At 72.1% G+C, this 115343-nt stretch carries 91 protein-coding genes, 1 tRNA gene and 3 pseudogenes (2 of these 95 running past the window's edge); 54 read left to right on the forward strand and 41 right to left on the reverse strand.

What is annotated here, in order from left to right:
- The 5 genes in view from E0L36_RS21080 to E0L36_RS21100 are tightly spaced (at most 20 nt apart) and all read right to left on the reverse strand, a layout consistent with a single transcriptional unit that may run on beyond the window.
- Window positions 1–1068: the 5' portion of a cytochrome P450 gene (locus E0L36_RS21080; RefSeq protein ID WP_308416854.1), read on the reverse strand. It extends 318 nt beyond the left edge of the window; only the first 1068 of its 1386 coding nucleotides appear in the window; it begins with the start codon at window positions 1066–1068; the stop codon falls past the left edge of the window.
- Window positions 1065–1670 carry an ATP/GTP-binding protein gene (locus E0L36_RS21085; RefSeq protein ID WP_374705568.1) on the reverse strand — a complete coding sequence of 202 codons (606 nt, stop codon included), beginning with the start codon at window positions 1668–1670 and terminating at the stop codon, window positions 1065–1067. The genes E0L36_RS21080 and E0L36_RS21085 overlap by 4 nt, the downstream gene beginning before the upstream one ends.
- Window positions 1639–2007 (reverse strand): DUF742 domain-containing protein, encoded by a 369-nt coding sequence (locus tag E0L36_RS21090; protein ID WP_180930676.1) that lies wholly within the window; start codon window positions 2005–2007, stop codon window positions 1639–1641. The genes E0L36_RS21085 and E0L36_RS21090 overlap by 32 nt, the downstream gene beginning before the upstream one ends.
- Window positions 2004–2429 (reverse strand): roadblock/LC7 domain-containing protein, encoded by a 426-nt coding sequence (locus E0L36_RS21095; RefSeq protein WP_180930884.1) that lies wholly within the window; start codon window positions 2427–2429, stop codon window positions 2004–2006. The genes E0L36_RS21090 and E0L36_RS21095 overlap by 4 nt, the downstream gene beginning before the upstream one ends.
- 20 nt (window positions 2430–2449) lie before the next feature.
- A complete protein-coding gene (locus E0L36_RS21100; protein ID WP_258016363.1) occupies window positions 2450–3949 on the reverse strand; it encodes an ATP-binding protein in 1500 nt (499 codons plus the stop codon).
- A 2044-nt stretch (window positions 3950–5993) separates the two neighbouring features.
- Here E0L36_RS21100 and E0L36_RS21105 point away from each other — a divergent pair.
- Window positions 5994–6899: an alpha/beta fold hydrolase gene (locus E0L36_RS21105; protein ID WP_180930677.1), complete on the forward strand. Its 906-nt coding sequence runs from the start codon at window positions 5994–5996 to the stop codon at window positions 6897–6899.
- A 480-nt stretch (window positions 6900–7379) separates the two neighbouring features.
- Here the strand turns inward: E0L36_RS21105 and E0L36_RS21110 are convergent, their stop codons facing one another.
- Complete coding sequence (locus tag E0L36_RS21110) at window positions 7380–8867, reverse strand: CehA/McbA family metallohydrolase (protein ID WP_180930678.1); 1488 nt, start codon at window positions 8865–8867, stop codon at window positions 7380–7382.
- 572 nt (window positions 8868–9439) lie between these two features.
- Window positions 9440–10312 carry a hypothetical protein gene (locus E0L36_RS21115; RefSeq protein WP_180930679.1) on the reverse strand — a complete coding sequence of 291 codons (873 nt, stop codon included), beginning with the start codon at window positions 10310–10312 and terminating at the stop codon, window positions 9440–9442.
- A gap of 117 nt (window positions 10313–10429) precedes the next feature.
- On the opposite strand from E0L36_RS21115, the gene E0L36_RS21120 reads away from it, so the two are divergent.
- The 3 genes from E0L36_RS21120 (at window position 10430) to E0L36_RS21130 (ending at window position 15983) form a co-directional block, all read left to right on the forward strand.
- Window positions 10430–11260: a TIGR03619 family F420-dependent LLM class oxidoreductase gene (locus tag E0L36_RS21120; protein ID WP_180930680.1), complete on the forward strand. Its 831-nt coding sequence runs from the start codon at window positions 10430–10432 to the stop codon at window positions 11258–11260.
- Between the two features lie 197 nt (window positions 11261–11457).
- Window positions 11458–14046, forward strand: a complete 2589-nt coding sequence (locus E0L36_RS21125) for a bifunctional FO biosynthesis protein CofGH (protein WP_180930681.1) — start codon at window positions 11458–11460, stop codon at window positions 14044–14046.
- Between the two features lie 836 nt (window positions 14047–14882).
- Window positions 14883–15983: an ADP-ribosylglycohydrolase family protein gene (locus tag E0L36_RS21130; RefSeq protein WP_180930886.1), complete on the forward strand. Its 1101-nt coding sequence runs from the start codon at window positions 14883–14885 to the stop codon at window positions 15981–15983.
- Window positions 15984–16208: 225 nt separating this feature from the next.
- Here E0L36_RS21130 and E0L36_RS28555 read toward each other — a convergent pair whose 3' ends face one another.
- The 3 genes from E0L36_RS28555 to E0L36_RS21145 form a co-directional block, all read right to left on the reverse strand.
- Window positions 16209–16712 carry a DUF397 domain-containing protein gene (locus tag E0L36_RS28555; RefSeq protein WP_374705569.1) on the reverse strand — a complete coding sequence of 168 codons (504 nt, stop codon included), beginning with the start codon at window positions 16710–16712 and terminating at the stop codon, window positions 16209–16211.
- A 373-nt stretch (window positions 16713–17085) separates the two neighbouring features.
- Complete coding sequence (locus tag E0L36_RS21140; protein WP_180930683.1) at window positions 17086–17946, reverse strand: helix-turn-helix transcriptional regulator; 861 nt, start codon at window positions 17944–17946, stop codon at window positions 17086–17088.
- Between the two features lie 246 nt (window positions 17947–18192).
- Window positions 18193–18933 carry a GPP34 family phosphoprotein gene (locus tag E0L36_RS21145; protein ID WP_180930684.1) on the reverse strand — a complete coding sequence of 247 codons (741 nt, stop codon included), beginning with the start codon at window positions 18931–18933 and terminating at the stop codon, window positions 18193–18195.
- A 226-nt stretch (window positions 18934–19159) separates the two neighbouring features.
- Between E0L36_RS21145 and E0L36_RS27905 the strand changes: the two genes are divergently transcribed.
- Both E0L36_RS27905 and E0L36_RS21155 read left to right on the forward strand, forming a co-directional pair.
- Window positions 19160–22975 (forward strand): D-alanyl-D-alanine carboxypeptidase, encoded by a 3816-nt coding sequence (locus tag E0L36_RS27905; protein ID WP_308416855.1) that lies wholly within the window; start codon window positions 19160–19162, stop codon window positions 22973–22975.
- A gap of 63 nt (window positions 22976–23038) precedes the next feature.
- Complete coding sequence (locus tag E0L36_RS21155) at window positions 23039–25261, forward strand: MFS transporter (protein WP_308416856.1); 2223 nt, start codon at window positions 23039–23041, stop codon at window positions 25259–25261.
- Window positions 25262–25427: 166 nt separating this feature from the next.
- On the opposite strand, the gene E0L36_RS21160 is transcribed toward E0L36_RS21155, so the two are convergent.
- On the reverse strand, window positions 25428–25826 hold the full coding sequence (locus tag E0L36_RS21160) for a VOC family protein (protein WP_180930685.1): 399 nt from the start codon (window positions 25824–25826) through the stop codon (window positions 25428–25430).
- A 346-nt stretch (window positions 25827–26172) separates the two neighbouring features.
- Between E0L36_RS21160 and E0L36_RS21165 the strand changes: the two genes are divergently transcribed.
- From E0L36_RS21165 to E0L36_RS21175, 3 genes are read left to right on the forward strand one after another with little or no spacing between them, the layout of a single operon-like run.
- Window positions 26173–27840 (forward strand): MFS transporter, encoded by a 1668-nt coding sequence (locus tag E0L36_RS21165; RefSeq protein ID WP_258016364.1) that lies wholly within the window; start codon window positions 26173–26175, stop codon window positions 27838–27840.
- Window positions 27837–29120 carry an ATP-grasp domain-containing protein gene (locus E0L36_RS21170; RefSeq protein ID WP_180930686.1) on the forward strand — a complete coding sequence of 428 codons (1284 nt, stop codon included), beginning with the start codon at window positions 27837–27839 and terminating at the stop codon, window positions 29118–29120. Before E0L36_RS21165 ends, E0L36_RS21170 begins: the two co-directional genes overlap by 4 nt.
- Window positions 29114–30076, forward strand: a complete 963-nt coding sequence (locus E0L36_RS21175; protein WP_180930687.1) for a GlxA family transcriptional regulator — start codon at window positions 29114–29116, stop codon at window positions 30074–30076. Before E0L36_RS21170 ends, E0L36_RS21175 begins: the two co-directional genes overlap by 7 nt.
- Before the next feature lie 49 nt (window positions 30077–30125).
- Here E0L36_RS21175 and E0L36_RS21180 read toward each other — a convergent pair whose 3' ends face one another.
- The gene (locus E0L36_RS21180) at window positions 30126–30530 is read right to left on the reverse strand and encodes a VOC family protein (RefSeq protein ID WP_180930688.1); all 405 of its coding nucleotides are present in this window, start codon (window positions 30528–30530) and stop codon (window positions 30126–30128) included.
- A 265-nt stretch (window positions 30531–30795) separates the two neighbouring features.
- Complete coding sequence (locus E0L36_RS21185) at window positions 30796–31002, reverse strand: DUF397 domain-containing protein (protein ID WP_308416857.1); 207 nt, start codon at window positions 31000–31002, stop codon at window positions 30796–30798.
- A 170-nt stretch (window positions 31003–31172) separates the two neighbouring features.
- On the opposite strand from E0L36_RS21185, the gene E0L36_RS21190 reads away from it, so the two are divergent.
- Window positions 31173–31400 (forward strand): hypothetical protein, encoded by a 228-nt coding sequence (locus tag E0L36_RS21190; protein WP_180930689.1) that lies wholly within the window; start codon window positions 31173–31175, stop codon window positions 31398–31400.
- Window positions 31401–31550: 150 nt separating this feature from the next.
- On the opposite strand, the gene E0L36_RS21195 is transcribed toward E0L36_RS21190, so the two are convergent.
- From E0L36_RS21195 to E0L36_RS21205, 3 genes are all read right to left on the reverse strand, one after another.
- Window positions 31551–33764: an MMPL family transporter gene (locus tag E0L36_RS21195; RefSeq protein WP_180930690.1), complete on the reverse strand. Its 2214-nt coding sequence runs from the start codon at window positions 33762–33764 to the stop codon at window positions 31551–31553.
- Window positions 33761–34021 (reverse strand): hypothetical protein, encoded by a 261-nt coding sequence (locus E0L36_RS21200; protein WP_180930691.1) that lies wholly within the window; start codon window positions 34019–34021, stop codon window positions 33761–33763. Before E0L36_RS21200 ends, E0L36_RS21195 begins: the two co-directional genes overlap by 4 nt.
- 212 nt (window positions 34022–34233) lie before the next feature.
- Window positions 34234–35451, reverse strand: coding sequence for a helix-turn-helix transcriptional regulator (locus E0L36_RS21205; protein WP_308416858.1), 1218 nt, complete (start codon window positions 35449–35451; stop codon window positions 34234–34236).
- Between the two features lie 519 nt (window positions 35452–35970).
- Between E0L36_RS21205 and E0L36_RS21210 the strand changes: the two genes are divergently transcribed.
- The 3 genes from E0L36_RS21210 (at window position 35971) to E0L36_RS21220 (ending at window position 37922) form a co-directional block, all read left to right on the forward strand.
- A complete protein-coding gene (locus E0L36_RS21210) occupies window positions 35971–36879 on the forward strand; it encodes a radical SAM protein (RefSeq protein ID WP_180930693.1) in 909 nt (302 codons plus the stop codon).
- Between the two features lie 22 nt (window positions 36880–36901).
- Complete coding sequence (locus E0L36_RS21215) at window positions 36902–37243, forward strand: hypothetical protein (RefSeq protein WP_180930694.1); 342 nt, start codon at window positions 36902–36904, stop codon at window positions 37241–37243.
- 190 nt (window positions 37244–37433) lie between these two features.
- Entirely contained in the window at window positions 37434–37922 is a 489-nt protein-coding gene (locus tag E0L36_RS21220; protein WP_308416873.1) for a hydrolase, read from the forward strand.
- Here the strand turns inward: E0L36_RS21220 and E0L36_RS21225 are convergent.
- The 6 genes from E0L36_RS21225 to E0L36_RS21245 all read right to left on the reverse strand — a co-directional run bounded on the left by E0L36_RS21225 (window position 37895) and on the right by E0L36_RS21245 (window position 44946).
- Window positions 37895–38629: a response regulator transcription factor gene (locus E0L36_RS21225; protein WP_180930695.1), complete on the reverse strand. Its 735-nt coding sequence runs from the start codon at window positions 38627–38629 to the stop codon at window positions 37895–37897. The genes E0L36_RS21220 and E0L36_RS21225 overlap by 28 nt on opposite strands.
- A gap of 142 nt (window positions 38630–38771) precedes the next feature.
- Window positions 38772–40676 carry a histidine kinase gene (locus tag E0L36_RS27910; RefSeq protein WP_258016366.1) on the reverse strand — a complete coding sequence of 635 codons (1905 nt, stop codon included), beginning with the start codon at window positions 40674–40676 and terminating at the stop codon, window positions 38772–38774.
- A gap of 320 nt (window positions 40677–40996) precedes the next feature.
- Window positions 40997–42019, reverse strand: a complete 1023-nt coding sequence (locus E0L36_RS21235; RefSeq protein WP_180930696.1) for a 3-oxoacyl-[acyl-carrier-protein] synthase III C-terminal domain-containing protein — start codon at window positions 42017–42019, stop codon at window positions 40997–40999.
- The gene (locus tag E0L36_RS27915; RefSeq protein WP_258016367.1) at window positions 42016–42144 is read right to left on the reverse strand and encodes a hypothetical protein; all 129 of its coding nucleotides are present in this window, start codon (window positions 42142–42144) and stop codon (window positions 42016–42018) included. The genes E0L36_RS21235 and E0L36_RS27915 overlap by 4 nt, the downstream gene beginning before the upstream one ends.
- Before the next feature lie 298 nt (window positions 42145–42442).
- Window positions 42443–43114 carry an SRPBCC family protein gene (locus E0L36_RS21240; RefSeq protein ID WP_180930697.1) on the reverse strand — a complete coding sequence of 224 codons (672 nt, stop codon included), beginning with the start codon at window positions 43112–43114 and terminating at the stop codon, window positions 42443–42445.
- A 56-nt stretch (window positions 43115–43170) separates the two neighbouring features.
- Window positions 43171–44946, reverse strand: a complete 1776-nt coding sequence (locus E0L36_RS21245; protein ID WP_180930698.1) for a thiamine pyrophosphate-binding protein — start codon at window positions 44944–44946, stop codon at window positions 43171–43173.
- Window positions 44947–45179: 233 nt separating this feature from the next.
- Here E0L36_RS21245 and E0L36_RS21250 point away from each other — a divergent pair, with 233 nt between their 5' ends.
- The 6 genes from E0L36_RS21250 (at window position 45180) to E0L36_RS28325 (ending at window position 52936) form a co-directional block, all read left to right on the forward strand.
- Window positions 45180–45464, forward strand: coding sequence for an acyl carrier protein (locus E0L36_RS21250; RefSeq protein WP_180930699.1), 285 nt, complete (start codon window positions 45180–45182; stop codon window positions 45462–45464).
- Between the two features lie 11 nt (window positions 45465–45475).
- The gene (locus tag E0L36_RS21255) at window positions 45476–46060 is read left to right on the forward strand and encodes a hypothetical protein (RefSeq protein WP_180930700.1); all 585 of its coding nucleotides are present in this window, start codon (window positions 45476–45478) and stop codon (window positions 46058–46060) included.
- A 19-nt stretch (window positions 46061–46079) separates the two neighbouring features.
- Entirely contained in the window at window positions 46080–47846 is a 1767-nt protein-coding gene (locus E0L36_RS21260) for a histidinol-phosphate transaminase (protein ID WP_180930701.1), read from the forward strand.
- Window positions 47847–47934: 88 nt separating this feature from the next.
- Window positions 47935–48573 carry a hemerythrin domain-containing protein gene (locus E0L36_RS21265; protein WP_308416859.1) on the forward strand — a complete coding sequence of 213 codons (639 nt, stop codon included), beginning with the start codon at window positions 47935–47937 and terminating at the stop codon, window positions 48571–48573.
- A gap of 1178 nt (window positions 48574–49751) precedes the next feature.
- On the forward strand, window positions 49752–52070 hold the full coding sequence (locus tag E0L36_RS27920; RefSeq protein ID WP_258016368.1) for a LuxR C-terminal-related transcriptional regulator: 2319 nt from the start codon (window positions 49752–49754) through the stop codon (window positions 52068–52070).
- 74 nt (window positions 52071–52144) lie between these two features.
- On the forward strand, window positions 52145–52936 hold the full coding sequence (locus tag E0L36_RS28325; RefSeq protein WP_180930702.1) for a 4'-phosphopantetheinyl transferase superfamily protein: 792 nt from the start codon (window positions 52145–52147) through the stop codon (window positions 52934–52936).
- 237 nt (window positions 52937–53173) lie between these two features.
- Here the strand turns inward: E0L36_RS28325 and E0L36_RS21280 are convergent, their stop codons facing one another.
- From E0L36_RS21280 to E0L36_RS21290, 3 genes are all read right to left on the reverse strand, one after another.
- Window positions 53174–54208 carry a 3-oxoacyl-ACP synthase III family protein gene (locus tag E0L36_RS21280; RefSeq protein ID WP_180930703.1) on the reverse strand — a complete coding sequence of 345 codons (1035 nt, stop codon included), beginning with the start codon at window positions 54206–54208 and terminating at the stop codon, window positions 53174–53176.
- On the reverse strand, window positions 54205–54858 hold the full coding sequence (locus tag E0L36_RS21285; protein WP_180930704.1) for an SRPBCC family protein: 654 nt from the start codon (window positions 54856–54858) through the stop codon (window positions 54205–54207). Before E0L36_RS21285 ends, E0L36_RS21280 begins: the two co-directional genes overlap by 4 nt.
- 343 nt (window positions 54859–55201) lie before the next feature.
- Window positions 55202–55435 carry a hypothetical protein gene (locus E0L36_RS21290; protein WP_180930705.1) on the reverse strand — a complete coding sequence of 78 codons (234 nt, stop codon included), beginning with the start codon at window positions 55433–55435 and terminating at the stop codon, window positions 55202–55204.
- A gap of 499 nt (window positions 55436–55934) precedes the next feature.
- Between E0L36_RS21290 and E0L36_RS21295 the strand changes: the two genes are divergently transcribed.
- The 12 genes from E0L36_RS21295 to E0L36_RS21350 all read left to right on the forward strand — a co-directional run bounded on the left by E0L36_RS21295 (window position 55935) and on the right by E0L36_RS21350 (window position 68524).
- Window positions 55935–56186, forward strand: a complete 252-nt coding sequence (locus tag E0L36_RS21295) for an acyl carrier protein (RefSeq protein ID WP_180930706.1) — start codon at window positions 55935–55937, stop codon at window positions 56184–56186.
- On the forward strand, window positions 56183–57073 hold the full coding sequence (locus tag E0L36_RS21300) for a cyclopropane-fatty-acyl-phospholipid synthase family protein (RefSeq protein WP_180930707.1): 891 nt from the start codon (window positions 56183–56185) through the stop codon (window positions 57071–57073). The genes E0L36_RS21295 and E0L36_RS21300 overlap by 4 nt, the downstream gene beginning before the upstream one ends.
- Window positions 57074–57081: 8 nt before the next feature.
- Window positions 57082–58407, forward strand: a complete 1326-nt coding sequence (locus E0L36_RS21305; RefSeq protein WP_180930708.1) for an FAD-binding oxidoreductase — start codon at window positions 57082–57084, stop codon at window positions 58405–58407.
- Window positions 58404–59417 (forward strand): SDR family oxidoreductase, encoded by a 1014-nt coding sequence (locus E0L36_RS21310; RefSeq protein ID WP_180930709.1) that lies wholly within the window; start codon window positions 58404–58406, stop codon window positions 59415–59417. Before E0L36_RS21305 ends, E0L36_RS21310 begins: the two co-directional genes overlap by 4 nt.
- A 245-nt stretch (window positions 59418–59662) precedes the next feature.
- A complete protein-coding gene (locus E0L36_RS21315) occupies window positions 59663–60580 on the forward strand; it encodes an SDR family NAD(P)-dependent oxidoreductase (protein ID WP_308416860.1) in 918 nt (305 codons plus the stop codon).
- Window positions 60581–60589: 9 nt separating this feature from the next.
- Window positions 60590–62053: an MFS transporter gene (locus E0L36_RS21320; protein WP_180930711.1), complete on the forward strand. Its 1464-nt coding sequence runs from the start codon at window positions 60590–60592 to the stop codon at window positions 62051–62053.
- Between the two features lie 145 nt (window positions 62054–62198).
- The gene (locus E0L36_RS21325; protein WP_180930712.1) at window positions 62199–63206 is read left to right on the forward strand and encodes an acyl-CoA desaturase; all 1008 of its coding nucleotides are present in this window, start codon (window positions 62199–62201) and stop codon (window positions 63204–63206) included.
- Between the two features lie 6 nt (window positions 63207–63212).
- Entirely contained in the window at window positions 63213–64868 is a 1656-nt protein-coding gene (locus tag E0L36_RS21330; RefSeq protein WP_180930713.1) for an AMP-binding protein, read from the forward strand.
- A 143-nt stretch (window positions 64869–65011) separates the two neighbouring features.
- The gene (locus E0L36_RS21335) at window positions 65012–66154 is read left to right on the forward strand and encodes a histidinol-phosphate transaminase (protein WP_180930714.1); all 1143 of its coding nucleotides are present in this window, start codon (window positions 65012–65014) and stop codon (window positions 66152–66154) included.
- A gap of 92 nt (window positions 66155–66246) precedes the next feature.
- Window positions 66247–66888, forward strand: coding sequence for a hemerythrin domain-containing protein (locus tag E0L36_RS21340; RefSeq protein ID WP_180930715.1), 642 nt, complete (start codon window positions 66247–66249; stop codon window positions 66886–66888).
- Window positions 66889–67043: 155 nt separating this feature from the next.
- Complete coding sequence (locus tag E0L36_RS21345; RefSeq protein WP_180930716.1) at window positions 67044–67472, forward strand: hypothetical protein; 429 nt, start codon at window positions 67044–67046, stop codon at window positions 67470–67472.
- Window positions 67473–67507: 35 nt separating this feature from the next.
- Window positions 67508–68524, forward strand: a complete 1017-nt coding sequence (locus E0L36_RS21350) for a beta-ketoacyl-ACP synthase III (protein ID WP_180930717.1) — start codon at window positions 67508–67510, stop codon at window positions 68522–68524.
- A gap of 306 nt (window positions 68525–68830) precedes the next feature.
- Here the strand turns inward: E0L36_RS21350 and E0L36_RS21355 are convergent, their stop codons facing one another.
- Genes E0L36_RS21355 through E0L36_RS21370 form a run of 4 tightly spaced genes read right to left on the reverse strand, consistent with a single transcriptional unit; the run spans window position 68831 to window position 75267 of the window.
- Window positions 68831–70021: an enoyl-CoA hydratase/isomerase family protein gene (locus E0L36_RS21355; protein ID WP_180930897.1), complete on the reverse strand. Its 1191-nt coding sequence runs from the start codon at window positions 70019–70021 to the stop codon at window positions 68831–68833.
- Between the two features lie 44 nt (window positions 70022–70065).
- Window positions 70066–71064 carry a methylmalonyl Co-A mutase-associated GTPase MeaB gene (meaB, locus tag E0L36_RS21360; RefSeq protein WP_180930718.1) on the reverse strand — a complete coding sequence of 333 codons (999 nt, stop codon included), beginning with the start codon at window positions 71062–71064 and terminating at the stop codon, window positions 70066–70068.
- A 4-nt stretch (window positions 71065–71068) separates the two neighbouring features.
- Window positions 71069–73372, reverse strand: a complete 2304-nt coding sequence (scpA, locus tag E0L36_RS21365) for a methylmalonyl-CoA mutase (protein WP_180930719.1) — start codon at window positions 73370–73372, stop codon at window positions 71069–71071.
- Window positions 73372–75267, reverse strand: coding sequence for a methylmalonyl-CoA mutase subunit beta (locus E0L36_RS21370; RefSeq protein ID WP_180930720.1), 1896 nt, complete (start codon window positions 75265–75267; stop codon window positions 73372–73374). Before E0L36_RS21370 ends, scpA begins: the two co-directional genes overlap by 1 nt.
- Before the next feature lie 807 nt (window positions 75268–76074).
- Here E0L36_RS21370 and rbsD point away from each other — a divergent pair.
- Window positions 76075–76473, forward strand: a complete 399-nt coding sequence (gene rbsD, locus E0L36_RS21375) for a D-ribose pyranase (RefSeq protein WP_180930721.1) — start codon at window positions 76075–76077, stop codon at window positions 76471–76473.
- Window positions 76474–77207: 734 nt separating this feature from the next.
- Here the strand turns inward: rbsD and E0L36_RS21380 are convergent.
- Window positions 77208–77789 carry a TerD family protein gene (locus E0L36_RS21380; RefSeq protein WP_180930722.1) on the reverse strand — a complete coding sequence of 194 codons (582 nt, stop codon included), beginning with the start codon at window positions 77787–77789 and terminating at the stop codon, window positions 77208–77210.
- Window positions 77790–78167: 378 nt separating this feature from the next.
- Here E0L36_RS21380 and E0L36_RS21385 point away from each other — a divergent pair, with 378 nt between their 5' ends.
- Window positions 78168–78743: a TerD family protein gene (locus tag E0L36_RS21385; RefSeq protein WP_180930723.1), complete on the forward strand. Its 576-nt coding sequence runs from the start codon at window positions 78168–78170 to the stop codon at window positions 78741–78743.
- A 204-nt stretch (window positions 78744–78947) separates the two neighbouring features.
- Here the strand turns inward: E0L36_RS21385 and E0L36_RS21390 are convergent, their stop codons facing one another.
- Window positions 78948–79553, reverse strand: coding sequence for a pyridoxamine 5'-phosphate oxidase family protein (locus E0L36_RS21390; RefSeq protein ID WP_180930724.1), 606 nt, complete (start codon window positions 79551–79553; stop codon window positions 78948–78950).
- 194 nt (window positions 79554–79747) lie between these two features.
- Between E0L36_RS21390 and E0L36_RS21395 the strand changes: the two genes are divergently transcribed.
- The gene (locus E0L36_RS21395) at window positions 79748–83893 is read left to right on the forward strand and encodes a CHAT domain-containing protein (RefSeq protein ID WP_180930725.1); all 4146 of its coding nucleotides are present in this window, start codon (window positions 79748–79750) and stop codon (window positions 83891–83893) included.
- A complete protein-coding gene (locus E0L36_RS21400) occupies window positions 83890–84633 on the forward strand; it encodes a hypothetical protein (RefSeq protein ID WP_180930726.1) in 744 nt (247 codons plus the stop codon). The genes E0L36_RS21395 and E0L36_RS21400 overlap by 4 nt, the downstream gene beginning before the upstream one ends.
- Window positions 84634–85389: 756 nt before the next feature.
- Here E0L36_RS21400 and E0L36_RS21405 read toward each other — a convergent pair.
- Complete coding sequence (locus tag E0L36_RS21405) at window positions 85390–86064, reverse strand: HAD family hydrolase (protein ID WP_180930727.1); 675 nt, start codon at window positions 86062–86064, stop codon at window positions 85390–85392.
- A 108-nt stretch (window positions 86065–86172) separates the two neighbouring features.
- Between E0L36_RS21405 and E0L36_RS28330 the strand changes: the two are divergent.
- The 4 genes and pseudogenes from E0L36_RS28330 to E0L36_RS21425 form a co-directional block, all read left to right on the forward strand.
- Window positions 86173–86352 (forward strand): annotated as a pseudogene (locus E0L36_RS28330) (helix-turn-helix domain-containing protein); the annotation flags it as partial.
- A 160-nt stretch (window positions 86353–86512) separates the two neighbouring features.
- Window positions 86513–87190: a DUF3592 domain-containing protein gene (locus tag E0L36_RS28335; RefSeq protein WP_308416874.1), complete on the forward strand. Its 678-nt coding sequence runs from the start codon at window positions 86513–86515 to the stop codon at window positions 87188–87190.
- Complete coding sequence (locus E0L36_RS21420) at window positions 87187–87804, forward strand: hypothetical protein (protein ID WP_219636851.1); 618 nt, start codon at window positions 87187–87189, stop codon at window positions 87802–87804. The genes E0L36_RS28335 and E0L36_RS21420 overlap by 4 nt, the downstream gene beginning before the upstream one ends.
- A complete protein-coding gene (locus E0L36_RS21425; protein ID WP_180930730.1) occupies window positions 87801–88160 on the forward strand; it encodes a hypothetical protein in 360 nt (119 codons plus the stop codon). Before E0L36_RS21420 ends, E0L36_RS21425 begins: the two co-directional genes overlap by 4 nt.
- A gap of 422 nt (window positions 88161–88582) precedes the next feature.
- Here the strand turns inward: E0L36_RS21425 and E0L36_RS27930 are convergent.
- Window positions 88583–88814: pseudogene (locus E0L36_RS27930) on the reverse strand (hypothetical protein).
- A gap of 95 nt (window positions 88815–88909) precedes the next feature.
- On the opposite strand from E0L36_RS27930, the gene E0L36_RS21430 reads away from it, so the two are divergent.
- Window positions 88910–89608 (forward strand): helix-turn-helix domain-containing protein, encoded by a 699-nt coding sequence (locus E0L36_RS21430; RefSeq protein WP_180930731.1) that lies wholly within the window; start codon window positions 88910–88912, stop codon window positions 89606–89608.
- A pseudogene (locus E0L36_RS28560) lies at window positions 89605–90424 on the forward strand (site-specific integrase); the annotation flags it as partial. The gene E0L36_RS21430 and the pseudogene E0L36_RS28560, both read left to right, overlap by 4 nt.
- Window positions 90425–90614: 190 nt before the next feature.
- Here E0L36_RS28560 and E0L36_RS21440 read toward each other — a convergent pair.
- Window positions 90615–90687 (reverse strand) — tRNA-Arg (locus E0L36_RS21440).
- 548 nt (window positions 90688–91235) lie between these two features.
- On the opposite strand from E0L36_RS21440, the gene E0L36_RS21445 reads away from it, so the two are divergent.
- A complete protein-coding gene (locus tag E0L36_RS21445) occupies window positions 91236–91532 on the forward strand; it encodes a hypothetical protein (RefSeq protein ID WP_180930732.1) in 297 nt (98 codons plus the stop codon).
- Window positions 91533–91606: 74 nt separating this feature from the next.
- Here E0L36_RS21445 and wrbA read toward each other — a convergent pair whose 3' ends face one another.
- Complete coding sequence (wrbA, locus tag E0L36_RS21450; protein WP_180930733.1) at window positions 91607–92230, reverse strand: NAD(P)H:quinone oxidoreductase; 624 nt, start codon at window positions 92228–92230, stop codon at window positions 91607–91609.
- 646 nt (window positions 92231–92876) lie between these two features.
- Here wrbA and E0L36_RS27935 point away from each other — a divergent pair.
- From E0L36_RS27935 to bla, 4 genes are all read left to right on the forward strand, one after another.
- Window positions 92877–93536: a TetR/AcrR family transcriptional regulator gene (locus tag E0L36_RS27935; protein ID WP_308416862.1), complete on the forward strand. Its 660-nt coding sequence runs from the start codon at window positions 92877–92879 to the stop codon at window positions 93534–93536.
- 483 nt (window positions 93537–94019) lie between these two features.
- Window positions 94020–95597 carry an MFS transporter gene (locus E0L36_RS21460; protein WP_180930735.1) on the forward strand — a complete coding sequence of 526 codons (1578 nt, stop codon included), beginning with the start codon at window positions 94020–94022 and terminating at the stop codon, window positions 95595–95597.
- Window positions 95598–96360: 763 nt separating this feature from the next.
- Complete coding sequence (locus tag E0L36_RS21465; RefSeq protein WP_180930736.1) at window positions 96361–97377, forward strand: RNA polymerase sigma factor RpoD/SigA; 1017 nt, start codon at window positions 96361–96363, stop codon at window positions 97375–97377.
- 1472 nt (window positions 97378–98849) lie between these two features.
- Window positions 98850–99764: a class A beta-lactamase gene (gene bla, locus E0L36_RS21470; RefSeq protein WP_374705575.1), complete on the forward strand. Its 915-nt coding sequence runs from the start codon at window positions 98850–98852 to the stop codon at window positions 99762–99764.
- A gap of 902 nt (window positions 99765–100666) precedes the next feature.
- On the opposite strand, the gene E0L36_RS21475 is transcribed toward bla, so the two are convergent.
- Window positions 100667–100813: a hypothetical protein gene (locus E0L36_RS21475; protein WP_180930738.1), complete on the reverse strand. Its 147-nt coding sequence runs from the start codon at window positions 100811–100813 to the stop codon at window positions 100667–100669.
- Window positions 100814–101021: 208 nt separating this feature from the next.
- On the opposite strand from E0L36_RS21475, the gene E0L36_RS21480 reads away from it, so the two are divergent.
- Window positions 101022–101261: a hypothetical protein gene (locus E0L36_RS21480; RefSeq protein ID WP_180930739.1), complete on the forward strand. Its 240-nt coding sequence runs from the start codon at window positions 101022–101024 to the stop codon at window positions 101259–101261.
- 74 nt (window positions 101262–101335) lie between these two features.
- On the opposite strand, the gene mscL is transcribed toward E0L36_RS21480, so the two are convergent.
- From mscL to E0L36_RS21500, 4 genes are all read right to left on the reverse strand, one after another.
- Window positions 101336–101845 carry a large conductance mechanosensitive channel protein MscL gene (gene mscL / locus E0L36_RS21485; protein ID WP_180930740.1) on the reverse strand — a complete coding sequence of 170 codons (510 nt, stop codon included), beginning with the start codon at window positions 101843–101845 and terminating at the stop codon, window positions 101336–101338.
- Window positions 101846–102891: 1046 nt separating this feature from the next.
- The gene (locus E0L36_RS21490; RefSeq protein WP_180930741.1) at window positions 102892–103722 is read right to left on the reverse strand and encodes an S-methyl-5'-thioadenosine phosphorylase; all 831 of its coding nucleotides are present in this window, start codon (window positions 103720–103722) and stop codon (window positions 102892–102894) included.
- Window positions 103723–103769: 47 nt separating this feature from the next.
- Window positions 103770–104165, reverse strand: a complete 396-nt coding sequence (locus E0L36_RS21495) for an FmdB family zinc ribbon protein (protein ID WP_180930742.1) — start codon at window positions 104163–104165, stop codon at window positions 103770–103772.
- 66 nt (window positions 104166–104231) lie between these two features.
- Entirely contained in the window at window positions 104232–105701 is a 1470-nt protein-coding gene (locus E0L36_RS21500; protein WP_308416863.1) for an MFS transporter, read from the reverse strand.
- An 889-nt stretch (window positions 105702–106590) separates the two neighbouring features.
- Between E0L36_RS21500 and E0L36_RS21505 the strand changes: the two genes are divergently transcribed.
- Window positions 106591–109302: a penicillin acylase family protein gene (locus tag E0L36_RS21505; RefSeq protein ID WP_180930743.1), complete on the forward strand. Its 2712-nt coding sequence runs from the start codon at window positions 106591–106593 to the stop codon at window positions 109300–109302.
- 130 nt (window positions 109303–109432) lie between these two features.
- On the opposite strand, the gene E0L36_RS21510 is transcribed toward E0L36_RS21505, so the two are convergent.
- Complete coding sequence (locus E0L36_RS21510; protein WP_374705570.1) at window positions 109433–110026, reverse strand: 5-formyltetrahydrofolate cyclo-ligase; 594 nt, start codon at window positions 110024–110026, stop codon at window positions 109433–109435.
- Window positions 110027–110117: 91 nt separating this feature from the next.
- Between E0L36_RS21510 and galU the strand changes: the two genes are divergently transcribed.
- From galU to E0L36_RS21540, 6 genes are all read left to right on the forward strand, one after another.
- Window positions 110118–111020 (forward strand): UTP--glucose-1-phosphate uridylyltransferase GalU, encoded by a 903-nt coding sequence (galU, locus tag E0L36_RS21515; protein WP_180930745.1) that lies wholly within the window; start codon window positions 110118–110120, stop codon window positions 111018–111020.
- Window positions 111021–111025: 5 nt separating this feature from the next.
- A complete protein-coding gene (glp, locus tag E0L36_RS21520; protein ID WP_180930746.1) occupies window positions 111026–112351 on the forward strand; it encodes a gephyrin-like molybdotransferase Glp in 1326 nt (441 codons plus the stop codon).
- Window positions 112352–112568: 217 nt separating this feature from the next.
- On the forward strand, window positions 112569–113126 hold the full coding sequence (moaC, locus tag E0L36_RS21525) for a cyclic pyranopterin monophosphate synthase MoaC (RefSeq protein WP_180930747.1): 558 nt from the start codon (window positions 112569–112571) through the stop codon (window positions 113124–113126).
- On the forward strand, window positions 113123–113656 hold the full coding sequence (locus E0L36_RS21530; protein WP_180930748.1) for a molybdenum cofactor biosynthesis protein B: 534 nt from the start codon (window positions 113123–113125) through the stop codon (window positions 113654–113656). The genes moaC and E0L36_RS21530 overlap by 4 nt, the downstream gene beginning before the upstream one ends.
- Complete coding sequence (locus E0L36_RS21535; RefSeq protein ID WP_180930903.1) at window positions 113653–114276, forward strand: GNAT family N-acetyltransferase; 624 nt, start codon at window positions 113653–113655, stop codon at window positions 114274–114276. Before E0L36_RS21530 ends, E0L36_RS21535 begins: the two co-directional genes overlap by 4 nt.
- Before the next feature lie 172 nt (window positions 114277–114448).
- Window positions 114449–115343, forward strand: partial view of a hypothetical protein gene (locus E0L36_RS21540; RefSeq protein ID WP_180930749.1) — the 5' portion only. Its footprint extends 437 nt past the window's final position; only the first 895 of its 1332 coding nucleotides appear in the window; it begins with the start codon at window positions 114449–114451; its stop codon lies beyond the right edge, outside the window.

Consider the following 115343-nt stretch of genomic DNA (forward strand, 5'->3'; position numbering starts at 1 on the left):
GGCCAGGTGGGCGCCGCCCCCCGAACCCTTCGCGCCGCCCGTCTGACCCGGCGCGGTACGACCGCGCTGGGTGTTCGCCGCCGCGTAGGACACCATCACCAGCTGGCCGGCGCGTATCCAGGTGCCGTGGAAGTAGATGTCCCGCCGCGGGAAGTGCGCCGAGTAGTTCGACATGGGCGGCTCGTTGTGCAGCACGTCGTGGATCGCGTCCCGCGGGGTGAGGCCGCCGCCGGACAGGGTGCTGTAGTAACGGTCGTCGGAGAGCATCCGGGCGAGCGCGTTACCGATGAGGTTGGTGGCGGGTTCCAGGCCCGCCGCCATCGTCAGCACGATCTGGTGCACCACCTCCTCGGTGCTGAGCCCCACCGGGTGGTCCAGGAACCACGAGGTCAGGTCGGGGCCCCGCTGCTGGAGCTTGGCGGTCACCAACTCCGTGACGTACCCGGTGAAGGCGGCGTTCGCCTCGTTCGCCTCCTCCGGCGTCTTCCCGTCCAGCATGCCCGCGACGGCCGTGTACAGCTGGTCCGCGTAGGAGTCGGGAAGACCGAAGAGCCGGTTCAGCAGCATCAGCGGCACACTCCGCGCGTACTGCGAGATGAGGTCCGCCTCGCCGGTGGCACCGAACCGGGAGATCAGCGTGTCCGCGATCTCCATGACGTGGTCGCGCATCTCGGACGGCTCGAACCGGGAGAACCCGTCCGTGATCACCTGGCGGTACCGCTCGTGTGTCTCGCCGTCGTTCCACAGTACGTTCGGCCGCCACTCAAGCATCGGCAGGATCGGGGAGTCCGACGGCACCGTGTCCTGCCAGGACCGCGAGTCCTTCGACCAGGTCTCGGTGTCGTGCAGCAGGTCCAGAGCCGCCCGGTAGTCGATGACGAGCAGCGCGCCCACCCCGGGGGCCAGCTCCACCGGAGCCACCGCCCCGTACCGGCGCAGGCGCGCGTAGACCGCGTGCGGGTCGTCCGCGAACTCCTGCCCGTACAGCGGGGTCACCTCGTGACTCGGCTGACTGAGCGGAGGTGGCATCGGGCCCGGGGCGGCGCCCTGTGAAGGGGGAGAGCTCACGCACGCTCCTCGGAGAGATTGTCGAGAACATGGCCGACCAGCGCGATCAGGGCGTCGGCCGACTGCTGGCGATCACGCGCGTCGCACAGCACCAGCGGAGTGTCCGGGTGCAGGTCGAGGTGGTCCCGCAGGGTCTCCGGCGCGTGGTTCGGAGAGTCCGGGAAGGTGTTGACGGCCACCGCGTACCGCAGCCCCGCCTCCTCGATGATGTCCATCACCTCGAAGGAGTCCCGCAGCCTGCGGGTGTCCGCCAGCACCAGGGCCCCCAGGGCGCCCCGCGCGATGTCCTGCCACAGCGGCCGGAACCGTCGCTGACCGGGCGTGCCGAACATGTACAGGACCAGGTCGCCCGGCAGGGTCAGCCGCCCGAAGTCGATGGCCACCGTCGTGGCCGACTTGTCCCGGATCCCGTCCAGATCGTCGACGAGCGCTCCGGTACGGGTCATGACCTCCTCGGTGTGCAGCGGCGCCGTCTCCGACAGCGACCGGATGAGCGTTGTCTTACCCACCCCGAAAGGGCCAGCGACCAGCAGCTTGACCAGGGTTTGAGCGGCACCGTCCAGATACATGTCAGGTGGACGACTTGAGAGCACGGAGTCCATCGAGAACTTTCTCCAGAATCTGCCGCTCGGGCAGTTCGGCATTGGGGACAGGGGCGCGGGCCATCAGATGTCCCGCGTCGACCAGATCTGCGGCCAGAACCTTGACCACACTCACCGGAAGCCGCAGGTGGGCAGCTGCCTCCGCGAGGGAAAGCGCACCGGGCTGAAGCAGCTCCAACAACCGCCGCTCCTCCGGGCGGAGCCCGGAGGAGGCGGTCATCGAGGCGCCATGCAGCAGGGTGAGCCGGTCCAGTGTGTTGCGACTGGGATGTGCCCTACCGGCGGTCGCCAGATAGGCCGGTACCAGACGCCTGGCATCGCGAGGCGGCGGGTTCATGACGACGCGTCGTGGCGGGGTGGGGAACTCATGGTCTTGGCACCCAGGGTGGCCACCTGGACCTGCATGTGGTGCGTCACCACACCCATGTTGACGTCCGGGCCCGCGTAGACCGCCAGGCACGTGTTCTCACCCGCCGGTACCGCGAACACCCAACCGCGGTCCGACTCGATCACCGTCTGCCGCAGGCCGACGTCGAAGTTGCCCGAGAAAGCGGCGGTGGTGGTGCGGGCCGCGCCCTGGAGCGCGGACATCATCGCGGCGACGCCCTCAGCTGCCTCGCGCTCCATGCCCGGGGACGCCGCCTCGATCAGACCGTCACCGGAGATGACGGCCGCGTGGACGACGTGCGGCAGTTCCAGGAGCGGGGCCAGCACCCACGAGGTGTCCTCGCGTGGTGACCGGCGCGTGCCGTTCGGCATTACTCCGTGGACGGGGGTTGTCATGCGGGGGGATTCCCTTCGGTGTCGACCTCGGCATCGACCGCCGGAGCGGTCTGAGCGGAACGAGCGACTTCATCAGCGTCCGTGGGCGCGGGGGGTGTGATGTCCGCGTGAGGGAACGCGGAACCCGGGGCGCCGCTGAAGTCCATGTGATCCATAGAGTCCGGGGCGTCCAGGTCGGCGGCGGGCCCTGCGGCCCGGCCGGACGCCGTGCCCTGCTGGAACGCGGCCCAGCGGGAAGCGCTTTCCTCCGGTGACGCCACCGGGTCGGGGGCCGGTGCCGCCGCCGGGGTCACCGACTCCTGCGGCGCCTGCGCGCTGGTCTCCTGCCCGGCCGCGCGGCGGCGGCGCCTCGGCAGCTCCTCCTCCTCGGGGAGACGCGGGGTACCGGCCGGCATGTTCGCGGGCATGGGGGCCATTGGCGACATCGGACGCTCCTCCTCGTCTATGAGGGTGAGCAGCGGCTCGCCCGGAATGTAGACAACGGCCCGCACACCGCCGTAGGGCGACGCCTCCACATGCGTGCTGAACCCGTACTGGCGCACCAGCTGTCCCACCGTGGCGAATCCGGTACGCGGAGGATCACCCAGCTCGGTGATCATGACCGCGTCCTGACCGGACATCAGCTGGACGGCGCGGCGCAGCTCGTCATTGTGCATCCCGACGCCCGCGTCATCAATGATCACGGACACTCCTCGGTTGCCCTGCTGGAGGGTCACCGCGACCGGCAACTCGGGGTGCGAGAAGTGCACCGCGTTGGCCAGCAGTTCGGTCAGCACGATCGCCAGCGGCTCCACCGCGCGGGCCACCAGGCCGACGGGGTCCCGCAGGTGGTTGGTGACCTGGATCCGCTCGTAGCCGCTGATGCGGGACATCGCGCCCACGACCACGTCGGCCACGTGCGAGTTCTGCCGGGTCAGCCCGGGCCACGCGCCACAGACCACCGCGGTGGACTGGATACGGCGCAGCGCCTGCTCGTTGAGGAAGTCGGCGGCCAGCAGGTCCTTGGCCACCTGCGGGTCGTCGTACTGCTCCTGCATGCCCTGAAGCACCGTCTGCAACTGGTACAGCAGCGCCTGGATGGTGGTGGTCGCACCGCGCATCGCGGACTGGGCCGCGGCGTCCATCCGGTACCGCTCCTTGCTCACGGCGTCGCTGAACTGATCCAGCACGGCGGTGAGCGAGGCGTCCAGATCGGTGCCAGCCACACTGGAGTTGAGGGGGCCACGAACCGGCACGTTCGGATGGGTGAGAGCAGCGCCCAGGTCGGGGATGCGGGCGCTGGCCAGGTGTCTCACCTCCGCCTCGGTGGACCGCACCCGGTCCGTGAGGTCGGTGACGTGCCGAGCGGAGTTCTCCTGTTCTTTCGACGCCGCCTGGAAACGCGCGTGCAACTGCTGCTTTTCCTGACGCGCACGGAAGAAGAGAACGGTCATGACGGCGGCGGCTGCGGTGCCTGCGGCCAGGATCGCGATCAGCGCCACCGGTATCTCGGTCATCGGAATCCTTGGGGGAACTGGGTTGTGGGGTCGGGCAGATGCCGCACGAGGGGCAAGGGAAACAACCCGTCGCCGCAGCAACTCCCTCATGTTGTCTCAATCGCTTCCCTCGTACACCCGGTACGTGGAACATCCGGCGACGTTTTCTCTTCCGCAAAGCGGATACCGCGCGGGGCACGGCCCGGCGGCGACACGGCAGCGTTCGAACTCGGCTGCGCGTCGTCCAACGCGCGCCCTCGGGGGTGTTGGACGCGCGATCGACCGAGAAGCTGTCAGGAAGCGTGCGAAACAAGATCACTTGGGGGAGTGCGCTGTGCGTACTGTCCATCGGAGGTGGCCAGAGTACGGGATTCAATCGAACACTTCGCCTTCGGACAAGGAGAGAAGCGGAACCGGGCCCCGGTGATCCGCAGTCGCACACGGCCGCGATGCGGAAGGCCCGCAGGTGGTGACGGTGTGGTGAGGGTGAGCGCCCCTCCGGTGCCGATGTTGTGACGGTTCATCACTCGCCTTCCACGCTTCGGCACGTCTCACGGGCCAGCTCGGCTCCGCGCGCTCGGTGATCCGCCCGTGCGCCGCCCGACCCCCAGCCGTCCTGACGGCCCGTCCGCGCGTGCGGGCGAACCGCCTCGCCGTACGGGTGCTCCCCGGTAACCGGTCGTCGGTCCCGTGACGCCCGGCCGTCGATCGGCACGCCCGCGCCCGCCGCTCCGGTTGCTCCGCTCCGTGGCCGTGGTGCCGCCGGGGCCCTGTCCTCCGCGCTTCCCGGGGGCCACCCCTCGCCTCCCGCGGCGCCATGACGGCCCGCGGTCCCGTTCCGCTCCGGGGCCGCCGTGGTGACGGAGGTGACGGTGTGCCGAGGCGATGGGATGACGCCCCGTTGGTGGCCGGTGGCCGGTGGCCGGTGGTGGGAGGTGGGTGGTGGGAGGGGTGACGGGTGGGTGGCCGGGGTGCGGTGCGGGTGGTGGAGTGTGGTGAGAGTCATGGAGGATCCCCGGGGTGTGGGCGGCGGGGCAGGTCCGGAGCGGAACGGACCTGTTGGGCTTCTCACGTCCCCTGTCGGTCTTCTCACATTCGAAGCGGAAGTCGGAGCGGGGTCCCCGGGGCGGGGTGCGCGAGTTCCCGGCGACATCGCCGGAGAGGAACCGGTGGGCGGGCCGGGGAAGTTCGCTGTTCCGGCTCGGGGAGCCTCGCTCGCATGGCCTCGGCCACGCTGTTGTGGCTCTCTCCGGTACTCCGAGCGGCGTTCCCTGGGCTGGTCGGGGAGGTCGGAGGGAGAGGGGCGCGGGAGATGCGGGGAGATGTGCTCCCGGCTGGGTTCGGCGGCCGTCGGTCGCTGAAAGCCCCTGTTCCAGGTGGTGTGGCGCGGAGTTTTTTCGCCGGATGGCCCTGCCATTCCCGTCGGTTGGGTGAGAATCGTTGGCCGGTGGATCCGCGGGGTGGCACGCGGAGCGACGGGGCTCCATGGCGCTCCTTTCTCGGCAATTCCCGGCGCGGTGACAGCCGGTGTGCGCGGGTGGCTTATCGGGAGTTCCGGAGCTGGAAATCCCGTCTTCTCGGGGGAATGGGGTGAAATACCGCCGAGTCGGACGGTGTTGGCTTTCACCGCCAATCACGGCATGGACATGGAGAGCGGGTCGTCGTCTGCCGGGTGCCGCGCCACGGCCTCCGACCCCCGATCTCCGGACCCCGCACTCCGATCTCCGAACGCCGACCTCCGGACCGGATACCGGTCTTCGGGTTCCCCGCCCCGGTCTCCGGAACCCGGATCGCCTCTTCCGGGCCGTGGCATCCGGCTCACCGGCCACGTGGTCAGTCTCTTCGGCCTCGGCGGCCCGGGCCCCAAGACACGGGAGGGAAAGGCGAGTTGACGCGGGGTGCTATGCCCCCCCTGGCGCGTCGGGGATGTGGTCGGCTGCGAGTATCGGGTGCGGCGAAGGACACTCCCGTGGCGCGTACGGAGGTGGACGGTGGAGCCCGGAGGGCGGGCACGGCGCGGGAACCGGGCGGAGGCGATTCCGGATCCGAAGGGTGTGATGTGCGGATGGGCACGGGAACTGGTGCGTTCAGCGGCGAGGCCGCCCGCGCCCGGTTCATGGCGGCGTACGACCGCGCGCTGGGCCGCTGGCCCGGGGAGCCCGAGGCGGTGGACCTCGCGACGAGCTACGGCGACAGCCGGGTGTACCGCTACCCGGCGGACGCGGACGCCGCCACGGATCGCGAGGCGACTCCGGCGGTGCTGCTTCCGGGCCTGAACGCCTCTCCCACGGTGTGGGCCCCGCACGTGGCCGCGCTGGGCCGGGACCGGGTGGTGTACGCGCCGGAGCTGCTGGGCGAGCCGGGACACAGCACCCAGACCACCCCCTTGGGCACCGGGGACGCCCTCGCCGCGTGGCTGGACGAGGTGCTCGACGGTCTTCGGGTGGAACGGGCGCACCTGGTGGGCCTCTCCTACGGTGGCTGGATCGCCTGCCAGCAGGCGACGCGCTCGCCGGAGCGCGTGGCCTCCCTCACTCTGGCCGAGCCCGCCGGGGTGCTCGCGCCGTTGAGGCCCACCTTCCTGCTCGGCACCGTCGCGGTGATGGTGTGCGGAGTCCGGGGGCTCCAACGGCGCTGGTTCGGCCGCCTTATCGGGGAGACCGGAGAGCGGCCGGAGGACTTCGAGGCCCAGCTGAACCTCACGGTGGAGTCGCTGCGGTCGTTCCGCTCCCGGCTCCCCACACCGCGCCGCGCCACCGAGGCGGAGCTGGGTGGTCTGACGGTGCCGGTGCTGGTGCTGCTGGTGAGGGGGAGCCGGAGCACGGACGCCCGGCGGGCGGCGGAGCGGGCGCGGCACCTGGTGCCGGACGTGCGGATCAAGGTGCTGGAGGGAACGGGACATGGGCTTCCTGAGGGGGACGTGAACCGGCTGGTTCCGGCTTTCCTGGGGGAGGTCGAAGGCGTCGGCTGACCGTCGGAGCGCGGGCCACCCGGTCTGTCCGAAGCGGCCAACGGCCCTACGGTGGAGCCGTGGTGGGGACGGCGGGCCCCGGGCCCGTTCGCCGTGGGGTCGCGCCGTCCTGTTCGGGGTCGGGGAGCGGGCGCCGTTGGTGGTGGGTGGTCTTCCGGTGCCGCCGAGCGGGGAGGTTGGGCCCGAGAGCGGGCGCAGGTGGTTCGGGATCGGAGTGGCCCGAGGCCAGAGGGCCGAAAGGCGCGGGAGGCGCCGGGGGCCGGTGTGACTCGGGCCGCTGTGACGTGGGCCAGTACGGCTCGGGCACGGGGCGATTCGGGTCGGAGTGCCCGGGGTGGCCCCGGCCCGGAGTGGCCCCGGCCCGGCGTGACGCGGGCCGGTCTGGCGGGGGGGGATTCGGTTCGGGAGGATTCGGCCGGTGAGGGATTCGGTTCGGACCGGCGTGCTCGGTGAGGGGCGTTGGCGTTCGGGAGCGGAGCGCTATCGGCCCAGCCATATGGGGTTGGTCATGGCGGCCATGGCGCCGGGGAGTTCGGCCGGAGCGTCGTCGGCCGCGGGATGCCGTAGCTCCGCTCGGACGTAGCTCGCGAGCGAGGCGGTGGTACGCCACTCCAGCGGACCGTTCGAGGCGGGGGCGGTACGCATCTCGCCCTGGTCGGTGAGGAGCCGGAGCGTCGACATCGCGGGCGCGCCCTCGGCTTCCAGCCGCACCGTGACCCGCTCGGAGGCGGAGGCCCGCAGCCGTTCACCGATGTCGGCGTGGGCGCCACGCTCGCTCTTGGCCGTCAGACGCAGCGTCACGCTCGACGACTCGGAGAGGTAGCTGTGGCCCGCGCGGATGGCGCGGAGGAGCGCCGGTCTCGTCAGGTCCTCGGCGAGTACCACGGTCTGGGGCAGGCCGACCTTCTGGGGTTCGCGGTGCGCGTCGCTGCTGCCGAGGGCGGGCAGCCACTCGCCGGAGCCCCGGACGAGCAGTTCGTTGTCCCAGGCCGCGACGGCGAGTTCGTCGTCCGCCGTCCAGGGGCCGTTCCACACCTCGACGGCGTCCGCGCCCGCGTAGCCGAACTTCCACTGGCAGCCGACGAACGGGCAGTGCGGATGGGCCGGGACGACGAGCCCGCCGGACCGGTGGATGGCCCGGACCCATCGGGCGTAGGCGTCGTCACGGGCGCGGTAGCGCCAGTCGACGAAGGTTCCCGGCTCGGTGCCGAGGGCGAGGTAGTGGCCGTTTCGGGTGGTGACCTCCTCGCCGCAGAGGATGAGCAGGTCCGGCCCCCACAGACCGGCCCACGCGCCGTGCCCGGAGGTGGTGTTGTGCTCGGTGCTGGTGATGAAGTCGAGCCCGGCCGCCCGAGCCGCGGCGGCGGTCTCCTCGGGGGTGCGCTCACCGTCGGAGTGGACGGTGTGGAGGTGGCAGTCGCCTCGATACCAGGCCCGGCCACGACCGCGGGCGCGCTCGGGGGGATAGCTGGGCTCGGGGGTGGCGCCCGGGGCGCCGTGGCGGAGGGTGACGGTGACCTCGTACGCGAGGCCCTGGGGCGCGACGGTGTAGGGGCCGAGGATGACGTGCCAGGTCCCGGCGCCGACCGGACCGGGCAGATAGCCGGGGGTGGCTCGCTCCGCGCTGAGGGTGAAGCTGTCGCGGAAGCCACCGGACCACCCCCGGAAGCCCTCCCCACCGCGGCCGGTGCCGCGTTCGTCGAACACCCCGATGTCCAGGGCGTTTCCTGGGGTTCCGGCGGGAGTTTCCGGCTGGTCGTAGGAGTAGGAGACGGAGATCTCCCGGACGCCGCTGGGGACCTCGACGGGGAGATAGACGAAATCGGGGGCGCCGTGCGGGAGCCTGCCGGAGATGGTCTCGGAGTGCTCGCTCCCGCTGGCGGCCCGGGCGAAGCTCACCCCGTGCAGGGTGAGGGCGCCCGCGGCGCCCGCCGCGGCGGAGAGCTTGAGTACGTCACGCCGTTCCATGCTGGCTCTCTCTCCGCGCGCCGGAGCGCGCTGGTCACGGTGGGGCGGGTCGCTGAGCGCACCGGCTGGCCGCGCCCGCTGAGCGCGGGCCGCGACGACCGCCCGGTGGGCTGTGTGAGTCCGTTGTACGCGGGTGCGGAGAACGCGCGAAAGCCCTGTGGATAACTCCCGGTTCGAGCCGGTGGAGCGCCCCGTGACCCCGCGTCCGGCCGGGCGACCGGGCGGTGGACGACGGTGGACGGCGGTGGGTCACGCCGTCGGACGGCGCCCGGCGACGGCTCCGTCCGAGAAGCTGCGACGACCCCTCCCGGAGCCCCCTTCCGGAGCCCGTACCCCGCCCTCCCAGAGTCCCTTTCAGGCGCCGGATCCACCCGGCCCCTTCCGGGCCGACCGTTCGATCCAGCTCAACCCCGCTGGACCCGCCATCCGGTCCTGTCCCGGCCCTGTCCGGGCCCTGCCCCGGCCCTGTCCGGCCTGTCCTCGGCCCTGTCCGGGCCCTGCCCCGCCCGCGCTCGGGCCGGTGACCGGGCTCGCGGGGTGCGGGAGTGAACGGGCGGGCGCGACGGCCGAGTTCAGCGGCGGTGCCGACCGGCGGGACTCCGGGCGAGGAGGAAGATCACGACGCCGATCAGCAGCACCAGGGGGAGGAAGGCGAACGAGAACAGTGTCTTCAGGATCGCGGAGAGCCCGAAGGAACCGCCGGAGGAGCCACCGCCCGCGCTCTTCTCGACGTCCCCGTCGTGTCCGCCGGTTGAGGCGACGGCTCCGGTCGCGGCGGCGCCCCGGCTGGTCGCCCCGGAGCTTCCCCTGCTCGTCCCGCCGGCGCCGCTGACGCTGGTCCCGCCGCGGCTGCCGCCCACGCTGGACGAGGCCCCACCCACCCCGCTGGTGCTGCCGACACTGCCGCCGCCCGTGACGCCGCTGGTGGTCCCGCCCCGCGCGCCGCCCCCGCTGGCCCGTTCGGGGAACCGCCGGGGAGCGGCCCGCAACGACCGCTCGCCGTCCACGCTCCCGAAGGCGACCGGCGACACCCGCGCACCGCCGGGTCCGCCCAGTGCGCCGGACCCGTCGAGACCATCGGATCTGTCGAGACCATCGGACCCGTCGAGGCCTTCGGACCCGTCGAGGCCGCCGGGTCCGCCGAGTTCACCGGATTCGCCGGGGCCGTCGCCGCCGCCGGTGTCAGCTCGCGCGCCATCCTCCACAGGTGTGCCGTCCGCGCTGTCTCCGCCGTTCCCGTCGCGCGCGCCGGACCGTTCGCGCTGTTCGCGCGCTCCGTACGGATCCCCGTTCCCTTCGGGCTGTTGGGGGCCGGTCGCCTCGCCGGACGGGGGAGGAGCGGCCGCCGCGTGGGGCGTGGGGAGTGGTGTCCCGGCGGCCGTCGCGGCGGGGGTACCGAGGAGTGTGAGGCTCAGTACCAGGGTGACGACAGACGTGATACGCATGGAACTCCCCCGAATACGCGTGAATGTCCCCGAACACGGCACGCACGGCGGTGTGCGCTCAGCGGGACGTGTTCAGCACCGTAGGGAGTGGGGCGGACCCAGGAAAGGGCGGACCCGATGCGCGTCGCGACCACGATCCCGCTCACCGACGAGACGATCACCCCGGTACGGCTCGCGCGGGAACTGGAACAGCGCGGCTTCCAGGGGCTCTACCTGCCGGAGCACACGCACATCCCGATCAGCCGGGAGTCCACCGGCCCCATGGGCGACCCGCTGCCGCGCGCGTACACCAGAACCCTCGATCCGCTGGTGGCGCTGGGCGCGGCGGCGGCCGTCACCGAGCGGCTGGCGCTGGGTACCAGCGTGACGTTGGTCGCCCAGCACGATCCGATCGTGCTCGCGAAGCAGGCCGCCACGGTGGACCGGATGTCCGGCGGACGGTTCACGCTCGGTGTCGGCCTGGGCTGGAACCGGGAGGAGGCCGTCGACCACGGGGTGCCGTGGCGTCGACGGCGTTCGCTGGTGCGGGACCGGCTGCGGCTGATGCGGGCGCTGTGGGCACCGGAACCCACCGCGTACGAGGGGGAGTTCGGATCGGTGTCCGCCAGCTGGGCCCATCCGAAACCGGTCCGGCCCGGCGGCCCGCGGGTGCTGCTGGGCGGTGCGGCGGACCCCCGGCTGTTCGCGGACGTCGCGGAACTCGCGGACGGCTGGATGTCGGTGGGCGGTGGGGGACTGGCCCGGGCGCTGCCCGAGCTGCGCGCGGCCTGGGTCGCGGCGGGACGGGGGCCGGGCGAGCCGGAGGTGGTGCCAGGCTTCCTGGAGCCGACGCCGGGAAAGCTGGCGCGCCTACGGGAGTTGGGGGTGAGCGAGGTCCTGCTCCGGCTCCCCTCGGGCGACGAGAACGAGGTGATGCGCGCGCTGGACGCCTACGCCCGTTACCTGTGAGGGGGACGGCCGCTACCTGTGGGGGACGGCGGGTACGCGAAGGACGGCGGGGAAGACGGCCCGGACGCCCGGACGCAGGGGGCGGGGCGACGAGGTGGCGGCGGGGCCGATGGGACGGGGACACCGGTCAGGAACACCGGACGGGGACACCGGACGGGGACATGGAGGGCGAAAGCGGCTGGTCGTAGGGTCGAAGCATGACCTCGAACGCGCAGGGACCCACCGGACCCACCGCCAACGCCATGCGCCGGGCGCTTCGCCGGGCGCGCGACGGAGTCGCCCTCGACACCTCGGAGGCCGCCGTGCTCCTCCAGGCACGTGGGGAGGACCTGACGGATCTCGCCGCCTCGGCGGCCCGGGTACGGGACGCGGGGCTGGCGGCGGCCGGCCGCCCCGGCGTGATCACCTACTCGCGCAGCGTCTTCCTGCCGCTGACCAGGCTCTGCCGGGACCGCTGCCACTACTGCACCTTCGTGACCGTGCCCGGGAAGCTGCGCCGCGCGGGGCACGGCATGTTCATGTCCCCCGACGAGGTGCTGGACGTGGCCCGGCGGGGCGCCGAACTCGGCTGCAAGGAGGCCCTGTTCACCCTGGGCGACCGTCCGGAGGACCGGTGGCCGGAGGCGCGCGAGTGGCTGGAGGCGCACGGGTACGACGACACCCTCTCCTACGTGCGGGCGATGGCGATCCGGGTGCTGGAGGAGACCGGCCTGCTCCCGCACATCAACCCCGGGGTGCTGTCCTGGACGGACTTCCAGCGGATGAAGCCGGTCGCCGCCTCCATGGGCATGATGCTGGAGACCACGGCCGAGCGGCTGTGGAGCGAACCGGGCGGACCGCACCACGGCTCGCCGGACAAGGAACCGGCGGTACGGCTCCGGGTGCTGGAGGACGCGGGCCGCTCCAGCGTCCCCTTCACCACCGGCGTGCTGATCGGCATCGGCGAGACCCACGAGGAGCGGGCGGAGTCGCTGTTCGCGCTGCGCCGGGTGTCGCGCGCTTACCACGGTGTCCAGGAGGTCATCGTGCAGAACTTCCGCGCGAAACCGGACACCGCGATGCGGGGTATGCCGGACGCCGAACTGGACGAGCTGATCGCCTGCGTGGCCGTGACCCGGCTCGTCCTCGGCCCGTCCGGCTGCGTCCAGGCCCCGCCGAACCTGGTGGACGCGGAGTACGACCGGCTCATCGCCGCCGGAGTCGACGACTGGGGCGGGGTGTCCCCCCTGACGGTCGACCACGTCAACCCGGAGCGTCCCTGGCCCCAGATCGAGGAGCTGGCCGAGCGGTCCGCCGCCGCCGGTTTCGAGCTGCGTGAACGGCTCCCCGTCTACCCGGAGTTCGTCCGCCGCGGCGAGCCGTGGCTCGACCCGCGGCTGCTGCCGCACGTCACCGCGCTCGCCGATCCGGAGACCGGCCTCGCCCGCCCGGACGTCCCCGTGGTGGGCAGGCCGTGGCAGGAGCCCGACGAGGTGTTCACCCCTTCGGGCCGTACCGACCTGCACCGCACCATCGACACCGAGGGCCGAGGCGCGGACCGCCGGGCCGACTTCGACGAGGTCTACGGCGACTGGTCGGAGCTGCGCGAGCGGGCCGCTCCCGGGATGGCGCCCGAACGAGTCGACTCCGACGTGCGGGCCGCGCTCACCCAGGCCGCCGACGACCCGACGCGGCTCAGCGACGCCCAGGCCCTCGCGCTGCTGCACGCCGACGGACCGGCGCTGGACGCGCTCTGCCGCACGGCGGACGCGGTGCGGCGGGACACCGTCGGGGAGGCGGTGACCTACATCGTCACCAGGAACATCAACTTCACCAACGTCTGCTACACCGGCTGCCGCTTCTGCGCCTTCGCCCAGCGCCGCACCGACGCCGACGCCTACACGCTCTCCCTCTCCCAGGTCGCCGACCGGGCCGAACAGGCGTGGGACGTCGGCGCCGTCGAGGTGTGCATGCAGGGCGGCATCCACCCGGACCTGCCCGGCACCGCCTACTTCGACATCGCCCGCGCGGTCCGGGAACGCGTGCCCGGCATGCACGTGCACGCCTTCTCCCCGATGGAGGTCGTCAACGGCGCCGCCCGCACCGGCCTGTCCATCCGGGAGTGGCTGACCGAGGCGAAGGAGGCCGGACTCGGCTCCCTGCCCGGCACGGCGGCGGAGATCCTGGACGACGAGGTGCGGTGGATCCTCACCAAGGGCAAACTCCCGGCGGCCACCTGGGTCGAGGTCGTCAGGACCGCGCACGAGCTGGGTCTGCGCACCTCCTCCACCATGATGTACGGGCATGTGGACCAGCCCCGGCACTGGCTGGCACACCTGCGGCTGCTCGCCGGGATCCAGCGGGAGACCGGGGGGTTCACCGAGTTCGTGACCCTGCCGTTCATCCACACCAACGCGCCCGTCTACCTCGCGGGCATCGCCCGGCCCGGCCCCACCACCCGCGACAACCGCGCGGTGACCGCCATGGCCCGGCTGCTCCTCCACCCGCACATCCCCAACATCCAGACCAGCTGGGTCAAACTCGGCGCCGAGGGGGCGGCGGAGATGCTCCAGTCCGGCGCCAACGACCTGGGCGGCACCCTGATGGAGGAGACCATCTCCCGCATGGCGGGCTCCTCCTACGGCTCGTACCGCTCCGTTCGCGACCTCACCGCCATCGCGGACGCCGCTGGACGCCCCTCCCGGCCGCGTACCTCGCTCTACGGCGAGGTGCCCGAGGAACGGCGGCGTGTCGCCCACGCCTCGGACGGTCATCTGCCGGAACTGCTCCCGCTGTTGGAGCAGTGACCCGTCGGGCGGCCGGCCGCGGCGGCCGGCCGCCGCCGCCCGGACCGCGCCGTCCCCAAGGGCCGAGACGCCGCCGCGACCGGGTGGGGCGCGGCCTCCCCCCGTCGCCCCGCCCGGGCACGAAGGGGTGGTTTAGAGTTCTGCCGCACTCACGTACGGACGGGTTCGTGGCACGGGCGCCCGCCGGGCGGGGCAGGCTGACGGACGGGCGACCGGACACCCGGGACACCCGCGACTCCGGGGCGCGGCGCCCCCGTCCACCGCCGGCCCCGCACCCGGCGGCGTCCCGCACGGCGGTCCCGCTCCCGGCGATCCGTCCAGACGGGCCGCGCCGTCCCCGACGACCGGCTCCCGGGGGTTCCGTCCCCGGAGGCCGCCTCCGGAACGGGGTCCGGCCGTCACCGAGGGCCCCGGAAGGGGGAGTTCGGCCGCCGGAGGGCTGGCGGGCGCGCGCCCGGGCGGGCCTCACCGGTACGCCGGACCAGCCGGCCGGCGGGACCGTGGAGCACGGCGCGACCGCGGAGCACGGCGGCAGGGCACGGCAGGGCGCGCCAGGACAAGGCGGGTCTCGGCAGGAACGGCGAGCACGGCAGGAACGGCGAGCACGGCAGGAACGGCGAGCACCGCGGGGACGCTGAAACGGTAGGGGCACGGCACACCGGACCCACGGCGGGAGAGCCCGGGCGCGGTGCCGGGGCACGTGGCGCGAACGACGGAAGCACGAGGGCAGCAGCGAACCGGAGGGGCGGAGGGGCCCGGATGAGCCGGAGAGAGCCGGAGAGCAGGGGAGAGCCGGAGAGCAGGGGAGGGGAGCCGTGACCGCTGCCGGTGGCCAGATGGCCGCGTGGGGCCGGGCCGAACAACAGGACTTCCGGGGCAGGGTGCGTGGCTGCCTGCTCGGCGGAGCCATCGGCGACGCGCTGGGCGCGGGCGTCGAGTTCGACTCGCTCGGCGCGATCAGGGAGAAGCACGGCCCCTCGGGGGTCCTGGACTACGTACCGGCCTACGGGCGGCGCGGTGCGGTCACCGACGACACCCAGATGACCCTCTTCACCGTGGACGGACTGATCCGCGCCTACGTGCGGCGGGACACCGGGGCCTGGCACCCGCCGACCGACGTGCACGCCGCGTACCTGCGCTGGGCGGCGACCCAGCGGGACTGGGGCCCGGACGAGCGCAACGAGAAGGACGGCTGGCTGGCCCGCGAGGAGTGGCTCTACGCCCGGCGCGCCCCGGGCAACGCCTGCCTCAGCGGCCTCGCCGACGAGCGCATGGGCACCGTCGACCAGCCCAAGAACCCCGACTCCAAGGGCTGCGGGACGGTGATGCGCTCCGCGCCCTTCGGGCTGCTCGTCGGCTGGGAGCCGCACCTCGTCTTCCAGCTCGCCGTGGAGTGCGCGGCACAGACCCACGGGCATCCGACGGGACAGCTGGCCGCCGGGGCCTTCGCGGCGATCGTGCACGCGCTCACCCGTGGCGAGCAGCTGGACCACGCGGTGCAACGCGCCCTGTCCCAGCTGGCGATGCGCCCCGGCCACGAGGAGACCACCGAGGCGCTGAAACGGGCGCTGGGCGCGGTGCGGCAGGGCATGCCGTCGCCGGAGCGCGTCGCGGCGCTCGGGGAGGGCTGGACGGCGGAGGAGGCGCTGGCGATCGGGGTGTACTGCGCGCTGGTCGCGGAGGACGTACGGCACGGCCTCCTGCTCGCGGTGAACCACGGCGGGGACAGCGACTCGACGGGCTCCGTCTGCGGCAACCTGCTTGGCGCGCTGCACGGCGAGACCGCGCTACCGCCGGACCTCGTCGCGGAGTTGGAGGGGCGGGCGACGATCCTGGAGCTGGCCGACGACTTCGCGATGGAGATGACGGTCGGGCCCGCGCTGCACGCGCCGGGCGCGGCGGCCCCCGCCTGGCTGGCCCGCTACCCCCGCATGTGAGGCCGCCGGGCCCTCCCGGCCGGGACGGTCAGCCAGTCGAGAGGGCCTGCGCGTCGGTGCGGCCGCCCGGCGTCCGGCGGCGGACCCGTGGGGAGGACGGGTGCGCCGGGTTCCCGGTGTCACCCGGTGGCGCGTCCGCGTGCCGGGAGCCGCCTTCGCCGCTCCGGCCCGCTCGCGGAGGCGAGAACCGCCTCCGCGAACCCGGGCGCCCGGGTGACGGGCCTGTCACCTCTCGTGGCGGGCCGCCTCGCGCGCGGGGTGACGCGGGGAGGAACCGCCGACGAAACCGCCCCAGGCTTCCGGGGCGAACCGGAGAGCGGGCCCCTGCGGGACTTTGGAATCGCGCACATCGATGCTGCGTGTGGTGCGTGAAGACACCTCAATGCAGGCGCCGTTGGCAGAGTGACTCGATTTGGTCCAAGTGAATGTGTTTCCCAGAGAAATAGGCATATTCCAGCTCCGGTCCGATTGCGGTGTAGTGGATGACGCTACGCCCCAACTCCCTTGTGCAGCAGGCGCGTTCACCCGACCGGATGGCATATTCCAGGGGCCGCTCCCCCCTGCACCCGGGCGGTGTAACGTCGCCTGTTTTCCCTCCGTGAATCCCGGTGGGCGCCGCCGTCCAGCCCTCGCCACGGTCCGCCCGTACGACATCGGCGGAGGTTCCGTCCGGAATCGCTCGGACACTCCACCCGTCGCTTCCGGTGAGCTTTTCGGGTTCCCCGCCATTCGTCCCCGGCGGCCGCGCTTTCCGCGTCCCGGTGCCGCTGGAAGGGCGCCAGCCGGATTCCCGGCGGCCGTTCCGGCCCCGCGCGCTCCTCGCGTCCCCACGCCCGCGCGCTCCCCGCGCACCGCACCCCCGCCCGGCACCCGCCGCCCGTCCGGCACCCCGGTCCGAACCCCGCGCGGACACGGGGTGGTTCAGCGCGGACACGGGTGGTGGATCGGCGTCGCAGGTGCGGCACACGGCGTGTGGGGGTGTGCGGCGTACGTCGGCGGGCTCCCGCGGGCCCCCCGGGGCTACGCGCACGGACTCGCCTGGTCCCGCTCCCGGGGGTCGGAGCAGCCGCCGGTGCCGGGGCGGCCGGATGCCGTGTGTGGCTCAGGCCCGGGCGAAGTCCTTCGCCACGGCCTCGATGAACTCCCGGGTGTGGTCCGGGGTGAGCGCCTCGGCGCGCAGGTGCTCGTACATCACGCTGTAGCTGCGCACGTCGTGCGGCTTCTCCAGGTAGAGGTCGCTGGTGACCCCCTCCAGGTACACCACCGAGGAGTCGGCGGCGTCCGGGAACTCCAGGATCGCGTACTGCCCGTTGACGCCCGGATGGGCGCCCATCGCGAACGGCATCACCTGGATCGTGATGTGCGGCCGCTGCCCCAGTTCGTTGAGGTGCGTGAGCTGTTCCACCATGGTGTGCGGTCCGCCGACGGCCCGGCGCAGCGCCGCCTCGTCCAGCACCGCCCAGAGCCGCAGCGGCGAGCGCTCCTCGTTGATCCGCTCCTGGCGGCGTAACCGCACCTGGACGCGCTTCTCGATGTCGATCGTCGACGCCTCGGGCAGCGCGCCGACGCAGACCGCCTCCGCGTAGGCCGGGGTCTGGAGTAACCCGGGAATGACCTGCGGTTCGTAGACGCGCAGCGAGGCGGCGTCGGTCTCCAGGCCGATGTAGACGCTGTACGGGATGTCGCCGAAGGCGTGCCACCAGCCCTGCTGGCGCGACTCCTTGGCCATCTGCATCAGCGACTCCACGATCCGCCGGTCGTCCACCTCGTACACCCCGCAGAGGTCCCGGACGTCGCGCTGGCTGATGCTGCGGCGCCCGTTCTCCAGGCGACTGATCTTCGACTGCGACACCAGCAGCCGCTCGGCCACCTCCTCGGCGGTCAGCCCGCGCAACTCACGGAGCCGGCGCAGCTCCTGCCCTAGTCGGCGCCTTCTGACAGTGGGGTTGATATGCGACGCCACGGGCACTGCACCTCCGCATAAGTACGGCAACTTCAGCAGTAAGTACGACTACTTGCAGCAGGTTGCCACCAACTGGGGTGGCGGCGCCGGGAAATGACGACAGAGGGTGCAGGTTCGAGTACACATTCACGGTACGCGCGGAAACGCGGGGTGGAGATCCGGCCGTCTGTCTCGACGACCGGACCGCCACCCCGCGTCCCTTCTCGCGGCTCCCGTGCGGGTTCTGCTACTGCGGTACGGCCAGCCTCAGGCCCGGGCCATGTCGGCTCGGTGCCGGGGCTCGGCCAGCTGACGGGTCCGTGCCGGCGCCGGGGCCGTTCGCGCCCCGGAGCCGCCGTTGGCCCCGCCCCGCCGTGGTTGTGCCGCGACGCCGTTCTGCACGTCCATCACCGCGTGTGCGACGAGGCCGCCCATCGGGTCGTGGCGGATCAGGTCCCGGAGCCGGGAGCGGCAGGACCGCCCCTCGTTGCCGGGGTAGAGGTGCTTGCCGAGACCCACCGCGTGGGCGAGCGCGGCGAGCGCCGCCGTGCGGGGGTCCGGTGGGACTCCCGTGCGGATCGCGGAGTCCAGCCGGGCTCGGATCTCCCGGCTGATGGCCGTGTCGGTCGCCTGGTAGCGAGTCGTCGGCAGCACTCCGCACATCTGGCCGGATACGGCATGCACCATGCCGCAGCGCTCCAGATGCGTGAGATAGGTTTGGCGCAGCCCCAGCCGGGGCCCGCCGATCCAGTGGACGGCGCGTACCGGGCTGCCACGCCTGCGTAGCAGCTCCAGTGCGGAGTCCAACGTCGGATCTCCGGTCGGCCGTGGCATCACCACGGCGATGCGATCCCCATCAGGGGCTATCCGTCCGGCCAGCGCCAGCTCTACTAGCTGAGCTCCGGCCAGACCGAGGTCAAGCGACTGCGGCTGCGCCGTGGTGCCCGTTGCCGGGTCCAAAGCGAGCAGCAGAAGCTCCTCCGGAATTGTTCTGCGGCTCCTGCCCATCCATGCCTCCCCGCGTGGATGACTGACAGGGTGACCCCTCTCACAATGGTCTGTCGAGAGTGCGAGACCGCTATGGGCGGGAACCAGTAGGTATGTCGTTCTCGTCTGCCCGATCGGGCCCCCCGGAGTGTGGGCCCGGTGGAGAGCCGTCGCCTGGAGTGGCGGCCGTGGTGCGCGGCACCCTGTTTACTGGTATGGCGAGCGGCGACAGCAGTAGGAGGCATCGGTGGCGGGCGAGTCCCCCGGCAAGTCGGAGCGGGAGAGGTCGTCGGGGGAGACGACGGACGACGGCGGCGCGGTTGCGCCGAAGCCGGATTCGGTCACATCGGGGCGGGAATCCACCGGAGTGGGAGCCGATTTCGGCCCCGCGCCGGACGCGGAGACCGGCACCAGCGCGAACGACCCCACGGGCGGCGCCGAGGACGACACGTCCCCGAACGCGTCCGGCGGCGCGGGCGAGTCCGGCGGCGGAGACGATCGGCTGAAGGCGGCGGTCGCCGCCTGGGTGGCCGGGCCCGAGGAGACCCCCGCCGACCCCGGCGAGGCCCCCGCCGCCGAGGCGGAGGCGGCGGACGCCGCCTCTCCCGGGCGCGCGGGCGCGGGCGGCGGCGAGGACGCCCCGGCCGCCGACGCCACCCCGGACGCCCCTCAGGGCGCGGCGGGCACCCCGAGGGCGGAGGCCGCCAACACGACGGACGCGGGCGGCGATCCGGCCCCGGCCGACGAGGCGGAGGCGCCCCGGTCGGCCGACGCCCCCCAGCGGGCCGCCTCGGCCGGCAAGGCCAGCGGCTCCGGTGGAGGCAAGGGGTCCGGCACGTCGGGTAAGGCCGGTAGGTCCGGCAAGGCCGGTACGTCGGGTAAGACGGCGGGGTCCGGCAGGGCGGGCAAGACCGCTGAGTCCGGCCAGTCCGGCAGGGCGAGTCAGACGGCCAGGACCCGCCGGGTGGGCAAAGCCGACAAGACGGACGAGGCTGGCAAAGCCGATAAGGCCGACAGGGCCGATAAGCGGAGCACGGCGGGCGCGGCGAGCGCCCAGGGCTCGACGCACGGGAAGAGCGCGACGGACGGGAAGAGCGCGGCCGGTCAGTCCGGTGCCTCCGGTCGGTCCGGTGCGTCTGACGCGTCCGGAGCGGCCGGGAAGCGTGGTGGCGAGTCCGTGAAGCGCGGGTCGGCCGCCGCGTCCGGGGCCGGTGACGCCGCCTCCGGAGACGCGGCCGGGACGGGCGGCGATCTGCCGGTGCGTCCACGTCCGCGCGCCACGCCCGCCGAGGAGAGGGACGCGCCAACGGCCATGTTCCGGTCGCTCAACGAGGACGATCTGTCCGCGCGGCGCGGTGACGACACGGACGGCGAGGCGGCCGCCCGCCGAGCTGAGCGCATGACCTCCGCCTTCTTCGGCCCGGCCCGGAGCCGTGGCCGGGAGGACGACGCGGAGGCCCCGGCGGACACCGCCGACTCCACGGACACCGGGAAGACCGGGAACGCGGGGAAGGCCACGGACACCGGGAGCGACGAGGACACCGCGAGGACCGGAGGCCCGAGGACCGCCCCGGCGGCCGGAGAGGCGCCGGAGAAGGCGTCCGGAAAGACGTCGGGGAAGTCGACGACCGGGAAGCGCTCCGGAAAGCAGGCCGGGAAACCGGGCGGGAGCGCCCCCAGTAAGCCCGCGGGCGCCTCGAAGGCGCCGAAGGCCAGCTCCTCGGAGGGGGCCGGAACCCCCGCGAAGCCCGAAACACCCGCGAAGCCCGGATCATCCGCGAAGGCGGGGGCGTCGGAGCGGGCCGGATCACCCGGATCACCCGGATCACCCGGATCATCCGGGCGGAAGGACGGGAAAGTCGGGAAAGCCGAGCGGGACGGGAAACCGGAGCGGGACGGGTCCGCCGAGGAGCTGGGCGCCTCTGGCCCCACCGCTGTGGACCAGCCGACGGCCGACTTCCGGGGCCTGGGGTCCGCGCGTACGCGGAAGGCCGAGAACTCGGGCACCGTGGACCAGCCCACCACCGCCTTCCGCGCCCCGAGCGGGCGCGGCGCGGGGAAGGGTGGCGCGGCGTCGAAGAACGCGGCGCCGTCCGGGGATCGGGACGAGGAGACGCGGGACGAGGAGGGGCCCGGCGAGGCGACGTCGGGTGCGGAGAAGCCCGCGCGGGACACCACCGTCGGTCTCGGTACCGGCGCGGTGGGCCGGGCGGCTGCCGCGAAGCGGTCCGCCGGGGGCACCACGGGTGGCCCGGACCGGGACACCAGCGTGCTCGGTACGTCCGCCAGGAAGGCGCTGTCGGGCGAGGGCACGGCCACCACGGCGGACGAGGCCCCGCACGGCGAGGGCGACAAGGGCGACGAGAACCCCGAGCACGGCGGCAAGAGCGGCGCCAAGGCCGGAGCCGCCGGAAAGGCCGGAGCCGCCGCGTCCGCGTCCGGAGTGGACGCCGAGGACGGCGGCGAGGGCGACGGCAAGGACGCGGGCAAGGGCGCGGCGGTGCCCGAGCAGGGGCGTCCCGCGGACTCGGAGAGTTCGGTTCCGGCGTCCCGTTCCGGGGCCGCGACCGCGGAGTCGGACGCCGAGCGGACCAGCACGTTCGTGCCGCTGCGCTCCACGGACGCGCCGTTGCCGCCGGAGCGCCCCACCTCCGCGCCGCCGGTGACGCCGCCGAAGCCCACGGCGGAGCCCACGGACGCGCCGGACGGGACGGACGCCTCCGGCGCCGAGCCGGGTTCGGCCGCGCTCGGGGAGACGGAGCGCACCCGGCAGCAGGCGCTGCCCGACCCGCCGCCGCTCGACCTCCTGGCGCAGTTGACGAACAAGCCGCCGCCTCCGGAGACGCCGCTGCGTACGGCGGTGCGGCGGGTCAAGATCTGGACGCCGCTGGCGCTGCTGCTGGTGTTGGCCTTCGTGATCGCTCAGGCGGTGCGTCCGCTGCCGGAGCCGACGCTCGCGCTCACCGCCCCGGCGACGCACACCTTCCCGGGCGCGAAGCCCGCGATGCCGTGGCCCGCCGAGGGGCAGGCCGCGGTCACCGTGGAGGGGCTGGGGTCGCTCGGTACGCACGGCGCGCGGAAGCCGGTGCCGATCGCGAGCGTGGCGAAGGTGATGACCGCCTACGTCATCCTCCGCGACCACCCGGTGAAGAAGGGCACGGACGGCAAGCTGATCCCGGTCGACAAGAAGGCCGAGGACGAGGCGGGGCTGAGCGCGCAGAACGAGTCGACGGTGGAGGTCAAGGAGGGCGACAAGATCTCCATGCGGGAGGCGGTCAACGCCATCATGATCGCGTCCGCGAACAACGTCGCCCGGCTGCTGGCGCGTTGGGACGCGGGGTCCGAGGAGAAGTTCGTCGAGAAGATGAACAAGGCCGCGAAGGACCTCGGGATGCGGAACACCACCTACACCGACCCGAGCGGGCTGCGGGCCGAGACGGTCAGTACCGCCGAGGACCAGGTGAAGCTGGGCCGGAAGGCGATGGAGGACCCGCTGTTCAAGGAGACGGTGCGGCTGCCCTCGTACGAGGACACCAAGGGCGACACGCACCCCAACTGGAACGGGCTGGTCCCGGTCGGCGGAGTGGTGGGGATCAAGACCGGCACCACCACCAAGGCGGGCGGCAACCTGCTGTTCGCCGCGGAGAAGGAAGTTGACGGGAACACGCAGCTGATCGTGGGGGCGGTTCTCGGCCAGTACCGTCCGTCGATCCTCGACACCGTGCTCGCGGAGAGCAAGAAACTGATCACCGCGGCGCAGGGCGCGCTGAGTTCGGTGCGCGTCGTGAAGAAGGGCGAGGTCGTCGGGGAGGTGGACGACCAGCTCGGCGGGAGGACGCCGCTGGTCGCCACCAAGGACGTCCGGGTCGTGGGCTGGGCCGGAATGAAAGCGCGGCTCAAGCTGACGGACGGGGGCGAGACCCCGCCACACGAGGCCGGTTCGGGCGACCGGGTCGGCTGGCTGACGGCCGGTTCGGGCCCTGGTCAGGTGCGCGTACCCGTCGCGTTGGGCGAGGAGAAGACGGAGCCCGGCTTTGGTTCGAAGCTCACCCGGATTCTTTAGCGGCTCCGGTTCGGGTAACGTCGGCTGGCCGGAGACGAGCGAGCCGCACGGGGTGAGGGCGCAGTGACCACTGTGCAGCCGCCGCGGACGTCCGAGGGGGACGACCGCGGCGGCGACAACGACAGCAGCGGAATAGGCACCGAGGGAAGCGGAACGCGCGCCTCGGTGAGCCTGCCGCGTCAGCGCGGTGCGCTGCGCGGGGACGGCACGGCCTCGGAGAGCGGCGCCGACGGGCGGAGAGCGGACGCGTCGGAGGACGACGCGGGGGATCCGGAGCGCGCGGAGCGCGCCGGGCCCGAACGCGAGCCGAACGACGCGGAGTCCGCCCGTCCGGCGGAGCGCGCGCACCCCGGCGAACCCGGCCGGGAGTCGGGCCACGCCACCGCGTCCGGTGGCGCGGACGACTCCGAGAACCCTGCCACCCCCGGGAAGCCCGGGGACGGCCCCGCCGACTCCGGGAGCGGCCCGGGGGCCGCTCGGGGCGAGGGGGAGCTGGCCTGGCCGTCCTGGCCCGCCGGGTTCCCCGGGACCGCGCGGCTGCTCCGCTGGGCGGACGAACGTCCGTGGCGGGGTGGGCTGTTGCGGTTCGCGCGCCACCCGGCGACCGTCGCGACGCTGCTGGCGCTGGTACTGCACCTGCTCTGGTTCTACCTGCTGGCGAGCGGCGGCGGGGATCTCGCGGCGCAGGACGCCTGGGCGGAGTTCGCCCGGCAGCACCCCGGCTCGGCGTACAACCTCGCCTGGTACGGCGGGTTGCACCCGTTCTCCTACAGCGTCATATCCCCGCACCTGATGGCGGTCATCGGCGTCCGCACCACGCTGATAGTGGCCGGGGTGCTGTCCTCGACCCTGCTCGGGCTGCTGCTCGCGCGGGTGGTGCGACGGCCGATGGTGCCCGCGCTGGCGGGCGCCTTCGCCTTCGCCTGCAACGCGGCGTCCGGGCGGGTCACCTTCGCGCTGGGCGTGCTGTTCGGGCTGGGCGCGGTCGCGGTCGTCTGGGCCTGGCCCGCGCGCTGGAAGGCGAGCCGCTGGCGGCAGTACGGCCGGGGGGTGCTGGCCTTCCTGCTGGCGGCGCTCGCGACCGGAGGCAGCCCGGTCGCCGGACTGTTCCTCGAAGTGGTGGCCGCCGCACTGCTGTTGAGCCGCCGCCGGGCCGCCGCGCTGTCGGTGGCGCTGGCGCCGCCGGTCGTGGTGGGGATCTCGGCGCTGTTCTTCCCCTTCGAGGGGATGATGCCGATGCCGCTCGTCTCGGTGTTCTTCCCGCTGGCGAGCGCGGTGGGGGTGTGGCTCTGCGTGCCCCGCGCCTGGCGCACGGTCCGGCTGGGCGCCGCGGTGTACGGGCTGGGAGTCGCGCTCACCTGGGCCATACCCTCCCAGGTCGGGTCGAACGTCGAGCGGTTGAGCCTGCTGTTCGCCGGAGTGGTGCTGCTGGCGGCGGCCCCCGAGACGCTGTCCAGCTGGCGTTCCCGCCGGGGCAAGGCCATGATCGTGGCGCTGGTCGTGGTGATGGGCTTCCAGCTGGGCAAGCCGATCTTCGACGTCATCTACACCACCCCCGAGAAGCCCTGGGACGGCGAGGTCAAGCCGCTGGTCGAGCAGTTGGAGAAGCGGAAGGCGGAGCGCGGCCGGGTGGAGGTGGTCCCGGTACGCAGCCACCGGGAGGCGGCGGCGCTCTCCCCGTACGTCAACCTGGCGCGTGGCTGGAACCGGCAGGCGGACACCGACCGCAACCCGCTGTTCTACGACGAGAAGGGGCTGACCCCCGACCGCTACCACAACTGGCTCCGCCGCTGGGCGGTCGGCTACGTGGTGCTGCCCACCGACAAACCGGACGACGCGGGCAAGGACGAGGCCGCGCTGGTACGGAAGGGACAGCCGTTCCTGCGCGAGGTGTGGTCCGACAAGAACTGGAAGCTGTACCGGGTCACCGACTCCCTGCCCATGGCCGAATCACCCGGACGGGTACTGCACGCCGACGCGAACGAGGTGACCGTCCGCGTCCGCGAGCCGGGCGCGGTGGTGGTGCGCGTCCCGTACTCGCCCTGGCTGGGACTGGTGGACCGGAAGGGCGAACCGGTGGCGAACCAGCCCGGCGCCGCCAGCGCCGGATGCCTGCGGGAGGCCGAACCACGCGTCGGCGGACGGCCAGCGCCCGGCGACGACGAACCCGTGCTCGACCGCTGGACCGTCCTGGAGGCACCCCGCGCCGGTACGTACCGGATCGCCGCGCCGTACCAACTGCCGCGCGGAACGCCCTGTGCCGACCAGCGCTCCGCCAAGGAGTGACCGCTCAGCGCTCCGCCGCGCCGTGACCACGCCGGGCCCCCGGGAACGAACCCCGGGGGCCCGGCCGCGTTTCCGCATCCGCCGCTCCGGGCGGTCCCAGCGCGGCTGGGGTCCCGGCGCTCCGGGCGGTCCCAGCGGGACGGGTGGTCTCCGCGCGCTGGGCGGTCTAGGTGGGGAAGCCGCCGTAGGGGACGGTCAGGACCTCCATGGCGTGCCCGTCCGGGTCATGCCAGTAGAAGCCGCGCCCGTCGTCGCGCCGGTTGATGTTCCCGGGGTCGTCGTAGGTCGGGCCGGAGTAGTAGGTGATGCCCTGCTCCTGGACGCGGGCGAAGATCCCGTCGAACTCCTCCTCGGACACCAGGAAGGCGTAGTGCTGCGACTGGATGCCCTGGCCGTCGTCCCCGGGGTGGTTGGCGAAGTCGAGGGTGACGCCGTTCCCGGTGTCCACCGGGGTGAACGGGCCGGTGTCGGCGCCGACCTCAAGACCCAGGACATGGGCGAGATGGTGGGCCGAGGCCCGCTTGTCGGTGGCGTGGACGATGGTGTGGTTCAGCTGGATCGCCATGATGTGCCCTCCGGATGCTTCTCGTCCCGTTTCGTACCGCCAGTCTTTCCCGGCGGCCCGGGGTGCGGGAAGCCGCCAAGTGCCCATCCGCGCTGGGTCGTTGGGCGTAAGCCCCGGGGTGGAGCCGCCAGCCGCGGGTCCTACGGCGGTCGGAGAGCCCCGTACCGCGCCGGGAGGCCCACCCTCCCGCCTTCCCCGCCCACGCCCCCGTGACGAGCGGGGCCCCCGCGCGCCGCCGGGCGGTTCGGGCGCGCCCGCGCCCCCCGGCGGTGGATGGCAGCAATTCGTGGGTGTTCGGCACCGCCGCCACTGTCACCCGGCGCCCCACCCTCCGCAGAGTGACCCCATGGGAGAGGTAAGCGACGCGAGACAGCGGAAACCGGCCGGTGCCGCCGGGAAACCCCGGGTGCGGGTGCGTGACGTGTGGCGCGAGTCCCCGCTGGCCGTCCGGTCCCTGCTCGCCGGGACCGCGATCAACCGGCTCGGCGGGTTCGTCCAGGTCTTCATGGTGCTGTACCTGACACACCGCGGGTTCTCCGCCGCCCAGGCCGGTGCCGCCCTCGGGGTGTACGGCGCGGGCACCGTGCTGGGCGTGCTCCTCGGCGGCTGGATGTCCGACCGGCTGGGCCCGCGCCGGACGATCGTCACGACCCTCCTCGGATCGGCCGTGCTGCTCCCGCTCGTCCTCCACCTGGACAGCTACCCGGCGATCCTGGCGGTCATCGGCGTCAGCGGAGCCGCCAGCCAGGCGTACCGCCCCGCCTCGACCAGCATGATCAGCGAACTGATCCCCGTCGAGCGGCACATCATGATCTTCGCCATGGTCCGCCTGGCGATCAACGTCGGGACCACGGCCGCGCCCCTGCTGGGCGCCGCGCTGCTCAGGGTCTCCTGGGACGTGCTGTTCTGGGGCGAGGCGCTGGCCGTCGTGGCCTTCTCCCTGGTCGCCCGGACCACCCTGCCCCCCGGCACCGGAAGGGGTGACGGGCGGGGCGACGAGCGGAGCGGCCGGGCCGCCGACCCGGGCGACGGAACCGGCCCGGACAGCCGAACCAGCGCGCGTGGCCCGGGCGTTGACACCGGCGGCGGACCCCGGCCGTCCTACCGGGCGGTGCTGGCCGACCGGCGCTACCTGGTGTTCCTCCTCGCAATGTTCGCCAGCTCCATGATCTACGTCCAGCACGTGTCGACGCTGCCGCTGACCGTGCGTCACCTCGGCATGAGCACCACGGTCTACGCCGCCCTGGTCGCCCTCAACGGCGCGCTGGTCATCACCTGCGAACTGCTCGTCGCCACGGTGGTGCAGCGCTGGCCCACCCGGATCGCGGTGGTCTGCGGAGTCGGGCTGACCGGCGTCGGGATGAGCCTGTACGCGCTGCCGTGGGGACTGGCCGCCCTGGTCATCGCCACCCTGGTCTGGTCGCTCGGCGAGATCATCGGCTATCCGACCCTGTTCTTCGCCTACCCCGCGCAGGCCGGTCCGCCCGCGCTCCGCGGACGCTACCTCGGCGCCTCCAACTCCCTCTACGGACTGGGCACCGCGCTCGGCCCCTTCCTCGGCGTCCTCCTCTGGAACCGCCTCCACGAGGGGCTGTGGCTGGCCTGCGGGCTGGTGGGCGTACTCGCCGTCTCGGCCGCCTGGTACGGCGTGCGCCCCGCACCCCCCGCGGACTCCACACCACCCCACGACACCCGGCCCGGCCCCGAACCCCCACCGGGCTCCGACGCCCCCCAGCCGGACTCCGGCGCACCCCGGCCGCCCGCTGACCAGCCGTCCCCACCGGGCCCCGTCGCCCCCCAGCCGGGGCCAGGAGAGCCCCAGGCCACCCCCGACGGCCCCCAGTCGGCGGCCAGCACACCCCAGCGGGCGGCCGACGACCCGCGCCGACCCCACCACCGGCGGGAACATGGCGACCATCCGGAGCGCGGTGCCGACGCCCACCCGTCCGCCCCCCGAACCCGACCGGGCGCCACGACCCCGCCCGGCCGCCCGAACCCGAAGGAGCACGCGTGACCGAACGCCAGGTGATCCTCGTGGACCCGTACGCGGGCGCGGCCGACTACGCCGACGCCTTCCGCGCCCGGGGCGTGACCCCGGTGGCGGTCCTCACCACCCCCACCCCGCTCCCCGCCTACCACCACACCTGGGCACCGGACCGGTTCCACACCGTGCACCACCACACCGGCGACCTCGCCGCGCTCGTACGGACCGTGCGCGCCCACGACCCGCTGGCCGTCATCCCCGGCAACGAGTCGGGCGTGCTGCTCAGCGACGCCCTGACCCAGGAGCTGTGGCCGGGCACCGGCAACGACCCCGAACTGTCCGAGGCACGACGCGACAAGTGGCCCATGGCACGGGCCCTGGAACGCGCGGGCGTCCCGCACCCCCGGACCCTCTCCACCGCCGACGAGGAGGAAGCCGCCAACTGGCTGCGCGAGACCGGCCTCACCAGCCGGGCCCTCGTACTCAAACCACGCCGCAGCGGCGGCACCGACGCCGTACGCAAGGTGGAACCCGGCGAGGACTGGCGGCCGTCGTTCCGCGCGCTGCTCGGCTCGGTGAACCGGTTCGGCCTCCCCAACGACACCGTGCTGCTACAGGAGTTCGCGGCTGGCACCGAGTTCGCCGTAGACACCTACTCGGTGGACGGCGAACTCGGCATCGTGTCGGTCGCCCAGTACACGAAGTCCACCAGGGCGGACCGGATAGGGATCTACGACGCGGTGGACTACCTCTCCCCCGACGACCCACGCGTCGCCCAACTCGGCGCGTACACCCGCGATGTCGCCCGGGCCGTCGGCATCCGCACCGGCTGCGCCCACACCGAGATCATGCTCACCGAGGACGGCCCCCGGCTCGTCGAGACCGCCGCCCGGCTGGCGGGAAGCTGCCTCCAGCACTCCGCGCGGCTCGCCACCGGCGACTGCCAGATCGACCGCACCGTACGGCACCTGCTCGACGGGGAGTTCACCCGCGGCTTCGTACGGGAACGCCCCACCCGGGTGCTGTGGCTGTCCGCGCCCCACGCGGGCACCCTGCGCGGCGGCACCGTGCTGGACGAGGCACGCGAACTCCCCACCTTCCAGCGACTGGGCCGCGCCTACCCCGACGGCGCCCACGTACCCCGCACCGAGGACCTGTTCACCAGCCTGGGCTGGGTCCTGCTCGCCGGGGACACCGAGTCCGCCGTGGACGCGGACACCGCCGCCGTACGGGACATCGAATCCCGACTGCCCATCGAGCCTTCGCCCCCGAATCCACGACAGTCCCGTACCGGGTGGGAGTCATGCTGAAGAACGTCGCGGCGGTGCTGCTGGACAACGTCCACCCCTTCGAACTCGGGGTGGTGTGCGAGGTGTTCGGCATCGACCGCCGCGCAGAGGGACTGCCCCACTACGACTTCGCGCTGGTCGCGGCGGAGACGTCACCGGTCCGCGCCGTCCCCGGGTTCACCATCAGCACACCGCACGGCCTCGACCGGCTGGAGAGCGCCGACCTCATCGCGATACCGGTGGGCGACGACTTCCACCACCGGGAGTTCCCGCCGCAACTCCTCGACGCCCTGCGCCGCGCGGTCGCACGCGGCGCCCGCGTCCTCAGCGTCTGCGTGGGCGCCTTCGTCCTGGGCGCCGCCGGGCTGCTCGACGGGCGCCGCTGCACCACCCACTGGCGGTTCGCGGGCGCGCTCGCCGAGCGCTACCCGAAAGCCCGGGTCGAACCCGGCGTGCTGTACGTGGACGAGGACCCGGTGATCACCTCGGCCGGTACCTCCGCCGGAATCGACGCCTGCCTCCACCTGGTGCGCACCGTCCAGGGCGGGGAGGTCGCGAACGCCATCGCCCGCCGCATGGTCGTCCCACCCCACCGGGACGGCGGGCAGGCGCAGTACATCGAACGACCGGTGCCGACCGGCGGCGGAAGAGGCATCGGCGAGGTGCTGGCCTGGATGGAACACCACCTGGATCGCGACCTCACCGTCAGCCAACTCGCCACCCGGGCACGGATGTCCCCCCGGAGCTTCGCCCGCCACTTCCGGGACGAGACCGGCACCACGCCCTACCGCTGGCTGCTCCGGCAACGGCTGCTGTTCGCCCAGCGACTGCTGGAGACCACCGACGCGACGATGGAGGCGGTCGCCGTACGCTCCGGATTCACCAACGCGGCGGCGCTGCGCCACCAGTTCGTCCGCATGCTCGACACCACCCCGCACGCCTACCGGCGCGCGTTCCGCCTCACCACCCCCGACTGACCCCACCGGCCCGGACCGACCCCACCGGCCCCCGCGACGGGGGTGCGCGTCACCCCTGGAGCGCCGCCGGATCCATGTACATCAACTCCCACTGGTGACCGTCCAGATCGAGAAAGGCCCGCCCGTACATCGGCCCGTCCATGATGGGTTCGCCGCTCGGCCGGCCCCCGGCGGCGAGGGCCCGCTCGGCCAGCTCGTCCACCTGGGCCCTGCTCTCCGCGCTGAGGCAGACCAGCACCTCGTTGACCCGTTCGGTGTCCGCGACCTCCTTCTTCGTGAAGCTCCGGAAGTACGGCTCGACGAGCAGCATCACGAAGATGCTGTCGCTGACCACCATGCAGGCGGCCTTCTCGTCGGTGAACTGCTCGTTGAACTCGAAGCCGAGCGCGCCGAAGAAGTCGGTCGCACGGTTCAGGTCCCGCACGGGGAGGTTCACGAAGATCTGCTGGGGCATGGCGCTGTCTCTCACTTCCCTGCGCGGAGCCGGAGGGTCCGGCCCCACGGGCCGGGTGACCCGGCCGCCCCACCGGCACGATCCGCGCACCGGTGGTCACGGAAACAGACCCGTGCCCCACCCCGAACTCATCGCCACCCCGGCACATTCCCCCACACATTCCCCCATGCGTCCCCACCCCCGGACCGCTCCAGCCCGCCCGTCCGACACCGCACACGCGAGACGGCCCCCACCCCGTGGTGAGGGCCGCCGTGGTCCACACGCCTCAGCCGAAGAACCGCCCACCCGCGACCCCGACCAGGAAGGACGCGAACGAGCCGGTTGCGACGGCGAGTTGGGGTCCGCTCGGGTTCTCGGAGTCGCGGACGGGGATGATGCCGTGCGTGGTCGCGAGGTTGGCGGCGACCTCGACGCACTGGCCGCCGTTGTCGCTGTGGGAGGACTTGGCCCAGCGGGGGGATGCGGTCGTCACAGGATGCCCTTTCACGACGCTTGGCCAGCCCCCCCGCAAAGCGGAGAGTTGGAGAACGACGACCGGTTTCCACGGCGGACACATGGGTGGACAGCCGGAGGACGACGAGCCCATCCCGACGACGGTCTCGTGCGAGCTGTACAAAGCACCCGCACGGTGAACACACCTCGATGATGCGGGAGTTGGACCCGCGCACGGATGGCGGCGCGATGTGGGTCAGCTGGCGGGGTGAGGGCCGGGAGGTGCGGGAGATCACGGTCCGGCGCTTCGACTACTGCGGTTCGGACAGCCCGTCGGGGCAGGGCTCCTGCTGGCTGCCGGACGGGCACCGGGGCGGACACGCCTGGGAACGCTTCGAACGACGCGCGGCTCCGTCCCCGCCGGGGGTGACCTGTTGACGGTTCTCCCACACCGAGCCCCGGGGCGGGCCCACACCGAGCCCCGGCGGGGCGGGCCCACACTGTCATCGCCGGGTGCCCCCGGGGAACACGTGGTTCCCCGGGGGCACCCGTGGCCCCGGCTCCCCCTGAAGTCGGGGCTTCGGACGGTCAGTTGGTGGGACGCTCCAGGGCCACCGTGGGCAGGCGTCGGGCCAGGGGCGCGGGCAGCCACCAGGCGGACCGACCGAACAGCCGCATCACGGCCGGGACGATCAGACAGCGGATGACGATCGCGTCCAGCGCGATGGCCACCGCCAGCCCCAGGCCGAACTGCTGGAGCATCCGGTCCGGGCTCAGGATGAACGCGGCGAACACCACGATCATGATGGCGGCGGCGGCCGTGATGACCTTGCCGGTGGCGGCCAGCCCCTCCCGTACCGAGTGGCCCGCGTCGCGGGTGCGTTCCCACTCCTCATGCATCCGGGAGACCAGGAAGACCTCGTAGTCCATGGAGAGCCCGAACACGATCGCGAAGATCATCACGGGGATGAACGCCTCGACGGGCCCCGGCTGCACGCCGAACCAGCCGTCCTGGAAGACCAGGGTGACCGCGCCCAGCGCCGCCGCGATGCTCAGCAGGTTCAGCACGGCCGCCTTGAGCGGGATCAGCAGCGAGCGGAACACCAGCATCAGCAGCAGCGTGGAGAGACCCACCACGATCGCGACGAACAGCGGCAGCCGATCCGACACGGTGTCCGCGAAGTCCTGGGTGGCCGCCGTCGGACCACCCACCAGGTACTCGGCATCGGTCCGCCGCTCCAGCGCGGGCAGCGTCTCCGAGCGCAGGGCGTGCACCAGATCGGCGGTCGCCTCGTCCTGCGGGGCGCTGGCCGGGAACGCGATCACCGTACTGATCGGGTGGTCCCCGGCGCCCCGGGCGGGCATGGGCGGGGTGGCCGCCGCGACCCCGTCCGTGGCCAGCAGCTTCTCGCGCAGCGCCGTCCCGTCGTCCTCACCACCCCGCGCCACGACCACCAGCGGACCGCTGAAACCGGGACCGAAGCCCTCGGCCAGCAGGTCGTACGCCTGCCTGCTGGTCGACGACTCCGCGTCGTTACCCGCGTCCGCGAAACCCAGCCGCATGTCCAGCGCGGGGGCGGCCAGCGCGAGCAGCGCCACCACCGCCACCAACAGGGTGGGCACCGGACGGCGCTGAACCGCCGCGCCCAGCGCCCGCCACCTGGCGCCCTCCTCGGCGCCCCTGGCGCGTGCCCGTTCCGCCCGCCTGAGCACGTGCCGCTGGACGCGCGGGCCGAAGACGGACATCAGCGCGGGCAACAGGACCAGCGAGGCGGCCATGGTCATCAGCACCGTCAGCGCCACGGCGAGCGCGACGCCCTGAAGCGCGCCCAACCCCAGCGCCACCAGCCCCAGCAAGGCGATGATCACGGTGCAGCCCGCGAAGAACACGGTGCGGCCCGCCGCGTCCAGCGCGGTGCGGGTGGCGGTCGCCAGGTCCGCGCCCTCGATCAACTCGTGCCGGAACCGGTAGAAGATCAGCAACGCGTAGTCGACGCCCACCCCGAGACCGACCAGCATCATGATCGGTGGCGTGAAGTCCGCGACGGTGAAGACGTGCGAGGCGAGGGCTATCAGCCCGACCGCGCCGCCCACCGCGAACACCGCCGTGACCAGCGGCAGCGCCGCCGCGACCAGCGAACCGAACAGCAGCACCAGCACCACCAGCGCGGCGAGCATCCCGGCGCCCTCCGCGCCGCCGCCCTCGCTCTCCTCGGCGCCACGCACCGCCTCCCCGCCGAGTTCGACGCGCAGGTCCTGCTCGCCGTCCACCGCCCGCGCGGTGTCGATGAGTTCGGTGACGTCCTCCTTCGGTACCTCCTCCGCCTTGGCGTCCAGCGTGACCGTGGCGTAGCCGATCGTGCGGTCCTCGGACAGCGCGGCGCGATCCTGGTACGGGCTCCGCACCTGCGCGACGCTGGGCAGCTTCCGCACCCGCTCCAGCAGACCGGATATCTCACTGCGCGCCTCGGGGCCCGTCACCCCCCGCCGGTCGGCCTCCCGCTGGAAGACGATCTCGACGCTGTCGCCTGCCTGCTCGGAGCCGTGCTCGCGCAGCACGTCCGTGGCGGCCTGCGAGTCCGTGCCGGGCAGCGCGAAGTCGTTCCGGTAGCCGTCGCCCACCAGCTGCGAGGCCACCGTGACCGCGAGCAGCACCAGCGTCCACAGCGCCAGCGCACCCCAGCGACGGCGCTGCGCCCAGCCCGCGATCCGCGCGAACACCCCGCCGGACGGCGTGAGTTGGCCGGTGTCCTGAGGCCCCAGCGGTCCATGAGGTTCCTGGGCGTGCGGGGTGGTGGTCATCGACGGCCTCCCCGGCGGCCCGGCGTGGCGTCGTCTCCCCGGCGGTAGCCGATGACACCGCCCGCTATCCCACCCAGCACCGGCACGGCGATGAACAGCGCGAGCAGGACGGGCGTACCGTCCACATCGAGGGTGCGATGGAGAACGAAGGTGAGGAACGCGGCGACCGTCTGGGTCAGGAACAGCCCCAGCGCCGCGCCGATCAGCAGCCCGGCGAGGACGGACGCCGCCCGCTCCGGAAACAGGTGCGTGGTCATGCGGCCAGGTTGCGCCGTGAGACGCCCCGCCCGCGTCGCCCACAAGCGGTCAACCGCCCTACTTCGCCAGGAGCAGATCCGCTTCCCCCCTACCCCCACAGTTGCGATTCTTGGCGCACGCGGCACCCGAGACCCCCTCTCGGAAACCTCCGGGACGGGCGACCATGCCCACCGGTGCGGGGAAGAACCGGCCAGGGGTTTTCGTTCCCGCGCTACTTCTCGCCCGGTGACGACCGCATGCTGTGATACGCCTCCCGCATATCCGATGTCTCTCGCAGTCCGCGGGCTTCTGCGGCCCTGACGACTTCCCACGCGCGCCAGTGGTTGGACGGCGCGACGCGCCCCGAGAGCATTGCTCTGCGGGCCGCGTCGCATGCCTCGTCCAGTTGATCACTGCCCAGCAGCGAGAGGGCGAGGTCAAGGTTCGCGGAGGCCACCCTGCGGGGCCATTTCTCGATGTCATCGGCTGGAGTGAGTTGGGCGATTACTTCCCTGGCGTAGGATTCCGCAGCACGATCTCCGACCCATGCGAGGGTCGTCGCCGTGTAGGCCAGGGACTTTCCTGGGTCGTACTGGTAGTGATGTTCTTTCCCTCTGAGTTCCGTCACGGTTCCCGCCATCTGGTGAACGCGCTCTATGGCTACGTAAGTTCCATGACGTTCACCGAGGCGTGCTCTTGCTCTTCCCTCTTGCGCCGTAGCTTGGATCGCCACAGAGCTACCTGTAGGGGCTATTGCCTGGGCGACCTTTGAGAGTTTCAATGCGCGACCGTACTCACCATCTGTCAGTACACGCCATGCGTCGGTCTCGTAACACCAAGCCTCAATCTCGCGGTGCTCCGCTTGGCGAGCCAGGGTGGCCGCTGTTTGTAGTCTGGCCGTGGCTGACTGCTCTTGGTTGAGGTCGATATGGAGCGTCGCGCCGAGTAGTTGAAGCCAGCCCCCGACGACACACAAGCGTCGTTTTTCCCCCAGGGTCATCCGAGCGTCGATGAGATGAGTCACGTACGAGGAATGTTTGCGAACCTGTTTCATCAGGTCCTTAGGTGCGGATGCAGGGTATTTCATGGCCAGTTCGTCGAAAGCGCCCTCAAGGCGGCTCAGTGTCTCTCTTCCCACATCACTCGCCGCGACCCGGCGAGCCAGTTCGAGAGCTTCGAGCTCATCCTCTGCTTCTTCGGCGGCGGGGAGGATGCCATGTAGCCGAACAGGTGCTCGGCATTCCGGAGTCAGTAGTGCGTCCAGTTCTCCTGCCGTGATGTCCAACGCCCTGGTGATCTTGGGTCGTTGCCAGGGCTGAGGGTCGGTGCTCCCGCTTTCCCAGCGTTGGATGGTGGAGCGGTCCACGTTGACTGCCTCAGCGAATTCCTCCTGGCTGTACCCGCACGCCTTGCGTCGCTCCGCGAACCTCCTCCGTCGGCTGCTGTTCACGGCTGTCGGCCTCCCTGGTTCCGACGTGTCCATCCCTGGTCAGCGTAGCCAGTGCGGCGACGGTGCGACAGAGGTGCGGCCTTTCTGCCGTGGCCTGCCTCAACTTCCCCTGATTTCCTGTCACATGTCGTCGGGCGACGGTGACCGGTGTCAGGGTCGAGGTGGCCACGGGTCTCCGTGAATGGCCCGAGTTCCCACGGTACGGGGAGTCAGGGAGTCTTGTCGTGAATCAACGGAGCCTGTGGGGTTCGCGCCACGGAGCACGAGGCGCCGCTGCTCGCGTCCGCTCGCTCGATGGTGGCAAGGAGCACGGCTGGCCCGAACAACGCGTGTCCGGCGAGGGGTGCGACGAGATCAGTGTGGACGTCGCTGAGGGCAACCCATTGGGTTCCTGTGGGCTGTGATGTGTGAAAGATGTCGTCGGCAAATCCGAAGGAGAAAGCCGACAGTTCCCGTTGCCCGCTGCTCGGGCCCTGTGGAGGTGGGCAGCGGCACGTCGAAGTCGTAAGGAGACTCGGAATGAGTACTGATCAAAACCGGCTGAAATTTGCCTGGTTAGAGGTCACTGGGCTCTGCAATGAATTCTGTGATCACTGCTACGCGGATTCCTCCCCGAAGGGTACCCACGGCGCCATGAGTGTGCGGGACTGGATGAGCGTTATTGACCAACTCTCGGGTATGGGTGCCCTGGATGTTCAGTTCATCGGGGGCGAGCCGACCCTCTACCCCGACCTGCCGGAGTTGATTCGGCGCGCATACGGGGCGGGACTGTCCGTCGAGGTTTTCTCCAACATGTCCCACATCCGGGAGGAGTTGTGGGAAACCTTCGTGGACTGCGGGGTGAGGCTTGCCACTTCGTACTACTCCGACACAGCGGAGGACCACGACGCGGTGACCAGGCTCAAGGGTTCTCACAAGCGGACACGGGCGAACGTGGAAAGGGCGCTGAGGCTGAACAGCCCGTTGCGCGGCGGAGTGGTGGCGGTCCGGGAAGGGCAGCGAGTCCGAGAGGCGGCACAAGATCTCGTAACGCTCGGGGTGGACCAGGTCGGAGGTGACCGGACGCGAGCGTTCGGAAGGGCCAGTAGGGGCGTCACGCCCGCTGTCGCGGACCTGTGCGGGCACTGTGCCCACGAGAAATGTGCGGTCGGCCCCACAGGTGACGTGTGGCCGTGCGTGCTCGGTCGGTTCCTGAGCATCGGGAACGTGCTGACCGTACCTCTCTCGAAAATCTGGGGCGGAACGCGCATGGCGGAGGTGCGTGCGGATATCGCGGCGGCGCTGGGGGAGGGCGCGGAATCGTGCACGCCTCCACAGTTTCTCCCTATGTGCGGCCCGTGTGGCCCGTGCGTCCCCTCGGTCGGGTACTGCGACCCGAAGCAAGCCACCAGCACGCCCCGCGACGCTACGATCAGCGCATCCGCATGAGTCGCTGAGCGAGGAGGATTCGGTGGATCACGGCGACGACTTCCACAGCTGGCTGAACGGCGATCCCGCCGGTCAGGCGGTGCGGCGATCGGAAGAGGAATGGGCCTTGATCGCTGGTTACGTGCGGCATGCGGTGAACAAGGTCGGACCGGCACTGCCGTTGTGTCTCCCTGGGGAACCGCAGGAGTGCGGACGGTCAGCACAACAGCACGTGCTGGTGTGGGGGGCGGTCCTCAAGGCCGCGGCCCAGCACCTGATCGAGGAAGCCGCACCGGCACCAGCCAACGCCGCTTTCGCCTCAGGACCGTTGTACCAGCGACACTTGGCGGAACTGCCTGCTCAGCCCCAGGGGCACCGCGGATAGTCCTCCGTGCGGCAGCCGTTGCCTGGCCCAACCGAGACCGCCGATTCTCCCCGTCATGTGGAGCTTTTCCCTGGAAGGGTGCCAGGGTGAATGCCGCGCCGTGGCGCGTTGAGGGGTTGTCCCATGGATGCTGTGGCCGTCTGCGTGGTGGAGAGCCCTGTCCCGGTTCAGCCTGGCAGGAGGGGTGAACGTGGGGTCTGTGGTGGGGCAACTGCCGGGGGGTTTCTGGGACGTTCCGTATGTGGGCTCCCGGTATCCGGGGGCGTCGGAGGTAGCGGCCAGCCCTGGTCTGGAGCGGGGCGCCAACTGCCAGTCGTTCGCGTACGCGGTGCTTCGGTACTTCGGGCTGGCGCCGCCTGAACTGAGGTCGAGCGAACTGTGGGCCGATACCCGGTTCACCACTCGTGTGCCGGTCGCCCAGCCACTCGACCTGGTGCTGGTCAACGCCGTCGATGACGCCTACGGCGCGCACGTGGGGGTCTGGGTGGGCGAGGAGCGGGTGCTGCACCTGTGTGCGGAGGTGGGGCGCCCGGCGGTATGGGAGATGGCGGAGTTCGCGAAACGGCCGCGCTACCGGGTCCTGGTCGGCGTCAAGCGTGTGGCCGGTGGGAGGGGTGGTACCGGTGACGGAACTCGTGGTGGTGGATGCGGTCAGATGGGGCGACGGGGGGTGGGGTGAGTGATCCAGCCGGGGCTGACGAGACCGGACTCGTAGGCGAGAACGACGAGTTGGGCGCGGTCGCGGACAGCGAGTTTGGTCATGATCCGGCTGACGTGGGTCTTGGACGTGGCGGGGCTGAGCACCAGCCGCGCGGCGATCTCGTCGTTGGACAGGCCGAGCGCGACGAGTTCCAGCACCTCCCGCTCGCGGCTGGTGAGCGCGCGCAGCGCGGTGGGGAGCCGGGGAGGGCGGGCGCGTCCGGCGAACTCCGCGATCAGCCGCCGGGTGACCGACGGGCTGATCAGCGCCTCCCCGCGGGCGGCGACCCGCACGGCGTGCACCAGCTCTTCCGGTTCGGTGTCCTTGACGAGGAAGCCGGTGGCTCCGGCGCGCAGGGCGGCGTAGATGTGGTCGTCCTCGTCGAAAGTGGTGAGGATGACGACGCGCACGTCGGCCAGCGCAGGTTCGGCGGCGATCGAGCGGGCCGCCTCCAGTCCGTCAGTCCCGGGCATCCGGATGTCCATCAGCACGACGTGCGGCCGGAGTTCGAGGCAACGCCGTAGCGCCTCGGCGCCGTCGGCGGCCTCGCCGACGACCGTGAGGTCCGGTTCGTCGTCGAGGATCGAGCGGAAACCGGCGCGGACGAGCCGCTGGTCGTCGGCGAGCAGCACGTGCACCTGCTCCGGGGCGGCTTCGGCGGGTTCCCCGGAAGGCGTGGCGGTCATGCCCACAGGGTAGGCCCGGGCCCGCGCGCGTCCCAGCCGGTGAGCGCACGGTCGCGACCGGCCGCTGCCAGCAGGCCCGCGAGGTGGGGAGGGTGAGGGGTGGGGTGGGGCGGGGGGAGGGGAGGGGGCCCCGAAGAGAGGGTCACGGCGCGGCGAGGTGCGGGGCTGGCTGGTAGGGGAGGCGGGCGTGGACGACATAGCCGTCCGGGGCGTTGGCACGTGGGCCCGCGGTCAGCTCCCCGCCGTGCTGCCGGGCGCGCTCCCGCATACCGCGTACCCCGCTGCCGCTGCCACCGGCACTCCTGTTTCCGCTTCCGTTGCCGCTCCTGCTCCCATCACGTCCGCCGTCCCTTTCGTTGCGGCTGTTCCCCCTGCCGCCGTCACTGCTGCTCCCACCGCTGTTTCCGCTATCGCTAACGCTTCCGCTGTGGGGGGCGGCTGCTGGGGGTGGGGCGCCGTCGGGGTCGTCGTTCTCGACGCGTAGCTCCAACTCCCGGGCACCGTAAGTGAGATGGACGGTGATACGGGTGGGGGTGGCGTGTCGGAGCGCGTTGGTCAGCGACTCCTGGACGATCCGGTAGGCGTCCCGCTCCACTTCGGGCGGCAGTCCGTCGTGGAGGCCGGTGAACCGGGCGTCGAGCCGCACCCCGGTGGCGCCCGCGCGGGCGAGCAGTTCCGGCAGCCGGTCGAGTCCCGGCGGCGCCTCCGGGGCGGACGGTTCCTCCGAAGACGCCCTCGCCGCCGCGCCGTTCAGTGGTCCGTGCCCGGCGTCGGCGCGGCCCTGAGCGTGGGCCGGCTGAGCGTGGGCTGGCTGAGCGTGGTCCCGTTGGGCGTGGGCCGGCTGAGCGTGGTCCCGTTGGGCGTGGGCCGGTTGAACGTGGGCCCGCTGGGCGTGGGCCTGCTGGGCGGGTGGCCCTGCGGGGACCCCGTGCACCGCCGGGCGGCCCCCGGCGGGAGGTTCCGCGGTGGGGTGTTCGGAGGTGCCGGGGCGACTCCCGGAGGCTAGGGCGGTCGCGTCCACCTGGCCGGTGTCGGAACCCCCGGCCGTCCCCGCTGCCTGGGCTGTCCCCGTGTTCCCAACTGTCCCCGCGGCCTGGGCTGTCCCGGAGATCCCGGCTGTCCCGCCGTCCACCTGGGCCGTCGTGGAGATCTCGGTGGCTTCAGCGGCTTCGGCGAAGGTCCCGACGGCCTTGGCGGCTTCAGAGACAGCAGCGGCCCCGGCGGTCTCGGGGGCCGGGGGCGCCTCGTCCGTCTGTGTCGTCTCGGAGGGGTGGGGGGTCACGGGCGTTCGCTTCGGGGAAGGAGCGGCGTCCGGGGTGTCGGCGCGGCGCAACACCCCCAGTGTGGCGCGGAGTTCGCGCAGGGTCTCGCGGCTGGCGGACTTGATGGTGCGCAGCGCCGCCACGGCCTGCCCGGGGTCGCGTTCGGCGCGGTGGACCGCCGCGCTGGCCTGCACGTTGATCAGGGAGATGTGGTGGCCCACCACGTCGTGTACCTCGCGGGCGACGCGCAGCCGTTCCTCGGTGGCCTGGCGCCTGGCCTCGGCCTCCGCGTAGGCGAGGCGGCCCCGGCGCATGCTGCCGAGGGCGATCACCGCGATCAGCCACCCGGTGAGCATGAAGATCGCGATGCGGTTCATCTCCTCGTTGCCCGCGAGGGTTCCGGCACCGGTGCCGAGCGCCATCAGCGCGGCGAGGGAGACGGCGGCGCGGGTGTGCCCGGCCGCCGCGACGTGGTACAGCGCCACGATCGGGGCGATCACCAGCGGTCCGTCCTCGACGCCGGTGATGTAGTACACGCCGGTGGCCAGCACGGTGAACAGGGCGACGAGGACGGGCCGTTCGCGGTGCAGGGGCAGCGCCGCGCAGACGGCCACGGTCAACAGCCAGCCGAGCAGGGCCATATGCCAGGGATCCCCGCCGCCGCGCAGTGCGGTGCCGATCGAGGTCGCCGCCATGAGTAGGCAGATCGCGGTGGCGGTGGCGATCTCCGTGAGCCGGTCACGGACCATCGGCGGCAGTGGGGGAACGCGGAGCCATCCGGGCATGAGGACCAGCGTACGGCCGGTGCGTGCGGGGCTGTTCGCCCGCGAGCCCGGTGCGGTGGTGGCGGGCGGGGAGTCGGCTCCGCTCCGGTGCGCGGCGGGGGCCCGGCTGGGGGGCCGGATAGGGGCGGCCACCGGCGCCCCGCCCTCATCGGACGGGCGCGGGTACGGGGGTGGCGATCGGCGCCGTGCCCCTCACCGGACAGGCGCGGCCGGGCGGCGTTCCGCCCCGCGCCTGTCCACCCGCCCGGCCACCCGCCACGCACCAGCCGCCCAGTCGTCAGTGCGTCGTGCCGCACACCAGCCGCTCAGCCGCCCAGTCGTCAGTGCGTTGTGCCCCGGCGCCAGTGGACGGCCGCCGCGCCCGCGAAGTCGCCCGCGTGAGCGAAACCGGCGAGCATCAGGAGGCTGCCGTCCGGGACGCGGCCCTCGCGGACTCCGTGGTCCAGGTTGACCGGAACCGCCGCGCCGAAGAGGTTGCCGAAGCGGTCGTACGTCTCCAGGTGGTCCTCCGGCCTGACCTCCAGGTCCTCCTGCCACGTGCGGAGGAACACCCGGTTCGGCTGGTTGGTGACGAGGCGGTCGAGGTCGTGCGTGGTGAGGTCAAGCCGGTCGCAGACCGACCGCACGACCTCCGGGACGAGGCGGTGGCCGCGTTCGACGATCTCGCTGACCTTGCCGGGCGTGAAGTCGACGCGCATCTGACTCTCGCCCGCCTCCCAGTACTTGCGGCCGTCGGCGAGGGTGACGCCGCAGTCCTTGGAGTACTCGCCGAGGTTGCGCACCTCGATGCCGAGCACCGGGGACTCCTCGGAGGCGGCGACGTAGGCCACGCCGCAGCCGTCGCCCGGCACGACCGCCTGCGGCAGGCCCCTGACCTGCTCCTGGGTCATCACCGTCCCGGCGACGTTCTGCACGTTGCAGATCAGGGCCGCGCGGGCCTGGCCCGTGCCGATGAGTGCCTGTGCGGTGCGCAGCAGGTGGACGAAGGAGGCGCAGCCGCCGTTGTGGGCGTCGATCACCCACTCGGGGCTGAGTCCCAGGCGGTGGCTGATCTCGGCGCCGGAGCCGGTGAAGGGCAGGTCGGGCAGGAGGACGTTGGTGAGGACGAGGTCGATGCCGCGCGCCTCGTCGGGGCCGATGCGGTCCAGCAGGGTGCGTGCCGCCTGCTCGATCATGTCCGCGGCGCTCTCCTCGCGGGCCACGTGGTGCCGGTAGGTCGGCGCCTCGAACATCTTGTGCCCGCTGAGTTCGCCGGTGCCGTCCTGGAACTGGTCGAACCAGGAGGTCGGCACCTGGTCGGGCGGCAGGTACGACGCGACCTCCAGGAGGCTGACCGTCTTCACGCGGCGGCCCCGTCGGCTGCCCACGCGCCGTACCCGTGGCGGTGCTCCGGGATCTTCTTGAGGCCCGGGACGTCAGTGGTGGCCGACGGGACGGCGGGCTGCGGGGTGTACGGCGGCGAGGCCATATCGGCAGGGTCCTTTCGATGGACTCGTGGTGGGGCTCAGGTGTCACGCGGGGCCGCGCGGAACCGGCCGCGCGGCCCTGGTCTGTGCCGATGAGTGCCTGTGCGGTGCGCGGCGGGCGGACGAGGGCGGCGCGGCCGCCGTCGGGGTTCGGTCACCCGCTCGGGGCGGAGCCCCGGTCGGTGCCCGAGCGCGGCGTCGGCGCCGGTGGTTGGGCTCGGCGCCGACGCCGGTGAACGGCGGGACGTGGCTCGGGACGAGGCCGATGCCGCGCGTCGCGTCAGAACGTGGTGACCGTCCTCACGCGCCGGTCTTCCCGGCGGCCCACTCGCCGTACCCGTGGCGGTGCTCCAGGATCTTCTTGAGGTTGATCATCTCCAGCGCGTGCCCCGCGTAGAAGAGGTCCCAGAAGTCGCCCACCCACGGACGCTCCGGGTTGGGGACGGTCTCCGGGAAGGGGTTGTTGGCGTAGAACGGGTGCCGGCAGTTGCTCCACAGCACGACCGAGCCGGGCTTGTTGAGCACGACCTGCGCGTCGACGATCCGGTAGAGGTAGATCATCCACAGGTGGTCGCCCTGGTCCCAGGCGCAGTGCATGTCGACGGTGAGCGCGGAGCGGTTGGTCTCCATGCGCAGGTAGATCTTGGTGTTGTCGTCCGGCAGGGTGTCGCGTCCGACGAACAGGCCCGGCTTGTCGGGGACGGGCGCGAAGTCGCGGGTGCTGTAGGTGTACTCGTTTAGGTTGCGCTCGTCGCGGAGGTAGTCGAAGACGGCCTCGGGCGGCGCGTCGATGTACTCCTCGATGGTGCAGAAGCGGCCGTAGACCTCGTCGTAGGTGAACGAGTCCTTGGTGAACTCGCCGGCCTGGGCGACGGCTTCCTCCCGCGAGGTGGTCTCCCAGCGGAGGAGGCCCGGGACGTCGGCGATGGCCGGCGGGATGGCGGGCGGCGGGGTGTACGGCAGGGTGGTCATATCGGTGTGGTCCTTTCGGTGGTACTCGTGGTGGTGCTCGTGGTGGGACTCAGGTGTCACGCGGGGCCGCGCGGTGGCCGCTGGAACGGGGTGAACGGCGGGACCTCGTGTGGGTCCACCTCCACCTCGACCAGGGCTGGGCCCCTCGGGTCCGCGGCTCGCTCGGCGAGGGCGCGGCGCAGCTCCCCGGCGTCCCGCGCGTGCCGCGCCGCGACGCTCGGGAACAGGGCGTCGACGCCAGCGGCGATGTGCGAGGGGGAGAAGAGGTTGTACGTGTAGTCCGCGGCGAAGAAGACCTGCTCGCGGGTGTGGCACATGGCGTGCGCGTTGTTGTTGAGGATCAGGTAGGTGATCGGCAGGTCGAACTGGGCCGCCGTGTGGATCTCCATGCCGTGCATGAGGAACGAGCCGTCCCCGGCGATCACGTAGGTGGGGGCGCCGGTGGCCATGCAGGCGCCGATTCCGGCACCGAAGCTGTGCCCCATGCCGCCCATGCCCTGCGCGACGATGAAGCGGCCGCCGCGCGGTGTGGGCAGGTGGTGGATGACGGTGGCGCCGGTGTTGCCCGCGTCCACGACCACGACGGCGCCGTCCGGCATCTGCCCGGCGAGGACCTCGACGGCCTGGCGCATGCTGAGCCCCGCGTCGGCTGGTCCGTCGGCTGGTCCGTCGATCGGCTCCCCGGCCGAGGAGCGGGTGGGCGTCGCGGAGGCGGTGGGTTCGGCGGGCGGGCCCGGCGCGGGACGCCCGTCGGTGTGGCCGCCGGTGCGGGTCTCCGGGCGGGTCTCCGCGCGGGTCTCCGTCAACAGCGCGGTGAGGGCGTCGAGTTCCGCGCTCAGCGGGCCGTCGAGCTGGATCAGGTCGGGGTGCTCGGCGCCGAGCAGCGGCGGGCGGCTGTCCACGCTGATCAGCGGGACGCCCTTGAGGTGTTCGCGGATCGGCCCGGCGGAGAGCTGGGGCAGCCGGGTGCCGGCCAGCAGCACGGCGGAGGCGCTCTCGATCCGCTCGCGCGCGGCGGCGTGGCCGATGGCGCCGGTGACGCCGAGGAAGCGGGGGTGGTGGTTGTCGAACGCGTCCTTGGCGTCGGGCGCGACGGCCACGTTGGCGTCGAGCGCGTCGCTGAGCCGTTCCAGCGCGGCGCGCGCCTCGCCGCGCACCACACCGGTGCCGGACATGATGGCGATGCCCTGGGCCTCCCGGGCCGCCGTGAGCAGGCGGACGGCTTCCCTCCGGGTGGCGTCCGGCGCGAGGGGACGCGGTCGCGCGGTCACCCTCGGCGGCTGTTCCCAGGGGGGAACGACCGACTGCTGGACGTCCTTGGGGAGCAGCAGGATCGCGGGGCCCGGGACCTCGCTGAGCGCGGCTTCGAGCGCGGCCGGCAGGACCTCGGTGATCGCGGCGGGGTCGTTGACGCGGGCGCAGTACACGCCGATCTCGCCGAACAGCCGCAGCGCGTCCATCGAGTCGGCCTTGCCGGAGGTCTCCTGGAACGAGCCGAGACCGTCCAGTTCGACGGGCGGCTGGCCGACGAGCGCGAGCGCCGGGATGCCGGAGGCGCGCAGTTCGGCGAGGCCGGGCACGGCGTTCATCGCGCCCGCCCCGGAGGTGACGGCGACGACCGCCGGACGACCGGTGGCGCGGTGGTGGCCGTCGGCCATGGACACGGCGGCGTACTCGTGCTTGGCCACCAGGCCGCGTACCGGACCCGCGGCGTGGTCGATGGCGTCGTAAAGGTCTTCGATATTGGCTCCGCCCACGCCGAAGACATGGGTGAGCTGCTGCTCCCTGAGGAATTCCACGACGTGGTCGACCACGCGCAGTGAGTGCCCCATGCGGCCTCAATTCTGAATTCGGAATAGGCGACGGGCCCCGTCACTCTTCGGGACCGGGAGCCGGGCGAGCCAGACGCAGTTTCCTGCTAAGGGGGGCAGGTCAACCCATGGCAATATCCTGCCAGTCGATTGCTATGCCGCCGTGTGATCACCCTCCATATACTGGCTGTTCCCCGGTGAACCCGTGGACAACCCCATGGCCCACTCGCCGCTCCGCAGGAAAGGGAACTTCGGTGGTCAGTGTTTCCATGGTCGGTGAACTCAATGCCGCGAAACTGGGCGGTGAAGTCTCTCGGTTCACATTGAATGCGGAGGCGGAATTCGAGTCCGCCGGGCTCTCCGGCCTGCGGGTCGCCGATATCATCCACGCCGTCGAGGACGCGACGGGAATCGAGTCCGACCCGTCGGGGGCGACCGGCACCAGGATCATGTGCGGCCCTGTTGACCGCGTTGACCTTGTCGGCCGCGTTGATCCCGTCGGCCCCGTCGAGCTGGTCGACGCGACCAGGGTGGCCTAGGAGCATGCCGGGTGCCGGAGCCACCGCGGCGGCGATCCGCCACCGCCGCGACGTCCCGTTCGTCGTCGCGTACGTCCGCGCCGTCCCGGACGACTTCTCCGCGCTCCGGCTGGACGAGCCGTCCACCCGCGCACACCGTCGGCTCACCCGCGCACACCGTCGGCCGCCGTCGCCGCGCCACCTCCGGCGCCTCGCGCGAGGTCCGCTCGTTCGCCGTGCCGTCGTTCGGCGGGGCCCGGCACCACGGTCACCCCGGCCACCACGCCTCTTCGCGCCCGGCCCGGCGGGGCGTGACGCGGTGCGGGGCGGGCCTCAGCGCCGTCCTCGTCCGGACGCCGGAGAGGGCCCTGCTCGTCTGGAAGGTCCTCCGCGCCGACACCGAGCGCCTCCCCCCGCTGGCCCTGCGCGACGCCGAGGCAGCGCCCTCCCCGCCGCCGCCCGCGCGCGCTGTCCGCGCGACGTGCGTCGCCCTGACCGAGTGCCGGTTCCCGGAGGCCGACGCGGTGCCCCGGCCGTCGAGCGGCACGGTGCGGCGCCGCCGGGAGCCGCTGAGCGAGGACCGGACCACGACCACTGCCCGAGCGCGCCTCGGCTGACCGGCGGAAAGGCAACACGATGACGACCGACACCACCGCAACGACCGCGACGACCGACGCGGCGGCGACGCCGGGTTCCTTCTTCCGTTCCGCCGACCCGGGGGAGGGCCCCGGCTGGCTGCGGCTGCACCTGAACGAGAGCCCGTACGGACCTCCGGCGGGCACGGCCGAAGCGGTCTCCGAGGAAGCGGACTCCCATCTGCCGCACTACCCGGACAGCGAGTACACCGCCGTCCGTGAGGCCCTGGCCGCCCACTTCGGCGTCACCCCCGACATGGTGCTGCCCGGCAACGGGGTGGACGAGCTGGTTCTGCTGACCTCCCTCACCTTCCTCCGCGAACCGGGCGCGCGGGTGGCCCTGACGGAGTCGACGTTCCCGGGCTACGCGGCCTCGGCGGCGGCCGTGGGGGCCACGGTCAGCACCCTCCCCCTGCGGGACCGGGCGGTACCCGTGGCGGACCTGGCCGACGCGCTGCGGGACGGCGCCGACCTGGCGTTCGTCTGCAACCCGCTCAACCCCACGGGCAGCGTCCTGGGGGCGGAGGACGTGCGCCAACTGCTCGCGGCGCGCGAGGAGTCGCCGGGCGTCCTGGTCCTGGACGAGGCGTACCTGGACTTCGCGGGCCCGGAACACGAGCACGGCCTGGCGGCCGTCCGTGCGGGCGCCGACGCGCTCGTCCTCCGCACCTTCTCCAAGGCGTGGGGTCTGGCCTCGGTCCGCATCGGCTGCCTGATCGGCCCGCCGGAGCTGGTCGCCCGGTGCGCGCGCACGGCCGGCGCGCTCCCGTTCCGCGTCAGCCGTCCGGCGCAACGGGCCGTGCTGCGGGCCGTCGCGGAACCGGGCCACCTGGAGCGCGTGCGGGACCAGACCGCCCGGGCCCGGGAGCACCTGGTCAAGAACCTGGAGGCGATAGGGGTCCCCGCCTCTCCCTCACACGCGAACTTCGTCATGGCGGACGTCCCCGGCGACAGCGCACGCGTCGCCGCGCGTCTGGCGTCCGAACACCAGGTTCTGGTACGGGATCTGAGCCCGCTGGGCCTCCCGGGCAGCCTCCGGATCACGGTCGGCACCCCGCACCAGGTGGAGCGCTGCGTGGCCGCGCTCGCCGCGGTGCTGGGCGTCGAGCCGCGGGCGGGAGCTGAGGTGACGCTCCCGCAGCCGCCCTTCCAGCTCCTCACGGAGGCACAGGAGGCGGTCCTCTCCGCCTGGCTGGACGACTACATCAGCGCGCCCCACCCCGAGTTGGGCCGCGAGGACGCCGTGTGCCCCTTCGTGCGCCCCGCGATCCGGGCTGGCGCGCTCCGCAAGGTGCGCTGCCACGTGGGTCCGGACGATGGCCTGTCCCGGATGGAGACCCTGGTCCACCGCGCGATGGACGTCTTCGAGACGACCCCGCCGACGACCCGGAACGCCTCCCTGGACAGCCTCATCGTGGTCTTCGACGGCCTGACCCGGGAAACCTGGCCGCTGGTCGACGAGGTCCACGGCGTCATGAAGGACATATCGGTGGAGCGTGGCCTGATGCTCGGCCAGATGCACCCGGAGTGCGAGGCGCCCGCCAGCCGCAACCCGCTGTTCCCGGTCAACCGCTCACCGCTGCCGCTGATCGCGGTACGCCGCATGGCGTTCCACGACATCCTCTTCCTCTACCACCGGCCGGACTGGTTCGCGCAGTACCGGAAGAGGTTCGGCCACCACTACACGGCGCCCTCGAAGGTGGACCCGGTCTTTCTCCAGCTCTTCGATCTGGGTGCGCTCCTGGCGGCCGGAGGTAGCCTCGTCTGACCCCGGTTCCCCCGCCGCTTCTCCGCGTTCTCCCCGTTCTCCCGCTTCCGGCGACCGCACTCCGACCCCGACGACGAAGGAGCCCTCCGTGACTCCCGCGACAGCTCAACTGCCCAAGGCCCACCAGACGATGATCCTCGCCCACCGCGCCATGCTCTGCGATCTGAGCCGGATCGCGGACACGGCGGGGTCCCTGACCCAGCGCCCGGTTCCCGGCCGCCCGTCCGGTCTCCAGGCCTACGGCCTGCGCATCACCGAGATCATCGAGCACCACCACCAGGGCGAGGACGACATCATCTGGCCCGAGCTGAGTCGCAGGGGCGCGGACGCGGAGGCGCTGGCCCTGTTGCAGAAGGAACACGACGACCTGCAACGGCACCAGACGGACCTCCACGACGCCCTCAAGGCCCTGACCGAGGACGGCGGCGGCGCCGAGGCGGTCGAGAAGGCGGCCCGCGCCACCCATGACGCCCTCGGCACCCACACGCGGGACGAGGAACGTGAACTGACCGGCCGTCTCGCGCCCGCCCTGGACGCGGACCTCTGGAAGCGCTTCGAGGGCGGCATGGTGAAGTCCGCGGCCCGCTGGACCCTGTGGTTCATGCCCCCGTGGCTGTCCTCGGTGGCCGGACCCGGCGAGGAGGGCGGCATTCCGGCACGCCCGATGGCCGCTCTGATGGCCGGGCGGCTGCGCCGTCACCGGGAGGCGGCCTTCGGCTCCGCCTGATCCGCTTCGCCTGACCCGTACGCCCGGCGGCGGAACCGAGGCGCCGCTGGGCGGCACGCGCCCCGGCGTCCTAGACCGGCGCCGGGCGCGCCGCGTCACCGCCCGCCAGCGGCGCGGCCCTTCCGACGCGGCCCTTTCGGCGGGGGCCGGGCCCCCGGCCCGCTGGACGGCCCCGCGGTCCCCGGCACGGGCGGGCCGACCGGGCTCCTCAGACACCGACGGGCGTCTCCCGTACCGACGGGCGTCGCGGAGACGCTCACCGCGAGACGGTCGGACGGCACCCCGACCGCGTGCCACCGGCGTCCCGTCGTAGGAGTGCGCGCGGTGTACGGGTACCGCCGCCCGTGGCCGTCGCCGGGGAACCGTGCCCTCCCCGAAGCGCGGGCTCGCATCCCCCCGCCACCGCCCGGGTCCCGCCGGGCGCGCCCCGCACGGCCCCGTACCCCGCCGCCGTCACCGGAGGTGGAGGGTGCGAACGGCCGCCGCTGTGACTGTCGTTCACGCCACGTGACGCCAACCCCCGAACACCGAGGGTGAGCTGGACGCTGCCGGGGAGCGCGGGGGCGCTGTGCCGGGCGTGGGTGGCCCCGACCGACGGCGGTGACCACCCGCGCGGGGCGCGGCTCTTCGCGCGCCGCCGCACCGGGAGTCCGTGGTGTGGGCCCGTAGTTACCGATCCGGTTGCGATTCGGACGCAGTACCCCACGCCCGGTTCGGGGCCGGAGGTGCCCGGACGTGTCCCCGTCCAACAGGACCATCGGCTGGTAAACGCCAGGCTACGACTGGGGATTGATGTGACGTCCCTGTCACCATTGCTCTTCCGGGGAGCGCGCTGTCGCCGGTATACCGGCAGTATGGGCAGGCCCAACCAACACACCTGACTCGCCCGCCCAACCCCTATCTCTCGCCCCTCCCGTTCCCGATACCCCACCGGCTCCGGCAGTATCCATCCACCGCCGGATTAGGCCGCGCGGAACCGCTTCCCAGGCCGCTCGGCACGCCGTCCGCCCGTTGTTGACCGGCTCCCCACGGTTCCGGTCCACGACGTGACCCCAGGAGGTTCCCATCACCATCACGCGCTAGGGGCTCTGCGAATCGTCCGGCGTCCGCGACACCCGAGCGGCGGCCGGCGGGAGCGAGCAGGTCACCAAGGACAGAAGCTCTTCATGGGGGCTCACATGACAAGACAGAACATTGCCGAGCGGGGAGAGGCCGAGAACCGTCCTCCCGGCGGAGCGGCACCCGCCGCCGCGTCGGTGTACGACTCCGGCCTCGGCAGGCTGCGCGGCAGGTCAGCGGAGACCACCCTGCTGACCTCCCTGCTGCTGGACCCGCACGAACGCCTGATCACGCTGACCGGGCCGGTGGGGGTCGGCAAGAGCCGCCTCGCCTACGCCGCCGTCACCGCCTTAACGCGAGACCAGGCCACCCCCCTGACCTTGGTTGACCTCGCCGACGAACCGGACGTGGGCGTGCTCTGGCACCGGCTGGGGGCCGAGACGGCGGAGGAGGTCGCGGACCATCTCGGCCACCGCGACATGCTGCTTGTCCTGGACAACTGCGATCCGCTGGTCAGCGTCATCGCGATGGACATCGCGTTCCTGCTCCGGGCCTGCCAGGGACTCAACGTCCTGGCCACCAGCAGGCGTTCGCTGGACATCCGGGCGGAACGCATAGTTCCGGTGCGGCCGCTCCCCACCGACGTGGGTTCCGCCTCCGTCGAGGTGTTCACCGACGCCCTGCGCCCCTACTACCACACGGCGCTCACCGGCTCCGAGGGTCAGCGGACGGTGGCCGCGATCTGCGCGGAGCTGGACGGGATCCCGCTCGCCATCGAGATGGCGGCGGAGGCCGTCGGCACGCACGACCCGTGGGCCGTGCTGGTCCGCCTGCGCGAGGGGAACTACGCCGACCGGCGGCGTCTGCGCGACGTGCCCGACCGGCACCGCAGCGTCGCCGACGCGCTGCGCTGGGCGGAGGGCGACCTGACGGCGGCCGACCGGCGACTGCTGCATTCGCTGGTGGTGTTCGAGGGGGCGGTCGACCTGCCTGCCGCGCGGGTGGTGGGCGAGCTGGACGTGGAGCGGGCCGCGCTGGGCGTGGAGTCCCTGGTGCACAAGAGCCTGCTGCTCAGCGTCGACGGGCGGGGCGGCGAACCGGAGTTCAGGCTGCCGCACATGGTGCGCATCCACTACCGCAAGGAGCTGCTGCGGGACGCGGAGCGGGCCCGGCACGTCTACGACCGGTTCCTCGCCTACTGTCTCGACTTCGCCCGCCGCACCCTGGACGGGCTGCGCGGCGGAGCCGACCGCGCCGAGCTGCTCACCGCCGTCCGCGACCGGATGCCCGACCTGCGGCAGGCGGTGCGGCTGCTGGGCGAACGCGGCGACAACGACCGCCTGCTGGGGCTGCTCACGGCTCTCGCCGAACCTCTCCTCTCGCACGGCCTCGGTGAGGAGGCCGCCGACGACATCGAACGCACCACGGCCGCCCCGGGAATGGGCGGTGTCCCGGCCGCCGAGGCGCTGATGTCCGTCGGCTGCTGGGCGCTGAACCGTGGCGAGACCGAGCGCGCCGAACGGGTCCTGGACCGGGCCACGGAACTGACCGTGGGCGAACCCGGCGCCGCCGCCCGGGTGTCCGGGCTGACGGGTGAACTGCTGCGCCGCCGGGGCGAGATGGACACCGCGGCGACGTGGCTGGAGAGCGCGATCAAGGAACTGGACACGCTGGACGACCCGTACGGAGCGGCGCTGGCGCGCAGGTCGCTGGCGCTGGTGCGGGTCGCCCGGGGCGACGCCACCGCCGAGGAGCCCTTGCAGCGGGCGCTGAACGAGTTGCCGGGCCGCCCCGCCGGCGCCCCCGGGCAGGCGGGACGCGCGGTTCCGCTGATCCGGGCCGATCTGCTGATCGCCCTGGGCCGCGTGCGCCGTGAACTGGGCCGCACGCGGGAGGCGTACGACACGGTGCGGGAGGCGATGCGGTTGCTGCTGACGGTGGGTGGCCCGGCCGACGTGGCCGAGGCACTGGAGACCGTCGCCACCGTCGCGGGGGCGGAGGCGGCGGACGAGCAACGCGCGGTGGCACGGTGCCTGGCCGCCGCGGAGGCGCTGCGGCGCCGCTACGGCCTGATCTCGGACGATCTGACGGCCGTCCGGACCCTGGACCAGCGGCTGCGGGAGGGGATGGACAGCGCTGCCCTGCGTCAGCTCCGGGCCGAGGCCCAGCAGTCCGGACTGCGGGACGCGCTGATCGTCGGGCTGTTCGCCAGACCGCCGGTCACCCGGGAGGTGGCGCCCCGGGCCGCCGAGTGGCTGACCCCACGCCAGCGGGAGATAGCGCTGCTGGTCGCCGACGGACTCACCAACCGGCAGATCGCCCGTCAGCTGAGCATCTCGGAGTGGACGGTGGTCAATCATCTGCGGGTGGTGATGCAGAAGTTGGAGTGCACATCGCGTGTCCATGTGGTGCGGGCCATGCAGGGGGCCGTGCCGTGAGCGGGGGTGCGGGCCATGCGGGGGGCCGTGCCGTGAGTGAGGGGGCGGGTCGGGTGGCTCCCGGGGGTGGGCCGGTGGTGGACGCGGTGTCCGGCACCGGGGTGTGGGTCTGGTCCGGGTGGGTGCCGGACGAACCGGCCGCCGCCGATACGCCGTTGCTCGGTGCCGCCGAACTCCGCCGTGCCGGGCGCTTCTCGGACGCGGCGGCGCGCGCCTGGTACGTCGGGGCGCACGCCGGGGTCCGCCGGGTGCTGGGTGCCTTCTTCGGCCTGCCGCCGGAACGACTGGAGTGGGGCCGGGCGCGCTGCCCGGGCTGCGGCTCCGACCGGCACGGACCGCCCCGGCTGCCGGACCGTCCCGGCTGGGAGGTGAGCCTCTCGCGGACCGCCGGGCACTGGATGCTCGCCCTGTCCCGGGGCGCGCCGGTCGGCGTCGATGTCGAACGGCCGCGTCCGGCGGGGTCGTTGGCGCTGTACCGGCGTGTGCTGACCGGCCCGGAGCGGGCGTGGGTCGAGAGCCGGCCGGTGGACGAGCGGCATACGGCGTTCCTCCGGTGCTGGGTGCGGAAGGAGGCGGTGGTGAAGGGCTGGGGTCTCGGTCTCGGAACGGATCTGTCCGCGGTGCCGGTCGACCCGGAGCGGGAGGTGGCCGCGCCGTGCCGTCCGTCCTCCGCGCCGGGGGAGCCCGAGGAGCGGTGGACGGTGCGGGAGGTGGCCGCGGCGCCCGGCCTGCTGGCCGCGCTGGCCCGTCCGGCCGGGGCCCCCGGAACGGTGCTGACGCACCCGCCGGGGGAGGGGCCGCTCCCGGCGCCGCTCCCACGCGATGCCGCCACTGACCCGAACGAGCGGGCCGGGCCCCCCGGTTGAGGCGCGCGACTCCGGCACCGCTGCTGGGGCGTGCCCGCGCGGTGACGCCGACCCCCGTGTGACGGCGTCACCGCGCGGCGGCCCGGGCCGTCCCGCCAGGGAAGGGGGAGTGCTCCCGGCGGGACGCGGCAGCCTGGGCCACCGGCCCGCCGTGGGCGTGTTCCCCCGCCGCCCGGCTGGCCGCCCTCCATGAACTCCCTTGCCGCGGATGATCGTTGGGTTCCGTTCCGGGGTGGCTCAGCCGTTGGTGGCGGCGCGCCAGCGGACGGCGGCGGCCCCGGCGAAGTCACCGGCGTGCGCGAACCCGGCGAGCATCAGCAGACTGTCGTCCTTGACCTGGCCCTCGCGCAGCGCGTGGTCCAGGGTGACGGGTACGGCCGCGCCGAAGAGGTTCCCGAACCGGTCGAAGGAGTCCAGGTGGCGGTCGCCGTCGATGCCGAGGCGCTCCTGCCACTGCTTCAGGAACATCCGGTTGGGCTGGTTGGTGATCATCAGGTCGAGGTCGTCGACGGTGATGCCCAGCCGGTCGCAGACCTTGCCCACGGCCTCCGGCACGAGGCGGTTGCCGCGCTCGACGATGTTGGCCACCTTGTTCGAGGTGAAGCCGACGTGCACCTGACTGCCGCCCGCCTCCCAGTACTTGCGGCCGTCGTCCAGGGTGAGTCCGCAGTCGCGGGTGTACTGGCCGTTGTCGAGCGTCTCGATCGCCAGCACGGGGGACTCGGCGGAGGCCGTCACGTAGGCGGCGCCGCAGCCGTCGCCGGGGATGACCGCCTCGGGGAGCTTGCGCACCTCGCTCTGGGTCATGACCGGGCCCGCGCAGTTCTGCACGTTCAGCAGCAGCGCGGAGGTGGCCTCCCCGGAACCGATCAGCACCCGGGCGAGCTTCAGCAGGTGGACGAAGGAGGCGCAGCCTCCGTTGTGCGCGTCGATCACCCAGTCCGTGCGGAGCCCCAGCCGGTGCGCGACCTCGGCGCCCGCGCCGGTGAAGAACACCTCGGGCAGCAGCGCGTTGGTGAGGACCACGTCGATGGTGCTGGCCTCGTCCGGGCCGATGCGGTCCAGCAGGGTGCGTCCGGCGCGTTCCATCATGTCGGCCGGGGTCTCGTCCCGGGACACGTGGTGGCGGTGGGCGGGGGCCCGGAACATCTGGTGTTCCTCGGACTCCTCGTCCAGGGTGCCGCTCTCGCGCTGGTACTGGAGGAAGTACTCGGTGGGAACCGGCTCGCCCGGCAGGTAGGAGGCGAGTTCCATCAGGCTGACGGTCTTCATGCGGCTTCGCCTCCGTGCCGGTGCTCCAGGATCTTCTTCAGGTTCTGCATCTCGACCGTGTGCCCGGCGTAGAAGAGGCTCCACATGTCGCCGACCCAGGGCCGGTCGGGGCTGGAGGCCAGCTCCGGGTAGGGGTTCTTGTCGTAGTACGGGTGGCGGCAGTTGGTCCAGATCACCACCGAGCCCGGCTTGCCCAGCACCGTCTGCGCCGGGACGATCCGGTGCAGGTAGATCATCCACAGCTCCTCGCCCTGGTCCCACGCGCAGTGCAGGTCGACGTTGAGGGCGCGGCGGTCGCTCTCGATCCGCAGGTAGATCTTGGTCTCGTCGTCCAGCAGCGGGTCGCGGCCGACGAACAGCCCGGGCCGGTCGGTCGGCCGGACGTCCCGGGTGCTGTAGGTGTACTCGTCCAGGTGCCGCTCGTCGGTGAGGTACTCGAAGACGGCCTCGGGCGGGGCGTCGATGTACTGGTGCACGGTGACGTACTCGCCGTACACCTCCTCGTAGCTGAACGACTCCTTCGACATCCGGCCCGCCAGCGAGAGCGCCTCCGCACGCGGCATGGTCTCGAAGCGGAGCAGCCCGGGAACGTCCGCGACCGCGTCGGGCACGGCGGACGGTGGAGAGGATGAGTCGGTTCTGGTCACCATGGTGACTCCTTCGCTCAGATTCGCTCAGGTTCTCTCAGCTGGGGCGGGGGGCGGCGTGCTCCGTCAGGGGGCGCCGTACGCGGGCGGGCGCGGTGCCTCCGCGGCGTGTCCGGTCGCCGTGGGAAAGCCCGGAACGGCGGCGTCTCGGTGCGGTCCCCCTCGGCCGGGACCAGCGCGGGCGGACCGCCGGCATCGGTGCGCGACAGGGCCGCGCGCGGTGCGCCCGCGCTGTGCGCGGTGGCCGACGCGGGACCGGGGAGGAGCGCCGCGGCTCCCTCGCCGATCCGGGCCGGGCGGAACCGGGCCCCGGTGGTGCGCGCGGCGCGCGCGGTGTGGGGGACGGTCACGAGGCGACCGGCAGCCGGTGCTCGACCGCGGTGCGCGTCTCCGCGCCGCACGGGAGGAACGTGCCGTCCCCGGCGGCGGGGAGCGCGGGCCGGGCGGCGCCGCCCGGCAGCGGGGGGCCCGCGTCGTGGAGGCCCTCGACGGCGGCACCCTCCACGTCGAGGACGTGGGGGACGTCCTGGCGGCGCGGCACGTCCACGAGGTGCTCGACGACGCGGAGTGAAGTGCGCATGTCCGCCTCTCTGCCTGTCTGGGGCTCGTCCTGGCTCGACCCGCTCGCGGCCCGCGCGGTGCCCCGGGTCACGCGGGCGACGCGGGGTGGCCGGTGCGTCCGGGTGGCACGGCCCCCGGGTGGGCGGTGGCCGGTTCCCCCGTCAACTCCGCACCCGATCCCGCTGGTTCACGGCTGGTGTCACGACTGGTTCACGGAACCGCTGGTGCGTTCGGACGCGTTCGGGTCCGGTCACCCAGGCTCCGTGCGGTGCGGTCTCCCGTCCGCTCCCTCGGGGCGCTCCGGGTCCGGACTCCGGGGTCTGGTCCCGGCACGCCGTGAACCGGTGCGACCGGTGCCGTAATTCCACGGGGCGGGCGGCGCGGTGGCAAGGACACGCATCTGCTAGCCGCCGGGAGGCCGGGTACCGGCAGACACCTGTCATACGCGCGCGTCGGTAGCAGCGACTAACTTGCGATCAGTCTGCCGAACGTCGGCACGCGACCGAAAGGGACCGTTCATGATCACTGTTGCCATGGTGTGCGAACTCATCGAGAAGAAGCTGGGCTCGAAGGCCGCCTCGGTGACGCTGGACGCCGACACGGTCTTTGACGCGGTGGGTCTCTCCAGCCTCCAGATCGCCGACATCGTCTACACCATCGAGGACGAGGCCGGGGTGGAACTCGACCCGGGCCAGGCCGCGAACGTGAAGACGGTCGGGGACCTCGTCAACCTCGTGCAGAGCATGAAGTCCGTGGGCAACGAGGCATGAGCGTCATGTACCAGGGGGCGACGGAAGAGGCGATCAAGCACCACTACGACGTCTCGAACGACTTCTTCGCTCTGTGGCTGGACGCCTCGCTCACCTACACCTGCGCGCTGTGGGACGACGAGCGGCCAGCCGACGAGGCGGAGCCGGAGACGCTGGAGTCCGCGCAGGCACGCAAGCTCGACTACCTCATCGAGGGGTCGCGCGCGGCGAGCGCCCAGCGGGTGCTGGACGTGGGCTGCGGCTGGGGCAGCCTGCTCAAGCGGCTCCAGGAGGTCTACGGGGTGCGGCAGGCCGTCGGCCTGACGCTCAGTGACACCCAGGCGGAGCTGGGCCGGGCGCTGGAACTCCCGCGCACCGACATCCGGGTGGAGAACTGGCGCGACCACGAGCCCGCCGCGGGCTACGACGCGATCATCTCCATCGGCGCGTTCGAGCACTTCGCGAAGACCGGGCTGACCCGGGCCGAACGCGTCAGCCAGTACCGCGAGTTCTTCGAGCGCTGCTACGAGTGGCTGCCCTCGCACGGCCGGATCGCCCTCCAGACGAACGTCAAGGGCAACAACCGGGTGATGGACAAGGCGACCGTGCGGGAGCTGATGTTCATCATCGAGACGATCTTCCCGGAGTCGGAGATCCCGGCGCTGTCCGAGGTGACCGAGTCCAGCGAGAAGCTCTTCGACGTCGTCTCGATGCGCAACGACCCCGACCACTACAGCCGCACCTGCGGAGAGTGGCTGCGGCGGCTGCGCGCGCGGCGCGACGAGGCCGTGGCGAGCGTCGGCGAGGAGAACGTCGCCAACTACGAGCACTACCTGGGCGCCTGCGTCCGGCACTTCCGCAACCGCCACCTGGGACTGGCGAGGATCATCCTCGAAAAGGGACGGTAACCACGCCCATGGCCACACCGATGCATGTCGTCTACTGGCATGAGACCGAGAGCGTCACGCCGAGACCGCCGCTGCGGGGCGACGCCGACTGCGACGTCTGCGTCGTCGGCGGCGGGTTCGCGGGGCTCTGGGCGGCCCACTTCCTCCAGGAGGCCGAACCGGCCCTGGACGTCCGGATCGTCGAGGCCCGGTACTCGGGGCACGGCGCCTCCGGCCGGGCCGACGGGTTCATCACCCCGACCATCGGCAAGGACATCCAGGCCCTGGTCGAGCAGTTCGGCAAGGAGCGCACCCGGGCCGCCTCCCAGGCGGTCGGCCGGTCGATCCTGGAGATCGGCCGCTTCCTCCGGCGCAACAAGGTCGACGCCGAGTACGAGGCCAACGACTACCTGATGGTCGCCACCAACCAGGCGCAGCACCACCGGCTGGAGGCCGACCGGCGGCTGGCCACCGACCTCGCCGGCCGGGAACAGCCGGAGATCATGGGGGCCGCCGCCGCCCGCGAGGTCATCGGCTCTCCCGCGATCGTCTCCGCGATGCGCACCGGTGGCGCGCTCGTCAACCCGTTCAAGCTGGCCCGTGGGCTGGCCCGGGTGGTCAGCGACGCGGGCGCCACGATCTACGACGACACCCCCGTCCTCCGCGTCGAGCACGGCGTGCGGCCGACCGTGGTCACCCCCGGCGGGCGGATCACCGCGGACAAGGTCATCATCACCGCCAACGCGCGGCAGTTCACCTTCCCGGAGTTCCGCAACAGGACCGTGCCGATCTGGAGCTACGCGCTCGTCAGCGACCCGCTGACGGACGAGCAGCTGGCCCGCGTCGCCTGGGAGGGCCGCGAGGGCATGGTGGAGGCGAAGACCTTCCTCAACTGCGCCCGGTTCACCGCCGACAACCGGGTGCTGTTCGCGGGCGGTACCGCCCCCTACTTCCGTGGCCGTGACATGCGCGACCGCCGGATGAACCACACCCCGGTCTACCGCGAACTCATCGGTGAGTTCCGGAAGTACTTCCCGATGTGGAACGACGTCCGGTTCCGCTACGCCTACGGCGGCACCGTCGACATCACCCGCGACTTCGCGCCGCACTTCGGCACCCTGCCGCAGGGCAACGTGTACTACGGCTACGGCTTCTGCGGAAACGGCATCGCCGCCACCCACACCGGCGGCAAGGTGCTGCGGGACCTCGTCCTCGGCAAGGACACCGACTTCGCGCGGCTCCTCTACGTCGACGACGAGCACCGCGCGCAGCGCCGGTTCCCGCCCGAGCCGCTGCTCTTCCCGGGCGTGCGGGTCGCGTCCCGGCTGCTGGAGTGGAAGGAGGCCCGCGCGTGACCGCGACCCGAACCGTGCTGCTGACCGGGGCGTCCGGCGTCGTCGGCCAGGCGATCCTGCGCGAACCGCCCACCCCCGGACTGCGGATCATCTGCGCCGCGCGCGGCGGCGCCGCCACCGTGCCCGGCGCCGACCGCGTGGTCTACGCCGACGTGGCCGAGCCCCGCCTCGGGCTGGACGAGGACAGCTGGCGGGCGCTGGCCGCCGAGGTGGACGTGGTCATCCACTCGGCGGGCCTCACCGAGTGGGGGCTGCCCGCCGAGCGCTACCTGCCCGTCAACGTGGAGGGCACCCGCCGCGTCGTGGAGTTCGCCGAGGCGGCCGGGGCCACCGTCCACCTCATCTCCACGGCGTTCGTCGCCGCGCTGTCCGCGACCGCCCCGGCCGGCATCAGCCCCGGCAACGTCACCACGCCCTACATCCGCTCCAAGCTCCGCGCCGAGCAGCTGCTCCAGGACAGCGGCCTGCCGCACACCATCTTCCGGCCCACCAACCTCATCGGGGACGCCCTGACCGGGTGGACCTCCCGTGGCCAGATCGTGCAGCTGCTCTCCGATTGGATCTGCCGCGGACGGGCCCCGTTCATCCCGATGCACCAGGACAACCGCATCGACATCGTGCCGCAGGACACCCAGGCCAAGGCGGTGCTGCGGTCCGTCGAACTCGGCGATGACAGCGGCGAGTTCTGGGTGACCTACGGCGGCGAGGCGATGGACATGGAGGCGGCCCTCGCGGTGTGCGCCAAGCACGCCGCCGGCCAGGGCCGCGCCCTGCCGGAGATGCCCATCGTCGACCCGGACACCCTCGACCCCGAGGAGCTGGCCCGGCTGCCGAAGATGGCCCGCTCCTACCTGTCCGTCCTCCGCGACGTCAGCGAGGTGACCCGCTGTAGCGGAGGGGTGCTGCCCACCTCCATGCCGCTGTTGCGCGAGCGGTACGGCGTGCCCGAGGTCGAGGACACCCTCGCCTACCAGAGAACCCTGGAGTACGCGGCGACCCATCTGAGCTGAGCCCCCGGTGCCCCCGCCAGCCCGGGGGCGCCTTCGTACCCCCGGTGCCCCACCAGCCCCACCAGCCCCACACGCACCGAAGCCCCCAGCCACCCCAGAACACCCACCCATACCGTCAGTTCCGGGGCATCACCCCCAACTCCTCCGGCACCTCCGGCTTTTTCGGGCCGTCCCGGCTCTTCAAGCCCCCGCCACCACTGAGTCACCATCACCCCATGGAAGATCGCAACGGAAGGAACGCACGCGTGAACGAGGAGTGGCAGCCTCCGCGGCTGGACGGGACCGTCGCCGTGGTGACCGGAGCCAGCCGGGGAGTGGGCCGGGGCATCGCCCTCGCGCTGGGCAGCGCGGGCGCGACCGTCTACGTCACCGGGCGCAGCACCCGCACCGACGGCAGCACCGAGAACCTGCCGGGCACCATCGAGGAGACGGCGGAGGCCGTCACCGCGCGCGGCGGCGAGGGGGTCGCCGTCGCCTGCGACCACACCAGCGAGGAGGCCAACCAGGCCCTCGCCGAGCGGATCGGCGCCGAGCGGGACGGACGCCTCGACCTCCTGGTCAACAACGCCTGGGCGGGCTACGAGCGTTCCGCCGACGTGCGGTTCGACGCGCCGTACTGGAAGCAGCCGATGTGGCGCTACGACCTGTGCGCCGGATCGCTCCGCGCCCAGTACGACGTGACCAGGGCGCTCACCCCGATGATGCTGGAGCGCGACAGCGGCCTGATCGTCGGCGTCGGCTTCACCGACGGCGACATCTACCTCGGACAGGCCGCCTACGACGTCTTCAAGAACGGCAGCGACCGCATGACCAGGGCGTTCGCCGGGGACCTGCGCAAGCAGCAGATCGCCGCGGTCAGCGTGCACCCCGGGTTCGTCAACACCGAACGCGTCGCCGCCGCCTGGGAGGCCATGGGCGAGGGCCCCGCCGCCGTCCTCCACTCACCCGAGTACGTGGGCCGCGCCATCGCCGAACTCGCCGCCGACCCCAAGGTCATGGACCGCACCGGGCAGATCCTCGCCGCCGGCGACCTCGCCCGCGAGTACGGCTTCACCGACACCGACGGACGGCAGCCCCCGCCCTTCCGGCTGGAGGGGCGGATGACCCTGGCCACCCGCATGGACCGGCTCAACCGGCTCGTCGCCGCGCAGCGTTCGAGCTAGGGAGGCCCGATGGACACCAGTCTGACCAAAGCGGGCCCCGGCCCCGCCGCCCGCGCCAGCGCGGGCGTCGCCCTCGCCGTCACCTGCGGCGCCCAGTTCATGGTCATCGTCGACGACACCGTCGTCGCGATGGCCCTGCCCACTCTCCGCACCGACCTCGGCTTCCAGGCCGCCGACCTGGCCTGGGTCATCGACGCCTACATGCTGCTGTTCGGCGGCTTCCTGGTGCTCGGTGGCCGCTGCGCCGACCTGTTCGGCCGCCGCCGCACCTTCCTCACCGGGCTGACGGTCTTCACCATCGCCTCGTTCGCCGCCGGGATCGCCGGGAACCCCGGCACGCTGATCGCCGCCCGTGGCCTCCAGGGCTTCGGCGCCGCGCTGCTCAGTCCCGCCGCGCTGTCCATCCTGATCACCGTGTTCACCGAACCCACCGAGCGCCGCAAGGCCCTGGGGATCTGGGGTGGCCTCACCGGCGTCTCCGGGGTGTCCGGGGTGCTGCTCGGCGGCGTCATCACCGACGCGATCAGCTGGCGCTGGGTGTTCTTCGTCAACATCCCCATCGGCGTCCTGCTGTTCGCGCTGGCGATGACCCCCGGCATGGCCGACCGTGAGGCGCGCCCGCGCAAGCGGTCCCTCGGCGACAGCACCGGCGCGCTGCTCATCACGTCCTCGCTGCTGCTGCTCGTCTACTCCGTGATCAGCACCGCGCACCGGCCGTGGACCGACGTGGCGACCATCCTCGGCCTCGTCACCTCCGCGCTGCTGATGATCGCCTTCATCCTGCGCGAACTGCGCGTCCCCGAACCGCTCATCCGGCTCGGGATCTTCGCCAACCGGCAGATATCCGTCGCGAACGTGATGATGGTGCTCGCCGCCTCCGGGCTCTACGGCATCTTCTTCTTCCTCACCCAGTACATGCAGAACGTGCAGGGCTGGTCGCCGATGCGCGCCGGACTGTCCTGGGCACCGTTCGGGCTGACCATGGCCGTCTTCTCCGGCCTCGCGATCCAGCTGCTGCCCAGGGCGGGCAGCCGCCTGCTGTGTCTGGCGGGACTCAGCTCCGCCACCCTCGGCCTCGGCCTGCTCCAGCGCGCCCCGGTGGACGCCGACTACGTCAGCCACATCCTGCCCACCCTGCTGCTCTGCGCCGCCGGCTACGGCCTGGCCCTGGTGCCGCTGGTCGTCGCCGCCGTCAGCGGCGTCGCCAAGGCCGACTCGGGCGCCGCGTCCGGAGTGCTCAACACCGGCCAGCAGATCGGCGGCGCCGTGGGCCTCGCCATCCTCGCGACCCTGGCCAGCAGCAAACTCGACGACGAACTGGCCGCGGGCGAGCCCCAGCTGGAGGCACTGCTGACCAGCTTCCACTCGGCGTTCCTGGTCGGAACCGTCCTGACCGCCTGCGCGGCGCTGCTCTCGCTCGCGCTGCCCGCGCTGCGCACCGAGTTCGACCCGGAAACCACCCAGGGGGTCTGACACCTCACACTCCGGCCGTCGGGCGCCAGGGAGGCGCGCCCTGGCCGCCCGGCACGGCCCCCGGCGCGGTCCCGAGAGGGACACGCGAGCACGTGGGAGAACCCGAGAGGGATCACGAGAGGGAAAACGAGAGGGAAAGGGAGACATGAACAACGCGAAACACCGCTGGTTCATCCTGGGCGCGTCCGTCGTACCGCTGCTGGCGCTACTCGCCGGGATGGTCCTGCTCTGGAACCGGATCTTCGGCTGGACCGACGTGGTGGTCCTGGCCTTCATGTACGCGGTCTCCGGATTCGGCATCTCCACCGGCTACCACCGGCTGCTCACCCACCGGTCGTTCCAGACCTACAAGCCGATCCGCGTGGGACTGGCCGCCGCCGGGGCCATGGCCGGACAGGGCCCGCCCATCATCTGGGCCGCCCACCACCGCAAGCACCACCGGGTCGCCGACAAGGAGGGCGACCCGCACAGCCCGCACCTCGGCTTCGAGCCGGGCTTCCGGGGCGCCCTCGCCGGGATCTGGCACGCCCACCTGGGCTGGCTGACCAACGACAAGCTCACCTCCGACCCGATCCGGTACTGCCCGGACCTGGTCCGCGAGAAGGAACTGCGCTGGCTCAGCGAGAACCTGATCCTGGTCGTGCTGGCCGGGGTGCTGCTGCCCGGCGTGCTCGCCTTCGGCCTGTCCGGGGGATCCGTCACCGCCGCCCTCACCGGCATGCTGTGGGGCGGCCTCGTCCGCATCTTCCTCATCAACCACTTCACCTACGCGGTGAACTCCATCGGCCACTACTTCGGCCGCCGCCGGTTCACCACCACCGACCAGTCGCGGAACGTTTTCTGGCTGTCGGTGCCGTCCTTCGGCGAGGCGTGGCACAACAACCACCACGCCTTCCCCCGCTCCGCGCGGCACGGCATGAAGTGGTACGAGCTGGACCTCTCCGCGATCCTCATCTGGACGCTGGAGAAGACCAAGCTCGCCTGGAAGGTCATCCGCATCGACACCGAGCGGATGACGATGCGCGAGGCGGGCATCAGCCGCGTCAACGGCACCAGCCTTGACCAGCGCGAACTGCTGGAGTCCCAGCAGAAGCTCGCCCCGATGGCCGACCGCAGGGGCAAGTCCGAGATATCGCTCGTCGATGTGGAGTGACAGACGATGACCACGGGGACACACTTCCGGCTCTGGGACGCCCTCGTGCAGGGACCCGACCGGGGAACACTGCACCACTGGAACGGTGAGCGCTTCGACCAGCTGCCCTGGCGGCGGGTCGTCGACGACGCGCACCGTATGGCGTCCGCACTGCGCTCGGCCGGAGTGCGTCCCGGTTCCCGCGTGGCGACCGTGCTGACCAACTCGGCCGACACGGTGCGCGGGCTGCTGGCGGTCTGGCTCGCGGGTGGGGCGATCGCCTCACTGCCGCTGCCCTCCCGCGGCCAGACCCCCGAGGAGTACGGGAAGACGCTGGGCGCCCTGTGCGCCCAGCTCGACCCCGAGGTGATCATCGCCGAGGAGCGGATGGCCGCCCTCATCCCCGAGGAGGTCTCCGCCCAGCTGCCCGTCCTGGACTGGGCCCGGCTGCTCGCCACCGGCGGCTCCCGCTGCGAGCCGAGCCCACCCGGCGACGACGAGGTCTGCTTCATCCAGTACTCCTCCGGCAGCACCAGCCTGCCCAAGGGCTGCTCCCTCACCCCCCGGGCCATCGCGGCGCAGCTCGCGATGATCCTGGAGATGACCGGCGGCACCCCCGGCCGGGAGACCATCCACTCCTGGCTGCCGCTCTCCCACGACATGGGCATCTTCGGCACCCTGCTGTACGCCTGGGCGTACGACTACGACTTCGTGCTGTCCTCGCCCGAACGGTTCGGCATGGCCCCCCGCTCCTGGTTCCGCGACATGGCGGAGTTCGAGGCCACCATGACCGCCGGCACCAACACCGCCCTCCACCTGGCCACCCGCGCCCAGGGCCGGGGAACCCTCCCCAGGGAGCTGCGGCTGCGCGCCTGCGTCATCGGCGCCGAGCGGATCGACGCGGGCACCCTCGCCGCCACCGCCGACACCTTCCGCTCCTCCGGCCTCACCGAAGCGGCGTTCCTGCCCGCCTACGGCATGGCCGAGGCCACCCTCGCCGTGGCCGGAACCCCGTCCCACGCCCCGCCCGTCATCCGCGACTTCGACGCAGCCGCGCTCAGCGCGGGCGAGGTCCGCGAGGTCGCCGCCGGGGAACCCGGCGCCACCCGGCTCGTCTCCAACGGGCCACCGGTGCGCGGCGTCACCGTCACCACCGAACAGCCCGACACCGTCGGCGAGTTGCTCGTCACCTCGCCCAGCCTCTCGGTCGGCTACCACGCCAACCCCGAACGCACCGCCCAGCGGTTCCGCGACGGCGTCTTCCACACCGGCGACCTTGGCTTCCTCCGCGACGGCGAGGTGTACTTCGCGGGCCGCGCCGACGACCTCATCTCCGTCGGCGGACGCAACGTCTACACCGGCGAGATCGAGGCCGCCATCGAGGCCATGGGTCCCGTGCGCACCGGCGGCGCCGCGCTGGTCGACGTCGCCGGGGACGCCCCCTCCCGGCTGGTGCTGTTCCTCGAACCCAAGCGCCTCAACGACGACTTCGCCCACATCGCCGACAAGGCCGCGGCGCTCGCCCGCGACAAGGCCGGTATCGCGCTCTCCGAGTGCGTCTTCCTCAACCGGGGCGCGCTGCCCAAGACGCCCAGCGGCAAGGTCCAGCGCTTCCGCTGCCGCGCCCTGCTCGGCCCGGAGGAGGACCAGCTCAAGAGCCTCGCCCGGGTCCAGCTCGCCTGACCCGCCGCACCGGCCCCGGCCCCGCCCGCCCCACCCGGGCCGGGCGGGGCGCACCCGCCCGGCGCCACCCGCCGGCGCCCCGCCCACCATCCGTCCGCCCCACGGCGGCACACCCATCACCGCACCACGCAGGGGGAGACAGCATGCTCCAGGGCCAGGACCAGGACCCGGACGGGGCTGCCCGGGACACCGCCGCACCGGCGCCGAACTTCTTCGCCGATCCCGGGCGGGCCGACGGCGCCGACCCGGACACCACCCTCCGGCTCCACCTCAACGAGAACCCCTACGGGCCGCCGCCCGGCACCGTCGGCGCCGTGACCGCCGAAGCCGAGACGCACCTCAACCGCTACCCCGACAGCTCCTGCCAGGCCCTGCGCACCGCGCTCGCCGCGCACTTCGAGGTACCCACCGACATGATCGCCGTCGGTAACGGGACCGACGAACTGGTGCTGCTGGCCTCCATGGCCTTCCTCCGCGCCCCCGCCGCCTCGGCCGTGACCACCAGTTGCACCTTCCCCGGCTACGTCACCTCCGCCGCCGCGCTCGGCGCCCCCATCGACACCGTGCCGCTCCGCGACCACGCCGTCCCCGCCGACCGTCTCGCCGCCGCCCTGCGCGATGGCGCCACGCTCGCCTTCGTCTGCAACCCCCTCAACCCCTCCGGCACCGTCCTCGACGAGGCCGCCGTCGAACTGCTCCTCGACACCGCCGACGAGACCGGCGCCGTCCTCGTCTTCGACGAGGCGTACATGGACTTCGCGGGCCCGGCCCACGAGTTCGCGCTCGCCGCCGTCCGCGACGGCCGCCGCGCCCTGATCACCCGCACCTTCTCCAAGGCGTGGGGACTGGCCTCCGTACGGCTCGGCTGCGCCGTCGGCCCCGCCGACCTCGTCGCCCGGCTCAGCGCCGGGGCCCGCGCCCTCCCCTTCGGCGTCAACCGTCCCGCGCAGCGCGCCGTCCTCCAGGCGCTCCGCGCCCCCGGCTACGTGCGGCAAGTGCGGGAGGACATCGCGCAGGACCGGGAGCGGCTGGTCAAGGCCCTGGAGGCGCTGGAGGTCCGCTGCGTCCCCTCGGTCACCAACTTCGTCCTCGCCCGCGTCCCCGGCGACAGCACCGCGCTCGCGGCCCGCCTCGCCGACGACCACGGCGTGCTCGTCCGGGCGCTGGACGCCCTCGGGCTCCCCGGCTACCTCCGCGTGTCCGTCGGCACCGCCCCGCAGATCGAACGCCTGGCCACCGCGTTCGCCGCCGCCCTCAGGAACTCCCCGCACAGCGCGGCAGGTTGACAGGCCGGGCCGGAAACCGCGCTCCCTCCGCCCGGGGGAGCCGACCCCGGCCCGCCGGGCCCGGCCCGAACCGACCGCCGTAAGGAGCCACCATGAACCAGCCGACCGCCGACCTCCCCCGGGCACACCAGACCATGCTGCTGTCCCACCGCGCCATGGTGCGCGACCTGGGCCGCAGCGCGGACGCCGCCCGCACCCTGGCCCGCACCGGCGACCCCACCCGGGCCGCCGCCCTGCGCACCTACACCTCCCGCCTCACCGCCCTCATCGAGCACCACCACCAGGGCGAGGACGACTTCCTGTGGCCCGCGCTCCGCGAGCGCGACGCCGACCCCGCCGCGCTCGACCTGCTCACCGCCGAGCACGCGGAACTCAACGAGGCGCTGCACACCTGGGGCGGGATCGCCCACCGCCTCGGCGAGGACGACAGCGCCCCCGCCGAACTCGCCGAGCGCGCCGGGCCCCTCCGCGAACTCCTCGCCACCCACGCGGGAGACGAGGAGCGGGAACTCCTCGACCGGCTCGCCCCCGCCCTGGACGCCCGGATCTGGAAGGGCTTCGAGACCCACATGCGGAAGACGGCACCCGGCTGGACGCTGCGTTTCATGCCGCCCTGGCTGGCCTCCGTCGCCCGCCCGGAGGAGAAGGGCGGCATCCCCGCGCCCCCGCTGGCCCGCCTCTTCCGCGGCTCGCTGGAGAAGAACCAGCGCGCCGCCTTCGGAGAGGACTACTGACCCGGCCACCCACCGGACCGGCCGGTCGGCCCGGCCGGTCCCCCGGCGCCCCGAACCGGCGTCCCCGACGGGGCGGCCGTGCCCAGGCGGCGGCCCGCGCGACCCCGGCGTCTCCGTACTCGTCACCCAGCACCAGGAAGGGAAGGTGGTCCCAGGTGGAACGACCGCGAACCGCGCGCGCCGCCGCCGAGGAGGCCGAACTGGCCGAATCGTTCAGGGTGTACTCCTCCGCCGTGCATCGTTGGCGGCGGACCCACCACCGGATCGCCGTACGGATGCCCGGCGACCCCTCCCGCCCCCGACACACCGAGGGCACGCCCTCCCCCGGAGGCGTGCGGGAGACCCCCTTCCTCCGCACGGTGCCCGGACGCGGCGCGGCGCGCGGCGGCACCCCGGTGCGGCGGTCACCCCACCCCCGTCCCGGCGCGGCGGACGCGGAGCCCACGGGCACCCCGGACACCGCTCCCTCCGACGGCCCAGGGATCGTGGCCTCCACTCCGGGCGGCCCGGCGGCCCGGACCGGACGTGACGCGGGGCCCACCCGCGTGGCCGGAGCGTCCGGCCCGCACGGCGGGGGAAGCTGAGCCCCGAGCCGGGACGACACGAGATGAGGATGCAGATGACAGCGGCTGAGCGTGACCGGACACCCGTGCTGTGCGGACTGGGCAGCTGGGTGCCCCCGCACGTGGTCACGAACGACGATCTCGCCCGCGAACTCGACACCTCTGACGAGTGGATCCGCAGACGGACCGGTATCGCCGAGCGGCGCGTGGTGGAACCCGGCACCGCCACCTCCGACCTGGCCGTCGAGGCGGGGATGCGCGCGCTGAAGTCCGCCGCGCTGGAGTCCGTCGACGCGGTCATCGTGGCCACCACCACGCCCGACCAGCCCTGCCCGGCCACCGCCCCGCTGGTCGCCGCCCGCCTGGGCCTCGGCCCCGTCGCCGCGTTCGACGTCGGCGCCGTCTGCACCGGCTTCCTGTACGGTCTCGCCGCCGCCGCCGGACTCATCACCTCCCGCACCGCCGGGACGGTGCTGGTGATCGGCGCGGACACCTACTCCACCGTCCTCGACCCGGCCGACCGCACCACCCGCGCCATCTTCGGCGACGGCGCCGGGGCCGTCATCCTGCGCACCGGCTCCCCCGACGAGGACGGCGCGATCGGCCCCACCCTGCTCGCCAGCGACGGCAGCGGCAGCGACCTCATCCGGATCTCCTCCGGCGGCTCCCGCGACCCCATCCGCGCCGAGACCGCCGACCAGGCCGACCCGTTCTTCCGCATGGAGGGTCAGAGCGTCTTCCGCGGCGCCATGCTGCACATGGCGGAGGCCGCCCGCACCGTGGCCGAGTGGCAGGGCTGGGGGGTGGCGGACATCGACATGCTCGTCGCGCACCAGGCCAACGTCCGTATCCTGCACGCCGTCGCGGACCGGATGGGGCTGGACCGCGAACGCTGCCACGTGCACCTGGACCGGGTCGGCAACACCGCCGCCGCGTCCATCCCGCTCGCCCTCGCCGACGCCGTGACCCACGGCGGACTGCGCCCCGGCCACCGGGTGGTGGCCACCGCCTTCGGCGGCGGACTCACCTGGGGCGCCAGCGCCTTCCGCTGGCCCGACATCACCCCGTCCTGACCCCTCCCGACCCCGCCCGGCCCGGACACCCCGGACGCCAGCCCCAACCCGCCCCGCACCACCGGCGGCTCACCCGCCGCGACGGTACGGGGCGCGTACGGGCCCGGAACCACCCGTCGGCGCGAGAACACCGATCCGCACCCAAGCCGACCGGCACGAGAACCGACCTGTACGCGAACCGACCTGTACGAGAAGGGGCCGGAACCGGAGAAATCCCGCCGGGCCCGTCGCGGGCCGCTCGCGCCGCCGCCGTGGCGAGGCCGGGAGCGGGGGAGTGGGGTGGGTGTGGGGAGTGGGGCGGCCGGGTCAGGGAGCGGTGGGTGGGGTACCGAGGCGCGGGTCGCCCCCGGCGGGCGGCGCGAAGTACGCGGCCACCCGCTCCTCGGAGACCTCCTCCAGCGTGGCCGGGGACCACCGGGGCGCCCGGTCCTTGTCGATCACCTGCGCGCGGATCCCCTCCACCAGGTCCCAGGAGGACAGCGCCGCGCAGGACGCCCGGAACTCCCTCTCCAGCACCGGTTCCAGGGCGCCGAGCCGCCGCGCGGCCCGCAGCTGCGCCAGCGCCACCTTCAGCCCCGTCGGGGACTTGCCCTCGATGCTCCGCGCCGCCATCGCGGGCCCCAGCTCCCGCTCCGCTCCCGCGCCCGAACCCACCCCGTTCCCGGCGGAGTTCGCGCCGGAGCCGGTGGTGGAGTCCGCGGCGGAGTCCGGGCACGGCGAGGCGGGGTGGGCGCGCAGCCGCGCCAGGATCTCCTCCACCGTGTCCGCCGCGTAGCAGTGGTCGATCCACTCGCGGTGCCGGGCCAGCCCGGAGGGCGGAGCGGGCGCCGCGTAGCGCTCGACAGCCTCCTCCACCACGCCGTCGGCCAGCGCCTTCGCGAAGTCCGCCAGCCGTTCGGTGGGTACCAGGTGGTCGGCCAGCCCGCAGTACAGCGCGTCCCCCGCGTCCGCGGTCGACGCCGTCAGCGCCAGGTGGGTGCCGAGTTCGCCGGGGGCCCGGGCGAGGAGGAGGCTGCCGCCCACATCGGGCGCGAAGCCGATACCGGTCTCCGGCATGGCCAGCGTCGACCGTTCGGTCACCACCCGGAAGCGGCCGTGCGCGGACACCCCGATGCCGCCGCCCATCACGATGCCGTCCATCAGCGCCACGTACGGCTTCGGACAGCGCGCGACGCGGGCGTTGAGCCGGTACTCGTCCCGCCAGAACGCGGGCGAGGCGGTTCTGTCACCCCGGGCGTCCTCGTGGATGGCGCGGATGTCGCCGCCCGCGCAGAGCCCCCGCTCGCCCGCGCCGGAGAGCACCACCACCGCCACGTCGGGGTCCCGCTCGAAGGCGTCCAGCGCGGCGTCGATCCGCCGCACCATCGGGTGCGTCAGCGCGTTCAGCGCCCGGGGACGGTTCAGCACGATGTGCCCCGCCCGGCCCTCGCGGTACACGAGCACCGGCTCCGCCCCGTCCGCCGAACTCACCGAACCCGCTGATCCGGCCGAACCCATCGCACCCGCCGTACCCATCGCACCCGCCGTACTCGCCGCGTCCATCAGGCCGGGGCCCCCGGCAGCCCGAACGCTTCGATGATCCGCTCGGCCGCGAGCGTCGCCGTCAGCGAACCGTCCCGCACCCGCTCCTCCAGCACCGGCGCCAGCCGCCGCACCTCCGCGTGGTGCTCCAGACGGCTCAGCAGATGCTCACGCACCATCGACCACGCCCAGTCCACCTGCTGCTCCCGGCGCTTCGCGAGCAGCCGCCCCCCGGCGTCCAACACGCTCCGGTGCCGCTCCACCCGCTCCCACACCTCGTCCAGCCCGCTGCCCTCGCGCGCGCTGCAACTCAGCACCGGAGGGGTCCACGCCGCGTCCGCCGGCTGCATCAGCCGCAGCGCGCCCGCGAGTTCCCGCGCCGCCGACCGGGCGTCCCGCTCGTGCGGTCCGTCCGCCTTGTTGACCGCGAGGACGTCCGCCAGCTCCAGCACACCCTTCTTGATGCCCTGCAACTGGTCACCGGTACGGGCCAGGGTCAGCAGCAGGAAGGTGTCCACCATCCCCGCCACGGCCGTCTCCGACTGGCCCACCCCGACCGTCTCCACCAGCACCACGTCGTACCCCGCGGCCTCCATGACGATCATGGTCTCCCGGGTCGCCCGCGCCACCCCGCCCAGCGTCCCCGAGGACGGTGAGGGCCGCACGAACGCCGACGGATCCACCGACAGCCGCTCCATACGCGTCTTGTCACCCAGGATCGAACCGCCCGTACGGCTCGACGAGGGATCGACCGCCAGCACCGCGACCCGGTGCCCACGACCCGTCAGCATGGTGCCCAGCGCGTCGATGAAGGTGGACTTCCCCACCCCCGGAACCCCGCTGATACCCACCCTGCGGGCCCCACCGGCGTACGGCAGCAGCTCCGTCAGCAACCGCTGCGCGCGCTCCCGGTGATCCGCCCGGCGGGACTCCACCAGGGTGATGGCGCGTGCGACCCCCGCCCGGGAACCGCCCCGCACCGCCTCGACATGGTCCGCGATATCCATCGTCCGCGACATGGCCTCACACTTCGTGGCCGAGTGCACGCGCCAGCGTGTGCACCAGGTCGTACGCTGCGTCCGGGATGACCGTACCCGGCGGGAACACCGCGGCGGCACCCGCCTCGTGCAGCGCCTCCACGTCCTGCGGCGGGATGACCCCACCCACCACGACGAGGATGTGCTCACCCCCCGCCTCCGCCAGCTGCTCCCGCAGCGCGGGCACCAGCGTCAGGTGACCGGCCGCCAGCGAGGAGACGCCCACGATGTGCACGTCCGCCTCCACCGCCTGCCGCGCCACCTCGGCCGGGGTCTGGAACAGCGGGCCGACGTCCACGTCGAACCCCAGGTCGGCGAAGGCCGTCGCGATCACCTTCTGCCCCCGGTCATGGCCATCCTGGCCCATCTTCGCGACCAGCAGCCGCGGACGGCGGCCCTCCGCCTCCTCGAAGGCGTCGACCAGCGCCCGCGTACGGTCCACCTCGGGCGCTCCGCCCGCCTCACTCCGGTACACCCCGGAGATCGTACGGATCTGGCCAGCGTGCCGCCCGTACACCCGCTCCAGGGCGTCCGAGATCTCCCCGACCGTCGCCTTCGCCCGCGCCGCGTCCACCGCCAGCGCCAGCAGGTTGCCCTCCAGACCCGGACCGGGCTCCGCGCCCGCCGCCCTGGTCAGCGCCGACAGCGCCGCCTGGCACGACTCCTCGTCCCGCTCCGCGCGCAGCCGCCGCAGCTTCTCCGCCTGCTGCGCCCGCACCGACGAGTTGTCGACCTTCAGCACGTCGATCTGCTCGTCGCTCTCCACCCGGTAGGTGTTGACCCCGACCACCGGCTGACGGCCCGAGTCGATCCGCGCCTGCGTGCGCGCCGCGGCCTCCTCCACCCGCAGCTTCGGGATACCCGCGTCGATGGCCTTCGCCATCCCCCCGGCGGCCTCCACCTCCTCGATGTGCTGCCAGGCCCGCCGCGCCAGATCGTGCGTCAGCCGCTCCACGTACGCACTGCCGCCCCACGGGTCGATCACCCGGCAGGTGCCCGACTCCTGCTGCAACAGCAACTGCGTGTTCCGCGCGATCCGCGCCGAGAAGTCCGTCGGCAGCGCCAGCGCCTCGTCCAGCGCGTTGGTGTGCAGCGACTGCGTGTGGCCCTGCGTGGCCGCCATCGCCTCCACACAGGTCCGCGTCACGTTGTTGAACACGTCCTGCGCCGTCAGCGACCAGCCCGAGGTCTGCGAATGGGTGCGCAGCGACAGCGACTTGGGGTTCTCCGGACCGAAGCGCGACACCAGCTTCGCCCACAGCAGCCGCGCGGCACGCAGCTTCGCGACCTCCATGAAGAAGTTCATGCCGATCGCCCAGAAGAACGACAGCCGCGGCGCGAACGCGTCCACGTCCATCCCCGCCGCCTGCCCGGCACGCAGGTACTCCACCCCGTCCGCCAGGGTGTACGCCAGCTCCAGGTCTGCCGTGGCCCCGGCCTCCTGGATGTGGTACCCGGAGATCGAGATGGAGTTGTACCGCGGCATCCGCTGCGAGGTGAACGCGAAGATGTCGGAGATGATCCGCATCGACGGCTGCGGCGGATAGATGTAGGTGTTGCGGACCATGAACTCCTTGAGGATGTCGTTCTGGATGGTCCCCGCCAGCTTCTCCGGCGGTACTCCCTGCTCCTCCGCCGCCACGATGTACAGCGCCAGCACCGGAAGCACCGCGCCGTTCATCGTCATCGACACCGTCATCCGGTCCAGCGGGATGCCGTCGAACAGCTGCCGCATGTCGTAGATCGAGTCGATCGCGACCCCGGCCATTCCCACGTCGCCCGTGACCCGCGGGTGGTCACTGTCGTACCCGCGGTGCGTCGGCAGGTCGAACGCGACCGACAGGCCCTTCTGACCCGCCGCCAGGTTCCGCCGGTAGAAGGCGTTCGACTCCTCCGCCGTCGAGAACCCCGCGTACTGCCGGATCGTCCACGGCTGGTTGACGTACATCGTCGGATACGGCCCCCGCAGGTACGGCGCCACCCCCGGGTACGTCGACAGGAAGTCCAGCCCCGCCACGTCGTCCGCCGTGTACAGCGGCTTCACCCGGATCCCCTCCGGGGTGTCCCAGGACAGGTCCTCCGCGCTCTTCCCGACGCGCTCCTTCACCGCCCCGCGCCACTGGTCGTCCCGCGCGGCCCCCGCCGCGTCACCCCCGGACCCCGCGTCCTCGACGGCGCCCCCGGCACCCGCCGTGTCCGCCGCGTCTGAGGTCTCCGGGGTGTCCGGCTCCAGCGGCACCTCGGAGAAGTCCGGCACACGCCCCGGCTGCCCAGCTGTGGTCTGCGTCATCACAACCCCATGCGGTCAAGAAGAGAAGAGAGAACGGCGACCGCGTCACCGCCCGCGAACACGAACTCGTCCACCCCGGCGGCTAGCAGCGCGTCCCGCCGCTCCCCGGGGCGCCCGGCCAGCAGCACCTGCTCGGCACCCGCCGACCGCAGCGCCGCCGCCACCTCCGCCGCCTCCCGCTCGTACCACTCGTCGCTGGCGCACAGACAGGCCACCGACGCGCCACTCGCCGCGAACGCCGCCGCCACCGACGCCGGATCCACCGACTCCGGCTCCCGCACCGGCTCGATCCCGCCCGCCTGGAACAGGTTCACCGCGAACGACACCCGAGCCGAGTTCGCAGCCGCCGGACCCAGCGCCGCCAGGAACACCCGCGGCCGGGCCCCGCCCGCCGCCAGCCCCGCGTCCGACCGCGCCCGCAGCGCCTCGAACGCCGCGTCCCGCCGTACCCGCGGCAGACCGCCACCCGGCGGCTCCGGCGCCGCCTCCCGCTCCAGGTCCGGCTCGCCCAGGTTCGGGAACTCGCTGACCCCGGTGATCGGCTCCCGCCGGTGCGCCAGCGCCTCCTCGCGCCGCGCCCAGCCCTCGGCCAGCCGCTCACCCACCAGGCCGGACGCCAGCGCCTCCGCCAGCCCCCCGGCCCGCTCGATCTCCTGGAACCACGCCCACGCCGCGTGGGCCAGCTCGTCCGTCAGCCGCTCCACGTACCAGGAGCCACCCGCCGGGTCGATGACCCCCGCCAGATGCGACTCCTGCACCAGGACCGTCGACGTGTTCCGCGCGATCCGCCGCGCGAACGCGTCCGGCAGCCCCGCCGCGTGGTCGAACGGCAGCACCGTCACCGAGTCGGCCCCACCGACCCCGGCGCCCACACAGGCCACCGTGGTCCGCAGCATGTTCACCCACGGATCGCGCCGCGTCATCATCACCGGCGAGGTCACCGCGTGCTGCCGCTGCCCCGTACCGCGCTGGCCCGCGCCGGAAACCTGCGCCACCCGCGCCCACAGCCGCCGCGCCGCCCGGAGCGTCGCGATCGTCAGGAACTGGTCCGCGGTCGCCGCGTACCGGAACTCCAGCCGCGCGCACGCCGTCTCGACGTCCAGTCCGGCCGCCGTGAGGTCCCGCAGGTACGCCACCCCCGCCGCCAGCGAACAGCCCAGCTCCTGCGCGGCCGAGGCGCCCGCCTCGTGGTAGGGCAGCGCGTCCACCGTGTACGTCCGCAGCTGCGGCCAGCGGGCCGCGCCGTCCACCGCCAGCCCGGCCGCCGCCGCGCGCAGCGCCGCCAGCGGTCCGTGCTCACCCGTGCGCGCGACCAGCCCCAGCGGGTCGGCGCCCAGCGAGCCACCCGGCGCGGGCGGCCCCTCCAGCTCGCCGTACAGCCGCAGCAACTGGCCCGCGGCCGCCTCGAACTCGGCACCGGCGTCCAGCGCGACCGGCGCGAGGTCCAGATAGACCCCGCGCAGCGCGGCCGGCAGCTCCGCCACGGGCAGGCCGTTCCCGCCGAGGGTCAGCCACACCGAGGAGACGCCGTTCTCCAGGTCGGCCAGCACCTCCCGGTTGGTGCCCTCGGCGTCCGGACGGGTGTGGCGCTGGCGCACGTCCCAACCGCCGTCGACGTTCCCCTCCGGGCGGCCGGCCCGGGTGTACGGCGCGAACCCCGGCCGTTCGGCCGCCCGTCGGCGGGCGGACGGACTCAGATCGTCCGCGGTGTACAGCGGACGCACCTCGATGCCGTCCGGGAGCTGGGTCAGAAGAGCGGATTCGGGCGCCGATGCGTCCCTGGGCGTGATCCCCGACTTGTGCAGTACGCCCGCGACGAGCTGCCGCCACTGCTCATGCGTAGCGTCCGGGAAGTCAGCGGCCAGGGAGAGCCCGTCGTCAGGCAGGACCGTCATGCACGGCACCCTAGGGCACCCGCTTCAGGCCGCTGGAGTTTCCCGGGATGTGACCTTGGACTCTTCCCCGGTCCACCCACCCGGACCCGGGGGCGGCCCCCAGCCCCAATCCCGGTCCTCACCCCGGCCCGCTCCCGATACCCCGAACACCCCATCCCGCCCATACACCCCTCATCCCCGCGAGATCCTCCCCGCCACCCCCGGCTCCCACCCCGGCCATCCGCCACCCCGTCCCGCTCCTCCTCGCGGGACCCTCATCCCCCTCTCCCGCCCCCGTTCCCCGGAGCCCTCCGCACCCCCCTTCGGGGCTCGCCCACCGTCCCCTCCCCGCGCTCCCTCCGCCCCGTACGTACCGCCGTACGCACCCCCGGGCCGCCGCCTCCTCGGGCGACCAGCCATGATCGACCTCGACCGCCCGCGACCGGCGGGCCTCGCACCGCGACCGCGCCCCCGCCCACGCTCACCACGAGGCGGCGGCCACCGCGCCGCGACGGCCGACCACGACGGCGGGGACACGACGGTCGCGGCGGGCCGGAGGGGCACGGCGACCGGGGCGGCGAACGGGAGCGGCGGGAACAGGAGCGCGGGGGACGAGCGAGGCGGACGAAACCCGAGGCCCACGGGGCGAACGGTCCGCACGGCACGCCACGGCGCGGCGGGTCGGCGCGGCAGGGGCACGGCGTCACGGCACGGCAGGCACGCACGGGACGGCAACAGGACCGGTCCAACAGGACGGCACGGCGACACGACGGCACGGCAACAGGACGGCACGGGACGGGGACACACCATGACGAGAGAGGTCACAGCATGAAGCGAACCGGCATCCTCAACCCGCACCTGCTCAGCGGTATGGCGCGGCTGGGGCACACCGACGAACTCGTCGTCTGCGACGCCGGGTTGCCCATACCCACCGGCCCGACGGCGCCCATCGTCGTCGACCTCTCGCTGGTCGCCGGGACGCCCACCTTCGCCGAGGTGCTCGACGCCCTGCTCGGCGAACTCGTCGTGGAGGGGGCGACGGCCGCCGCCGAGATCCGCGAGCACAACCCCCGCACCGCCGACCTCCTGACCCGCCACTTCCCCGAACTCGCCCTGATCCCGCACGAGGAGCTGAAGCTCCGGGCCGCCCGGGCCAAGTGCGTGGTGCGCACCGGGGAGGCCACCCCGTACGCCAACGTCGTCCTCCGCAGCGGCGTCCCGTTCTGACCGACGACGCGGCCACCAACCCCCGTAGACACACCCCAATCCGCCCCGCAGACCCACCCGTTCCCGCGTACCCCACCCGCTTCCGCCCCCGGTGTTCTCCGTCCGCCCGGCGGAGTGGGTTCGCCGGGCGGAGTGCGTCAGTCCGGCGGGGTGCGTCCGCCGCGCGAGGAGAGTCGTCCGTGCGGGGTGAGCCCCCCGAGGGGGTGGTAGTTGGGGCGGGCGAGTTGTCCGGTTCTGAACGGTGGTTCTGACGGCGACCCGGGGGCCCCAGCACCACACCCGGCCCTTCCTGGCAAACCGACCTGGGGCCCCAGTTCTGCGGTCCGGAGGGCGCGTCGGCCGCGTCGCCCGCGCAAACCGGTGCGATCGGGGCGCCGGTTCGCCGCTTCGGTGTCACGCCCGGCCCGTTCCGGTGGTCCCCGTTCCGGTAGCGGCTGCGAATCCGGCCGCCCCTCCGCCGGGGGCCCGCCACGCCGCGACGCCCCACGTCGCCCACCGCTCCTACGGAGCGCGACCCGGCGGAGAACCCGGGAGAGAACCCGGGAGAGAACCCGGGAGAGGAACCGGAAAGGAGGGGGATGGAACCGGAAAGGAGAAGGCGGGAGTGGAAGGAGAGGGGGAGCCACCGCCAACTCCCCCTCGGAAACCGACGGTTACGCCCGACGGTCATGTCTGTCAGCCACGCCGGCAGTCACGGTCACGCCCGACGTCCGGCTGTCAGTTACCTCGGACGGTCACAGGTGTTCGGCGATGGCGGGCATGAGGTCCTGGAACGTGCGGCCCGCGGCGGGGCTGCCGAGCGCGGCCATCTCCCAGCCGTTGCCGTTCCGCCGCACCTTGGCCATGATCTGCGCGGTGTGCTGGCCGCCGCCGGTGAGGGTGTAGCGGGCGAGTTCCTGGCCGTTGGTCTCGTCGACGAGTCGGCAGAAGGCGTTCTGTACCTGCTCGAAGGTCTGCCCGGTGAAGCTGTTGACGGTGAAGACGATCTGGTCGACGTGGGTCGGGACCCGGAGCAGGTCCACCAGGATCGACTCGTCGTCCCCGCCCTGCCCGGCGCCGCCGGTGAGGTTGTCGCCGGTGTGCCGCACCGAGCCGTCGTCGCTGACCAGGTGCTGGAAGAAGACCACGTCCACCGGCTCGCGTTCGGCGAACAGCACGGCGGAGGCGTCCAGGTCGATCTCCTTGGCCGTCAGCCGGGACAGCAGCCCCTTGCGCGGGGCGGCCTGCCAGCCGAGCCCCATCCGGACGACGGTGAGGGTGCCTCCGTCGTTCTTGGTCAGGCTGATCTGCTGTCCCTTGGACAGGTTCACGCTCATGTATGCGTCACTCCGGAAAGCTGAGGGGGCCCGGCGGGCGCGGGGCGGGAGCGGGCTCCGGACCCCGGCCCGTCAGATGGAACTACAGCAGTGTAGAAGAAGAAGCCCCGCCCGGTCCCGCTGTCCGGGCGCCGGGCCAGCGGAACGCCCGCCGAACGGCGAGATCAGGACATCCCCGTCCCGGGCCGGAAGGTCAAACTCGATGGCCCGTACGGGTGTTGGCGCCGCTCGGACGGCCGTGGTGCGGGGCTCCGGCCTGACCCGGATCGGAAAGGGGGCGGCGCGTCCCGGGTCACCCCCGGGTCCGTGCCCACACCACGTTTTCTACAGTGTTGTAGATTTTTCGTTATCCCAACTACCGCACCCCGGGAGGGAATCGTGGGAGTCTCACTGTCCAAGGGCGGCAACGTCTCGCTCAGCAAGGAAGCCCCTGGCCTCACCGCCGTCACGGTCGGCCTGGGCTGGGACATCCGGACCACCACCGGCGCCGACTTCGACCTCGACGCCAGCGCGCTGATGGTCGACAGCGGCAGCAAGGTGGTCTCGGACCAGCACTTCGTCTTCTTCAACAACCTTGCCAGCCCCGACGGTTCGGTCCAGCACACCGGTGACAACCTCACCGGTGAGGGCGACGGCGACGACGAGCAGATCAAGGTGAACCTGGTGGGCGTGCCCGCCGAGGTCGACAAGATCGTCTTCCCCGTCTCCATCCACGACGCCGAGAGCCGTGGGCAGAGCTTCGGCCAGGTGCGCAACGCCTTCATCCGCGTCGTCAACCAGGCCGACGACAGCGAACTGGCCCGCTACGACCTGTCCGAGGACGCCTCCACCGAGACCGCCATGGTCTTCGGTGAGCTGTACCGCAACGGCGAGGAGTGGAAGTTCCGCGCCGTCGGCCAGGGCTACGCCTCCGGACTCGCCGGAATCGCCCAGGACTTCGGCGTCAACGTCTGAACCGTCCGCACCCCGCCCGGGGCCACCGCCCACCAGCACCGGCCCCGGGCCCCCACCTCCCGGCCCCCGCCTTGCCCCGCACCGCCCCGGCCCCCGCACCCACGCCCCGCCGTACCGCCACCGCGCCTGGCGTGCCAGCGCGGCCGTCCGTGACAGGCGGCTGTCGCGCCACGGCCGTGCGTGCCCCGGTGCCGGAACCCGGAGCTACGTCGCGTCCCGTGGGGCGGGCGGCAGTGGCGGCAGTGGAAGGGGCAGTCCCGGCAGCCCGTCGATGCTCCGGGCGACGTGCTCCTTCTTCCGGAAGTACTCGTCGAGGGAGGTGTCGGTCTCCCGCGCGAACCGCGAGGCGTGCAGCGGACGTTCCCCGTCGAAGGTCATGAACGGCACCGCGTACCCGCAGGTGTCCCGGATCTGCTCGGCGGTCACCACGATGATCGCCCGCAGGCCGTGCGCCGTCGCGTCGATGTCCGGGAAGTGCTCCATGAGCCCGGTCCAGCGCGCGTCGTCACGGAAGACCGGCTCGCCACGGCCGTGGACGCGCACGATGCTCGGCGGTCCGTCGAAGGCACACCACATCAGCGTGATGCGGCCGTTCTCACGCAGATGGGCCACGGTCTCGGCGTTGCTCCCAGCGAAGTCGAGGTAGGCCACGGTGAGTTCGTCCAGCACGGCGAACGATCCGTCCAGGCCCTTGGGCGAAAGGTTGACGGTGCCGTCTCCGTCCAGCGGCGCCGTCGCGGTGAAGAAGATGTGCTGCGCCTCGATGAAGGCCCGCAGCCTGCCGTCTATCCGCTCGTAGCTCTTACCCATGGCCCGATGATGACGCCCCAACCCCCACCCCGCGGTAGGCAGAAACCGGCAACCCAGGCCAACTTTCCTCCGGTCACTCCTTGTTGCCGGTCAACCCGCCCGATACCGCCACCAGGACTCGATACCCCGCCCCCACCTCCACCCCCGAACCCGCGACCGTCCCCCCTCCGTCACCCGCCGTCGTCTTCACTACGATGAACGATCTGACGGATGGGGGACTGGTGGCGGACGCGCGAATTCGCGAACTAGCCGCTCTCATACGCGAGTTCGGCGACGGTGGAGACCCCGGGCGCGTTCTCGGGGAGGATGCCTCGGCTGGCGCGGCGGAACTCCTGGCGTCGGTGGGCGAGCGCCCCGAGGAGGCCGACGCCGAAGTTCTCCACACCGTCGCCGCGTTCTACTGGGCCCGCTCCCTGGCGCACGAGGACGACACCCTCGCCGCCCGGGAACTGGAGCTGGCGACCGGTGTGTTCGCCCAGCTGTACCGGGTGGACCACCGGCGGGTCCCGCGAGCGTTGTGGCCCCGGCTCGCCGAGGAGACCGGACACCACCCGTGGAGCGATCCGCTGGACCACGCGGTGGATCTCCTCCGGGACGGTGTGAGGAAGGGCGACATCGCCGACCTCGACCAGGCCATCGGCCTGCTCGGGACGGTCGCTGACAGCACGGACGACGCGTATCGGGACACCCTCCACGGCCTCGCCCTCCACCAGCGCGCGGCCTTTCCTGACCGTCCCCGGGAAGAACGGCGGGCCGACCTAGACGTCGCGGTGCGGCTGCTGGGTGGGGTGGCGGCTCTCCCGGAGCCGTACGCCCCCCGGCGCGCGAGCCGCGGCGTGGTCCTCGCCGATGCCCTCTTCCGACGCTTCGAGGTGACGGGGAACAGCGGGGACCTCTCCCGCGCCGAGCGGACCTACCGGGACGCCCTCGACGCCGCCGCCGGGGATGCCCCCGCGTACGCGGGGGCGGCGGCCGGACTCGGTACGGCCCTTGGCCGTCGCGCGCAAGTGGCGGACACCACAGCCGACGACGCGGAAGGCGCCGTACCGGTACTGCGTGAAGCGGTCGGATGGCTGCGCCGCGCGGTCGACCTGACGGACGGCGACGGCCGCGAGGCGCCTCTTGCCAGCCTCAGCGCCATCATGCGGCAACTCCTCGAACGAACGTCTCGCGCCAGGAGGGCCAGGGGAGTCCCACCTCCCAACGCCGCCCTCGCGGCCCCGGACGACTGGCCGCCGCACGGGGAGGACCCCGCGGTCCGGCGGCAGGCCCAAGCTCTGACCAGTCTCGCCGGGCAGCTCGCGGCTCGGGTGGTGACCGAGAGCGAGGCCACCCGCCGGGTGACCGACCCGTCCCTAGACCTCTCGGAGGCCGCCGTGGTCTCCGTGGCGCTCCGGGCACTGCGTCTCGTGCGGACCGGCACGCCCCGCGACGCGTTGCCAGCACTGACCCTCGCCCTGGAGGCCGCGCGTACCCGCTGGGGCGCCCGGCAGGGAACCCCCTGGTGGTGGGTGGCCGACGCCTACGTCGAAGCCGGCCGGTTCACGCTGGTCGACGAGGCCGACGGGACGCTCTTCAGACGTGTCCGTGCTGTGGCGGACGAACAGATCGCCGTGCTGCGCGACGGCGGTCGCGCCACGGACCTCGCCGAACTCGCCGGGACCCTGTTCGCCGCCGGGCTGCTGTGCCTTACCCCGTACATGGCGAGCATGTCGGGACTGTCCTTCGAGTCGGCCCATCAGCTGTGGCGCGAACGCCGAGCTCGGCACCGGTCGGTCCACCCCGACGATTCCGTCGCACCGGAAACCGCGGAGATGCCCCCGCCGCTCGTCGCCGCCGAGGAGGCCGTCCGGTACCTGCGCGAGGGCGCCGGCCTGTCCCGCGAGCACGAGCGGGGGCGCGTCCTCAGGGCGCTGATCGAAGCCCTGTCCCTACTCGCCGGCCTCCGGGGGGAGTCGCACGACGAGGAGATCCGGACGGCCGCCCGTGAGGCGTTCGACCTGCTGGATCCCGTCCGGGACCCTCTCACTCAGGTGTACCTGCTGCGCATCCTGTGCCTGGCTGGCGAAGTCTCGCTGCCTGGCGACCTTCGGGACCTGCTACCCCTGTCACTGGCCGACATCCGGGACCGGGAGGGAGCGCGGGAGGCCGCGGGCGTCTTCGCCGAGGCGCTCACGCTCGCGGAAGAGGCCCGCCGCCCCGACCTGGAGTTCCAGCTGATCGAGGCGGCTGACCGCGAACTGCCGGAGATGCCAGCGGATTCCTACCGTCGCCGCCGCTGGGCCAGCGAGCTGCACTGCCTGACCGGCGACCGCCTGGAGTGCTCCGCGGGGCTGATCCAGGTACGGGAAGCCGCGGAGCGGCTCCGCGACCGCGCGGACGAGGAGGGCTGGCCTCCCGAGGAACGTGCCGCGACCCTCATCCACCTCGCCGCCCACGCGCGCGGCAATGAGGAGGAACATCTCGGCCGCGCCCTCACGGCGGAGGCGCGGAAGCTGGACCCGGAACTGTCCAGCCGGCGCGCCGCCGCCCTCGCCTTCCTCGACGGAACCCTCTCGTACGACATGGGGCTGCGCGCCTCGGCGGCGCCGGGCCAGGAGGCCCAGGCCGCACGTCACTTCGCTGAGGCACTCGCCGCCTACGCCCTGTGCGGCCAGGACGACATGGCGCTGAACAGCCTCGACGCCGCGACGCGCAGCGCGCTGGCCGCCGACGAGAGCAGCGCTGGCGCGGCGGTGGCGGCACTGGTCCCCGCCGCCGTATGGCTTCGGGGCGGCGCTGACGAGGTCATTGGCTGGAAGCTCCGGGATCTGTACCAGCAACTGATCGCCAAAGTGAGCGGAGCCGTCCTCCACCCCGCCCTGACGCTGACGATCCACCAGGCAGCCAAGGGAATCGACCTCACGCTCATCGCGGGGCGACCCGGCCCGCTCGCACCCTCCGCAACCCTCACGCGACTACTGGCCCGCGTCAGGGCGAACGAGTCACGACTGCCCGGGCCGCTGAGCGAGCCCGAACTCCCGAGCCCCGAAGAGGCCATGCTCTTCTACGTCGGCGCTGGCGAGTCCGAACCCGGCAACGACGCCGAGACGGAACACCGCAACAAGCAGCGAGCCGCGGACCGCCTGATCACCCGGGAACTCCTCGCCACCGCCCGTGCGGACCGAATGCCCATGATGTTCCCCGACGAATTGCGGGCCCTCCTGACCGAGGACACGGTGCTGCTCTCGCTGTACCTCGGTCACGCGCACCGGGACGGAACCGGGGACCCGGTGGTCTCCCTGTCCGGCTTGGCGGTGACCCGTGACGACGTGGAGCACCACACCGTGCTCCTGCCGAACTTCGATGGCGGACTCGTCCGCTTCACCCACGCCGGGCACTCGCTCTCCGCCCACCCGGTGGCGTTCCACGTCGCCGGCCTACGGCGGGCCGTCGTCGCGGACCCGCTGCACCGGCCCGTCAGCCGTGCGGCACAGCGGTGGCTCAGGGAGGACAGCGCCCCCTACCTGGCGGGTTTCACCGCCTCGCTGGACGGCTGGCGGGCTCAGGGGAAGCGGCATCTGTGCGTCTGGCCCCACGGCCCGTCGCACTACCTCCCCTACCACCTGCTGGAGGTCGACGGCCGTCCCCTCGCGGAGAGCTGGACCGTCACGCAGGTGCCGAGCCTGGGCCTCCTCCGCCCCCGAGCACCAGCCGCCCACCGTCCGCCCGGGCGTGGACTCGTCGTCTTCGCCTCCGCGGCCGGAGCCGCTCAGCACGGTCTCCTCGCTCAGGACGTCCTGGAGACCCACGCCACCCAGGTAGCCGCCGCGATGGGCGGCCAGGCGGTGCTGGGATCCGTGGCCACGCCGAGACGCCTGATCAGCGACCTCACCGACGCGCGCTACGTCCATGTGGCCGCGCACGGCGCGCACAACGCGTGGGCGCCGTGGTACCAGTGCCTGTTCCTGTCGCCGGACGCGGACAACGACGGCCGTGTCTTCGCCCACGACGTTCTCCAGATCGACCTGCGGGGAGTCGAACTCGTGACGCTGAGCTCCTGCGAGTCCGCCCTGGGCCGGTTCGACGTCAACGACAACCTGCGGGGCCTGCCCGCCGCGTTCCTCTTCGCGGGCGCCTCCGCCGTCATCGGATGCCTCTGGCCGGTCCACCCACAGGTGGCCACCGACTTCTTCGGCACCCTCTACGAGACCCTCGCGCGTACAACGGACCGGCGAGCCGCCTTCCGCGCCGCGCAACTGGCCGTCCGCGGCCGCCATCCCGCGTTCCGGGACTGGGGCTCGTTCTGCTTCATCGGCGACTGGCGCCCCTCCCAACCGAACCACGGAGCTGCCTCGTGACCCAGCTGGATCTGCCCCCGACCCCGCTCCACGACATCGACCTGGTGGAGGTACCCCGGCTACAGGCGCCGGCCACGCCGCGGCGTGTCGAAGGCCGGGTATCGCTCAGCCCCGCCATCGTCCACCCCCTGACGGCTCAGGAGGCGGCCTCGGAGGAGGCGGACTGGCTCGGATTCCTGACCGCGGAGGCGACGCGCAGCGACTATCTCCTCCTCAGCCTCACCTGCGCGTTCCGCCCTCCGGCGAACGGCGATCCCTTCGCTGACGCCGCCGTCGGCGTACTCCTGGAGTCCCCGGACGAACCCGCGGACCGGCAGCCCATCGCCTGGTCGATCTCCCCCAGAAAGCGCTTCCACCCGGTCGAGAGGGCAACCACCATCGGGCTCAGCGCCAGGCTCGCGATCGTCGAGTCCACCGTCGAGTTCACCCCGGGACAAGGCCGGGACGACCTTTTCGTCTACGGAATGGGCGAGCGGGACAGCGACCCGGAATGGCGTCTCCAGGCGACCAGCCGTCACCCCCTGATCGGAGACGAGACCTTCACCCTGATCGTCAAGGCCCCCGCCGGTGCCCCCTCACAGGCCCGGATAACGGTGGCGGCCACCATCAGGCACCGGCGGTTCGGCCTGATTCCCTACCGGGCGGCCCTCCCCACCACACTGCGGACCGTCGATCTGCGCTGTCAGACCACGCCGTACACCAACCACCCGACGGCCACCCCTCCCGGGAACGGCGCCTGACGCGGAGAGAGCGCCCCTAGCCGCGCACGCCGCCCCCTCCACACCGAGCCCGCGCAATGGCGCGCGAGCCGACGTGCTTTGGTCGCGCGGGAGCGATGCACCGTCAGCACCCGCACCGCCTCCCCGCGTCGTCGGCGTCCCGACCGTTCGCCAACCCGTCCAGCATCGCTAACCGACAGACGACGACGATGAGTTCGACCACGTTCCAACGCAACTCACCGCGCTCGCGGTGCCGTTGCCGGCCAGCCGCTCCACGCCCACCCCCCCCGCTGACGTGGCGCTCCACGCGGCACGCCGCGCCGGTGGGTCCGTCCGTACCCCTCGCGAAAGCGAGCGGAGGAGACCCCACACCTGTGCTTCCACCCCGGCCCCGTACGCACCCATGGGTGCCCCATGCACTTACCGCAAGAACGAAGCCCCGCCCTCCACTCGGACGACAGGACCTCCCACCCGCAACTTCTCGGTGTCCCTGGCAGGATTCGAACCTGCGACACCCGCTTTAGGAGTGGGATCGAATCCTTGATCGAGGGTGTTGATGTCTGCCGGGTGGTGCTGTTCTTGCAGGTAAGCGCCACCCGGCCTGCCGCCGGGTCCGGCTTTCAGCGCCTGATGTTCCGCCATCCGCTCACGCATCGCTCACGCACGGAGAGATTTCGGCGCGGCGGGATTTGAACTCACGACCTCTTCGTCCCGAATGAGGTCAGGGCAAGATCATCACTTGCGTCTGGTACGGGCACGGGCTTGAAGAGAGGGTGTCTACACGTAGGCGCTGACGAGCTTGACGAGGCGTTCCGTATCCGTGAGGTCTTCGAGCACGGTGTCCGCGTTGGCCGCGCGCAGGGCTTCTGTTGAGCTGCGGCCCGTGGCAACGGCGATGACCCGAACGCCATGTGCATGACCTCCCTCGACGTCTGCCGGGGTGTCGCCGATGAGCACAGCATCCGTCGCCGGGGTCGCGGCCCGACGCAGGGCGAGCGCCACGAGGTCGGGGCGGAGGTCCGCGTTCTCACCGTACGCGCCGGTGTCCCAGTCAATCCGTGAGTCCAGCCCGAAGACATGGAGCTTGGTCTCGGCGACCGCGCGCACGTTGCCGGTCACCACCGTTTGCCGGACGTCGGCCACGTGCAGCGCCTCCAGCGCAGCAGCGGCTCCGGGAAGCGCGGCGCCTCGCTCACGGAGTTCACGTGCGTTGGCGACGTGCTCCTCCGAAAGGACTTGCGCGAACCGTTCGAAATCGGCCTGGGTCGTCTCCAGGCCGTGCAGCTTGGCCGTCTCGCGGAAGATCACTGGTTCCGTGATGCCGTCGATGGCTGCCTGCTCTCTCATTGGTATGCCCGTCACCTGCTCGAACGCGGCGGCGGACAGGGCGCGGCCGACCCCGCGCGACTCGATGAGGGTGTGGTCGATGTCCCACAGCAGCAGCCGAGGCATGAGTTGCCCCTTCTTGGGGGTTGTACGTGCGTTCTCTCGCCTGATGGTTTGCGGACGGTACCCAGGCCGTAGGGCCACGGCCTACCCTGTGCGGCGAGGGGAGAGCGCATGGCTGAACCACTGCACATCGGCGCCCGCATCAGCCACTACCGGAAGAAGAACGGTAACCGACCGCTCGCCGCCGTTGCCGGTCTGTGCGGGGTCACCGAGCGGTACTTCTCGATGCTGGAGAACGGCAAGCGGAACCCCTCACCGAAGCTCCTGAACACCATCGCCTCCGAGCTTGGCGTCTCCGTAGCAGCGCTCCTTACCGATCAGCCGCCGGAGCCCCCCAAAGTACGGCTCACCACGGCCCGGTTCCGCCACAACACCCTCGACCCGACGACCTGTACGACGTGCGGTTCGACGGCTGGGCCGATGATCCGCCGCACGAGAACGGAGAGAGCCAGTGAGTCTCACGAACCCCGAGTCGCGGTGGTGGAACCGCGACCAGATCCGCCGGATCGGCGCGTACCTGCTGTGGACGCTCGCGATCCTGTTCACGTTAATCGGGATCCCGAACCCGTTCGTCGGCGACGTCGCCCCGCTGCCCGTGTGGACGGAGATCGTGATGGTGATACTGCCGATCCCGATGCTCATTGCAGGCGGGTTCCTCCACTCGTTCGGCATCGACGGCGAGACCGGTGTGCGGACCGTCGGCCTGCCGCTCTCCGCGTACATATTCGCCCTGGGCGTCGGCATGATCGTGGGTGACCTGTGGTCCGGAGAGCTCGGCCAGGTCACGACCCCGGGGATGCTGAGGCAGGGGATCGGGATCGCCGTGCTCGGGGTTCTCGGCGTCGTTCTGGTCGAGTGGCCGCACGCCCGGTCCGTCCGTCGAGGCGACCTTGAGCGGCGCGTCGACCGCTCGGGTGTCGCTACGACGGGGGCGGTGACGCGTGCGCGCGGCTACTCGCGGAACTATCGGACCGTCACCCGGATCACGGTGCGATTCGCTGACACCGAAGGACGCGAAAGCTGGGCCAGCGACACGCTCGCCGGTGAGCTGACCACGGGCCAGCGGGTGAACGTGCGATACCTGCCCGACGAGCTGGGCCGCCGCGGCGCGGTCGTGCTGAGCCGATGATGAAGGAGGAGCGCCCCAAGCCCACGCGCGCCGAATTGCTGAACGGACGCAGCGCCGCGGGCGTGATCCGCTACGCCCGGCTGAACGAGGGGCCCGAAGGGGGATACACCGACGAGGATCTCTTCATCGAGATCCAGGCGGCCGGGCCCGACGGGATGGTGACACTGCTGCGAACCGTGCAGTCTCCGCTGCTCAGGACGGGCGCGGGCCGCACGCTCGTCGGCCGAGAAGTGCGCGTCCGGCATACGACGCTTGACCCTCACTATCTCGAGGACGTGCTCGTCGAGCAGTGGCCGGCAGAGGTCGCGGAAGCGCTGAAGCCGTTCCGTCCGCGAGGCCGAGGAGCGTTCGGCTATCGAGTGTGGTCGCTCATCTCGGGCCTCGGCGTCGTGGTCGGTTGCGGAGGGATCATGCTCCTGGTCCCGTCGCTGTGCGTGCTCATCGCCACGCTGATCTTCGGGCCGCAGATGGTCGACAACTTCCCGGCCTGGCTGCAGCCCGTCGTGGTGTTCCCGGCGAGCGTCGTCGCTGTGCCGCTGGGCTTCTGGGTCCACTTTGCCTGCGGGTACCGAGCAGAGACAACACGCGCGAAGATCGAAGGACGAACATCATGACGGCTCAGCCCTGGCCTGCGGATCCCGCATCCGCATGGGCGGAGGCCGTGCGGTCGCCTGCGCCCTACGAGCGCCTCACGGATCCGCCCGATGCCGGGGCTGCCGATGCGGATTCGATCGCGGACTGGATCGAGGACCAGCGATCGGTGCTGCCGATGCTCGCGATCGTGAGCGCAGCGGTCGGCGCGATCGTCATCGGCGGCCTGATGATCAGTGTCCCACCGCGCCCCGGGGACGGCGCGGCGAAAGCCTCGGTGCAGTGGGCGACCGGAGTCGGACTGCTCGTCGCGAGCGCCGTGTCGGTCTGTGGGCGGCGATCAGCCGACGGAGACGGAGAGCGCGACCGCCGCGCCTGATCCCCGAGGTGCGGCTCGTGCTCTGCCAGCTGCACCGCCCGGTTCAACGTCAACCAGGGCGACGGATATCGGGAGACATGCGTGGCGATCGGTGCGCAGGTGCGCACCGGGTTGACCGGGGATGGCGGTTGCGGGCCATGCCGCATGGCTGGGCGCGGAATAAGCGTCGGGGTTGGTGGGTTCCACTCGGCGGCTCCTCGTCTGGCGGTGGCGGGCTCGCACGCCCTGACCGCCGGGTCGCTTCCTGTCAATGGGGGCAAGGGAGTCACTGGAGCCTCCGGCGTCGCACCGCCGGGGGCCTTCCCTCTTCTCGCGGGCGCTGGGCCACGGCGAGGGATCACGAACCGTACGGCGACGTCCCGCTACAGTCCAGAGTTTCTGTGTCAGCTCAGCGCAGAAGCGTCGGCTATGTATGCCTGCGGTCATGCCGCCAAGCCCAGCAGGTTCAACAGGCCGGCGGTCACCACCCGGTAGGCGTTGCCCAGGCGCAGCACCTTGCACGGGTACTGGCCACGCTTGGCGAGCTCGTACCCCTTGCTTCGTCCGAGCCCCAGTGCTCGGTTGCTGGTCTCCAGGTCAACAGCGGCAGGAAGCTCCAGCAGGCTCCTCGCGGCTCATGCCCTTCGCTCGGCCCACGGGTTCGTTGTCACGCATACGCGCTCCATCCATGACTGAGCCCTCGGCGAACACGGTGATCGAGGCTCGTCTCCAGGCCATGGAATCAACGCTAAGCGGGTTAATGTGTCTTCATGACACAACACTGTTCTGACCATGGATACGAGAAGAGCGACGAGGACAACGCCCTCGAGTGGGTGGACCAGGTCATGGCCACCGTGGCCGCCGAGGTCCGCAGGCGACGGAAGGAACTGGGTTGGAGCGCGCAGGACTTGGCCGACAAGTGCGAGGTGATCGGTCACTCGATCCCTCGCAATGTGATCGCCAACATGGAGTCCGGTCGGCGCTCCAACCTGCCCCTGGTCGACGTCATGGTCCTGGCCCGGGCCCTGAACACATCCCCCATCTGCCTCATCTATCCCGTCGGCTACATCGACGACGTACAGCGGCTTCCCCTCGAACACCCCACCTCCACGCTGGATGCACTGAAGTGGTTCACCGGGGAGAGCGCCGAACTCGGTGCCGAGGACGACATGCTGCGCTACTTCCGCGCCCACCGCGCTGCCGAGGAGAGGCTCCGGACCGCAGGTCAAGAGGAGGAATACGCGGGCTACAAGGCCCGGAGTGCCAATAACGCCGACCGGAAGGCCGAAGCCCTCCGTGCTCAAGCCAGTGCCGCCCAGGCGGCCGAGGCGGCCAAAGTCCGTCTGCGAAAGGCCCGCGCCTTCATCAAGGAGGGAGGTGTCACGCCTCCCCATCTGTGGTCCGACCTCGCCGCCGAGGTCGACCCACCCGAATCCATCCCCAACAGCATTGAGGAGAACGACGTTTGAAGGGCTCTACCCACCGCCGTTGCTACTGCCGTGACCCCTAGACCGGCAAGCGGCTCGGCAAGAAGTGCCCCAGGCTCTCCAGCCGCAAGCACGGCTCGTACTCCGTACGCCAGGAACTCCCGCCCCGCGAGGACGGCACCCGCCGCTCCTTCAGCCGCGCCGGATACGAGACCCTCAAGGCCGCTCAGGCCGACCTCGACCACATACGCGCGCTCCTCGGTCTCGCCGAGTCCGACGAGTCCGAGGGGCTGACCCAGATCGCCGCGCTGTTGGAGAAGGTTGCCGACGAGAAGGCTCCGCTGCCGGAAATCGAGCCGACCCGCAGGCGCCTCAGCCACGGCCTGGACCTGACGAGCCGTCTCACGGCCGGCGAGTGGCTGGACATGTGGTTGGCCGGTAAGAAGGGGCGGCAGAGCGCCATCAGTCGCGACGAGAGCAACATCCGCGTGCACCTCAAGCCGCGGATTGGGCACTACCGGCTCGATCGGCTGCGAGTCGCTCACCTCTCGGAGATGTTTGAGGCGATCGCAGAGGCCAATGTCGAGATCGCCGAGGGCAAACGCCGCGCGGCGCAAGGCGTTCGAGGACCTCTCTCAGATCCCCTGGAAGGGACGCGAGCCCCGCGCCCGCCGCAAGGCGATGAAGGCGGCCATCGCCGAGATGGAGCCCTACCGCCGCATCGTCGGTCCGGCCACGCGTCAGCGCGTCCGCTCCACCCTGCGGGCTGCGCTGAACGCCGCGACCGCCGAGGCCGCCGCTCGGTTCGTGCCACGGGCCCGAGCCACCTCCGACAACACCGCCCCGAAGCGGAGCCCGAGCCCGACGACGCGCAGCATCCGGCCCGGAGTCCGCGCCGGATGATGCTGATCCGTTGGGAGCCATTTCGGAGATCAACTCTCTGTCCGCTCACGCACCGCTCACGCAAACGGTCCCGGACGAGGAGTCCGAGGCCGAATAGAGTGCCTCCCTGGGTGAGAAACCCCAGGTCAGGTGGGTAATGCGTTTGTGCCCCCGGCAGGATTCGAACCTGCGACACCCGCTTTAGGAGAGCGGTGCTCTATCCCCTGAGCTACGGAGGCGGAGGGGGAGGTGGTGAGGTTGGCGGCGATCGGTGATCGTCCGGCCGCTCCCCGTCACGTTCGCCCCGTTCCGGTGGCCGCGAGGGATCCACGGCCGCGACTAGCGTACCGGGTCACCGACTCGGGTGTGGAACGCCTTTCGGCGTTCGCCTCCCGCCGGGCGTTGGGCCGCCGGTGGTGGTGGGGGAGCGCCCCGGATGGGTTGTCCGACTCGTCCGCGTCTTGGCCCGCCGCGTCCGTGTCTCGTTCCCGTTCGCCTTGCCGGATCGGGAGTGGCGCGGGCGGTCCGCCGTTCCGTGGGCGGGAGTTCGGGCGGGCGGGCCCTCAACGCTGGTTCGGGCGAGGGCGATGTGGTGGTCGCACTGTGTGCCCGCCCGCGGGTGCTGCTGTGCCCGTAGCGGACGGACGGTGTGCCCTGGGTGGGGCAGAGGGGCGGATACCTGGTTACGGGGCGCGCGGGCTGCGGGGTGGGGCGTGCGGGAGCAGCATGGGTGGAGGGATGTCGCGAGGCCGTGGACCAGCCGCGGTCCGAAGGATCGGGGTGACCCATGACGACAGCTCACGCTCCCCACCCGTCGCACGCTCACGAGCACGGACCGGGCTGCGGTCACGTCGCCGTGCCGCACCGGGACCATGTGGACTACGTGCACGACGGACACCTCCACCGCGTGCACGGCGATCACGTCGACGAATGTGAGCCGGGAGAGCACACCGCCCACGAACGGCACGTTCACGAGCACGGCCCGGGGTGCGGGCATGTGGCGGTGCCGCACGACGATCACGTGGACTACGTGCACGACGGTCATCGGCACGCCTTCCACGACGGTCACTGGGACGACCACTGAGCCGCCATCCTTGCCCGGCTGCCCGGCTGCCCGGCTGACGGTGGTGTGGATCGGGCGGTCCGGGCGGTGGGTGATCAGGCGGCGCGGCCCGCCTTGAGGGCCCGGGTGACCTCGACGACGCGGCGGGCCTGGACCTGGGCGGCGGTGCGGGCCACCTCGTCGACGGGGTTCTCGCCCTGCGCGTCGACGTGGGAGGTGCCGTACGGGTTGCCGTCGGTGAACTTCGAGGCGGTGGTGTAGCCGGGCGTCACCAGGATGCCCCCGAAGTGGTGAACCGTGTTGTAGAGGGCGAGGAGCGTCGACTCCTGGCCACCGTGCAGGGTCGCGGAGGCCGTGAAGCCGCTGTAGGTCTTGTCGACGAGCTGTCCGTTCGCCCACAGCCCGCCGAGCTGGTCGATGAACTGCTTCAGCTGGGACGAGACGTTGCCGAATCGGGTGGGGCTGCCCAGGATCAGCGCGTCCGCCCAGTCGGCGTCGTCCGGGGTCGCCTCGGGGATGTCCGCGGTGGCCCGGGCGTTCGCCGCCCAGGCCGGGTTGGAGTCGATCGCCGCCTGCGGGGCGAGTTCCGTGGCCCGGCGCAGCCGCACTTCCGCGCCTTCCTGTTCGGCCGTCTGGGCGATCTCCTGGGCGAGGGTCGCGATGGTGCCGGTTGAGGAGTAGTAGACGACGGCGACCTTGACGGGGGCGGGGGTGCTCATGGCGGGCTCCGATCGATGCGTCTCCGGGTGGCTGGGCGGTGCGTACCGACGCGGCGGGTTGGCCCCGCGTGCGGGTGCTCCCGGGCGGTCCGGTGCGGTTCACCGACGACGTCCGTTGGCGGCGGCCGAACCCACGATGCGCGGTACGTCCTCATTTTCCGGTCTGCGCCGCGGGCGCGCCCGCGCGCGGCGCGGAGGGGGCGCCACTCTGCGACCGCCTGGCGTCTGGACACCACTCCGCGCGGTTGCCCGTACGTCTCCCCGCACACCCCGTGTGCCCTGGCGCTCGTACCCCCTGCCCTCGGCCCACTCCGGTCCTTTCCGTTCGCGGGTGGTGCGGTTCAGCTCCTCCCTCCCCGGGGGACCCGCCGGTACGGGCCGCGACGGGGGTTTCGGTGTGGGACCCGGTAGTCGGGGGCGCGTCCGGGCGGCAGCCGGGACGGGGTCGAGGGCCCCGGCCGTGAGGGCGGTGACGCAGATCACTCGGCGGAGGCGAAATAACCGGGGAGGCGATCCCCGTTTAGCCGGTGTCGGACGAACGGGGGACCGCTCCCCGTTTTCGTGCGGCAAGCCCGGCGCGATCCGCGTCCGGCACACCGTTGAAAGCGCACCGGCGAGAGCGCGCCGTCGAGAGGGGAGAGGGGCCGTGGGAGAGACCGTCCACGCCAACCCGGAGGCACCGCACACCGCCCCCTGCGGACGCGCCGACGCGGTACGTAACCGTGACCGGATCGTGGACGCCGCGCGCGAGGCGTTCGTGATCAGCGGCCCGGAGGTCCCGCTCGACGAGATCGCGCGGAGCGCGGTGGTCGGAAACGCCACGCTCTACCGGCACTTCCCGGACCGCGACACCCTCATCCGTGCCGTCGTCCACGCCGTGACGCATCGCGTCGCGGAACGGGCGCGGACCGTGCTGGCCGAGGGTGGCGACGCCTTCGAGGCGCTGCGCCGGTTCGCGCTGGCCGCCGCGGAGGAACGGGTCGGCGCGCTCTGTCCCATGCTGTCCGGCCGGTTCGACCGGGACGATCCGGAGTTCCTGGCCGGGCGGCGCCTCCTGGAGGAGCTGACGGACGAACTGCTCGGTCGCGCCCAGCGTGCCGGTCAGGTGCGCGGCGATATCGGCGCGGGCGACCTGATGGTGGTTCTCAGCCAGTTGACCAGGCCACTCCCCGGTACCGGACGCGCGGAGTTCGGACCGTTCGCCGAACGGCACCTGCTGCTGTTCCTCGACGGCCTGCGGACCACGGCGAGCTCCGAACTGCCCGGGCACCCGGCCACGCTGGAGGCCCTGCGCCCCACCGCCTGAGGTACCGAGCGCGAAGCCGACCCCGATCACCCCGGTCAGAAGGCGCACCGCGAGGCCCCGCCACCGCCGACTCCGCCTCGCGGCGTCAACAACCGTCCACCGGCAGTCAGCGGCCGGTATCAGCCATCCACCCGACAGGTCGACGACGCTCTCCGGCCCCCGGTCACCGGAGCCCGAGAGGGAGCGCCTCGGATCAGCTCGGCTCCGTGTCGATCCGTGAACGGCCCAGACCACGACCGAACCGGATTACGACTACGACCGGCTCAGGCCACGCCTGACCAGACCGCGACCGCTCAGGACACGGCCGAGCGGGTGCCGGCCGGGCAGACCGCGACCGGCTAGGTATCGACCGAGCCAGACCGAACCAGATCGACCCCGACCACGATCGCGCAGCACCGGGTCACCAGCAGTACCAGCACCGCGACGGTCCGCGACCGTCTGATTCCTTCTTGTTCCGTCACGCACCACGAGGTAGGCCTAGCCATGCCACAGACAGCCGACCGATCCGCCACCGAAGCCGAGGGAGGACCGAGCGCCAACGCCACCCGCTGGACCGCGCTCGTCTTCATCGCGCTGGCACAACTGATGGTCGTCCTCGACGCCACCATCGTGAACATCGCGCTGCCCACCGCCCAGTCCGACCTGGGCATATCCGACGGGAACCGGCAGTGGGTGATCACCGCGTACGCCCTCGCCTTCGGTGGTCTGCTGCTCTTCGGCGGACGGGTAGCGGACCTCTGGGGCCGCCGCCGCGCGTTCGTCATCGGACTGGCCGGATTCGCGGTGGCCTCCGCGCTGGGCGGAGCCGCCACCGGACAGGAGATGATGTTCGGGGCCCGCGCCCTCCAGGGCGTCTTCGGCGCGCTGCTGGCCCCCGCGGCCCTGTCGCTGCTCTCCGTGATGTTCACCGACACGAAGGAACGCGCGAAGGCCTTCGGAATCTACGGGGCCATCGCGGGCGGTGGCGGAGCCATAGGCATGATCCTCGGTGGCGTGCTCACCGAGTACCTGGACTGGCGCTGGACGTTCTACGTCAACATCCCGTTCGCCGTGGTCGCGGCGGCCGGTGCCCTGCTGGTGATCAAGGAGCCGCGCGCGACCCGTACGCGGGCCCCGCTGGACGTTCCCGGGGTGCTGCTGTCCACGTCCGGTCTCGTCACACTCGTCTACGCCTTCACCCGCGCCGAGTCTGAGGGCTGGAGCGACTCGACCACGCTGACGCTGTTCCTGGTCAGTGCGGTGCTGCTGGCGGCGTTCGTCGTGGTGGAGACCAGGGTGGTGGCGCCGCTGCTGCCCCTGCGCGTGGTCATCGACCGCAACCGGGGTGGCGCCTACCTCTCGGTCGGTCTCGCCGTGATCGCGATGTTCGGACTGTTTCTCTTCCTGACCTACTACTTCCAGGTCGTGAAGGACTGGTCGCCGGTACTGACCGGACTGGCGTTCCTGCCCACCGTCGCGGGCATGATCACTGGCTCCACACAGATCTCCGCCCGACTGATGACCCGGGTTCCGCCCAAGGTGCTCATGGGCCCGGGCTTCGTCGTCGCCTCCCTCGGCATGCTGCTCCTGACCCAGCTGACGGTCGACAGCTCCTACCTCGCGCTGATCCTGCCCGGGCAGCTGCTGCTCGGCCTCGGACTCGGAACGGCGTTCATGCCCGCGATGTCGCTGGCCACGCACGGGGTGCGCCCCCGGGACGCCGGAGTCGCCTCGGCCATGGTCAACACCTCACAGCAGGTGGGCGGGGCCGTCGGCACCGCCCTGCTGAACACCGTCGCGGCCGGCGCCACCACCGCCTACGCCACCTCGCACGCCGCCGACGCCACCACCGCCCCCGGGCGGCGACTGCTGGAGCTGGAAAGTCTCGTGCACGGATACACCTCGGCGATCTGGTGGGGCTTCGGCGTCCTGCTGGTATCGGCCGCCGTCGCGCTGCTCTTCGTCAACAAGACGGTGGAACGCCCGTCCACGTCCGGAACGGGCTCCGGGTCCGGCTCCGGGGGCGCGCCGGGACGGGACGACTCCGGCGAGCCGGAACAGGTGCTGGTCGGCGCCCACTGACCCCACGCGTCGCACGCCGCCCGCTGAGCCTTGGCGGAGTGGGTGACTGGGACGCGAGCCGGGTGGCCGGACCGGAGCGCCCGCCCGGCCGTTCCAGGAGTGCACCGTCCCCCCCCCGCCCCTTTCCGGTCCGCTCGGCCACCCGCCGTCCCGCGGCTTGTCCGCCCGCCCCGGCCCGTTCCACCGCTCGCGCTCCGGCGCACGGAACGGGCCGGGGCGCTTCCATGCCGTGTTCCCCGTGTTCCCCGTGTTCCCCGTGTTCCCGCCGTCTCGCCTCCGTTGACGGTCGACCGGTCTGTGCGCTGCGCCCGGTACTGGGCCGGTGCGCTGCTGGAACGGCCGCATCCGCGCCGCGTCGTGTGAACGGGGCGCGATGGGTCGCCGGTAGGGGCAACCACGGGCGGATCTCAGCCGTCTCTACCGATGACTGGCGAAAGCCCGTGGACGATCGGTGTAAGCCGGTGCGGGGCTTCGGCTCGGAGCGCTGTCCACGGCGCCTGTCTCCGTGTGACGGGAGTCTCATCACGCGGCGCGGCACCTGGGGACGATGCCCTCAGGACCGGCCTGACCAGTGACTCCCCGCGTTTGGACGCGGACGAAGGTGTCCGTGCGGCCGCACAGGGTACTGCATGATCGCGAAAATGATGAGCGGGTTGGGAATTCTGTCCTGATTCCCGACGTTGATTCTTTCGCAGGCGGGCACTCGGAGAGTGTCCGGAAGCCAGTACCACGGCAGATGTAGATCACTCGCAAGGGAGCACGCATGGCAACCCGTGCCGTCGCCCGTCGACAGGCCGCCGACAAGGGCGCACCTGAGACGGCAAGCAGTGTTCGCGCCGCAGGCGGCGAAGTCGCGGATCGCGACCTGGTCGGCATGTACCTCGACGAGATCTCCCGTACGCCACTGCTCGACGCGGCCAGGGAGGTCGAACTCTCGCTGTCCATCGAGGCCGGGGTCTACGCCCGGCGAATACTGGACGGTGAGGAGGAACCGCTGACGGCCGACTCGCCCAGCGCCGGTGCGACCCGAGAAGAACTGGAAGCTGTGGTCGCCGAGAGCGAGCGCGCCAAGGACATCTTCATCCGCTCCAACCTGCGGCTGGTGGTGGCCGTCGCACGGCGCTACCCCCGCAGTGGGCTGCCGCTCCTGGACCTGATCCAGGAGGGCAACGCCGGGTTGGTTCGTGCGGTGGAGAAGTTCGACTACACCAAGGGATTCAAGTTCTCGACCTACGCGACGTGGTGGATCCGGCAGGCCATCACCCGGTCCATCGCGGACCAGTCGCGCACCATCCGGCTGCCAGTCCACCTGGTGGAGGAACTGGGCCGCATCCGGCGCGTCCAGCGTGAGTTCAACCGGGAGCACGGCCGGGAACCGGAGTCCGCCGAGATCGCGACCGAACTGAGCTCCACCCCCGAGCGGGTGCAGGACGTCCTCGACTGGGCCCGGGACCCGGTGAGCCTCAACATGTCGGTAGACGACGAGGGCGAGACCCAGTTCGGCGACCTGCTGGAAGACACCTCCGCCGACTCCCCGGAGCAGTCGGTGCTGACGGTGATGCGACGCGAGGAACTGGACGACCTCATCGCCCGGCTCGACCCGCGCACCGCCTCCATCATCAAGGCGCGTTACGGCATGGAGGACGGCCGCGAACGCACCCTCACCGAGGTGGGGAAGCAGCACGGTCTGACCCGCGAGCGCATCCGGCAGATCGAGAAGCACGCCCTGCTGGAACTCAAGAAGATGGCCCGGGACACGGGTTTCGACGAAGCGGCCTGACCCACCCACGGGGCTGCGCCGCACGAGCCCCGGGGCCCCAAGGCCCCGGGGGCGGCGCCGAGCGGTACGGACCGGCCGTCGCCGACCGACCGCGCGATCCCACCGTGAACCGCCTCCCCTGGCAGGGGCCCACCTCTGGAGCCACCGGCCTCAACCTCGCACGCGGGCAGAGCGCCGGGAACCTCCAGCGACCGGACTGAAGTCCGGCGCCGAGGCCCCACCACGCTCCTCCGACTCGGCACCCACCGCCCGGGGGGTGACGGAACGATGCCGAAACGGGGCGCCTACGCGACGAGCGGCCGCCGAACCGGCCGCGGGAAAAGGGACGTTCGTGTGCACCCGTCCCACGCCGCCCCCGCTCCCCACGCCCGTACGGGCCCGCGCGTAGCACCCCTTGTGCGGATGATGGGCGCGACGACGGTGACCGCGCGGCCGATTCACCGCGCTGGCGAACCTGACCGTCGTGTCCCTCCCGCCGCCCATACGCGAGTACTCGGCTTGGCTTTCCCGTCGGGGTGGGAGCTGTGGGCCGAGCCCCTTTGGGGCGGCCCTAACCTCCCAAGGCCCGTGAGGACCCGTCGCAACTTCACGTTTGTCGTCACCTCGCTCGCCGGACGGCCGTGGCGCGGACCAGCGCTGGCTGGAGGTGTCGCCACCGTCCGCTGGCCCACCCCCATAAGCGATGGTCGAGTGGACGAGAGCCATCAGGAAGCATTCGGCAAATCCTCAGAAGGCTGGAAGGTCAGAGGACCCAGAGGGCGAGAGCGCATGAGGGCTGGGGGAGGGGCTGGAGAGGTCGGGGAACCCCGAGCCGAGCCAGTGAACGGGACGGTCGCAGCGTCTCGTTCGGCGGTAACGGCGCATTGTGCGTACCCCCGTTGTCGTCGCCATGAATGCGCCCAGCCGCCGCGCCAACGACGGTCGACGCGTACGTCCCGCGCGTACACCCGCGGTCCCCGAACGTCGCAGAGCATCGGGGAGCCGCGCTACCAATTCGGGTCGATCGGCTCAGAGTCCGGCTCCGGAACTCCGGCCTCGTCTCCAGAACTCCGATCCCGCAACCTGACTCCAACGAGAGCACCCGGTTTCGACTCCGTCCGGCAGTCGCCCAGGTCTGAGCTCGGGTCGTGTGCCCGTCCATCGCTTGGGCGTGTCGTCGGCCCACGCAAGCTCGGATCGGACAACGGCGGTGCAGGTGCGGGAGGTTGCGAGGGGTCCAGCTCCGCTTCCGGAGCGTGGCTATGCGCCAGCCAGAATCAGACCCTGTTCCGGAACCAGGTACTCCTCCGGCAGCAGACCACGCGTCAGCATGAGAACGCGAGCCGGACCGGCCACACCACAGGCCGGATAGACGAAGCCGTGGTCCGCTACGGAACCGCCCCGGAACCGCCCCTCCAACTCGTCTAGGCCCGAGAGTGATTGGGAGTACGGGCAGCGCGCTGGCAGGCACGTAGCCTCGGGTCTTGGAGACTATCCGTGAGCGACGAACAGGACGCGAAATGGCCATCACCCGCCGTGGTTCCCTCGCCGCGCTGACCGCCCTCGCCACAGCCCCCGTCGTCGGCGGTTCCCCGTCCGTCGCTGCCGCGATGACCACGACCAGAGCCTCGGCCGACGACACCTTCGCGAGCCTGGAGCGGCGGTTCGACGCCCGGCTCGGCGTCTACGCGCTCGACACCGGCAGTGGACGGACCATCAGGCATCGGCCCGATGAGCGGTTCGCCTACTGCTCCACGCACAAGGCGCTCTCAGCCGCCGCGGTGTTGAAACAGAACACGCTGGAGGAACTTGAGGAACGTGTGCGCTACGGACCTGAGGACCTGGTGCCACACTCGCCGATCACGGAGCGGTACGTCGGCACCGGTATGACCCTCCGCGCCCTGTGCGACGCCGCCATCCGCTACAGCGACAACACCGCCGCCAACCTCCTGTTCGACGAACTCGGGGGGCCCAAGGTGTTCCAGGCCACCCTCGCCGTTCTCGGCGACACCGTCACTCGTGCTGACCGCATCGAGACCGACCTCAACGAGGCCACCCCCGGCGACGCCCGTGACACCAGCACCCCCCGGGCTCTCGCCACCGACCTTCGCGCGTACGTGCTCGGCGACGCGCTCGGCGAGGGAAAGCAGCAGTTGCTGGTCGACTGGCTCCAGCGCAACACCACCGGTGACGACCTCATCCGCGCTGGTGTCCCGGACACCTGGGTCGTCGGAGACAAGACCGGTGCGGGAGGTTACGGCACGCGTAACGACATCGCCATCGTCTGGCCGCCCCGGTCCGCGCCCCTCGCCATCGCCGTTCTCTCCAGCCGCGACACTCGGGACGCTGAATACGACGACGAGCTCATCGCACGCGCCGCCAGAACAGTCGTGGCAGCCCTGGCCTAGCCATCGCAGCCGCGGCTGCCCAGCTCCCGGCACGCGGGGGCAGTCCCGCCCCGGCGGACGACACCGTGCGCCCCCGATGGTGTTCGTATCCCGAGTCCGGTGGACGCAGCGGTCTCTAAGACGAGTGCCATGCTCAGTTCCCTCTCGGCAACGGGGCGTTCGGTGGCTGCCGGGCTGTGCACGTTGCCGCCGCCGTACGTCGGAGAGGCCGCAGGAACAGGAAGGCCCGGACGGCACGGCTTCGGAGGACGCCTCAGGCGAGCCGAGCGGGCTGGAGGTGTCGCACGTCCTCAAGTCGCCGCAGTGGCCAGTTCGTTCGGCGGGGCGCCGGCCAATGTGCCGACCAGCGGTCGACGGTCGACGGCCTTCCCGCCGGTGGCGATCCGCGTCGTACAGGAGAGGGCGGCGCCGTCGGTGCTGGTGGTGGCCACCCGTCGGGATTCCGCCAGCCGCGGCGTCCGCGTGCGTGGCCTCTGGGTGGCAGGGGACGAATAGCTCAGAGCCCGCGCGCCATGGAGCGAGCCCTTCCGTGGCTCCGGGCCCGAGTCCGCCACGATGACCGCCGGGCGCGCGTCGGCAGCGCCCGTCTCCGGGCACGGCCGCCGCCTGCCGCTCGTCACGGCTCCGCCGCCGCACCTGTCCTCCGCGCCGACGTCGGCTCTCGCCTGGCCCCGTGTCCCTTGCGCGCCCCCGTCCGTCCAGGATCGGCCTGTGACTGGCCCGGTGGGCCTCCGGCCCGTCCAGTGCGGGAACGCCACGATGATCCCTGTCTCCGGGCGGTACGACGCGCCCAGCCCGCTCGGCCCCCTGCCGCCGCGCCTCTGGCCGGACGGGAGTAGCGGAGGGCTCAGCGGGACGATCCGGTGCGATCCCACTGCCACCGGTGTCTGGCGCCCTTCCGGTCAGCTCGTGGCCTGCGAGGCGGTGTACCCGCCGATGGTGCGGCGACGTCCGATGGCCGTCACGGGGCGGCTGTGCCTGACCAGGGCGCCCGCACGGGCGGAGGCCGTCCGCTGGATGCCCCGGCCCTGGCTCCGTGTGTCCGTCACGGGGCCCGTGGTTCCCGCTGGGGACCGCCCCGCGGGGGTCGTGATCGGTCATCCGCGGTTCGTCCCCTGGGCGCCCGTTGACGGTGCCTCCGACTAGACGCCCTGAAACGGCGCTGGTGGGTCCGTCAGGGCACCCTGGGGCGAGGGGGAGGCGGGGCGCGGTGAGCAGGCGGGAACCCGATCGGATGCCGCGCCGTACGCTGGAGGTATGAGCACCCCATCGCACTCCGGAGGCGAGTGTCCGGACGCCGCTCCGGGCGCTGCCGATCCGACTGAAGCGCCTGGTCACCAGGGTGTGAGCGGTGCGGCGCGGCTGGTTTTCGACGATCCACTGGGGCACCGCGCGCCGGACGACACCGATCAGGGGTGGGGCGGGCGCGAGGCGCTCGGCACCTCCACCGGGGACCTCGCTCGCTTTCTGGAAGAGAAACCGCCGCACCACCTCTGAGAGCGGCTGAAACGGGAAGGGCGGTGCGAGCTTCCTCGGCTCGCCACCGCCTCGCCCGAAGTGGGCCTGACCCCCTAGTCCTCCGGGGTGCGCGGGGCGGTCACGGTCCTGCGGCCGTCCTCCGGACCCTGCCGCTGGGCGACCAGAGTGTCCCGGATCTCCGTCAGCAACTGGATCTCGGTGGCCTCCGGCTCGACCGGTCCCGCCTTCGCCGCCTGCCGCTCCTTGTACTTGTTCATGGGAAGGATCATGAGGAAGTACACGACGGCTGCCGTGATCAGGAACGTCAGGGTGGCGCTGAGCACCGGTCCCCAGTAGATCGCGACCCCCTCGGTCACCTCCCCCGAGGAGTCGTCGTAAGAACAGGGGCCACGCAGACAGGAACGGTAGTTCGTCAGGTCCTCGGTGCCGATGGCACCGACCAGCGGGTTGACGAACCCCTTGACGACCGAATCCACGATCTTGCTGAAGGCGGTTCCTACGACGACGGCAACGGCCAGTTCGACCACGTTGCCCCGCATGAGGAACTCCCGGAACCCCGCCAGGACGCCCTTCTTCTCTTCGACGGCTGACTCGTCGCTCAACGTGCTGCCTCTTCCCGAACCACTCGCGGACACGATGCATGAAGCGAACGAAGCGGGTCATGAGCGGGCCCGATGCCGGACTGGGGGAGATCAGCCTGATCAGCACAGGGTCACCGCCAGCCGGGAATCGGCCGCCGCACCGACGAGGTCGGTTGCGATCCGGCGTGGGACCGCGAGCACGACAAGCGCTCCGTCGCTCGGCACAGTGTCGTCGGCCAGTAGAACCTTCGCTACTCGGGCATGATGTGCCACCACCCGGGCAGATTCGTTCTCTGACCTACTCGCGATCACGTCGACTCGGTCGTTTGGTTGCAGAAGCCGGACCGTCGCCGCGTCCGAGATCCGCACCGGTGCGGATACCACCTCCCGTCCGGAGTCCTTGGCCGCGCTGTCCGGCCGGGAGCCCGAACTCCCGGGCGTGGGCGCACTGTCGGAGGTCTCTGCGCTCCGGGCCGGAGCGAACGCGGCCACCGCCGCGCCCACTGCCAGCGCCGCGGCGATCTGGCGCCTGCCGCGCCGTACGAGCCGTCGTAGACGGTGCCGGTCCCGTCCCGCGCGTACCGGGGCGAAGTCGGGCACAGCGGTGCGGACGTGATGAATCTCTCGGCGGACTGGGACGCGGTCGTGGGCTGTGTGTCGGACGTCTCGGGGCACGCTGTTCACCGCCAGCTCAGCAGTCTCGGATCTGGTCTTCCGAGCTACGGTGCACGGTCGCGCGAGATCCTGCTGGAGCCTGTGGACGAGCTGACGGTTGTGGACAAGTCCCTCACCCTGGGAACGCGCCACCGCACGGTGAGCCGAACCGTTGGCCGCCGCCCATCCCACCCATCCCACCCATCCCATCGACCAGCAGTCTCCGGAGAGAATTCGCGCGCGGCGAGCGCGGAGCATCGTGGCTGAGCGGAATGAGCAGCACGAGCAGGCCGGGGTCATCGGTCCCGGGAGCTTGGCCCCTCCCGTGGGTGTGGCCTCTCACGGTCTGTTGGGCCACGGTGGGGCTCGGCAGGTGCGCGTGGGCGGCCGGTAGCCGTGGCGCGATGTCGTCCCTACGGGAGGTCGAAACCGAGGGTCAGACCGTCCAGGGCGTTGGCGCAGTCGCAGGCGCGCTCGGTGGGCAACTTGCGGACCGCGGAGAACAGGACCTCGCGCAGCCGCCCCACGTTGGCGCCGAACACCCGAAGGACCTCCGCCTGGGAGACGCCCTCGCCCGTCTCGGCCCCCGCGTCCAGATCCGTGACGAGCGTCAGGCTGGAGTAGCAGAGGCCCAGTTCGCGGGCGAGCACCGCCTCGGGGTGGCCGGTCATGCCCACCACGGACCAGCCCTGCTCGGCGTGCCAGCGTGACTCTGCCCGGGTCGAGAAGCGGGGACCTTCGATCACGCACAGGGTGCCGCCGTCGACCGGTTCCCAGTCCTGTTCCCGGGCCGCTCGTAGCGCGGCGTCCCGCCCGGCCTCGCAGTAGGGGTCGGCGAACGCCAGGTGGATCACGCGCGGGGTGGAGCCGTCAGCGCGCGGCTCACCGTCGAAGTACGTCTGCGCACGGGACTTGGTGCGGTCGACCAGCTGGTCGGGCACCAGCAGGGTGCCGGGCCCGAACTTCGGCTGAAGTCCCCCCACGGCGCACGGCCCGAGGACCTGACGCACCCCCGCGGCGCGCAGGGCCCACATGTTGGCCCGGTAGTTGATCCGGTGCGGCGGGAGGTGGTGGTCGCGGCCGTGCCGGGGTAGGAAGGCGACCTTCCGGCCCCCCAGCACGCCGAGGAAGAGTGAGTCGCTCGGGCGACCGTAGGGGGTGTCCACGGACACCTCGGTCACCTCGTCGAGGAACGAGTAGAAGCCGGAGCCCCCGATGACGCCGATCTCAGCCTGTTCGTCCATGCGTTCACCCTACGGGGCGAACGTGGGACGGTCAGGTGGCCCGTCGATCAGGCAGCGGAGGTGGTGGCCTTTCCGCCACTCTTCTCCTTGCCGCCGCTCTTCCCACCGGAGTCGCCACCCGAGCTGGTGGAACCGGAGGATGATCCGGAGCTGTCCGACGTGCTGGAGCCGGAGGAGTCCGAGGAACCGGAAGCGGAGGAGCTGTCCTTGCCGCTCTCGCTCGACGTGTCCTTCTGCGGAGCGGCGGGGCTGCTGCTGGAGGACGAACTGCGGCTGTCGTTGCGGTAGAAGCCGGAGCCCTTGAAGACGATGCCGACGGCCGAGAAGATCTTCTTCAGGCGTCCCTCGCAGTTGGGGCACACCGTCAGCGAGTCATCGGTGAACTTCTGCACCACCTCAAGGCCCTCGCCGCAGTCGGTGCACTGATACTGGTACGTCGGCACGTTCTCCTCCTGGCACTCTTCCTAAGTGAGTGCTAACGACGCTCCATAGTGCAGTATTCCCGCGTGTCAGTCCACCGGGACCGGCATACGGTGACCGACGGCACGTACGCCGTTCACCCTCGAAGGTCCGGGGGACAGCCTGGAGCGGAAGAGCAGCAGTACGACCAGGGCGAGCCCGGATCCGACCAGCGGAGCCAGGAAGCCCGTGGTGGCGCCGCCCCGGTCCGTCAGCTGCCCGGCGAGCGTCGAGCCGGCCGCCTGCCCCAGCGCGATGGCGCCGGTGAGCCAGGTGAACGCCTCGGTACGGGCGGTGGCGGGTACCAGGGTCTCCACCAGCGTGAAGCTCGTGATCATGGATGGCGCGATGCAGAGTCCGGTCAGCAGCCCCAGCCCACCCAGCAGCCACCCCCAGGGCAGCAGCTGCGCCGTACCGGCCAGCAGCAGCGCTGCCAGCGCCAGCGTGGGATAGGAGCACAGCAGCCGCCATCGTGCCGTGCGCCGCCACCGGACGGCCCCCACCGCGAGGGCCGCGAGCATGTTCCCACCGGCGAAGACCCCGTACATCACGCCGTTCAGCTCCGGCTGCCCGATCGACTGCGTGAACGCGGCGAGGGACACCTGCATGCCGCCGAAGACCGTGCCGATGCCCAGGGTCGCCGCCACCAGCACTCGCAAGCCGGGCGCGGACCAGGCGGAGTCCGTCGAACGCCCCCCGGGGGAGTCGGTACCGGAGGGCAGCCCGGACGTGCCACCCCGGTCCGCGCCGGGGGCTGCTCCGGGGCGTGGGACCCGTGCCGCGCGCCGGGGCAAGGCACCGCGGAACCGGGCGGTCCCGCGGCGGGCTGGGTGCGGTCCGGAGGGGACCGGCTGGGTGCGCCGCTGCGCCGCGAAGACCAGCGCGCCACCGAGCGTCAGGACGGCTTCAGTGCCCAGTCCGGCGGCCGGGTGCAGGCCGGTGCTCAGGGCGGTGGCGAGCACCGGGCCGATGACGAAGGTGAACTCGTCGGTCACGGACTCGAAGGCCGCCGCCGTCGTCAGCAGGGAGGAGCGAGTGCGGGGCGCTGACTCTCCGCCGGCGGGGCTGGTGAGCAGGCTCGTCCAGCGAGCCCGGACCATCGGGCTGATCTGCGGGGTCGACGCTCCGGCCGGAACGGCGGCGGCGAACAGCACCCACAGTGGGGCTTCCCGCAGCGCGACCGTGATCAGTAGGCCGACCAGGGCGGCGTGCAGGACCGCTCCCGGTACCAGGACGGCGGCCTGTCCGTAACGGTCGGCCAGTCGGCCGACGCGGGGGGCGATGAGCGCCATCGAGATACCGGAAGTGGCCGAGACCGCCCCGGCGACACCGAACGATCCGGTGGTGTGCTCGACCAGCAGCACGATGCCGATGGCGAGCATGGCGAACGGCTGCCGGGCGAAGAAGCCCGGAACGAGGAAGGTCCACGCTCCGGGGGTACGCAGCAACTGCCGGTAACCGGGTCTGGGTTCCGGGGTCTGCTCAGGGGTGTCCTGGGTGGCGGTGGCCTGGGATGCCACGGTCGCCGGCCTTTCTGCCGTCTGGTAGCGCACCACGGGGACGCGCCGAGAGCTGTCCTCTCGCGCATGACCGAGGTGATGCCGGGGCTGTGGGCCGTGGCCGCCGTGCGGTCGCGCCAGCTCTGCTTCAGACGGGGTCTGAACTACACATCTGGCTACACAGTCGTACCGCGCGGCTGTCTCACACCGCGCGATCGTCTGACGAACGATATCGAACGAAAGACTGCGAACCAGCCTAACGTGCCCCGATGAGGAAGCGCCCGCCCCTGTGGCGAGGCTCGGGGAGGGTGGCGGCGATGACCACCGGGAAACCTCTCCAGTCGCCCTCGTGCTGTGCTGGCCCGCAGGCCCGGCTCGGCCCTGGCGCGGTTCCGCGCATGGGGCCGGCCGGCCGTGGGTTCCGGTCGGGTTCGGGCTGGGGTCCGGGTCGGATTCCCTCCAGCCCGCAACCTCCGGTTTCGGCGCGGGCTCGCTCCGTGCCGGGCGGTTCGGTCGGGGGCAGGGGAAGGGCGTGGTTCTTCGGGTCGGTGTCAGGGGAGGTGGGTGGTACGGGTGGTGTGTGCGCGAAGGCGGTGCGCGCGTGGGGCGCGTGGGGTGTGACAGGCGCTGTCGCTCGGAGCGGTACGCCGTTGGGCAGCCGTGTACGCGTTCGTTAACGTTCGTGTGGCTGGGTGCCGGGTCGAACACCCGCCCCCGTGAAGGAGGTACGGAGCACCCGGGGGGAAGCTGCGGAGCATGTACGGGGAAGGGGGGCGCCGTTGGGACTCCGGTGGCGGTGAGCTGATGACTCGCTGTACGAGCGCGGCACGGCTCCGCCTAAGGTTGCTTCTGCGCGGGGCTCCACGGGGCCCCTCAGCTCAAGGTCCCCCCTGCCCTCCGAAGGACAGCGATGCCTGCCAAGAAGACCTCGCGACGCGCCCGCCTCCTCGTGATCGCAGTCGTGCTGCTGCTGGTGGCGGTCCTCGGAGGCAGCTCGTACTGGAGTATCAGTACCGTCCGCGACTCCTTCCCGCAGACGACCGGCACCCTCAAGGTCGGCGGGCTGAACGACCCCGTCACCGTCAAACGGGACGGCAACGGCATACCGCGCGTCTACGCGGACAACGCCGACGACCTCTTCCTCGGTCAGGGATACGTCCAGGCGCAGGACCGTTTCTGGGAGATGGACGTCCGGCGGCACATGACCTCGGGGCGGCTCTCCGAGATGTTCGGAGAGAGCACCGTGAAGACGGACGCGTTCCTGCGCACGCTCGGCTGGCGGGAGGTGGCGGAGAAGGAGTACGAGATGCTCTCGCCGACCACCAAGAAGTACCTGCGCGCCTACGCGCGGGGCGTCAACGCCTACCTTGAGGACCACAAGGGCTCCTCGGCCTCGGTCGAGTACGCGGCGCTGGAGTTCGAGAACGACTACAGCCCGCGGAAGTGGAGTCCGGTCGACTCCATCGCCTGGCTCAAGGCGATGGCGTGGGACCTGCGCGGCAACATGTCGGACGAGATCGACCGCGCCCTGATGTCCAGCCGGCTGGAGAAGAACGAGATCGAGGAGCTGTACCCTCCCTACCCGACGGACCGTAAGAAGCCCATCGTCGAGGAGGGTTCGCTCGATCCGGCGACCGGCCGGTTTGGTGCCCCGCCACGTGGCGCCGTCACGCCCGGCACTCCTCCCGGCCAGTTCGACGAGGCCGCGCGGGACGCGAGTACCCAGCTGAGCCAGATCTCCAAGAAGCTGGACGACATGCCGGACGCGCTCGGCCCGAACGGGACCGGTATCGGGTCGAACTCCTGGGTGGTGTCCGGGCAGCACACCACCACCGGCAAGCCGCTGCTCGCCAACGATCCGCACCTCGCCCCCCAACTGCCGTCGGTCTGGTACCAGATGGGCCTGCACTGCACCACGGTCAGCAAGGCGTGTCCGTTCGACGTGTCCGGATACTCCTTCTCCGGGATGCCCGGCGTGGTCATCGGCCACAACCAGGACATCTCCTGGGGGATGACGAACCTCGGCGCGGACGTGACCGACCTCTACCTGGAGAAGGTCCGGGACGGGAAGTACCTGTACGACGACGAGTGGGTCAACTACCGCACCCGTTCCGAGAAGATCAAGGTCGCCGGGGGAGACGACCGGAAGATCACCGTGCGCAGTACCCGCAACGGCCCCATCGTCTCCGACCGGGACGACGAGCTGCGCAAGGTGGGGGACAAGAGCCCGGTGGGCCTCTCCGCGCCGGACCGCGGGGACGGGTTCGCGGTCTCGCTGCGCTGGACGGCCCTTGAGCCGTCGCGGACGATGGACGCCGTCTTCGACCTCAACCAGGCGTCCGACTTCCGGGAGTTCCGCAAGGCGGCGCGGGGCTTCGCGGTCCCCTCGCAGAACCTCATCTACGCGGACACCAAGGGGAACATCGGATACCAGGCGCCCGGCCAGATCCCGATACGCGGCAAGGGCGACGGCCGGTACCCCGCACCCGGCTGGGACCCGGAGTACGCCTGGCAGAACAAGACGATCCCGCAGGGCGCGCTGCCCTGGGAGTACAACCCGAAGCGCGGCTACATCGTCACCGCCAACCAGTCCGTGGTCGACAAGAAGAAGTACCGCTACCACCTGACGGACGACTGGAGTTACGGCGCGCGCAGCCAGCGGATCAACGACCTCATCGAGTCGAAGATCGAGGACGGCGGCAAGATCTCCATGGAGGACATGCGCTCCATGCAGATGGACAACAGCAGCGAGATCGCGAAGCTGCTCGTTCCGTACCTCCTCAAGATCGACATTGATGACGAGTACGTACGCGAGGCGCAGAAGCTGCTGGAGGGCTGGGACTACACGCAGGACGCCGACTCGGCCCCCGCCGCGTACTTCAACGCCGTCTGGCGCAACCTGCTGAAGCTCGCCTTCGGGAACAAGCTCCCCAAGGAACTCCGCGTCAAGGGTGACTGCCTGAACGTCGCGCCCGCCGACGAGTCCGGCCCCCTGGAGGACCTCGACGGGGACGAGCGGCTGGTGCGCGAGTGTGGCCAGCGCAGCGCGGACGCGGCGCAACCCGACGGTGGCGACCGCTGGTTCGAGGTGGTGCGCGGACTCCTCAAGGACCCGGAGAGCAAGTGGTGGAAGACCCAGGGCAGTAAGCTGCGGGCCGGTGACAAGAACCGCGACGAACTCCTGCGGCACGCCATGCGGGACGCCCGCTGGGAACTCACCTCGAAGCTCGGCAAGGACATCGACACCTGGAGCTGGGGCCGGTTGCACCGGCTGATGCTGAAGAACCAGACGCTGGGTACCGATGGCCCCGGCTTCCTCCAGTGGGTGCTCAACCGCGGCCCGTGGGAACTCGGCGGCGGCGAGGCGGCGGTGGACGCCACCGGCTGGAACGCCGCGGGGGGCTACGACGTGATCTGGGTGCCGTCCATGCGCATGGTGGTCGACCTGGACAACCTGGACCGTTCGCGGTGGATCAACCTGACCGGTGCCTCCGGCCACGCGTTCCACAAGAACTACACCGACCAGACGGACAAGTGGGCCAAGGGCGAGCTGCTGCCCTGGGCGTTCAGTGAGAAGGCGGTGGAGAAGGGGACCGAGGACAAGATGGCCCTCACCCCCTGAGGCCATTGAGGCCACGCCCCTTTGGACGCCTCACAGGCGCACCCGCTGAGACGGCCGCGCTCTCACCGCGCGGTCGGCCGTGACCGGGCCGGTCGGACCACTCCGACCGGCCCGCCGTCATCGGCGCGGTTCAGTGGCCGACGTACCGCACGCCGGAGGGTGTGACGGCCGCGTCCACCGGAAGGTCGTGGGCCTCGGCCGGAACGTCCGGCAGGACCTCGTCGTCGTAGAGCAGCACCGCCAGGGTGGGCCGGGCCCCGGCTTGTCGCAGCCGGTCGAGCACCCGGTCGTAGGAGCCGCCGCCGCGTCCCAGCCGGACTCCGCGCGCGTCCACCGCGAGCCCCGGCAGCAGGACCACGTCGGCTTCGGCGACCGCCGCCGGGCCCAGGTACGGAGCAGGGGGTTCCCGGAGCCCCCGGCCAGCGGGCACCAGGCTCTCCGCCCCCGGATAGGCCCCCCAGTCCAGGTCGTTGTCGGGCAGCAACACCGGCAGCAGTACCCGGGTGCCGCGTTCCCGGAGCGCGTCGAGGAGCGGCAGGGTGCCCGGTTCCCGGCCCACCGAGACGTAGGCGGCGACGGTCCTGGCGTTCGCCAACTCGGTCAGCGTGAGTGCCCGTTCCGCGAGAACCGCGGCGGTGTTCTGAACGTCTTCCTGGGTCAGCAGGGATCTCCGCGCGAGGATGTCCCGTCGCAGTCCGCGCTTCCTGGCGTGCATCTCGCCCATCTTCGTGCCGAAACCCTCTCTTGTACGTAAAGCGCAACAAGTGGTGGTGACGCTTACCTACCGCATGAAGTCAGCGGTTATGGTGCGGGACATGACTACGTCCCGTACAAGGATCACCAAAGCTGTTATCCCAGCTGCCGGTCTGGGCACCCGCTTCCTGCCAGCGACCAAGGCCACTCCCAAGGAGATGCTGCCCGTTGTCGACAAGCCCGCCATCCAGTACGTCGTCGAGGAGGCGGTGACCGCCGGTCTCTCCGACGTGTTGATGGTCACGGGCCGCAACAAGCGTCCGCTGGAGGACCACTTCGACCGGAACTACGAGCTGGAGCAGGTCCTGCGGGACAAGGGCGACGCCACCAAGCTGGCTCGGGTGGAGGAGTCCAGCGCCCTCGCCACCATGCACTACGTCCGCCAGGGCGACCCCAAGGGCCTGGGGCACGCGGTGCTCTGCGCCGCCCCGCACGTCGGTGACCAGCCGTTCGCGGTCCTCCTCGGTGACGACCTCATCGACCCGCGGGACCCGTTGCTGAGTCGGATGACGCAGGTGCGACAGGAGCACGGCGGCAGCGTCATCGCCCTGATGGAGGTGCCGCCGGAGTCGATCCACCTCTACGGCTGCGCCGCCGTCGCGCCCACCGGCGAGGAGGACGTGGTGCGGGTCTCCGGCCTCATCGAGAAGCCAGCCGTCGACGAGGCCCCGAGCAACCTCGCCGTCATCGGTCGGTACGTCCTCGACCCGGGGGTCTTCGAGGTGCTCCGGAAGACCGAACCGGGCCGTGGCGGTGAGATCCAGCTGACCGACGCGCTCCAGACGCTCGCTGACGACCCCGGGATGGGCGGTCCGGTGCACGGTGTCGTCTTCCGCGGACGGCGGTATGACACCGGCGACCGGGGAGACTACCTGCGTGCCATCGTCCGCCTCGCGTGCGAACGTGAGGACCTGGGCCCGGACTTCCGGGACTGGCTGCGCGGTTACGTCACCGAGGAGATGTAGATCAAGTGAGCAAGACCTGGTCGGTCGAGGAGCACCTGGAGGACATCCTCGGCACCGTCCGTCCGCTGGAGCCGATCGAACTACAGCTCCTCGACGCGCAGGGCTGCGTCCTCGTCGAGGACATCACGGTGCCGGTCGCGCTGCCGCCCTTCGACAACAGTTCCATGGACGGGTACGCGGTCCGGGCCGCGGACACCGCCGAGGCCAGCGCGGACTCGCCGGTCGCCCTCCGGGTCGTCGGAGAGGTCGCGGCGGGCAGCTCCGAACTGCCCTCGCTCGCGGCGGGTCAGGCGGTGCGCATCATGACCGGGGCTCCGCTGCCCTCCGGCGCCGAGGCCGTGGTGCCCGTCGAGTGGACGGACGGGGGCCTTGGTGGCGAGCCCGTCGACGCGATGCCCACCGGAGCCACCGGCCGGGACGTCGTCGACGGCGAGGTGCGGGTGTTCCGCCCCGCGAGCCAGGGGGCGCACGTACGGACGCGCGGAAGCGACGTGCGCCCCGGCACGGTGGCGCTCACGGCCGGTACGGTGCTCGGCCCCGCCCAGATCAGCCTGCTGGCGGCCATCGGCCGGGGCAGCGTCACGGTGCGCCCACGGCCCCGGGTGGTGGTGCTGTCGACCGGCAGCGAACTCACCGCCCCCGGAGAGGAACTGGGTCCCGGCCGTATCTACGACGCCAACAGCTTCGCGCTGACCGCGGCCGCCCGGGCAGCGGGCGCCCTCGCCTACCGGGTGGGTGCGGTGCCGGACGACCCGGACTCCCTGCGTTCCACCATCGAGGACCAGCTGATCCGCGCTGACGCGGTGGTGACCAGCGGCGGGGTGAGCGTCGGCGCTTACGACGTGGTCAAGGAGGCACTGTCCGGCGTCGAGGACGGGCCGGAGGACGGGCTCGGCGCCGGTGGCGGGGTGGAGTTCCGCCGCCTCGCCATGCAGCCCGGCAAGCCCCAGGGGTTCGGCGTGGTCGGTCCGGACCGCACGCCGTTGCTGGCGCTGCCGGGCAACCCGGTCAGCGCCTACGTCTCCTTCGAGCTGTTCGTCCGGCCGCTGGTGCGGGCCCTGATGGGCTGTAGCCCCGTGCGGCGCGCCGCCGTGACCGCCCGGCTGTCCGCCGACGCGCCGCTGGTTTCACCCGAGGGCAAGCGGCAGTTCCTGCGGGGGGAGTACAGCCCGCCCGGTGAGGGCGAGCGGCTCGGCACGGTCCGGCCCGTGGGTGGCGCGGGCTCGCACCTCGTCGCGGCACTCGCCCAGGCCAACGCCCTGATCGACGTCCCGGAGAAGACCACCGCCGTCGAGCCCGGCGACGAGCTGTCGGTACTCCCACTCGACTGAACTGGCCGGGGCTCCCGCCGTCCCCGTGGCCCAGGCAGCCCGCGTCCGTACCGCCCGCCCGGCCCCGACGGCCCCGCGTCCGGCCCCGCCCACCCCCGGGCCCGGCCCGCGGGGCCGTCGGGGGATGGGTACCGCCGAGCGTGGGATGGTGGAAACCTCGGGCGCCCCACGGTGCTACCGGTACGGTGTCCGGGCACAGCAGCCGACGGGGAGAGCGATGAGCAGCGCCAGGCACGATCACCTCACGCATCTGGACGAGGCCGGGGCGGCCCGCATGGTGGATGTGTCCGCCAAGGACGTCACGGCGCGCACGGCCCGGGCGGTGGGCCGGGTGCTGGTGGCACCCCGCGTCGTGGAGCTGCTGCGCGGTGGCCCCGGCGAGGAGACACTGCCCAAGGGCGACGCGCTGGCCACCGCCCGGATCGCCGGGATCATGGGGGCCAAGCGGACGCCGGAGCTGATCCCGCTCTGCCATCCGCTAGCGCTCTCCGGCGTCACCCTCGACCTCACCGTGGCGGACGACGCCGTGGAGATCGAGGCGGCGGTGCGGACGACGGACCGTACCGGGGTCGAGATGGAGGCGCTGACCGCCGTGACGGTCGCCGCGCTGACCGTCGTCGACATGGTGAAGGCCGTCGACAAGTCCGCGGTCATCGCGGACGTCCGGGTGGTGGAGAAGACCGGTGGGCGGTCCGGGCACTGGACGAGCCCGCGGTCGCGGACGGCGGCCGGGCCGTCCGGCCGCGGAACAGCGGGAAGGACGGACGGGGCATGAGCGAACCGAACCAGCCGCCCGAGGAGTCCCCGGGCGCCCCCTACCGCGCGCTGGCCGTGACCGCGTCGAACCGCGCGGCGGCCGGGGTGTACGCGGACCGCGGCGGGCCGGTGCTGGTGTCCGGGCTGGCCGCGATGGGGTTCGAGGTGGACGGGCCGAGCGTCGTGCCGGACGGCGAACCGGTGGAGGAGGTTCTGCGGGCCGCCGTCGCCGCGGGGTACGACGTGGTGCTGACGACCGGCGGTACCGGTATCTCACCCACCGACCGCACGCCGGAGATGACCCGCCGGGTTCTGGACTACGAGGTTCCGGGCATCCCGGAGGCGGTCCGCGCGGTGGGGGTCGCGAAGGTGCCCACGGCCGCGCTCTCGCGCGGGGCGGCGGGCGTCGCGGGCCGCACGCTGATCGTCAACCTTCCCGGTTCCACCGGCGGGGTCCGGGACGGTCTCGCTGTCCTCGAACGCCTGCTGCCCCACGCCGTCGACCAGCTGCACGGCGGCGACCACCGCGCCGAGGGCGGCAGCGCCTGAACGCCCCCTGGCCTGCCGAACTGGCGGACGGTGCGACGACCCTCCGCCCGATAAGGCTGCGCGATCAGCGGGCCTGGCGCGAGGTCAACCAGCGCAACCGGGACTGGCTGCGCCCCTGGGAGGCCACCATTCCCCCGGCCGTGCCAGGGCGGCTCCCCACCCGCCGCCCGACCTTCCGCCAGATGGTGCGCCACCTGCGGGGCGAGGCCCAGGCCGGGCGGATGCTGCCGTTCGTGGTCGAGCACGAGCGGCGGCTGGTCGGGCAGCTGACGGTCGCCGGCATCACCTGGGGCTCGATGTGCTCGGGGCACATCGGGTACTGGATCGACCGTGAGGTGGCCGGACGGGGTGTGATGCCCACATCGGTCGCGCTCGCCGTGGACCACTGTTTCCGTACGGTCGGCCTGCACCGTATTGAGGTCTGTATTCGGCCGGAGAACTCGCCGAGCCGCCGGGTGGTGGAAAAGCTCGGCTTCCGTGAGGAGGGCATGCGCCCGCGCTATCTCCATATCGACGGTGCGTGGCGGGACCACGTGGTCTACGCGCTGACGGTGGAGGACGTGCCGGAGGGGCTGCTCGCCCGCTGGCACCGGGAGAGTCCGGGCGCCACCCACAAATAAGAAACGTGTTCGAAATACGGCACGAAACATGTGTCGCCTGGCCACCATTTCCGCACAACTGCCGCCATCGAGCGGTCCGATCACAAAAAAAGTTCGAGGGATCAGGCAGATCGTGCGACACACCACTCAATTTGGCCGTTGGGCCCAACCAATCCCCTCTACCGTGTGAGGGGTGAGCAGCAGTGGCCTCATCTACGCAGTCATCGTCGGGGCCTGGGCCGCCTACCTGGTACCCATGTGGCTCCGTCGGCAGGACGAGCTGAACGAGGCCCGTCCGACGGAACGCTTCAGCACCGCCATCCGGCTGCTGTCGGGCAAGGCGGCCATGGAGCGGCGCTACGCGAAGGACGCCGGGCGGCGCGACACCGATACGGGCGTGGTCCCCGTCGCCGACGACGCGTACCCGAGCGTCCCGGACGCCACTCCCGAGCGGGAGGATGTCGACGTCCGGGCCTTCGCCGATCCCAGAACCCTCGCCGCCGCCGACCCGGACGGCTCCGCGCAGGCGCGCGCCAGCGTCGACGGGCCCGAGCCCGAGGCGCCGGGGACCCCCGTCCGGGAGCGTCCGGCGGCGCGCGCCGGGCGGGACGGCTCAGCGGAACGCCCCGCCCAGGCCGGGCGCGGCGGCGCGGAGACCGGGCGTACCGCGCGCTCCGGGCGTACCGCCGCGGCCGGGAAGCGGGCCAAGGTCCTCGCCAGACGCCGACGGACCACGATGGCGCTGTTCCTCGCGTTCACCGCGGGCTCGATCGTGGCCGCCGTCGGCGGACTCGCGTTCCTCTGGGCGCCCGGCGTGCCCGCGGCGCTCCTGAGCCTGTACATCTGCCACCTCAGGGCGCAGGAGCGGCGCCGGTTCACCGTCACGATGGACCGCCGCGAGGCGGAGGCCGCCGCCCGGCGGCTCCACGAGCGCCGTCCGCGCGACCGCGCCCCCTCGCCGCGCGGCGCGGCGAGCGCTGAGCGGGCTTCCACCGGCGAGACCTCTTCCCGGCACGCCCGGGCGCGCCAGGAGCGCGGGGACGGGGGTGACGACGCTGAGGGGGACGACCCTCCCGACGCGACGCCCG

Source organism: Streptomyces sp. AJS327 (assembly GCF_013450295.1).
Taxonomy (GTDB): Bacteria; Actinomycetota; Actinomycetes; order Streptomycetales; family Streptomycetaceae; genus Streptomyces.

Excerpts from the sequence above, each read along its gene's own strand:
- E0L36_RS21105 (WP_180930677.1), top strand. The coding sequence starts at position 5,994 with ATGGGCACGGGAACTGGTGCGTTCAGCGGCGAGGCCGCCCGCGCCCGG.
- E0L36_RS21295 (WP_180930706.1), top strand. The coding sequence starts at position 55,935 with ATGATCACTGTTGCCATGGTGTGCGAACTCATCGAGAAGAAGCTGGGC.
- E0L36_RS27920 (WP_258016368.1), top strand. The coding sequence starts at position 49,752 with ATGACAAGACAGAACATTGCCGAGCGGGGAGAGGCCGAGAACCGTCCT.
- E0L36_RS21100 (WP_258016363.1), bottom strand. The coding sequence starts at position 3,949 with ATGACCGAGATACCGGTGGCGCTGATCGCGATCCTGGCCGCAGGCACC.
- E0L36_RS21240 (WP_180930697.1), bottom strand. The coding sequence starts at position 43,114 with ATGACCACCCTGCCGTACACCCCGCCGCCCGCCATCCCGCCGGCCATC.
- E0L36_RS21330 (WP_180930713.1), top strand. The coding sequence starts at position 63,213 with ATGACCACGGGGACACACTTCCGGCTCTGGGACGCCCTCGTGCAGGGA.
- E0L36_RS21290 (WP_180930705.1), bottom strand. The coding sequence starts at position 55,435 with ATGCGCACTTCACTCCGCGTCGTCGAGCACCTCGTGGACGTGCCGCGC.
- E0L36_RS21245 (WP_180930698.1), bottom strand. The coding sequence starts at position 44,946 with ATGGGGCACTCACTGCGCGTGGTCGACCACGTCGTGGAATTCCTCAGG.
- E0L36_RS21225 (WP_180930695.1), bottom strand. The coding sequence starts at position 38,629 with ATGACCGCCACGCCTTCCGGGGAACCCGCCGAAGCCGCCCCGGAGCAG.
- E0L36_RS21355 (WP_180930897.1), bottom strand. The coding sequence starts at position 70,021 with ATGGGTTCGGCCGGATCAGCGGGTTCGGTGAGTTCGGCGGACGGGGCG.
- E0L36_RS21145 (WP_180930684.1), bottom strand. The coding sequence starts at position 18,933 with ATGGGCAGGAGCCGCAGAACAATTCCGGAGGAGCTTCTGCTGCTCGCT.
- E0L36_RS21130 (WP_180930886.1), top strand. The coding sequence starts at position 14,883 with ATGGCCGCGTGGGGCCGGGCCGAACAACAGGACTTCCGGGGCAGGGTG.
- E0L36_RS21125 (WP_180930681.1), top strand. The coding sequence starts at position 11,458 with ATGACCTCGAACGCGCAGGGACCCACCGGACCCACCGCCAACGCCATG.
- E0L36_RS21340 (WP_180930715.1), top strand. The coding sequence starts at position 66,247 with ATGAACCAGCCGACCGCCGACCTCCCCCGGGCACACCAGACCATGCTG.
- E0L36_RS21165 (WP_258016364.1), top strand. The coding sequence starts at position 26,173 with ATGGGAGAGGTAAGCGACGCGAGACAGCGGAAACCGGCCGGTGCCGCC.
- E0L36_RS21200 (WP_180930691.1), bottom strand. The coding sequence starts at position 34,021 with ATGACCACGCACCTGTTTCCGGAGCGGGCGGCGTCCGTCCTCGCCGGG.
- E0L36_RS27915 (WP_258016367.1), bottom strand. The coding sequence starts at position 42,144 with ATGGCCTCGCCGCCGTACACCCCGCAGCCCGCCGTCCCGTCGGCCACC.
- E0L36_RS21530 (WP_180930748.1), top strand. The coding sequence starts at position 113,123 with ATGAGCGAACCGAACCAGCCGCCCGAGGAGTCCCCGGGCGCCCCCTAC.
- E0L36_RS21430 (WP_180930731.1), top strand. The coding sequence starts at position 88,910 with ATGACACAACACTGTTCTGACCATGGATACGAGAAGAGCGACGAGGAC.
- rbsD (WP_180930721.1), top strand. The coding sequence starts at position 76,075 with ATGAAGCGAACCGGCATCCTCAACCCGCACCTGCTCAGCGGTATGGCG.
- E0L36_RS21460 (WP_180930735.1), top strand. The coding sequence starts at position 94,020 with ATGCCACAGACAGCCGACCGATCCGCCACCGAAGCCGAGGGAGGACCG.
- E0L36_RS21335 (WP_180930714.1), top strand. The coding sequence starts at position 65,012 with ATGCTCCAGGGCCAGGACCAGGACCCGGACGGGGCTGCCCGGGACACC.
- E0L36_RS21285 (WP_180930704.1), bottom strand. The coding sequence starts at position 54,858 with ATGGTGACCAGAACCGACTCATCCTCTCCACCGTCCGCCGTGCCCGAC.
- E0L36_RS21160 (WP_180930685.1), bottom strand. The coding sequence starts at position 25,826 with ATGGCGATCCAGCTGAACCACACCATCGTCCACGCCACCGACAAGCGG.
- E0L36_RS27910 (WP_258016366.1), bottom strand. The coding sequence starts at position 40,676 with ATGCCCGGATGGCTCCGCGTTCCCCCACTGCCGCCGATGGTCCGTGAC.
- E0L36_RS21465 (WP_180930736.1), top strand. The coding sequence starts at position 96,361 with ATGGCAACCCGTGCCGTCGCCCGTCGACAGGCCGCCGACAAGGGCGCA.
- E0L36_RS21115 (WP_180930679.1), bottom strand. The coding sequence starts at position 10,312 with ATGCGTATCACGTCTGTCGTCACCCTGGTACTGAGCCTCACACTCCTC.
- E0L36_RS21445 (WP_180930732.1), top strand. The coding sequence starts at position 91,236 with ATGACGACAGCTCACGCTCCCCACCCGTCGCACGCTCACGAGCACGGA.
- E0L36_RS21425 (WP_180930730.1), top strand. The coding sequence starts at position 87,801 with ATGACGGCTCAGCCCTGGCCTGCGGATCCCGCATCCGCATGGGCGGAG.
- E0L36_RS21190 (WP_180930689.1), top strand. The coding sequence starts at position 31,173 with ATGATGCGGGAGTTGGACCCGCGCACGGATGGCGGCGCGATGTGGGTC.
- E0L36_RS21120 (WP_180930680.1), top strand. The coding sequence starts at position 10,430 with ATGCGCGTCGCGACCACGATCCCGCTCACCGACGAGACGATCACCCCG.
- E0L36_RS21210 (WP_180930693.1), top strand. The coding sequence starts at position 35,971 with ATGAGTACTGATCAAAACCGGCTGAAATTTGCCTGGTTAGAGGTCACT.
- E0L36_RS21510 (WP_374705570.1), bottom strand. The coding sequence starts at position 110,026 with ATGGGCGAGATGCACGCCAGGAAGCGCGGACTGCGACGGGACATCCTC.
- E0L36_RS21180 (WP_180930688.1), bottom strand. The coding sequence starts at position 30,530 with ATGCCCCAGCAGATCTTCGTGAACCTCCCCGTGCGGGACCTGAACCGT.
- E0L36_RS21370 (WP_180930720.1), bottom strand. The coding sequence starts at position 75,267 with ATGACGGTCCTGCCTGACGACGGGCTCTCCCTGGCCGCTGACTTCCCG.
- E0L36_RS21175 (WP_180930687.1), top strand. The coding sequence starts at position 29,114 with ATGCTGAAGAACGTCGCGGCGGTGCTGCTGGACAACGTCCACCCCTTC.
- E0L36_RS21195 (WP_180930690.1), bottom strand. The coding sequence starts at position 33,764 with ATGACCACCACCCCGCACGCCCAGGAACCTCATGGACCGCTGGGGCCT.
- E0L36_RS21090 (WP_180930676.1), bottom strand. The coding sequence starts at position 2,007 with ATGAACCCGCCGCCTCGCGATGCCAGGCGTCTGGTACCGGCCTATCTG.
- E0L36_RS21350 (WP_180930717.1), top strand. The coding sequence starts at position 67,508 with ATGACAGCGGCTGAGCGTGACCGGACACCCGTGCTGTGCGGACTGGGC.
- E0L36_RS28555 (WP_374705569.1), bottom strand. The coding sequence starts at position 16,712 with ATGGCGGGGAACCCGAAAAGCTCACCGGAAGCGACGGGTGGAGTGTCC.
- E0L36_RS21300 (WP_180930707.1), top strand. The coding sequence starts at position 56,183 with ATGAGCGTCATGTACCAGGGGGCGACGGAAGAGGCGATCAAGCACCAC.
- E0L36_RS21325 (WP_180930712.1), top strand. The coding sequence starts at position 62,199 with ATGAACAACGCGAAACACCGCTGGTTCATCCTGGGCGCGTCCGTCGTA.
- E0L36_RS21405 (WP_180930727.1), bottom strand. The coding sequence starts at position 86,064 with ATGCCTCGGCTGCTGCTGTGGGACATCGACCACACCCTCATCGAGTCG.
- galU (WP_180930745.1), top strand. The coding sequence starts at position 110,118 with ATGACTACGTCCCGTACAAGGATCACCAAAGCTGTTATCCCAGCTGCC.
- E0L36_RS21505 (WP_180930743.1), top strand. The coding sequence starts at position 106,591 with ATGCCTGCCAAGAAGACCTCGCGACGCGCCCGCCTCCTCGTGATCGCA.
- E0L36_RS21085 (WP_374705568.1), bottom strand. The coding sequence starts at position 1,670 with ATGGACTCCGTGCTCTCAAGTCGTCCACCTGACATGTATCTGGACGGT.
- E0L36_RS21260 (WP_180930701.1), top strand. The coding sequence starts at position 46,080 with ATGACGACCGACACCACCGCAACGACCGCGACGACCGACGCGGCGGCG.
- E0L36_RS21110 (WP_180930678.1), bottom strand. The coding sequence starts at position 8,867 with ATGGAACGGCGTGACGTACTCAAGCTCTCCGCCGCGGCGGGCGCCGCG.
- E0L36_RS21390 (WP_180930724.1), bottom strand. The coding sequence starts at position 79,553 with ATGGGTAAGAGCTACGAGCGGATAGACGGCAGGCTGCGGGCCTTCATC.
- E0L36_RS21320 (WP_180930711.1), top strand. The coding sequence starts at position 60,590 with ATGGACACCAGTCTGACCAAAGCGGGCCCCGGCCCCGCCGCCCGCGCC.
- E0L36_RS21380 (WP_180930722.1), bottom strand. The coding sequence starts at position 77,789 with ATGAGCGTGAACCTGTCCAAGGGACAGCAGATCAGCCTGACCAAGAAC.
- scpA (WP_180930719.1), bottom strand. The coding sequence starts at position 73,372 with ATGACGCAGACCACAGCTGGGCAGCCGGGGCGTGTGCCGGACTTCTCC.
- meaB (WP_180930718.1), bottom strand. The coding sequence starts at position 71,064 with ATGTCGCGGACGATGGATATCGCGGACCATGTCGAGGCGGTGCGGGGC.
- moaC (WP_180930747.1), top strand. The coding sequence starts at position 112,569 with ATGAGCAGCGCCAGGCACGATCACCTCACGCATCTGGACGAGGCCGGG.
- E0L36_RS21490 (WP_180930741.1), bottom strand. The coding sequence starts at position 103,722 with ATGGACGAACAGGCTGAGATCGGCGTCATCGGGGGCTCCGGCTTCTAC.
- E0L36_RS21395 (WP_180930725.1), top strand. The coding sequence starts at position 79,748 with ATGAACGATCTGACGGATGGGGGACTGGTGGCGGACGCGCGAATTCGC.
- E0L36_RS21280 (WP_180930703.1), bottom strand. The coding sequence starts at position 54,208 with ATGAAGACCGTCAGCCTGATGGAACTCGCCTCCTACCTGCCGGGCGAG.
- wrbA (WP_180930733.1), bottom strand. The coding sequence starts at position 92,230 with ATGAGCACCCCCGCCCCCGTCAAGGTCGCCGTCGTCTACTACTCCTCA.
- E0L36_RS21480 (WP_180930739.1), top strand. The coding sequence starts at position 101,022 with ATGAGCACCCCATCGCACTCCGGAGGCGAGTGTCCGGACGCCGCTCCG.
- E0L36_RS21305 (WP_180930708.1), top strand. The coding sequence starts at position 57,082 with ATGGCCACACCGATGCATGTCGTCTACTGGCATGAGACCGAGAGCGTC.
- E0L36_RS21095 (WP_180930884.1), bottom strand. The coding sequence starts at position 2,429 with ATGCCGAACGGCACGCGCCGGTCACCACGCGAGGACACCTCGTGGGTG.
- E0L36_RS21420 (WP_219636851.1), top strand. The coding sequence starts at position 87,187 with ATGATGAAGGAGGAGCGCCCCAAGCCCACGCGCGCCGAATTGCTGAAC.